The organism is Serratia proteamaculans (assembly GCF_008830365.1).
Lineage (GTDB): Bacteria > Pseudomonadota > Gammaproteobacteria > Enterobacterales > Enterobacteriaceae > Serratia > Serratia proteamaculans.
On the sequence record NZ_WBKI01000006.1, the window covers coordinates 110,622 to 225,964 of the forward strand.

At 55.9% G+C, this 115,343-nt stretch carries 91 protein-coding genes (2 of these 91 cut by a window edge); 46 read left to right on the forward strand and 45 right to left on the reverse strand.

Annotated features, from left to right (window positions below; translation table 11 throughout):
• Positions 1 to 60, reverse strand: partial view of a 4-alpha-glucanotransferase gene (gene malQ, locus F8R23_RS19505; protein WP_151415909.1) — the start only. Its footprint begins 2,031 nt before the window's first position; 60 of the gene's 2,091 nt are visible here — the first part of the coding sequence; the start codon lies at positions 58 to 60; its stop codon lies beyond the left edge, outside the window.
• A gap of 9 nt (positions 61 to 69) precedes the next feature.
• Complete coding sequence (gene malP / locus F8R23_RS19510; RefSeq protein WP_151415910.1) at positions 70 to 2,475, reverse strand: maltodextrin phosphorylase; 2,406 nt, start codon at positions 2,473 to 2,475, stop codon at positions 70 to 72.
• A 543-nt stretch (positions 2,476 to 3,018) separates the two neighbouring features.
• On the opposite strand from malP, the gene malT reads away from it, so the two are divergent.
• The 5 genes from malT to glpD all read left to right on the forward strand — a co-directional run bounded on the left by malT (position 3,019) and on the right by glpD (position 9,715).
• Entirely contained in the window at positions 3,019 to 5,733 is a 2,715-nt protein-coding gene (malT, locus tag F8R23_RS19520; protein WP_151415911.1) for an HTH-type transcriptional regulator MalT, read from the forward strand.
• Between the two features lie 82 nt (positions 5,734 to 5,815).
• Positions 5,816 to 6,142, forward strand: a complete 327-nt coding sequence (glpE, locus tag F8R23_RS19525; RefSeq protein ID WP_112349138.1) for a thiosulfate sulfurtransferase GlpE — start codon at positions 5,816 to 5,818, stop codon at positions 6,140 to 6,142.
• A 164-nt stretch (positions 6,143 to 6,306) separates the two neighbouring features.
• A complete protein-coding gene (gene glpG / locus F8R23_RS19530; RefSeq protein ID WP_112349139.1) occupies positions 6,307 to 7,143 on the forward strand; it encodes a rhomboid family intramembrane serine protease GlpG in 837 nt (278 codons plus the stop codon).
• Positions 7,144 to 7,179: 36 nt separating this feature from the next.
• Complete coding sequence (locus F8R23_RS19535; RefSeq protein ID WP_020837378.1) at positions 7,180 to 7,938, forward strand: DeoR/GlpR family transcriptional regulator; 759 nt, start codon at positions 7,180 to 7,182, stop codon at positions 7,936 to 7,938.
• 268 nt (positions 7,939 to 8,206) lie between these two features.
• Positions 8,207 to 9,715 carry a glycerol-3-phosphate dehydrogenase gene (glpD, locus tag F8R23_RS19540; RefSeq protein WP_099063486.1) on the forward strand — a complete coding sequence of 503 codons (1,509 nt, stop codon included), beginning with the start codon at positions 8,207 to 8,209 and terminating at the stop codon, positions 9,713 to 9,715.
• Between the two features lie 43 nt (positions 9,716 to 9,758).
• Here the strand turns inward: glpD and glgP are convergent, their stop codons facing one another.
• The 6 genes from glgP to asd form a co-directional block, all read right to left on the reverse strand.
• A complete protein-coding gene (gene glgP / locus F8R23_RS19545; RefSeq protein ID WP_112349140.1) occupies positions 9,759 to 12,206 on the reverse strand; it encodes a glycogen phosphorylase in 2,448 nt (815 codons plus the stop codon).
• Positions 12,207 to 12,299: 93 nt separating this feature from the next.
• Complete coding sequence (glgA, locus tag F8R23_RS19550; RefSeq protein WP_112349141.1) at positions 12,300 to 13,733, reverse strand: glycogen synthase GlgA; 1,434 nt, start codon at positions 13,731 to 13,733, stop codon at positions 12,300 to 12,302.
• 131 nt (positions 13,734 to 13,864) lie between these two features.
• On the reverse strand, positions 13,865 to 15,142 hold the full coding sequence (gene glgC / locus F8R23_RS19555; RefSeq protein ID WP_129936973.1) for a glucose-1-phosphate adenylyltransferase: 1,278 nt from the start codon (positions 15,140 to 15,142) through the stop codon (positions 13,865 to 13,867).
• 12 nt (positions 15,143 to 15,154) lie between these two features.
• On the reverse strand, positions 15,155 to 17,140 hold the full coding sequence (glgX, locus tag F8R23_RS19560; protein ID WP_151415912.1) for a glycogen debranching protein GlgX: 1,986 nt from the start codon (positions 17,138 to 17,140) through the stop codon (positions 15,155 to 15,157).
• Positions 17,137 to 19,323 (reverse strand): 1,4-alpha-glucan branching protein GlgB, encoded by a 2,187-nt coding sequence (gene glgB / locus F8R23_RS19565; RefSeq protein ID WP_129936975.1) that lies wholly within the window; start codon positions 19,321 to 19,323, stop codon positions 17,137 to 17,139. The genes glgX and glgB overlap by 4 nt, the downstream gene beginning before the upstream one ends.
• Positions 19,324 to 19,839: 516 nt before the next feature.
• The gene (gene asd / locus F8R23_RS19570; protein WP_151415913.1) at positions 19,840 to 20,943 is read right to left on the reverse strand and encodes an aspartate-semialdehyde dehydrogenase; all 1,104 of its coding nucleotides are present in this window, start codon (positions 20,941 to 20,943) and stop codon (positions 19,840 to 19,842) included.
• A gap of 239 nt (positions 20,944 to 21,182) precedes the next feature.
• On the opposite strand from asd, the gene F8R23_RS19575 reads away from it, so the two are divergent.
• The gene (locus F8R23_RS19575) at positions 21,183 to 21,776 is read left to right on the forward strand and encodes a YhgN family NAAT transporter (RefSeq protein ID WP_165366405.1); all 594 of its coding nucleotides are present in this window, start codon (positions 21,183 to 21,185) and stop codon (positions 21,774 to 21,776) included.
• 48 nt (positions 21,777 to 21,824) lie between these two features.
• Here F8R23_RS19575 and gntK read toward each other — a convergent pair whose 3' ends face one another.
• From gntK to F8R23_RS19595, 4 genes are all read right to left on the reverse strand, one after another.
• On the reverse strand, positions 21,825 to 22,352 hold the full coding sequence (gene gntK / locus F8R23_RS19580; protein WP_085119867.1) for a gluconokinase: 528 nt from the start codon (positions 22,350 to 22,352) through the stop codon (positions 21,825 to 21,827).
• Between the two features lie 295 nt (positions 22,353 to 22,647).
• Entirely contained in the window at positions 22,648 to 23,964 is a 1,317-nt protein-coding gene (gntT, locus tag F8R23_RS19585; RefSeq protein ID WP_085119868.1) for a gluconate transporter, read from the reverse strand.
• A gap of 341 nt (positions 23,965 to 24,305) precedes the next feature.
• Positions 24,306 to 25,301 carry a gluconate operon transcriptional repressor GntR gene (gene gntR / locus F8R23_RS19590; RefSeq protein ID WP_099063478.1) on the reverse strand — a complete coding sequence of 332 codons (996 nt, stop codon included), beginning with the start codon at positions 25,299 to 25,301 and terminating at the stop codon, positions 24,306 to 24,308.
• Between the two features lie 131 nt (positions 25,302 to 25,432).
• Positions 25,433 to 26,128: a pirin family protein gene (locus tag F8R23_RS19595; protein ID WP_112349146.1), complete on the reverse strand. Its 696-nt coding sequence runs from the start codon at positions 26,126 to 26,128 to the stop codon at positions 25,433 to 25,435.
• A gap of 388 nt (positions 26,129 to 26,516) precedes the next feature.
• Between F8R23_RS19595 and F8R23_RS19600 the strand changes: the two genes are divergently transcribed.
• Both F8R23_RS19600 and F8R23_RS19605 read left to right on the forward strand, forming a co-directional pair.
• Complete coding sequence (locus tag F8R23_RS19600; protein ID WP_129936977.1) at positions 26,517 to 27,035, forward strand: GNAT family N-acetyltransferase; 519 nt, start codon at positions 26,517 to 26,519, stop codon at positions 27,033 to 27,035.
• Positions 27,032 to 28,210: a P1 family peptidase gene (locus F8R23_RS19605; protein WP_112349148.1), complete on the forward strand. Its 1,179-nt coding sequence runs from the start codon at positions 27,032 to 27,034 to the stop codon at positions 28,208 to 28,210. The genes F8R23_RS19600 and F8R23_RS19605 overlap by 4 nt, the downstream gene beginning before the upstream one ends.
• Positions 28,211 to 28,274: 64 nt before the next feature.
• Here F8R23_RS19605 and iolE read toward each other — a convergent pair whose 3' ends face one another.
• The 4 genes from iolE to iolD all read right to left on the reverse strand — a co-directional run bounded on the left by iolE (position 28,275) and on the right by iolD (position 33,172).
• Positions 28,275 to 29,171 (reverse strand): myo-inosose-2 dehydratase, encoded by an 897-nt coding sequence (gene iolE / locus F8R23_RS19610; RefSeq protein ID WP_112349149.1) that lies wholly within the window; start codon positions 29,169 to 29,171, stop codon positions 28,275 to 28,277.
• Between the two features lie 58 nt (positions 29,172 to 29,229).
• On the reverse strand, positions 29,230 to 30,114 hold the full coding sequence (locus F8R23_RS19615) for a sugar phosphate isomerase/epimerase family protein (RefSeq protein WP_151415914.1): 885 nt from the start codon (positions 30,112 to 30,114) through the stop codon (positions 29,230 to 29,232).
• Positions 30,115 to 30,153: 39 nt separating this feature from the next.
• The gene (gene iolG / locus F8R23_RS19620) at positions 30,154 to 31,167 is read right to left on the reverse strand and encodes a bifunctional inositol 2-dehydrogenase/D-chiro-inositol 1-dehydrogenase (protein ID WP_151415915.1); all 1,014 of its coding nucleotides are present in this window, start codon (positions 31,165 to 31,167) and stop codon (positions 30,154 to 30,156) included.
• 64 nt (positions 31,168 to 31,231) lie between these two features.
• The gene (gene iolD / locus F8R23_RS19625; protein WP_151415916.1) at positions 31,232 to 33,172 is read right to left on the reverse strand and encodes a 3D-(3,5/4)-trihydroxycyclohexane-1,2-dione acylhydrolase (decyclizing); all 1,941 of its coding nucleotides are present in this window, start codon (positions 33,170 to 33,172) and stop codon (positions 31,232 to 31,234) included.
• Between the two features lie 534 nt (positions 33,173 to 33,706).
• On the opposite strand from iolD, the gene F8R23_RS19630 reads away from it, so the two are divergent.
• The gene (locus F8R23_RS19630; protein ID WP_129939109.1) at positions 33,707 to 35,635 is read left to right on the forward strand and encodes a bifunctional 5-dehydro-2-deoxygluconokinase/5-dehydro-2-deoxyphosphogluconate aldolase; all 1,929 of its coding nucleotides are present in this window, start codon (positions 33,707 to 33,709) and stop codon (positions 35,633 to 35,635) included.
• Positions 35,636 to 35,832: 197 nt separating this feature from the next.
• Complete coding sequence (locus tag F8R23_RS19635) at positions 35,833 to 36,669, forward strand: MurR/RpiR family transcriptional regulator (RefSeq protein ID WP_085119880.1); 837 nt, start codon at positions 35,833 to 35,835, stop codon at positions 36,667 to 36,669.
• A 63-nt stretch (positions 36,670 to 36,732) separates the two neighbouring features.
• Here the strand turns inward: F8R23_RS19635 and iolB are convergent, their stop codons facing one another.
• Positions 36,733 to 37,554, reverse strand: coding sequence for a 5-deoxy-glucuronate isomerase (gene iolB / locus F8R23_RS19640; RefSeq protein WP_112349154.1), 822 nt, complete (start codon positions 37,552 to 37,554; stop codon positions 36,733 to 36,735).
• 86 nt (positions 37,555 to 37,640) lie between these two features.
• A complete protein-coding gene (locus tag F8R23_RS19645; protein WP_129936982.1) occupies positions 37,641 to 39,146 on the reverse strand; it encodes a CoA-acylating methylmalonate-semialdehyde dehydrogenase in 1,506 nt (501 codons plus the stop codon).
• Positions 39,147 to 39,713: 567 nt separating this feature from the next.
• Here F8R23_RS19645 and F8R23_RS19650 point away from each other — a divergent pair.
• Both F8R23_RS19650 and F8R23_RS19655 read left to right on the forward strand, forming a co-directional pair.
• Entirely contained in the window at positions 39,714 to 41,141 is a 1,428-nt protein-coding gene (locus tag F8R23_RS19650) for a sugar porter family MFS transporter (protein WP_151415917.1), read from the forward strand.
• Between the two features lie 45 nt (positions 41,142 to 41,186).
• Positions 41,187 to 42,023, forward strand: coding sequence for a TIM barrel protein (locus F8R23_RS19655; protein WP_129936984.1), 837 nt, complete (start codon positions 41,187 to 41,189; stop codon positions 42,021 to 42,023).
• A 45-nt stretch (positions 42,024 to 42,068) separates the two neighbouring features.
• Here the strand turns inward: F8R23_RS19655 and fetB are convergent, their stop codons facing one another.
• The 3 genes from fetB to F8R23_RS19670 form a co-directional block, all read right to left on the reverse strand.
• Positions 42,069 to 42,842 (reverse strand): iron efflux ABC transporter permease subunit FetB, encoded by a 774-nt coding sequence (gene fetB / locus F8R23_RS19660; protein WP_129939110.1) that lies wholly within the window; start codon positions 42,840 to 42,842, stop codon positions 42,069 to 42,071.
• The gene (gene fetA, locus F8R23_RS19665) at positions 42,829 to 43,506 is read right to left on the reverse strand and encodes an iron efflux ABC transporter ATP-binding subunit FetA (protein WP_099063463.1); all 678 of its coding nucleotides are present in this window, start codon (positions 43,504 to 43,506) and stop codon (positions 42,829 to 42,831) included. Before fetA ends, fetB begins: the two co-directional genes overlap by 14 nt.
• 183 nt (positions 43,507 to 43,689) lie before the next feature.
• Positions 43,690 to 43,971 (reverse strand): FaeA/PapI family transcriptional regulator, encoded by a 282-nt coding sequence (locus F8R23_RS19670; protein WP_129936986.1) that lies wholly within the window; start codon positions 43,969 to 43,971, stop codon positions 43,690 to 43,692.
• A 1,168-nt stretch (positions 43,972 to 45,139) separates the two neighbouring features.
• Between F8R23_RS19670 and F8R23_RS19675 the strand changes: the two genes are divergently transcribed.
• From F8R23_RS19675 to F8R23_RS19715, 9 genes are all read left to right on the forward strand, one after another.
• Positions 45,140 to 45,670: a fimbrial protein gene (locus F8R23_RS19675; protein ID WP_112349160.1), complete on the forward strand. Its 531-nt coding sequence runs from the start codon at positions 45,140 to 45,142 to the stop codon at positions 45,668 to 45,670.
• Positions 45,671 to 45,758: 88 nt separating this feature from the next.
• Entirely contained in the window at positions 45,759 to 46,310 is a 552-nt protein-coding gene (locus tag F8R23_RS19680; protein ID WP_129936987.1) for a fimbrial protein, read from the forward strand.
• A 98-nt stretch (positions 46,311 to 46,408) separates the two neighbouring features.
• On the forward strand, positions 46,409 to 48,910 hold the full coding sequence (locus tag F8R23_RS19685; protein WP_198642330.1) for a fimbria/pilus outer membrane usher protein: 2,502 nt from the start codon (positions 46,409 to 46,411) through the stop codon (positions 48,908 to 48,910).
• 49 nt (positions 48,911 to 48,959) lie between these two features.
• Positions 48,960 to 49,685, forward strand: coding sequence for a fimbrial biogenesis chaperone (locus F8R23_RS19690; RefSeq protein WP_165367307.1), 726 nt, complete (start codon positions 48,960 to 48,962; stop codon positions 49,683 to 49,685).
• A gap of 11 nt (positions 49,686 to 49,696) precedes the next feature.
• Entirely contained in the window at positions 49,697 to 50,311 is a 615-nt protein-coding gene (locus tag F8R23_RS19695; protein WP_129936988.1) for a fimbrial protein, read from the forward strand.
• Positions 50,289 to 51,233 carry a fimbrial protein gene (locus F8R23_RS19700; protein ID WP_129936989.1) on the forward strand — a complete coding sequence of 315 codons (945 nt, stop codon included), beginning with the start codon at positions 50,289 to 50,291 and terminating at the stop codon, positions 51,231 to 51,233. The genes F8R23_RS19695 and F8R23_RS19700 overlap by 23 nt, the downstream gene beginning before the upstream one ends.
• Before the next feature lie 11 nt (positions 51,234 to 51,244).
• Entirely contained in the window at positions 51,245 to 51,772 is a 528-nt protein-coding gene (locus F8R23_RS19705; RefSeq protein ID WP_112349165.1) for a fimbrial protein, read from the forward strand.
• 24 nt (positions 51,773 to 51,796) lie between these two features.
• Positions 51,797 to 53,431: a PglL family O-oligosaccharyltransferase gene (locus tag F8R23_RS19710; protein ID WP_129939113.1), complete on the forward strand. Its 1,635-nt coding sequence runs from the start codon at positions 51,797 to 51,799 to the stop codon at positions 53,429 to 53,431.
• Between the two features lie 2 nt (positions 53,432 to 53,433).
• Positions 53,434 to 54,045 (forward strand): helix-turn-helix transcriptional regulator, encoded by a 612-nt coding sequence (locus tag F8R23_RS19715; RefSeq protein WP_112349167.1) that lies wholly within the window; start codon positions 53,434 to 53,436, stop codon positions 54,043 to 54,045.
• Positions 54,046 to 54,057: 12 nt separating this feature from the next.
• On the opposite strand, the gene ctlX is transcribed toward F8R23_RS19715, so the two are convergent.
• Positions 54,058 to 54,984 carry a citrulline utilization hydrolase CtlX gene (gene ctlX, locus F8R23_RS19720; protein WP_151415918.1) on the reverse strand — a complete coding sequence of 309 codons (927 nt, stop codon included), beginning with the start codon at positions 54,982 to 54,984 and terminating at the stop codon, positions 54,058 to 54,060.
• A 143-nt stretch (positions 54,985 to 55,127) separates the two neighbouring features.
• Here ctlX and F8R23_RS19725 point away from each other — a divergent pair, with 143 nt between their 5' ends.
• Both F8R23_RS19725 and F8R23_RS24330 read left to right on the forward strand, forming a co-directional pair.
• Positions 55,128 to 55,550: an Lrp/AsnC family transcriptional regulator gene (locus F8R23_RS19725; protein ID WP_112349169.1), complete on the forward strand. Its 423-nt coding sequence runs from the start codon at positions 55,128 to 55,130 to the stop codon at positions 55,548 to 55,550.
• A gap of 152 nt (positions 55,551 to 55,702) precedes the next feature.
• On the forward strand, positions 55,703 to 55,804 hold the full coding sequence (locus tag F8R23_RS24330; protein WP_232810953.1) for a helix-turn-helix transcriptional regulator: 102 nt from the start codon (positions 55,703 to 55,705) through the stop codon (positions 55,802 to 55,804).
• A 58-nt stretch (positions 55,805 to 55,862) separates the two neighbouring features.
• Here F8R23_RS24330 and F8R23_RS19735 read toward each other — a convergent pair whose 3' ends face one another.
• Positions 55,863 to 57,062: a BaiN/RdsA family NAD(P)/FAD-dependent oxidoreductase gene (locus F8R23_RS19735; RefSeq protein ID WP_129939115.1), complete on the reverse strand. Its 1,200-nt coding sequence runs from the start codon at positions 57,060 to 57,062 to the stop codon at positions 55,863 to 55,865.
• A gap of 301 nt (positions 57,063 to 57,363) precedes the next feature.
• Here F8R23_RS19735 and pitA point away from each other — a divergent pair, with 301 nt between their 5' ends.
• On the forward strand, positions 57,364 to 58,866 hold the full coding sequence (gene pitA, locus F8R23_RS19740) for an inorganic phosphate transporter PitA (protein ID WP_099063443.1): 1,503 nt from the start codon (positions 57,364 to 57,366) through the stop codon (positions 58,864 to 58,866).
• 74 nt (positions 58,867 to 58,940) lie between these two features.
• On the opposite strand, the gene uspB is transcribed toward pitA, so the two are convergent.
• Positions 58,941 to 59,276, reverse strand: coding sequence for a universal stress protein UspB (gene uspB, locus F8R23_RS19745; protein ID WP_085119915.1), 336 nt, complete (start codon positions 59,274 to 59,276; stop codon positions 58,941 to 58,943).
• Positions 59,277 to 59,885: 609 nt separating this feature from the next.
• Here uspB and uspA point away from each other — a divergent pair.
• The 8 genes from uspA to F8R23_RS19785 all read left to right on the forward strand — a co-directional run bounded on the left by uspA (position 59,886) and on the right by F8R23_RS19785 (position 69,063).
• Positions 59,886 to 60,332: a universal stress protein UspA gene (gene uspA / locus F8R23_RS19750; protein WP_044554836.1), complete on the forward strand. Its 447-nt coding sequence runs from the start codon at positions 59,886 to 59,888 to the stop codon at positions 60,330 to 60,332.
• 266 nt (positions 60,333 to 60,598) lie between these two features.
• On the forward strand, positions 60,599 to 61,942 hold the full coding sequence (gene gdhA, locus F8R23_RS19755; RefSeq protein ID WP_129939116.1) for an NADP-specific glutamate dehydrogenase: 1,344 nt from the start codon (positions 60,599 to 60,601) through the stop codon (positions 61,940 to 61,942).
• A gap of 338 nt (positions 61,943 to 62,280) precedes the next feature.
• Positions 62,281 to 63,267 carry an autoinducer 2 ABC transporter substrate-binding protein gene (locus tag F8R23_RS19760; RefSeq protein ID WP_085119918.1) on the forward strand — a complete coding sequence of 329 codons (987 nt, stop codon included), beginning with the start codon at positions 62,281 to 62,283 and terminating at the stop codon, positions 63,265 to 63,267.
• A gap of 103 nt (positions 63,268 to 63,370) precedes the next feature.
• On the forward strand, positions 63,371 to 64,870 hold the full coding sequence (locus F8R23_RS19765; RefSeq protein ID WP_151415919.1) for a sugar ABC transporter ATP-binding protein: 1,500 nt from the start codon (positions 63,371 to 63,373) through the stop codon (positions 64,868 to 64,870).
• Positions 64,863 to 65,852 carry an ABC transporter permease gene (locus F8R23_RS19770; RefSeq protein ID WP_099063440.1) on the forward strand — a complete coding sequence of 330 codons (990 nt, stop codon included), beginning with the start codon at positions 64,863 to 64,865 and terminating at the stop codon, positions 65,850 to 65,852. Before F8R23_RS19765 ends, F8R23_RS19770 begins: the two co-directional genes overlap by 8 nt.
• 1 nt (position 65,853) lies before the next feature.
• Complete coding sequence (locus F8R23_RS19775; protein WP_129936996.1) at positions 65,854 to 66,807, forward strand: ABC transporter permease; 954 nt, start codon at positions 65,854 to 65,856, stop codon at positions 66,805 to 66,807.
• Between the two features lie 13 nt (positions 66,808 to 66,820).
• Positions 66,821 to 68,458, forward strand: a complete 1,638-nt coding sequence (locus F8R23_RS19780; RefSeq protein WP_151415920.1) for an FGGY-family carbohydrate kinase — start codon at positions 66,821 to 66,823, stop codon at positions 68,456 to 68,458.
• Positions 68,458 to 69,063: a KpsF/GutQ family sugar-phosphate isomerase gene (locus F8R23_RS19785; protein ID WP_151415921.1), complete on the forward strand. Its 606-nt coding sequence runs from the start codon at positions 68,458 to 68,460 to the stop codon at positions 69,061 to 69,063. Before F8R23_RS19780 ends, F8R23_RS19785 begins: the two co-directional genes overlap by 1 nt.
• Before the next feature lie 48 nt (positions 69,064 to 69,111).
• Here the strand turns inward: F8R23_RS19785 and F8R23_RS19790 are convergent, their stop codons facing one another.
• From F8R23_RS19790 to F8R23_RS19810, 5 genes are all read right to left on the reverse strand, one after another.
• Positions 69,112 to 71,010 (reverse strand): bifunctional metallophosphatase/5'-nucleotidase, encoded by a 1,899-nt coding sequence (locus F8R23_RS19790; protein ID WP_151415922.1) that lies wholly within the window; start codon positions 71,008 to 71,010, stop codon positions 69,112 to 69,114.
• Between the two features lie 238 nt (positions 71,011 to 71,248).
• The gene (gene rsmJ / locus F8R23_RS19795; protein WP_112349178.1) at positions 71,249 to 72,007 is read right to left on the reverse strand and encodes a 16S rRNA (guanine(1516)-N(2))-methyltransferase RsmJ; all 759 of its coding nucleotides are present in this window, start codon (positions 72,005 to 72,007) and stop codon (positions 71,249 to 71,251) included.
• Positions 72,008 to 72,015: 8 nt separating this feature from the next.
• Positions 72,016 to 74,058, reverse strand: coding sequence for an oligopeptidase A (gene prlC, locus F8R23_RS19800; protein WP_151415923.1), 2,043 nt, complete (start codon positions 74,056 to 74,058; stop codon positions 72,016 to 72,018).
• Positions 74,059 to 74,178: 120 nt separating this feature from the next.
• Positions 74,179 to 74,640, reverse strand: a complete 462-nt coding sequence (locus F8R23_RS19805) for an HIT family protein (RefSeq protein WP_129937001.1) — start codon at positions 74,638 to 74,640, stop codon at positions 74,179 to 74,181.
• A gap of 84 nt (positions 74,641 to 74,724) precedes the next feature.
• The gene (locus F8R23_RS19810; protein WP_244953402.1) at positions 74,725 to 76,170 is read right to left on the reverse strand and encodes an amidase; all 1,446 of its coding nucleotides are present in this window, start codon (positions 76,168 to 76,170) and stop codon (positions 74,725 to 74,727) included.
• 105 nt (positions 76,171 to 76,275) lie between these two features.
• Between F8R23_RS19810 and F8R23_RS19815 the strand changes: the two genes are divergently transcribed.
• Positions 76,276 to 77,175, forward strand: coding sequence for a LysR family transcriptional regulator (locus F8R23_RS19815; RefSeq protein WP_170287997.1), 900 nt, complete (start codon positions 76,276 to 76,278; stop codon positions 77,173 to 77,175).
• Positions 77,176 to 77,187: 12 nt separating this feature from the next.
• Here F8R23_RS19815 and F8R23_RS19820 read toward each other — a convergent pair whose 3' ends face one another.
• A complete protein-coding gene (locus tag F8R23_RS19820) occupies positions 77,188 to 77,592 on the reverse strand; it encodes an ASCH domain-containing protein (RefSeq protein WP_129939121.1) in 405 nt (134 codons plus the stop codon).
• A gap of 135 nt (positions 77,593 to 77,727) precedes the next feature.
• On the opposite strand from F8R23_RS19820, the gene F8R23_RS19825 reads away from it, so the two are divergent.
• From F8R23_RS19825 to F8R23_RS19840, 4 genes are all read left to right on the forward strand, one after another.
• Complete coding sequence (locus tag F8R23_RS19825) at positions 77,728 to 78,570, forward strand: 23S rRNA (adenine(2030)-N(6))-methyltransferase RlmJ (RefSeq protein WP_085119937.1); 843 nt, start codon at positions 77,728 to 77,730, stop codon at positions 78,568 to 78,570.
• Between the two features lie 129 nt (positions 78,571 to 78,699).
• Positions 78,700 to 80,052 (forward strand): glutathione-disulfide reductase, encoded by a 1,353-nt coding sequence (gorA, locus tag F8R23_RS19830; RefSeq protein WP_112349182.1) that lies wholly within the window; start codon positions 78,700 to 78,702, stop codon positions 80,050 to 80,052.
• 158 nt (positions 80,053 to 80,210) lie between these two features.
• Positions 80,211 to 80,705, forward strand: coding sequence for a putative pterin-binding protein (locus F8R23_RS19835; protein ID WP_129939123.1), 495 nt, complete (start codon positions 80,211 to 80,213; stop codon positions 80,703 to 80,705).
• On the forward strand, positions 80,702 to 82,486 hold the full coding sequence (locus F8R23_RS19840) for a hybrid sensor histidine kinase/response regulator (RefSeq protein ID WP_129937331.1): 1,785 nt from the start codon (positions 80,702 to 80,704) through the stop codon (positions 82,484 to 82,486). Before F8R23_RS19835 ends, F8R23_RS19840 begins: the two co-directional genes overlap by 4 nt.
• Positions 82,487 to 82,682: 196 nt before the next feature.
• Here F8R23_RS19840 and F8R23_RS19845 read toward each other — a convergent pair whose 3' ends face one another.
• The 4 genes from F8R23_RS19845 to F8R23_RS19860 all read right to left on the reverse strand — a co-directional run bounded on the left by F8R23_RS19845 (position 82,683) and on the right by F8R23_RS19860 (position 91,108).
• Positions 82,683 to 83,327 (reverse strand): helix-turn-helix domain-containing protein, encoded by a 645-nt coding sequence (locus F8R23_RS19845; RefSeq protein ID WP_244953403.1) that lies wholly within the window; start codon positions 83,325 to 83,327, stop codon positions 82,683 to 82,685.
• A gap of 474 nt (positions 83,328 to 83,801) precedes the next feature.
• Positions 83,802 to 86,897 carry an autotransporter outer membrane beta-barrel domain-containing protein gene (locus F8R23_RS19850; protein WP_151415924.1) on the reverse strand — a complete coding sequence of 1,032 codons (3,096 nt, stop codon included), beginning with the start codon at positions 86,895 to 86,897 and terminating at the stop codon, positions 83,802 to 83,804.
• 67 nt (positions 86,898 to 86,964) lie between these two features.
• Positions 86,965 to 90,066: an autotransporter outer membrane beta-barrel domain-containing protein gene (locus F8R23_RS19855; RefSeq protein ID WP_211369080.1), complete on the reverse strand. Its 3,102-nt coding sequence runs from the start codon at positions 90,064 to 90,066 to the stop codon at positions 86,965 to 86,967.
• Between the two features lie 406 nt (positions 90,067 to 90,472).
• On the reverse strand, positions 90,473 to 91,108 hold the full coding sequence (locus F8R23_RS19860) for a TetR/AcrR family transcriptional regulator (RefSeq protein ID WP_129937313.1): 636 nt from the start codon (positions 91,106 to 91,108) through the stop codon (positions 90,473 to 90,475).
• 327 nt (positions 91,109 to 91,435) lie between these two features.
• Here F8R23_RS19860 and F8R23_RS19865 point away from each other — a divergent pair, with 327 nt between their 5' ends.
• Entirely contained in the window at positions 91,436 to 92,653 is a 1,218-nt protein-coding gene (locus F8R23_RS19865; protein ID WP_129937314.1) for a Tm-1-like ATP-binding domain-containing protein, read from the forward strand.
• A 12-nt stretch (positions 92,654 to 92,665) separates the two neighbouring features.
• Complete coding sequence (locus F8R23_RS19870) at positions 92,666 to 93,499, forward strand: phosphoenolpyruvate hydrolase family protein (RefSeq protein WP_129937315.1); 834 nt, start codon at positions 92,666 to 92,668, stop codon at positions 93,497 to 93,499.
• A 125-nt stretch (positions 93,500 to 93,624) separates the two neighbouring features.
• Here F8R23_RS19870 and spy read toward each other — a convergent pair whose 3' ends face one another.
• Positions 93,625 to 94,125 carry an ATP-independent periplasmic protein-refolding chaperone Spy gene (gene spy / locus F8R23_RS19875; RefSeq protein ID WP_112349189.1) on the reverse strand — a complete coding sequence of 167 codons (501 nt, stop codon included), beginning with the start codon at positions 94,123 to 94,125 and terminating at the stop codon, positions 93,625 to 93,627.
• A gap of 561 nt (positions 94,126 to 94,686) precedes the next feature.
• Here spy and pdeR point away from each other — a divergent pair.
• On the forward strand, positions 94,687 to 96,681 hold the full coding sequence (pdeR, locus tag F8R23_RS19880) for a cyclic di-GMP phosphodiesterase (RefSeq protein ID WP_151415925.1): 1,995 nt from the start codon (positions 94,687 to 94,689) through the stop codon (positions 96,679 to 96,681).
• Positions 96,682 to 96,697: 16 nt separating this feature from the next.
• Here pdeR and F8R23_RS19885 read toward each other — a convergent pair whose 3' ends face one another.
• Positions 96,698 to 97,564: a crotonase/enoyl-CoA hydratase family protein gene (locus F8R23_RS19885; RefSeq protein ID WP_129939199.1), complete on the reverse strand. Its 867-nt coding sequence runs from the start codon at positions 97,562 to 97,564 to the stop codon at positions 96,698 to 96,700.
• Positions 97,565 to 97,903: 339 nt separating this feature from the next.
• On the opposite strand from F8R23_RS19885, the gene yhjD reads away from it, so the two are divergent.
• The 3 genes from yhjD to F8R23_RS19900 all read left to right on the forward strand — a co-directional run bounded on the left by yhjD (position 97,904) and on the right by F8R23_RS19900 (position 101,446).
• Entirely contained in the window at positions 97,904 to 98,923 is a 1,020-nt protein-coding gene (gene yhjD / locus F8R23_RS19890) for an inner membrane protein YhjD (RefSeq protein WP_112349192.1), read from the forward strand.
• A 328-nt stretch (positions 98,924 to 99,251) separates the two neighbouring features.
• On the forward strand, positions 99,252 to 100,574 hold the full coding sequence (locus F8R23_RS19895; RefSeq protein WP_099065457.1) for an MFS transporter: 1,323 nt from the start codon (positions 99,252 to 99,254) through the stop codon (positions 100,572 to 100,574).
• A gap of 107 nt (positions 100,575 to 100,681) precedes the next feature.
• The gene (locus F8R23_RS19900) at positions 100,682 to 101,446 is read left to right on the forward strand and encodes a CDP-diacylglycerol diphosphatase (protein ID WP_232810946.1); all 765 of its coding nucleotides are present in this window, start codon (positions 100,682 to 100,684) and stop codon (positions 101,444 to 101,446) included.
• Positions 101,447 to 101,478: 32 nt separating this feature from the next.
• Here F8R23_RS19900 and F8R23_RS19905 read toward each other — a convergent pair whose 3' ends face one another.
• Entirely contained in the window at positions 101,479 to 103,512 is a 2,034-nt protein-coding gene (locus F8R23_RS19905) for an AsmA family protein (protein WP_151415926.1), read from the reverse strand.
• A 102-nt stretch (positions 103,513 to 103,614) separates the two neighbouring features.
• Entirely contained in the window at positions 103,615 to 104,400 is a 786-nt protein-coding gene (pdeH, locus tag F8R23_RS19910) for a cyclic-guanylate-specific phosphodiesterase (protein WP_129939202.1), read from the reverse strand.
• A 143-nt stretch (positions 104,401 to 104,543) separates the two neighbouring features.
• On the opposite strand from pdeH, the gene F8R23_RS19915 reads away from it, so the two are divergent.
• Positions 104,544 to 104,747 (forward strand): 2-hydroxymuconate tautomerase family protein, encoded by a 204-nt coding sequence (locus F8R23_RS19915; RefSeq protein WP_151415927.1) that lies wholly within the window; start codon positions 104,544 to 104,546, stop codon positions 104,745 to 104,747.
• Positions 104,748 to 104,913: 166 nt separating this feature from the next.
• Positions 104,914 to 105,846 (forward strand): 2-dehydro-3-deoxygluconokinase, encoded by a 933-nt coding sequence (gene kdgK / locus F8R23_RS19920; RefSeq protein ID WP_151415928.1) that lies wholly within the window; start codon positions 104,914 to 104,916, stop codon positions 105,844 to 105,846.
• A gap of 186 nt (positions 105,847 to 106,032) precedes the next feature.
• Here kdgK and ilvC read toward each other — a convergent pair whose 3' ends face one another.
• Positions 106,033 to 107,508, reverse strand: a complete 1,476-nt coding sequence (gene ilvC / locus F8R23_RS19925) for a ketol-acid reductoisomerase (protein WP_017894390.1) — start codon at positions 107,506 to 107,508, stop codon at positions 106,033 to 106,035.
• Between the two features lie 294 nt (positions 107,509 to 107,802).
• On the opposite strand from ilvC, the gene ilvY reads away from it, so the two are divergent.
• The gene (gene ilvY / locus F8R23_RS19930) at positions 107,803 to 108,687 is read left to right on the forward strand and encodes an HTH-type transcriptional activator IlvY (RefSeq protein ID WP_129937321.1); all 885 of its coding nucleotides are present in this window, start codon (positions 107,803 to 107,805) and stop codon (positions 108,685 to 108,687) included.
• Here ilvY and F8R23_RS19935 read toward each other — a convergent pair.
• The 6 genes from F8R23_RS19935 to F8R23_RS19960 form a co-directional block, all read right to left on the reverse strand.
• Entirely contained in the window at positions 108,682 to 109,383 is a 702-nt protein-coding gene (locus F8R23_RS19935; RefSeq protein ID WP_129939204.1) for a DUF2461 domain-containing protein, read from the reverse strand. The two genes, ilvY and F8R23_RS19935, sit on opposite strands and share 6 nt — an antisense overlap.
• Before the next feature lie 25 nt (positions 109,384 to 109,408).
• The gene (gene ssi4, locus F8R23_RS19940; protein WP_112349201.1) at positions 109,409 to 109,984 is read right to left on the reverse strand and encodes an immunity protein Sip4; all 576 of its coding nucleotides are present in this window, start codon (positions 109,982 to 109,984) and stop codon (positions 109,409 to 109,411) included.
• On the reverse strand, positions 109,984 to 110,979 hold the full coding sequence (ssp4, locus tag F8R23_RS19945) for an Ssp4 family T6SS effector (protein ID WP_099065448.1): 996 nt from the start codon (positions 110,977 to 110,979) through the stop codon (positions 109,984 to 109,986). Before ssp4 ends, ssi4 begins: the two co-directional genes overlap by 1 nt.
• A 113-nt stretch (positions 110,980 to 111,092) precedes the next feature.
• Positions 111,093 to 112,637: a threonine ammonia-lyase, biosynthetic gene (gene ilvA / locus F8R23_RS19950; RefSeq protein WP_099065447.1), complete on the reverse strand. Its 1,545-nt coding sequence runs from the start codon at positions 112,635 to 112,637 to the stop codon at positions 111,093 to 111,095.
• 5 nt (positions 112,638 to 112,642) lie between these two features.
• On the reverse strand, positions 112,643 to 114,493 hold the full coding sequence (gene ilvD, locus F8R23_RS19955; RefSeq protein ID WP_112349203.1) for a dihydroxy-acid dehydratase: 1,851 nt from the start codon (positions 114,491 to 114,493) through the stop codon (positions 112,643 to 112,645).
• Between the two features lie 131 nt (positions 114,494 to 114,624).
• On the reverse strand, positions 114,625 to 115,343 hold the 3' portion of the coding sequence (locus F8R23_RS19960) for a branched-chain amino acid transaminase (RefSeq protein WP_112349204.1). It continues 208 nt past the right edge of the window; 719 of the gene's 927 nt are visible here — the last part of the coding sequence; its start codon lies beyond the right edge, outside the window — the gene reads right to left on this strand; the stop codon is at positions 114,625 to 114,627.

Here is a 115,343-nt window from a genome sequence, read left to right on the forward strand (position 1 = left end):
AATATAATCGGCAGCGATACCCGCCTGAGCGGCCGCTTGATCGATGACCTTACGATCCATTCGCTCTCCTTAACGCTTAGCTTGCCAGATGCGCTGCTGGTAGTCGCGGATCGAGCGATCCGAACTGAACATTCCGACACGCGCGGTGTTAAGAACAGTACGACGCGTCCATTCATCACGGTCACGATAGAGTTCGTCTACCTGCTGTTGAGCTTTGCAGTAAGAAGCAAAGTCCGCCAGCACCAGGTAAGGGTCGCCCCCTTCCAGCAGACTGTGCAGCATCATGTCGAAGGCATGCTTGTCGCCATGGCTGAATGCACCACTTGCCAGTTCGTCCAGGATCGCCTTCAGGTGCTTATCTTTCTTGCGGTAGCTGAGCGGATCATAGCCTTTCGCCAGCAACGCCTTTACCTGATCCACGGTATTGCCGAAGATAAAGATATTGTCTTCGCCCACCTGCTCGGCGATCTCCACGTTAGCACCATCCAGAGTGCCAACGGTCAACGCGCCATTCAACGCCAGCTTCATGTTGCCGGTACCGGAAGCCTCTTTGCCTGCGGTCGAGATCTGCTCGGAGATATCCGCCGCCGGGATCATCAGTTCAGCGACGGACACACGGTAGTCAGGAATAAACGCCACTTTCAGTCGATCCTTCACCAGCGGATCGTTGTTGATCTTTTCCGCTGCCTGGTTGATCGCATAAATGATGTTCTTCGCCAGATAGTAGCCCGGTGCCGCTTTAGCGCCGAACAGAAAGACCCGCGGCACGATATCCAGCTGCGGGTTATCGCGCAGTTGGCGATACAGCGACAGAATGTGCAGCAGGTTCAAATGCTGGCGTTTGTATTCGTGCAGGCGTTTGATCTGCACGTCGAAAATCGCATCCGGGTTCAGCGTCAGCCCCATCACGTCGTGCACGTAGTTGGCTAATATGACTTTGTTATCGCGTTTAATTTGCTGATAACGCTGACGGAACGCCGCATCATCGGCGTATTTCTCCAGCCCCTTCAGGGCATCGAGATCGTTCGCCCACTCCACATTCAGCGTTTCATCAATCAGCCCTGACAATGCCGGGTTGCATTGCTTCAGCCAACGACGTGGCGTGATGCCGTTGGTGACGTTATGGAATTTGTTTGGCCACAGTTGGTGGTATTCCGGGAACAGGTCCTTCACCACCAGATCGGAGTGCAGCTGAGCCACGCCGTTGACCGCAAAGCCGCTGACCACGCACAGATTAGCCATGCGCACCTGTTTGTCATGGTGCACCGCCAGTTTGGCCCATACTGCGTCGTCACCCGGCCAGTGTCTATCCACCAGCTTTTTGAAATTGGCGTTGATCTGCTTGATGATGGAGAAATGACGTGGCAGCAGGCTGCGCACCAGTTTCTCATCCCAGCACTCCAGCGCTTCCGGCATCAGGGTATGGTTGGTGTAGGCGAAAGTTTTACTGGTAATCGCCCAGGCGGCATCCCAGTCCAACTGATGTTCATCCAGCAGAATGCGCAACATTTCCGGAATGGCGATGGTCGGATGGGTGTCATTCAACTGGATCACTTCGTACTTCGGCAGGTCTTCAATCTTGCGCCCTGCCAGATGGTGCTTACGCAGAATATCGGCCACCGAACAGGCGCACTGGAAGTATTGCTGCATCAGGCGCAGGCGCTTGCCCGCCTGGTGGTTGTCATTCGGGTACAGCACCTTGGTCAACCTGGCGGCTTCTACGCCCTGCTTCTCCGCCTGAAGGAATTTGCCGTCGTTGAAATCACTCAGATCAAACGGATGCTGATGGGTCGCCTGCCACAGGCGCAGCGGCTGGGTCACGCCATTACGGAAGCCCAATACCGGCAGATCCCAGGCTTCGCCGCGCAGGGTAAACTCAGGACGCCACAGTTCGCGGCCATCGGCCAGTTTTTCCAACTTCCCACCGATGCCGACATCCACCGACAGCGCCGCATTGTGACGGAACCACGGGTAGCTCTCGCGCTGCCAGTTATCCGGGGCCTCTTGCTGCTGGCCGCCGCTAAACGACTGGCGGAACAGCCCATACTGGTAATTCAGCCCGTAGCCGGTGGCCGGTTGCTCCACCGTCGCCATCGAATCCAGGAAGCAGGCCGCCAAGCGCCCCAGCCCGCCATTGCCCAACGCCGGATCGGTTTCCTGCTCCAGCAGGTCTGCCAGCTTGATATTCTGTTCCGCCAATGCCTGCTCAACGGTGTCGTACCAGCCCAGGTTAATCAGGTTGTTGGCCGTCAGGCGACCAATCAGAAACTCCATCGAAATGTAGTTCACATGGCGCAGCGGCTTACTGCTTTGACGCGGCGCAGGCTGCGCCGCAAGCTGTTCGGCCAGTGCGCGGCTTACCGCTTCCCACCATTGGTGCTGGGTCATCTGTTGTGCAGAACTGAGGCCAAACTGTTGCCACTGACGGGTCAGTGCCGCCAGAAAAGCATCCTTTTTAAGCGTAGGCTGTGACATAAGGAAAACTCTCTATCCAGTAAGTGGGTCAAATTACCGTTATCGTGCCGGGGAGAAACAGTGAAGGCATCATCCCGCCTGGGGATTAGCTGGGGAGGAGGATTGGGGCGTAGCTAAAATTGTGATCTCAGGCACTTTTTGACTCCCTTGCATCATGCAAAAAAGCCCACCGACGAAGGCAGCGAGCACTGAGAATGCGGTGAAAACTTGTGCAATGACGTTAGCATAGTTATTGCGCCGGCTATAGTGGCGCAGATTGCCAGAAATGCTTTTCTGCATCTGCGTCACCAAACCGTGCCACACCACGGCTATTCCACAAGGATTTGCCTGCAAACGTAAAAAAGTGTGATCAATAGCAATTTAACTCCAAGCCAATGCTGAACCTTGTTGCAATACGTTTAACGTTGTCAGAAGTTAGGAGGGGGATTAATTACGAGCCATAAAATAATTAGCCTCACTCCGATCCCGGCAGGCGTCACGATGAAAAAACGCCATCGGGCAGGCCTACGGCGGCGGGAACCGCGCTTTTCACTCTGGAATACTATGCTGATCCCATCAAAACTGAGCCGCCCGGTACGGCTGCAAAATACCGTGATCCGCGATCGCCTGTTGGCCAAATTGGCCAGCGCGGCCAACTATCGTCTGACATTGGTCAATTGCCCTGCGGGATATGGAAAAACGACGCTGGTCGCACAGTGGGCGGCCGGCAAATCAGACTTAGGCTGGTACTCGCTGGATGAGAGCGACAACCAGCCCGAGCGTTTCGCCAGCTATTTGATCGCTGCCTTGCAACTCGCCAGCGGCGGCCACTGCGTGAAGAGCGAAGCGCTGAGCCAAAAACATCAGTACGCCAGCCTGTCGGCGCTGTTTGCCCAGTTGTTTATCGAACTGTCTGACTGGCACCAACCGCTGTACCTGGTGATTGATGACTACCACCTGATCACCAATGATGTCATTCACGAAGCCATGCGCTTTTTCCTGCGCCACCAGCCGGAAAACCTGACGCTGATCCTGCTGTCCCGTACCCTGCCCCCGCTGGGTATCGCCAACCTGCGCGTGCGCGACCAGTTACTGGAAATGGGCACGCAACAACTGGCGTTTACCCATCAGGAAGCCAAACAGTTCTTCGACTGCCGCCTGGTCGCACCAATGGAGCAACAAGACAGCAGCCGCCTGTGCGATGAGGTCGAAGGTTGGGCCACCGCGCTGCAGTTGATCGCCCTGTCTGCCCGGCAGTCTACCTCTTGCGCCCAACAGTCGGCCAAACGCCTGGCCGGGCTGAACGCCAGCCACCTGTCGGATTATCTGGTGGACGAAGTGCTGGATCACGTCGACGCCGAGGCACGCGCCTTCCTGCTGCGCTGTTCGGTATTGCGCTCCATGAACGATGCGCTGATCGTACGCCTGACCGGCGAAGACAATGGCCAGCAACGGCTGGAAGAGCTGGAGCGCCAGGGGTTGTTTATCCATCGTATGGACGACAGCGTCGAGTGGTTCTGCTTCCACCCGCTGTTCGCCACTTTCCTGCGTCAACGCTGCCAATGGGAGCTGGCCCTGGAACTGCCCGGCTTGCACCGTGCCGCCGCCGAAGGCTGGCTGGCATTGGGTTACCCGGCAGAGGCGATTCACCACGCACTGGCGGCCAGCGACGTCAGCATGCTACGCGATATCCTGCTGCAGCACGCCTGGTCACTGTTCCATCACAGCGAATTGGCCCTGCTGGAAGAGTGTCTGAATGCACTCCCCTATGAACGGCTGATTCAAAATCCCAAGCTGGCACTGCTGCAGGCCTGGCTGGCACAGAGTCAACACCGCTACAGCGAAGTGAACACCCTGCTGGAGCGGGCTGAACAAGCGATGCGCGAGCAAAAAATTGAGGTTGACCGCACCTTGCAGGCCGAATTTGACGCCCTGCGCGCCCAGGTGGCGATCAACGCCGGTAAACCGGAAGAAGCCGAGCGTCTGGCCACCGAAGCGCTGAAGTTCCTGCCACTTTCCAGCTATTACAGCCGCATTGTCGCCACTTCGGTGACCGGCGAAGTCCATCACTGCAAGGGCGAACTGGCCCGGGCGTTGCCGATGATGCAGCAAACCGAGCAAATGGCCCGGCGTCATCAGGCATACCACTATGCGCTGTGGGCGCTGTTGCAGCAGAGCGAAATTCTGATTGCACAGGGTTTCCTGCAGGCCGCCTACGAAACACAGGACAAAGCTTTTGAGTTGGTGCGTGAACAGCACCTGGAACAGTTGCCGATGCATGAGTTCCTGCTGCGCATCCGTTCGCAGATCCTGTGGTCATGGTCGCGGCTGGACGAAGCGGAAGATGCGGCCCGCGAGGGCCTGAAAATCCTGGCCAACTACCAGCCTCAGCAGCAGCTGCAATGCATCGCCATGCTGGCAAAATGTTCGCTGGCGCGTGGCGATTTGGACAATGCCAACGCGCACATGCAACGTTGCGAAGTACTGTTGCACGGCACCCAGTACCATCGCGACTGGCTAACCAACGCCGATAAACCGCGGGTGATCCACTGGCAGATGACAGGTGATACCGCGGCGGCGGCCCAATGGTTGCGTCAGACCGAAAAACCCGGCATGGCGGACAACCACTTTATGCAGGGCCAGTGGCGCAACATTGCCCGGGTGCAAATCATGCTGGGCCAGTATGAAGAGGCCGGGGTAGTGTTGGACGAACTCAACGAAAACGCCCGCCGTCTGCGACTGGTCAGCGATCTGAACCGTAATCTGCTGCTCAGCAACCAACTTTATTGGCAAATGGAACGCAAAAGCGACGCACAAAAAGTATTGATGGAGGCGCTGTCACTGGCCAGCCGCACCGGATTTATCAGCCACTTTGTCATTGAAGGCGAAGCGATGGCGCAGCAGTTGCGCCAACTGATCCAGCTCAATACGCTGCCGGAGCTGGAAAACCACCGCGCCCAACGTATTCTGCGCGACATCAACCAACATCATCGGCATAAGTTCGCGCATTTTGACGAGAACTTCGTCGATAAGCTGTTAACGCACCCGCAGGTGCCGGAACTGATCCGCACCAGCCCGCTGACGCAGCGCGAATGGCAGGTACTGGGGCTGATTTACTCCGGTTACAGCAACGACCAGATTGCCGGCGAACTGGCAGTGGCGGCCACCACCATCAAAACCCATATCCGCAACCTGTACCAGAAGCTGGGCGTGGCCCACCGACAGGAAGCGGTACAGCAGGCTCAGCAGTTGCTGAAGATGATGGGCTACGGCGCTTAAAAACCACAGTATTGCTCTGGTCTTAATTGCCTCGGAGTTGGTTACAATAGCGACATTACTAATTACGAGGCAGTCGGAAGTCATGGAACAGTTTGAAGCGATCAACGTTGAGCAGGCGTACAGCCGTTGGAAAGACGGCAGTGCCGCCCTGGTCGATATCCGCGATCCACAGAGTTTTGAAGCCGGGCACACGCCAGGCGCTTTTCACCTTACCAACGCCAGCCTGCAAACTTTTATGCAGCAGAATGACTTTGAGCGACCGGTGATGGTGATGTGCTACCACGGCAACAGCAGCCGCAGCGCAGCGCAATACCTGCTGCATCAGGGGTTTGACGCGGTGTACAGCATCGACGGCGGCTTTGAGGCCTGGGCGCGTCAGTACCCGCAGGACGTTGAAACCTCCGTATAATCCTTTCCCGACCCTGCGGCGGGTTCCTATCTCGCGCCGTTAGTGAGTGTTTTTACTGGTTTTTCGCAGATCCTTTGCCTGCGCTCAGGATTTCGACGGTATAATCGGCCGTCAACGCCGTCGGGTCACCGGCGGCTAAAATCATTCACTTAGACGGAAGAGCAATGGTTAGAGTAATCGCCGTATCCAATCCCCGCCTGGCGCAGGCCTTTGTCGACTACATGACGACACAGGGCATTGAGCTAAAGGTGCACAAGACCGGCGAGGCGGCGGAAATCTGGCTGGCAGATGACCATCATCTGGAGCAGGTTCAGCACGAGCTGCAGCAGTTCCTGATCGACCCGCTCAACAGTCGCTATCGCGCCGCCAGCTGGCAGGCCGGTAATACCGACGCCGATCTGCACTACCAGGGCTTTTCCTACCTGCAAACCCTGCGCAGCAAAGCCGGGCCGCTGACGCTGAGCGTGATGGTGCTGTGCATTGCGGTCTATATCCTGATGCAGGCGCTGGGCGACGACAGGGTGATGTACTGGCTCTCCTGGCCGCAAAACAGCAGCCAGTACCTGCAGCTGTGGCGCTGGGTCAGCCACGCTTTCTTGCATTTCTCACTGCTGCATATCACCTTTAACCTACTGTGGTGGTGGTATCTCGGCGGCCCGCTGGAAAAACGCCTCGGCGCCGGCAAACTGTTCGTGCTGGCGGTGGTCTCGGCCTTCTTCAGCGGCTGGGCGCAGTCACTGTTTAGCGGTGCCCTGTTCGGCGGCCTGTCCGGCGTGGTCTACGCGCTGATGGGTTACTGCTGGCTCAGCGGTGAAAGAGCGCCGGAACGCGGCCTGATGCTGCCGCGCGGCCTGATGGTGTTTTCAGTCTTGTGGCTGGTGGCGGGATATTTCGATATTTTAGGAATGTCGATCGCTAACGCGGCACACGTGGCCGGTTTAGTGTTAGGGTTATTGATGGCATTTTGGGACACGCGTCATCGCGCGCACAACGAACAATAACAGCCAGGTACAAGCCAGGCGTTTTAGGGGATTACCGTGAAGCAAACACAGCGTCATGACGCTATTATCGAGCTGGTGCGCCTGCAGGGTTATGTCAGTACGGAAGAACTGGTCGAACATTTTGACGTTAGTCCGCAAACGATTCGCCGTGATTTAAATGACCTGGCCGATCAGAACAAAATCCAACGCCACCATGGTGGGGCAGCCTTGCCTTCCAGTTCGGTCAACGCCGCATACAACGATCGTAAAGTGATGTGGTCGGAACAGAAAGCGCGTATCGCCCAACGTGTCGCCAGCCAGATCCCGGACGGGGCCACGCTGTTTATCGATATCGGTACCACACCGGAAGCGGTAGCCCATGCGCTGATGAACCACAAGAACCTGCGCGTGGTGACCAATAACCTGAACGTCGCCACCCTGCTGACCGCCAAAGAAGACTTTCGTCTGATCCTCGCCGGCGGTGAAGTCCGCACCCGCGATGGCGGTATCATGGGTGAGGCCACGCTGGACTTTATCTCCCAGTTCCGTCTCGATTACGGCATTCTGGGCATCAGCGGCATCGATATGGATGGCTCGCTGCTCGAATTCGACTATCACGAAGTGCGCACCAAACGCGCAATTATCGAAAACTCACGCTGTGTGATGCTGGTTACCGACCATTCCAAATTCGGCCGCAACGCGATGGTAAACCTCGGTAATATGAACCTGATCGACTACCTGTTTACCGACCAACTGCCGCCACCGAGCGTGATGAAAATCATCGAACAATACGACGTACAGCTCGAGCTTTGCTAAGTCTTTCCTACCGCTGTTAAACCCAATGGCGCCGCCCATTGCGCCCTTCATGCCTGCCATTTTATTACGGGGTTCAGCCTGCTGAACCCCGTAATTCCTGACGCCAATACCCCCTCTTTTTGTATAACTACTATCATCAAACTGTTACCTCTATCACGCCTAAATGTTTTTGTTTGGTTAAGTCTTGGCTTGTTTGTTGGTTTTTGATTACAATCATGAGCGAAAACGAACATGAAAGAGCTATTTCGAACATCTGGAGGAAGTTGACGTGGAAACCAAAGACTTGATCGTTATCGGTGGCGGCATCAACGGTGCCGGCATCGCGGCCGATGCTGCCGGGCGCGGGCTGTCCGTTCTGCTACTGGAAGCGCAAGACTTGGCCTGTGCTACGTCTTCCGCCAGTTCCAAACTGATCCACGGTGGCCTGCGCTACCTGGAACACTACGAATTCCGTCTGGTGAGCGAAGCGCTGGCCGAACGTGAAGTGCTGCTGAGACTGGCACCACACATTGCCTTCCCTATGCGCTTCCGCCTGCCGCATCAGCCGCACCTGCGCCCGGCCTGGATGATCCGTATCGGCCTGTTCCTGTACGATCACTTGGGCAAACGCACCAGCCTGCCAGGCAGCAAGGGTTTGCGCTTTGGACCAGAATCGGTGCTGAAGCCTGAGTTAAAGCGCGGTTTCGAATATTCTGACTGCTGGGTCGACGATGCTCGCCTGGTGGTACTGAACGCCCAGGAAGTGGAGAAACGCGGTGGCGAAGTGCGCACCCGCACCAAAGTGACCCGCGCATGGCGTGAAAACGGCCTGTGGATGGTGGAAGCGGTCGACGTCGACAGCGGCAAAACCTTTACCTGGCGCGCCAAGGGGCTGGTAAACGCCACTGGCCCGTGGGTGAAACATTTCTTCGACGACGGCCTGAAGCTGAAATCTCCTTATGGTATTCGCCTGATCAAGGGCAGCCACATCGTGGTGCCGCGAGCACACGATCAGCCGCAATCCTATATTCTGCAGAACGAAGACCACCGTATCGTCTTCGTGATCCCATGGAATGACGAATTCTCGATCATCGGCACCACCGACGTGGAGTATCACGGCGATCCGAAAGACGTGAAGATCGACGATAACGAAATCAACTACCTGCTGAAAGTGTATAACGATCACTTCAAGAAGCAGTTGGGCCGCGACGATATCGTCTGGACTTACTCTGGTGTGCGTCCGCTGTGCGACGACGAGTCAGACTCACCGCAGGCGGTAACCCGTGACTATACGCTGGACGTGCATGACGAGCAGGGAAAAGCGCCGCTGCTGTCAGTGTTCGGCGGCAAGCTGACCACCTACCGCAAGCTGGCTGAGCATGCGATGGAAAAACTGGCGCACTACTACCCTGGCTGCGGCCCGGCGTGGACCAAAAACGGTTCGCTGCCAGGTGGCGACATCGGTGGCGATCGCGACAGCTACGCCGCAAAACTGCGCCGTGAGCACAGTTGGTTGCCGGAGTCCCTGGCACGCCGCTTTGCACGCACTTACGGCAGCCACAGCGAGCTGATCCTAGCCAATGCCAATAGCCTCAGCGACCTGGGCGAAGATTTCGGTCATGGCCTGCATGAAGCCGAGTTGCGCTACCTGATCGACAAAGAGTGGGTAGTGGAGTTGGATGACGCGATTTGGCGCCGTACCAAACTGGGCATGTGGTTGGACGAAGCGCAGCAGGCACGGGTGAAAACCTGGCTGGCAGAACACGTGAAAGCAAAGACCTTGTCTCTGGCATCGTAACTCGCCAAACGTAAAAAGGGCCGGATATCCGGCCCTTTTTCATTTACAGCTTGATCGGTTTGATGTGCCAGATTTCGTCCGCATATTCCTGAATAGTGCGGTCGGAAGAGAAGTACCCCATGTTGGCGATATTCAATATTGCCCGCCGCGTCCAGTCATCCTGATTACGGTACACCTCATCCACCTTGTCCTGCGTATCCACATAGCTGCGGTAATCCGCCAGCAGTTGGTAGTGATCGCCCAGGTTAACCAGTGAATCAAACAGGTTGCTGTAGCGTTTTGGCTCCTCAGGACTGAAAACCCCGGTAGCAATCTGGGTCAACGCCTGATGCAACTCGGGATCCTGCTCATAGTAAAGGTGCGGGTTGTAACCGTTGCGTCGCAGCTCTTCTACCTGCTCGGCGGTATTACCGAAGATAAAGATGTTCTCCTCCCCCACATGCTCCAGCATCTCGACGTTGGCACCGTCCAGCGTGCCGATGGTCAGCGCACCGTTAAGCGCAAACTTCATGTTACTGGTGCCGGACGCTTCGGTGCCCGCCAGTGAGATCTGCTCGGAAAGATCTGCCGCCGGAATGATCATCTGCGCCAGGCTGACGCCGTAGTTCGGGATAAACACCACTTTCAGCTGGGTATGCACTCGCGGATCGTTGTTGATCACTTTGGCGACATCGTTGATCAAGCGGATGATCTGCTTGGCAGCGTAATAAGCCGAGGCCGCCTTGCCGGCAAAGATCACCACCCTTGGCACCCGCTCGGTTTCCGGATCCTGTAGCAGACGGTTATACAGCGTGATCACGTGCAGTACGTTGAGCAACTGCCGTTTGTACTCGTGGATACGCTTGATCTGTACATCAAACAGCGCGTCCGGGTTGACCACCACATTCAGCGTTTTGGCGATGTAGGTAGCCAGTCGCTCCTTGTTCTGCCGTTTGGCGGCCTGCACCGCCTGCAAGAAGCTCGGGTAATCGACATTGGCCTTGATCTCGCTCAGTTGACTGAGATCGGTGCGCCAGGTCTGTCCGATGCTGTCATCCAGCACGGCGGAGAGCGGCCGGTTAGCCAATCCCAGCCAGCGGCGCGGCGTAACCCCGTTGGTTTTATTGCAGAAGCGATCGGGGTAAATATGGGCGAAATCGGCAAACAGCGATTGCACCATCAGCTCGGAATGCAGCGCGGAAACGCCATTAACCTTGTGGCTGGCTACCACTGCCAGCCAAGCCATGCGCACCCGACGGCCATTGGTTTCATCAATGATCGACACTCGCGCCAGCAGATCGTTATCGCCCGGCGCGACCTCTTGTACGTGCTTGAGGAAGTGATCGTTGATCTCGAAAATCAGCTGCAGGTGACGCGGCAGGATCCGGCCGATCATATCCAGCGGCCAGGTTTCCAGCGCTTCGCTCATCAGCGTGTGGTTGGTGTAGGAGAACACCTGCTCCACCACTGCCCAGGCATCCAGCCAGCTGAATTTATGCTCGTCGATTAAGCGGTGCATCAGTTCCGGGATCGACAACACCGGGTGGGTATCATTCAGGTGAATGGCAATCTTGTCCACCAGGTTGTCGAAGGTCTTATGCATCGTCCAGTGGCGGTTGAGGATATCCTGCACCGTGGCCGACACCAGGAAATACTCCTGCCGCAGGCGAAGTTCGCGCCCGGAAGAGGTTGAGTCATCCGGGTACAGCACACGCGAAACGTTTTCAGAGTGGTTTTTATCCTCAACGGCCGCAAAGTAATCGCCCTGGTTGAATTTACCCAGGTTGATCTCATTACTGGCCTGGGCGCTCCACAACCGCAGCGTGTTAGTGGCGTCGGTATCGAAACCGGGGATCACCTGATCGTAAGCGGTGGCAATGATCTCTTCGGTTTCTACCCAGCGCGCCTTGGCGCCTTCCTGTTGGATCCGTCCGCCAAAACGCACCTTATAACGGGTGTTGTGGCGCGGGAATTCCCACGGGTTGCCGTATTCCAACCAGTAGTCTGGTGACTCCATCTGCTGACCGTTGACGATATTTTGTTTGAACATGCCGTATTCGTAGCGAATGCCATAGCCACGTCCCGGCAGCGCCAGCGTCGCCAGCGAATCAAGGAAACAGGCTGCCAGTCGTCCCAGGCCGCCGTTACCCAACCCTGGATCGTTCTCTTCCTCCAGCAACTCAGCCAGGTTCATGCCCATCTCATTCAACGCGTCGTCGATATCCTGATAAATTCCCATCGACAGTAAGGCGTTGGACAGCGTACGACCGATCAGGAACTCCATCGACAGGTAATATACCTGGCGCACATCCTGTGAAAGTTGCGCACGGTTAGAACGCAGCCAGCGCTCTACCATACGGTCGCGTACCGCAAACAACACGGCGTTCAGCCAGTCATGCTCGGTAGCGATAGCCGGGTCCTTGCCGACAATAAACATCAATTTATAGGCGATGGAGTGTTTCAGCGCTTCAACACTGACCGTGGGTGAGGTGTAACTAATCGGTAACGTCATAGTTTTTCGATCCCAAGTGCGTGATTGCCCGTCGCCTTTCATAGCCGCAGCCTTGTTACCTGCAGCTATGAAATTCATAGGGCATAACAATAGTTACGATAAGCGTTGATAAAGCGACAGATATTCCTGTGCCGCGACTTGCCAGCCAAAATCCACGCTCATGGCGTGGCGCTGGACGTGACGCCAATGCTTAGGTCTGCTCCACAGCACCATGGCACGCCGGATGGCGTTACCCAGTGCGGCAGCGTCACAATCATCAAAGACAAATCCGCTGGCGCTGCCGTCGGCCAGATTCTCCAGCGCGCAGTCCACCACCGTGTCCGCCAACCCACCGGTGCGGCGCACCAGCGGCAGCGTGCCATATTTTAGGCCATAAAGTTGGGTCAGCCCGCAGGGTTCAAAGCGGCTCGGCACCATAATCACATCCGCCCCGCCGATAATGCGGTGGGAGAAGGCCTCGTGGTAACCAATCTGCACGCCAACCTGTTCCGGATAGTCGGCAGCCGCGGCCAGAAACGCCTGCTGCAGCACCGCATCGCCGGCCCCTAACAGCGCCAGTTGGCCGCCCTGCTCCAGCAGCGCCGGCAACGCTTCCAGCACCAAGTCCAGACCTTTCTGGTGGGTCAGACGGCTGACTACCGCAAACACCGGCAGCGACTCATCGACCTTCAGCCCCATGGCTTTTTGCAGGTGCAGCTTGTTCTTGGCCTTGCTCTTCAGATCGTCCGCGTCATAACGGGCGGTCAGGCGCGGATCGTGGGACGGATCCCAAATTTTGTCATCCACACCGTTAAGAATGCCGCTCAACCGCCCCTGCCGCTGGCGTTCCTGCAACAACCCTTCCATGCCGTAACCAAACTCCGGCCGGGTGATCTCACGCGCATAGGTCGGGCTGACGGCGGTGATATGGTCGGCGTAGAACAAACCGGCTTTCAGGAATGACATCTGGCCGTGAAACTCCAGGCCATAGATGTTGTAGAACGACGACGGCAACCAGAGTTCCGGCACGTGATGAGGGGAAAACAACCCCTGATAGGCCAGGTTATGCACGGTAAAAATGGAGCGCGCCGGATGGCCATTGGCCGCCAGATAGGCGCAGGCCAGCCCGGCGTGCCAGTCATGGGCGTGTACCACCTGCGGTCGCCAGTAGCGATCCAGCCCCTTGGCCAGCTCACAGGCCATCCAGCCCAATAGGGCAAAGCGTCGGTGGTTATCGGAATAGGCATTCATCGACTGGTCGTGGTACGGGCTACCCGGTCGATCGTACAACCAGGGGGCATCGATCAGGTAGATGCCCACGCCATGATAGGTACCGTAGCGCAGACCAACCCGGCCGGCGAACGAATCGATTTCCGCCACCAGCACAGAGTCCGGTATGCCGTTGCGCACGTCAGGAAAAGCGGGCAATAGCACCCGAACATCGCCGCCTTCGGCGATCTGAGCTGCCGGTAATGCGCCAACCACGTCTGCGAGCCCCCCGGTTTTCAGCAGGGGGAACATTTCAGAACATACGTGTAAAACCTGCATTATCACTCCTGAGAATCGGCAAATTAACTCTGGAAAAGCAGGCTTGCCGCTGTTGTTAATCCCGCGTTGTGCAAGCCATCAGTCAGTCCGTTTATATGGCGGCAGGCTATCTTTCTGCCGGATACCTTAACTCACAACTTTGACAACATTTCGCGCGTGACCAACACAATGCCGCCTTCCGAACGATAAAAGCGTTTGCTGTCCTCATCGGCGTTTTCGCCAATCACCATGCCCTCGGGGATATGGCAGGCGCGGTCGATGATGCAGCGTCGCAGGCGGCAGGAGCGGCCGACGTTAACGTCCGGCAGCAATACAGTAGAGTCGATGGTACAGAACGAGTTCACCCGTACCCTTGGGAACAGCACCGAATGCACCACAACCGAACCGGAGACAATACAGCCGCCGGACACCAGCGAGTTCATGGTCATGCCGTGGCTGCCGGAGCGGTCCTGTACGAACTTGGCCGGAGGCAGCGGCTCCATATGGGTACGGATCGGCCAGGCGCGGTCATACATATCCAGCTCCGGCGTCACCGAAGCCAGATCGAGGTTGGCACGCCAGTAAGCTTCCAGCGTCCCCACGTCGCGCCAATACGGTGGCAGCTCGGGGTTGGATGTCACGCAGGACAGCGTGAACGGATGTGCCCAGGCCGCTTTCTGCGCGGTGATTTTCGGGATCAGATCCTTGCCGAAGTCATGAGTTGAACCCGGCGTCGACATGTCCTCTTCCAATAGTTTGAACAGGTAGTCGGCGTTAAAGATGTAGATCCCCATGCTGGCCAGCGACATCTCCGGGTTGCCCGGCATCGGCGGTGGATTGCTGGGTTTTTCCAGGAACTCTAGGATCAGATCGTTCTCGTCCACTTCCATCACGCCAAACTCGCTGGCCTCATCGCGCGGCACCGGCAAGCAGGCAACGGTACACTGCGCCCCCTTTTCCACGTGGTCGATCAGCATGCGCGAGTAATCCATCTTGTAGATGTGATCGCCCGCCAGGATCACCACATATTCGGCGTCGTAACGGCGAATGATGTCCAGGTTCTGGTACACCGCATCCGCCGTGCCCTTGTACCAGTGCTCGGTACTGAGGCGTTGCTGGGCCGGCAGCAAATCGACAAACTCGTTCATCTCTTCGTTGAGGAACGACCAACCGCGCTGGATATGCTGCACCAGGGTATGGGACTGGTATTGGGTGATCACACCGATACGGCGGATCCCCGAGTTCAGGCAATTCGACAGGGCAAAATCAATGATGCGGAATTTACCGCCAAAGTGGACGGCCGGCTTGGCACGGGTTGAGGTTAAATCTTTCAAACGCGAACCGCGGCCACCGGCCAAAATCAGGGCGACGGACTTAATCGGCAGTTGGCGTGCCAACATCAGGGGGTCTTTATTTTCAAACCTAACCATAGCTGACTCCTTTTATTTTTTCTTTACCAGCACGCAAATCGAGTGCGCAGCCTGGTTCCAGGCGGGTAAAACCGCCCGCGAATCTTCCTGAGTAAAGGGAGCGACAAGCTGCCAATCGCCTGTGGGCAACGTCATCTCCACCGCCTGCTGCGTGGCGTTCACCACCACCAGCCAGCGTTGCGACAGGAGGATCTGCAATTGCAATGCACCCTGCTCCCACTGTTGCGCACTGGGGGGTTGCCCCTGCGCGTTCAGCCACTGCACGTTACCGTCGCCCTCCTGCCACCAGCGGTCATGCTGCAGGGCGGGAATTTGTTGGCGCAGGTGGATCAGTGCGGCGGTGTAAGCGGTGAGTGAGTCATCCGCCGTGGCCCAATCGAGCCAGGTGATAGCGTTGTCCTGACAATAGGCATTGTTGTTGCCCTGCTGACTGTGTCCATGCTCATCGCCGGCCAGCAGCATCGGCGTACCCTGGGACAGCAACAGCGTGGCAAGCAGCACCTGCCGGCTGGCCCTACGGCGTTGCACAATGGCGTCGTCGGCAATCGGGCCTTCAACACCGTGGTTATTGCTAAAGTTACGGTCGCTGCCGTCACGGTTACCTTCACCGTTCAGTTGGTTGTGCTTGCGGTTAAAACTGACCAGATCCTGCAGGGTAAAGCCGTCATGAGCAGTCAGCATATTGATGCTGGTGTACGGCGCACGCCCGCGTTGGTTGAACAGGTCGCTGGAAGCGGCAAAACGTTGGGCGAACTGGCCCAGCGAGATATCGCCCTGCAGCCAGAAGCGGCGCATATCGTCCCGGTAATGATCGTTCCACTCGGCAAAGCGGCCGGGAAACTCCCCCACCTGATAGCCACCGGGGCCAATATCCCAGGGTTCGGCGATCAGCTTGCAGCGTGACAGCAGGTCGTCCGCCAGCATCGCCTGGAACAGCGGCGCGTCACGATCGAACGCCGGTGTGCGACCTAGCACGCTGCCCAGATCAAAGCGGAAGCCGTCTACATGACATTCCCCCACCCAGAAACGCAGGCAATCCATCACCCAGGCCACGCCCGGTGGCTGATCCAACCGCAACGTGTTGCCGCAGCCGGTATCGTTCACGTAGCCCCCCTCGGGCGTAAGCCAGTAATAACCCGGGTTATCGATCCCTCGCAGCGACAACGTCGGCCCGTCCATGTCCAGTTCGGCGCTGTGGTTGAACACTACGTCGAGGATCACTTCAATCCCGGCCTTATGCAGTGCCTTCACCGCATCGCGGAATTCACGCAACGGCGTCATGTCAGTGCGCAGGCTGGAGTAGCGGTTATCCGGCGCATAATGCGCCAGCACGTTATAGCCCCAGTAGTTAATCAACCCCAGGCGCTGCAAGCGCGGCTCGGAGCTGTGTTGCTGCACCGGCAGCAGTTCCAGCGCGGTAATGCCAAGACGTTTGAAGTAGGCGATCATCACCGGATGACCCAGCGCGGCGAAACTGCCACGCAACACCTGCGGGATATCCGGGTGTTGCAGGGTCAGGCCGCGTACATGCGCTTCGTAGATCACCGTTTTGCCCCACGGCGTCGCCGGTGGGCAATCATCCTGCCAGTCATAGGCTTCGTCGATCACCACGCACTTGGGCATCAGCTCGGCGCTGTCATGCCGATCCGGCCGGTCATAGCCACCATGCAGGTAGGGGTCATCGGCCACCGGCCCCTCAACCGCACGGGCAGCGGGATCCAGCAGCAGCTTATTGGGGTTAAAACGCAGCCCCTGCGCAGGATCAAACGGGCCATGCACCCGGAAACCATAACGCTGGCCCGGTTTACCGCCCGGCAGATAACCGTGCCAAACATCACCGCTGCGCGCCGCCAGCGGTAGACGCTCTTCGCGCTGTTGTTCGTCAAACAGGCACAGCTCCACCCCGGTAGCATGGGCGGAATACAGGCTAAAGTTGATGCCGTTACCGTCATAATGCGCCCCGAGAGGCGCGGCGATGCCGGACGTCAGCTCAGTCATTGCACCTCCCGCAGCAGATAGATGGTCGCCAGCGGCGGTACGGTGACGCTAATCGAATGCTCGCGGCCGTGGTTACCTATCTGCTCAGACACCACACGGCCCTGGTTACCGGTATTGCTGCCGTGATAGTGGTGTGAGTCGGTATTGAGAATTTCCCGGTACTCGCCGGGGCGGGAAATACCGATGCGATAGTGGTGGCGCGGCACCGGGGTAAAGTTGCTGACGGCGATCAGCTCATTGCCGTGCGCGTCATAGCGGGCAAAGGCAAACACCGAGTTGTCGTGATCGTCCACCACCAGCCACTCAAAACCGTCCGGACGGTAGTCGCGCTCATACAACGGCGCCTGCTGCTGATAGCAATGGTTAAGATCGCGCACCAGCCGCTGCACGCCGTGGTGCCAGTTATCCAGCCCTTCCAGCAGATGCCAGTCGAGGCTGCTGTCGAAGTTCCATTCGCGCCCCTGGGCGAACTCGCAACCCATAAACAGCAGCTTCTTGCCTGGGTGCGCCCACATAAAACCATAGTAGGCACGCAGGTTGGCGAACTTCTGCCAGGCGTCGCCAGGCATGCGGTCGAGAATCGATTTCTTGCCGTGCACCACTTCGTCATGGGAAATCGGCAGCACGAAGTTCTCGGTGTAGGCGTACAGCATGCCGAAGGTCATCTGATTGTGATGATACTTGCGGTGCACCGGGTCGCATTGCATGTAGTTGAGCGTGTCGTGCATCCAGCCCAGATTCCATTTGTAGTGGAACCCCAGGCCATTAGACTCCGGTGGCAGCGTCACCCCCGGGTAATCCGTGGATTCTTCCGCCAGGGTCACCGCACCGGGCCGCTCTTTGCCGACGCTGTGGTTGGTGTAACGCAGGAAGGCAATGGCCTCCAGATTCTCGTTGCCGCCGTAGTAATTCGGCACCCATTCACCGTCGGCACGGCTGTAGTCGCGGTAAATCATCGAGGCCACCGCATCGACACGCAGCGCGTCAATGCCATAGCGCTCCAGCCAGTAAAGGGCGTTCCCCGCCAGATAGTTACGCACCTCATGGCGGCCATAGTTGTAGATCAGGGTATTCCAGTCCTGATGGAAACCTTCTCGCGGGTCGGCGTATTCATACAACGCAGTGCCGTCGAAATTCGCCAGGCCATAGGCATCGCTGGGAAAATGCCCAGGCACCCAGTCCAGGATCACGTTGATGCCCGCCCGGTGCGCCGCCGCGACAAAATCTTTGAAGTCGGCCGGGGTGCCGAAGCGCCGGGTCGGGGCGTACAGCCCTAACGGCTGATAACCCCAGCTTCCGTCAAACGGATGCTCGTTAATCGGCAGCAGCTCGATATGGGTGAAGCCCATGTCTTTCACGTAGCCAATTAACTGTTCCGCCAGTTCGCCATAGCTGAGCCAGAAATTATCGTCGGTGTGACGTCGCCACGAACCAAGGTGCACCTCGTAAATCGACATCGGTCGGTCAAAGTCATTGGCACGCTGACGTTCCGGGGTGTTTGCTACCACCTCCGGCAGCGGCGTTACCAGCGACGCGGTATCCGGCCGCATTTGCGCCTCGAAGGCGTAAGGATCGGCCTTCAACTGGGTATTGCCGTAGCAGTCGATAATTTCGTATTTGTACAATTGCCCGGCTTTCACCCCCGGCAGGAACAGCTCCCAAATCCCGTTTTCACGCCGCAGGCGCATCGGGTGGCGGCGGCCGTCCCAGAAGTTGAACTCGCCCACCACCGAAACGCGTTGGGCATTCGGCGCCCAAACGACAAAGCTGACACCTTCGACTTCATCCAGCGTGGTGAGGTGGGCGCCCAACCGCTCATACGGACGCAAATGGGTGCCTTCGGCCAACAGCCAACTGTCGATATCCTGCAGCAGGGTACCGAAACGGTAGGGATCTTCGACGGTCTGCTGACTATCTTGCCAGCGAACCTCGAATTGATAGCGGAACGGGGTTTTGCGGCGGGGCACCGTCGCGCTGAAAAAGCCGCGCGGATCATCGCAGTTAAGCTGCACCAGGCGGCGGCCGCTTTGCTGCTCCAGCAGCCAGACTTCGCTGGCGTCAGGCAACAGCGCACGCACCTGCAGGCCGTTATCGGCCACATGCATACCCAGCAGGGAAAAGGGGTCGGCAGAGTTGCCGGAGAAAAGCTGATCAATCACGTCACGATCGGGAAGTACAGGCATAGTCTTCTTCCTAAGATTAAGAGCATGATTTATAAGAGGCCGCGTAGCCCATCGCCTTTCAGGTTGCAGCTGAGTTGGCTGCACCTTGAGATCCACAGGACGTAACGCTTAATCCATAGCCGTTTTGGTTATCATGCAATTCATTCGGTATCTAAAGCGTGATTGCGGTCGGTTATTGATCAATTCTCACCTTCCCGGCCCGAATTCCGCTCTTTATGCTTATTTTTAGCGCTGGTGAAAATTTATCCGCCGGCCCTTTAAGCATAGCTAATGTCGGTTAAAAACATTGCCGCATTGCCAAGGAAAATTCTTCATTAAGAAAACTGCCAGCCTGACAGCGTCTTTGCGCTGCTGCCCGCATGGAGGAGGGCTGATGACCTGTGTGCTTTCTCTGGTTGGCAGCCAGTTAGTCCATAACGCGCCGAAACGGAGAAAACGGAGAAAACGGAGAAAACGGAAGAAAATAAGGCTTTTGGGGGCTGAAAGAGCTCAGCCCCCGGGAAGTACGGTTCAGGTTTACAGCAGGATGCGCAGCATGCGGCGCAGCGGCTCGGCAGCACCCCACAGCAACTGGTCACCTACGGTGAACGCAGACAGATATTCCGGCCCCATATTCAGCTTGCGCAGGCGACCGACCGGCGTATTCAGCGTCCCGGTAACCGCTGCCGGCGTCAGTTCACGCATGGTCAGCTCACGGTCGTTCGGGATCACCCGCACCCAGTCATTGTGGGTCGCCAGCATCTGTTCGATTTCCGGCAGTGGGACGTCTTTTTTCAACTTCAGGGTAAACGCCTGACTATGGCAGCGCAGCGCGCCGACGCGCACGCACAAGCCGTCGACCGGGATCACCAGGCCGCTGTTGAGGATTTTGTTGGTTTCCGCCTGGCCTTTCCACTCTTCACGGCTCTGGCCGTTATCGAGCTGCTTGTCGATCCACGGGATCAGGCTGCCGGCCAACGGCACACCAAAGTTATCGGTCGGCAGTTTGCCGCTGCGGGTGGCCGCAGTGACTTTACGTTCGATATCCAGAATTGCCGAAGCCGGATCCTGCAGCTCTTTCGCCACGTCGGCGTGCAGCATGCCCATTTGGGTCAGCAGTTCACGCATGTGACGTGCGCCACCGCCGGAAGCCGCCTGATAGGTCGCCACAGACGCCCACTCCACCAGATCATTGGCGAACAGACCGCCCAACGACATCAGCATCAGGCTGACGGTGCAGTTGCCGCCGACAAAGGTCTTGACGCCTTTATCCAGGCCCTGCTGGATCAGCGCACGGTTGACCGGATCCAGGATGATAATCGCGTCATCCTGCATACGCAGAGAAGAAGCGGCGTCGATCCAGTACCCCTGCCAGCCGCTTTCACGCAGCTTCGGGTAAATTTCGTTGGTATAATCGCCGCCCTGGCAGGTAATAATAATGTCGAGTGCGCTCAATGCATCAACATCGTAGGCATCCTGCAGCGTGCCCTGCTGGCCGCCGAAGGTTGGCGCCGCCAAACCGTGTTGCGAGGTGGAGAAAAAGACCGGGCGGATGGCGTCAAAATCGCGCTCTTCCGTCATGCGTTGCATGAGTACGGAGCCGACCATTCCGCGCCAACCGATGAAACCAACGTTTTTCATAATGACTGTCCTGCCTTGGAGGATGACTGCTATAAGTTGTGTGCAATATCTCCCCACCTTACAAAATGTCGGCGCAGGCGCAAAGTGAATTTATTCGATGGGTGAGCGATTCTCAGCAATCCTTCTTATATACCTGAGAGATGAGCCAACGGGTCGCTTGGCTGTAACTTGAAAGCCATAGGGTATAGGTTATTAAGCGGTCGGGATGGCCGACGCGTTTTTCAGATTCAGAGGTAATGATGATAGAGATGGTTTCGGTCACGGTATTGCTGTTTTTAATCATGGATCCACTGGGCAATTTGCCGATTTTTATGTCGGTACTCAAGCACCTGGAGCCGCGCCGCCGCCGGGTGGTGCTGATCCGCGAACTGCTGATCGCCCTGCTGCTGATGCTGATTTTCTTGTTTGCCGGTGAGAAAATTCTGGCGTTCCTTAACCTGCGCACCGAGACCGTGTCGATTTCCGGTGGGATCATTCTGTTCCTGATCGCCATCAAGATGATTTTCCCTTCGCAGGAAGGTGACAGTAGCGGGCTTTCCGCCGGTGAAGAACCCTTCCTGGTCCCACTGGCCATCCCGTTGGTCGCCGGCCCTTCGATTCTGGCCTCGCTGATGCTGCTTTCACACCAGTATCCAAACCAGATTTCATATCTGGTGGTGGCACTGCTGATTGCCTGGGGGATTTCCGCCGCCATTCTACTGATGTCGAACCTGTTCCTGCGCCTGCTGGGTAGCAAAGGTGTGAGCGCGCTGGAGAGGCTAATGGGACTGATTCTGGTGATGCTGTCTACCCAGATGTTCCTGGATGGTGTGCGCGCTTACATGAAGTTGTAGTGAATATCCGGGCGCCTGTTCGGCGCCAAGAGGTCGCGGCAGCCCGGATTACTGGGCTGCAACGCGCCGAATATAAGCCAGGGTATCGGCCACCACGCCGTCCAGCGGCTGGTCAATCTCGATCGCCTGCACGTCCGTCTCCTGCGCACCCGGCTCTTCCAGGGTGGCGAATTGAGAAACCAGCATCTGTGGCTTGAAGAAATGGCCCTTGCGCTGCTTCAAACGCTCTTCAATCACCGCCTTGTCACCTTTCAAATAGATGAAATGCAGATTGCGATTGCCTTCACGCAGACGGTCGCGATAGCTTTTTTTAAGCGCCGAACACACCAGCAAAGAAACGTCGTTGGTGCGTTCCATGGCAAAGATGGCGTCATTCAACGCCGCCAACCACGGAGCACGATCGTTATCGTCCAACGCATGCCCGGCGGCCATTTTATTAATATTGGCACGCGGATGCAGGTAGTCACCGTCCAGCATCGCAGCACTGGCTTCATGGGCAACGGCGCTGGCCACCGCGGATTTACCGCTGCCTGAAACGCCCATCAAAATAAATACGTGGTGCTGTGGATTACTCATATTTCATGCCCTTATGGGATCAGATGACGCTGACGGCGTCATCAAAAGCGCCCCAAACTCAAAATGGTTTCCGATACCGCCCTGGGCACCGGAAACCTCACTATACCCAACAAATTTATACCCTATGAATTTCAAGTTGGCCGCTCTAGCGCGTCCATGCGCTCGCGGCATTTGTACATCCCTGTACAGCACAGCTAGGCGGCCAGCTCGCTCATCCCCAGGCGCTTACTTGAGTAAGTAACTGGGGTGAGCGAGTGCAGGTAACAACGCTGCGGCTTGAAAGGCGACGGGTATTTTATACGACCGTCGCCAGCAGCAGACAGCCCACCAAACCACAGACTGAAATGATGGTTTCCAGCACCGACCAGGACTTGATGGTTTCCATGATGCTCAGGTTGAAGTACTCCTTGAACAACCAGAAACCCGGGTCGTTGACGTGAGAGAAAATCACGCTGCCGGAACCGACCGCAATGACCATCAGTTCCGGGCTGACGCCGGTAGTGGCGATCAGCGGAGCTACGATGCCCCCCGCGGTGATTGCCGCCACGGTAGCCGAGCCCAACGCCAGACGCAGCGCGGCAGCAATCGACCATGCCATCAGAATTGGCGAGACGTTACTGCCTTCCATCAGCGCGGCAATGTATTTCTCTACGCCACTGTCGACCAGCACCTGCTTAAACGCACCGCCACCGCCGATGATCAACAGCATCATGGCGATAATTTTGATCGAGTCGGTGATGGTCCCCATCACTTCATCCATGGTACGGCCACGGTTCAGACCAAAGGTAAAGATGGCGATCAGCACCGCAATCAGCGTTGCCATCACCGGATCACCGAAGAACTCGGCAAAGCGCAGTACGCTGTGGCCCTTCGGCAGCACCATTTCGGCTACCGCACGCAGCGCCATCAGGATCACCGGCACCAGAGAAGTCGCAACGCTGATACCAAAGCTTGGCATTTCCGCTTCGGTGAAGATTTTTGGGTTATACAGGCCTTCCGGTACCGGCTTGTCGATGCCTTTCAGGAAGCGAGCGTAAACCGGGCCGGCCAGGATCACCGTTGGAATAGCCAACAGCGTGCCGTACAGCAGGGTTTTGCCCATATCGGCATGGAAAATGGTGGCAATCGCCGTTGGGCCAGGGTGCGGCGGCAGGAAACCGTGGGTGACCGACAGCGCAGCCGCCATAGGCACACCGACATACAGCAATGGCACGCGGGCAGAAGCGGCGATACTGAATACCAGCGGCAACAGCAGTACAAAGCCGACTTCATAGAACAGGGCAAAGCCGACGGTAAAACCGGTCAGCACCACTGCCCACTGAATGTGTTTTTTACCGAACTTGTCGATAAGCGTAGTGGCGATGCGCTGAGCACCACCGCAGTCCGCCAGCAGCTTGCCGAGCATGGCACCGAAGCCCATGATCAGCGCCAGGCTGCCCAGCGTGCCGCCAACGCCGGCCTTGATGGAGCCGATCACTTTATCGACTGGCATACCCTGGGTGATACCGACCGCCAGAGCAACCAGAATCAGAGAGATAAAGCCGTTCAGCTTAAAGCGAATCATCAGCAGCAGCAGCAGCGCTACGCCGCCTGCAACAATCACTAATGGCATAATTTTTCTCCAACCTTTTTATCGCAGACCTCTTTACGATAGGCCGTAAAGCACGCGTTTGTTTTATTTTTAGGCTCTTCCCGGTGTTAGAAGACGAGCTGTAGGTGGTGCTGAGGCAAAGGTTCTATCTGGATCAATATCACCGCTCGCTCATTGTTACCGGTATCATGATACCGGTAACAACCCGATCGCCGGAACCGGGTAACGGGCTAAAATTCGCGTTCTGGGATAGAGATCAAACTTATGGGGGTAACAGGCGACAAGCTTACAGAGAGGAATGAAAACGCGCCGGACGGCGCGGTTGCAGAATTAAAATTGCTCAAACAAAGGCTTAAAACCGATCAGATGCTGCCACCGGGGATCACGGTGAAACCGACGTCAACCATACGTGGGCTGACCGTTTCACCCCGCAGTCGGGCCAGCAGACGTTCGGCGCCGATTTGCCCCATGCGTTCACGCGGCGTCAACACGCTCGCCAGCTTCGGCACCATCACCTGGCCGATATCGTGGCCGTGGAAGCCAGCAATTGCCATATCTTTAGGGATCGACAACCCCTGCCGCTGACACTCGAAGGTTGCCCCGATTGCCAGGTCATCGTTGGTGCAGAAAATACTGTCAATTTGCGGGTAGTCGCGCTGCGCCTGACGCAGTAACTCCCCCCCGGCGGAATAGGACGACGAACGCGCAGTCATCACGCTGTACGGCTGCAGGCCAGATTCACGCATCGCCTGCTCGTAGCCCTGCTGTTTGATAATGGTACGCTCATCCTGACGCGCGCCAAAATACACCACGTGGCGATGGCCATGCGCAATGATTTGCTGGGTCATCTGGCGCGCCGCTTCAAAGTTATTGAAGCCGACCGCCAGATCGATGCACGGCGAAACGCAGTCCATCAGCTCCACTACCGGGATACCCGCCACCTCGATCATCTTCATGGTGCGCGCCGTATGGTGGCGTTCAGACAGGATCAATCCATCAATATTGTAAGACAGCAGCGAGGTCAGCCGCTGTTCTTCACGCTCCGGCAAATAACCGTAGTGCGCCAGCATGGTCTGGTAATTGTGCGCATCCGTGACACTCTCAATGCCGCGCAACACTTCGGCAAACACCTGGTTGGTCAACGACGGCAGCAAGACGCCAATGGCGCGACTGGTGGAGTTGGAAAGGATATCCGGCGCACGGTTGGGAATGTAGCCCAGCTCATCAAGCGCGACGGCAATTTTTTGCTGCAAGACGGCAGAAACCTGATCGGGATTACGCAGATAACGGCTCACCGTCATCTTGGTCACGCCAACCTTGTCTGCAACATCTTGGAGTACCGGCCGTTTTTTCTTCATTATCAATGAACTGGCTAACCGTGAATGGGCGCTCATTTTAGCAAAAAAAAACCGGGGCCGATATTGTTGGTTATGGAAGGGTACAACGTAAAAAGGGCTCACCCCGTGAGCCCTTGATATTTACCGCTTAATCAGACTGGCGGCAGATCGAACAGTAAGATTTCACTGTCTTCATCGGCTTTAATCGACAGTGCAGTTTCATCCCACACCGCGAAAGCATCGCTGGTACCGGCCTGCTGACCGTTGACCACCACCTTACCGCGTACCACCTGAACCCAAACGCGACGCCCGGCTTCAATCGGGCATTCCGCCTGCTCGTCTTTGCTCAACGCCCAACGGGACAATGTCATGTCCTGGAACACCTTCAGCGAACCATCACGTGCATCCGGCGACAGCACCAGTTGACGGCCCTGTGGCGCATCAAACATGCGTTGCTCATAGCGCGGCTCCAACCCAACCTGATCGGGAATGATCCAAATCTGGTACAGGTGCAAAGGACGATCGCTGTTGCCGTTGTACTCGGAGTGGCGCACCCCGGTGCCGGCACTCATGATCTGGAATTCACCGGCCTGGATCTGTTCTTTATTACCCATGCTGTCCTGATGTTCTACCGTGCCGCTCAGCACGTAGGTCAGGATTTCCATGTCTTTATGCGGATGGGTGCCGAACCCCTGCCCTGCATCGATCATATCTTCGTTGATCACCCGCAGCGCCGAAAAGCCCATAAAATCAGGGTCGTGATAGTTGGCAAATGAGAAGGTGTGCCAGCTATCCAGCCAACCATGATTGGCATGACCACGATCTTCTGCCTTACGTAAGTAAATCATATTCAACTCTCCTCAATGTTTTTTACAGTCTAGTCCTGACAGCAGAATATGAAAGCACAAAAAACTCTTCGCTCTGTTCAAAAAATTAGATGGAGTTTTGAAGCGATTAACAGTGGATTTGTTGAGGACTCGCAGGGGTGGAAAACAGGCAAAAAAAAAGCCAGCACCCGAGCTGGCTAAGTAATACTTGGAAGCAATGTGAGCAATGTCGTGCCTTCGCAGCGAGGGTACCAAAGGTTGATACTCTCCCCGGAACGCATCGCAATAATAATCATTATCATTCGCACCTGTAAAGCGTTTTTTTAACCAATACGTAATAATATTGACTCGATACATTAAACGGATAAATTCAGAGGTTATTCAACCGGTAAGCCAAAGGAGCAGCGCAATGAGCGAAATAGTGGTTCGTCACGTGGAAACGGCAGATGCCAAAGCCCTTCATCAGCTTTACTCTCAGCCAAAGGCTTACCGTGACACACTGCATCTTCCGCTACCTTCAGTCGAGTTGTGGCACAAGCGCCTAGCCAACCTCGAACCGGGTACCCATAACCTGGTGGCCTGTATCGACGGGCAGATCGTCGGCCAGTTGGGCCTGATGCTCAATCAGCGCGTGCGTCGTCGTCACGTGGCGAGCTTTGGCATTGGTGTCGACGATCGTCATCAGGGTAAAGGCGTCGGCAGCAGTCTGATGAAGGCGATGATCGACCTTTGTGATAATTGGGCGGCCATCGAACGCATCGAACTGACGGTGTTTACCGACAACCAGGCCGCCATTGCGCTATACCGCAAGTTCGGTTTTGAAATTGAAGGCACCAGCCGCGCCTACGCTATACGCGACGGCGAACTGGTCGACTCCCATCACATGGCGCGTTTTCGCAGCGAACAGCAGAAAAAACCTTCATTATGAGTGAAAACAATAGTGGAACCGGGGCGGATAACCGCCCCTTAACCGTCAGCCGCCGCACCTTTGTGCAAACGCTGGCCTGCGTAACGGGTGCTATCGGCATCCTTTCTCCCACCACCTTCCTGGGGGCCGCGATGCCAACTTCTCCTGCCGTACGTACCGGCACCCGTAACCTGATTACCGACGTGCCCGGCCTGCGGGTCGGTGTCGCCCAGGACAGCAGGGTGCGTACCGGCACCACGGTGATCTTGCCGGATCGCCCGGCGAACGCTGCAGTCGACGTGCGCGGCGGCGGCCCGGCAACCCGTGAAACCGATGCGCTGGGGGAAGATAACCTGGTGCAGACCATCGATGCGTTAGTGCTGAGCGGTGGCTCGGTGTATGGCCTGGCCGCAGCCGACGGCGTGGCTGCCTGGCTGGGGCAACAAGGCAAAGGCTATGCCCTGCGCCCGGCCCCAGGCGTGCCGGTTTCCCCGATAGTGCCCACCGCCTGCCTGTATGATCTTAGTAACGCGGGCGACAAAGACTGGCAGTTGAATCCACCTTATCGCCAACTGGGGATAGAAGCCGCGAGCAAGGCAGGCCATGATTTCCCACTCGGTACCGTGGGCGCAGGCTATGGCGCCATGACCGGCATGAGCAAGCTGAAAGGCGGACTGGGTTCGGCTTCGATCGTCGCGGCTAACGGCGCGACCGTCGGCGCTCTGGTGGCGGTCAACAGCCTGGGATCGGTGGTGGCTCCCGGCACTCGCGCCTTCTGGGCCACACCCTATGAAATCAACGGTGAGTTTGGTAACGGCGGCCCCGCAGCGCTGGCACAACTGCACGGACAGGGGGAAGACTGGATGCCGGAAGAGCCGACAGGCGGCAGAAAAAACACCACCCTGGCCTGCATCGCCACCGATTTGGCTTTGACCCGGGTAGAACTTAAACGCGTGGCGATCATGGCACAGGACGGCATGGCGCGTGCTATCCGCCCACTGCACAGCCCGTTCGACGGTGACGTGGTGTTTGCCCTATCCACCGGCCAACGTGAAGTCGAAGGCAGCCGAGAACTGGCGGTGCTGCAAATTGGCGCACTGGCGGCGGACACCCTGGCACGGGCGATCGCCCGTGGCGTTTACGCCGCAACCCCATGGCCCGGCGGGCAGGTCACCACCTGGAAAACCCTCGCCTGACACCCACCAAGAATAAAAAGGGGCGCATTGATTGCTCAAGCGCCCCTCCCAGACCTCTGCCGGATTAAATGCCGGCGGTCTCTTTGATATAGCGGCGTGCCTTCACCGCATACTCAAACGGGTTGGCCAACGCCGGATCCTGCTCAGCCTCCACCACCATCCAGCCTTTGTAACCGCGCTCATCCAGCAGTTTAAATACCGGCAGGAAGTCGATCACCCCGTCCCCTGGCACGGTGAAGGTGCCTTTCTTCACGCCATCGAGGAAGCTCAGTTTGTTGGCCTTCACTTCTGCTACCACTTCGTCACGCACATCCTTCAAATGCACATGGTTGATGCGCGGCAGGTATTTTTCCAGGATCGCCATCATCGCCTGTTGGCTGCCTTCGGAGTAGTAGGCATGGCCGGTATCAAACAGCAGGTAGACGTCGTCGTTCACCATGCTCATGTAGCGGTCAATCTCGGCGGTAGTCTGAATACCGGTGCCCATATGGTGGTGCAGGCAGACCTGCATCCCCTTACCCGCGGCAATTTTAGCCAGCTCATTGTAGCCCTCGGCCACCCGCTGCCACTCTTCATCAGTAAAATACGGCTTCTCTTCGAACACCCCTTTGCTGGTGCCCTGAATACTCTTGCTCTGCTCGGAACAGCCAATCACTTTGGCCCCCATCGCATGCAGGAAATTCATATGGTTAATAAATTCATCGATGGTTTTTTCTTTCAGGCCATCGGCGAAGAAGGTGCTGAACCAGGCGTTGCAGATCTGAATGCCGCGGATATCCAGCATCGGTTTCAGCACCACCGGATCGCGCGGGTACTTGCTGCCAACTTCACTGCCGGTGAACCCGGCCAGCGCCATTTCACTGACGCACTGTTGGAAAGTGTTCTCTTTGCCCAGGTCGGGCATGTCGTCATTGGTCCAGCCAATCGGGGCGATGGCCAGTTTTACGTTGTCTTTATTCATTGTCAGCCTCAATAGTCAGATCGGCCTGGCGGTGATTTTCACCCGCGCAGCCAGGAATTTATTTGCCCAACAGCTCTTTTTCGATCCGCTCGCGGGTCGCTACTGCCTGGGTTTTCATTCTTTCCGGATAACCAAACAGCGAGGTGCAGATAATCGACTCACCGCCGACCTTAAAGCTGCGATTGGCAAATTCCATATCGCGCAGGGTCTGGAACAGGATGTCGAAGTCCACTTCGCCTTCGCCGATGCCCATATGCTGGTGCACAGCGGCGTCGACACCCGGTGGGTTGACGATATAACGGCAGTGTTTGGTATGGTTCATGGTGTCGGCGATCAACACATGCGAGAGATCGTCACCGGCATATTTCAGCATACCGGCCACGTCACCCTGGCCTTTGTCGTAGTAAAAGGTGTGCGGCACGCTGTAGAGGTACTTAACGTGATCGCTGCGCAACGATTTGACGATATCGGCGGTTTCGTTACTCAGTTCGCAGAAATCCCAAGGATGAGACTGGATCTCCATGCGGATACCTTCGCGCTCGATAATCGGCAACAGCTCTTCCATGGAGCGATACCACAGCTCTTCACAGATCTCCGGCTCATTGGGGTTGCCCGCCAGTTCGGTGTTGATCACCTGCACCCCCATTTCCACCGCGATTTCGATCATCCGACGCCAGTTTTTGATTGCCGCCTGACGACGATCTTCTCCCGGGCCGGACCAGCGATACACCACGATAAATGAGGAGATCTCCACGCCGGTGGCCTTCAGCGCGTTTTTGTATTCCGCCATCACTTCACGCCCGGCTTTCGGGTGCTTGTAGAACGGATTGATCTGCGGATGCGGTGACTGCTCAATATATTGATAGCCCCAGTCCGCCACCTGTTGAACCATTTTGGTGATGCCCAGGTTCCTGATGACATCAACATCAAAAGCGATCTTCATGGTGATTCCTCTTTAAACATGAGTACGGCGTTCAGCACACTACTTGTTGTAGAACGCCGGACGCGGCGGCAGGGTCACCGGCACAATCTCACCGCTGAGCTGTGCAGCCACGCAGGCATCGGCAGTCACGGCGGCAGCGTAGCCGTCCCAGGCTGAAGGCCCGGTCAGCGCGCCTGCCAGCACGTCATTGATAAAGCCTTGCAGCTCAACGTCATAAGCATCGATAAAGCGGTCTTTCCAGTCGGTCAGAATTTCGGTCGAGAGTCGGGCACCGCTGCGCATCTGCACTGAGGAGGGCTCTGGCAGTTTGGCGATGCCGGTTTCACCCACTACTTCACACTGGATGTCATAGCCGTACTGGCAGTTAACGAAGATTTCGACATCGATACGCGTGCCCTTGGCGGTTTCGAACAGCACAATCTGCGGATCTTTCAGATTCGGGAATGCTTTGGGGCTTTTGCGTGGAAACACCACCTGCACCGAAACATAGTCGTCATCCAGCAGCCAGCGCAGCACGTCGATCTCGTGGATCAGGGTGTCAGTGATCGCCATATCTGTAGTGTAAGCTTCGCCAACGGTGGGGTTGCGGTGCGCACAGTGCAGCATCAACGGCTCACCGATTTGCCCGCTGGTCAGCACCTGCTTCAGCGCACGATAGCCCTGATCGTAAGGCCGCATAAAGCCTACCTGCACCAGGCGTTTGCCGTATTTGGCTTCAGCCTCAACGATGTTTTTACAGCCCTGTGCAGTGACCGCCAGCGGCTTCTCACAGAATACCGGCTTACCGGCGGCAATCGCTGCCAGCACAAATTCTTCATGGCTCGGGCCCCAGGAGGTGACCAGCACCGCCTGCACGTCCGCGGCCTTGACCAGATCGTGGCCGTTGTCATACACCTTGGCGTCTAGCTTCAGGTCGCTCACTACCTTGGCAGCGTTGTCACGGTTGATATCATTCACCGCCACGACGCGGCTGCCCTGCAACACTTTGCTGCAGCGACGAATGTGATCCCGACCGATTGCGCCGGTGCCAATAACCCCAATGTTCAGTGTCATTTTCGTTATCCTCTTCAAATAGTTGCGGCAGACGCAAGGTCTGAGTCATCAAGCAATGTGTTAATCAGTAGTCGCGAGCCTTGTCGATGTTCTCTTGCAGCTTGCGGGCTACGGCGACGATTTTTTCGCTGTCGGCAACCTGGGCACCGCCCACGCGCCACCAGCTGAGATATTTGTGCACCATGGTTTTTGGCAGCACTTTGATGTCCAGCAGGGTAGAAACACTTTGCAGACGCGCATCGGCCAGCGCCTCGATCAGCTGCTGTTCGGTGGTCACGCTGTAGGTTTTACAGCCGTAAGCCGCCGCCAGCATGGCGAAATTGACCGGTACGAGCTTGCCGTCGAGTTTACCGCCCTGCGGGTTGCGGAAGCGGAATTCGGTGGTGTAGCTGTCCATGCCGTGTTCCATCTGCAGGTTGTTGATGCAGCCGTTGGTCATGTTGTCGAACAGCACCACGTTGATTTTGCAGCCTTCCTGAATCGAGGTGACCAGTTCGGAGTGCAACATCATAAAGGCACCGTCACCGACCATCGCGTACACCTCGCGCTGCGGTTCGGCCAGCTTGACCCCCAGCGCGGCATTAACCTCGTAGCCCATGCAGGAGTAGCCATATTCCACGTGATAACCGTGCTCGCCATGGTTCTGCCACACGCGCTGTAAATCCCCCGGCAGGCTACCGGCGGCGGCCACGATCACGTTGTCCTGCGGCAGATGCTGATTCAGCAGTCCCAGCACCCGGCTTTGGGTCAGCAGCGAATCGGTCTTTTCGATAAATTCGGCAAACACGCTGTCTCGATCGAGATGGTCGTCGATTTCCGGCACAAAACCTTCGCCGGTGTATTCCACCGCATAAACGCGGGCAGTTTCCTGCTGTTGCGCATGACGAGCCTCGACAACGGCATCACCCCAACCGGCGCGGTAATCGGCCTGCGCCAACCTTGCCCCCAGGGCAGACAGTGCCTCGCGGGCATCGGCCAACACCTGCAGGCCGTCGAGCTTGCCGGCGTCAAAGGCGCTGACATTGACGTTGAGAAAATCGACGTCGGGATTCTGAAACAGCCATTTGGACGAGGTGGTGAAGTCGGTATAACGGGTGCCCACGCCAATCACCAGATCGGCCTGTCGGGCCAAGGTATTGGCGGCCAAACAGCCGGTTTCGCCAATGCCACCCAGGTTAAACGGGTGGCTGGACGGGACCGTGCCCTTGCCGGCCTGGGTTTCCACAAACGGGATCTGGAAGCGTTCGGCGAACTCGCGCAGCGCCTGACCGGCCTGTGAATATTTCACCCCGCCGCCGCACACCAGCAGCGGTTGACGCTTGGTGGTCAACAGCGCCAGCGCATCGGTCAGCATGCCTTCGGTCGCCGGGCGGCGATCCAGACGGTGCACGCGTTTCTGGAAAAAGTAGTCAGGGTAGTCATAGGCTTCGCCCTGCACGTCCTGCGGTAAACTCAGCGTCACCGCACCGGTTTCTGCCGGGTCAGTCAGCACGCGCATCGCGTTGATACAGGCGCTCATCAACTGTTCCGGTCTCACAATACGATCCCAGTACTTGCTCACTGCACGGAAAGCGTCGTTGGTGCTGATGCTGAGATCGTAAGACTGTTCAATCTGCTGCAACACCGGGTCCGGCTGGCGCGAGGCGTAAACATCACCCGGCAGCAGCAATAAAGGAATGCGGTTGGCGGTGGCGGTCGCGGCGGCGGTGATCATATTGGCGGCACCCGGGCCGACGGAAGAGGTGCAGGCGTAGATCTGCTGACGCAGTTTCTGCTTGGCAAAACCGGTCGCGGCGTGGGCCATACCCTGCTCATTACGCCCCTGATGCACAACCAGCTCACCGCTGTCCTGTTCCAGCGCCTGTCCCAGGCCAAGCACGTTGCCGTGGCCGAAAATAGCAAAGATGCCTTTAACGAATTTGGTTTCCACACCGTCGACCAGCAGATACTGGTTGTCGAGGAACCTGACGAGTGCCTGTGCCATGGTTAACCGGATCTTGCCCATTTGCTCACCCTTTTAGAGTAGTCACGCCCGTTCCGGCACCACCCGCATGCCGAACCTGAGAAGCTGTGTGATATCCGCCGTCTTTCAGCGCGCTGCGCTACTTAAGCCGACAACCTGAAACGTGAAGCGATTATAAACAAATATATTTTTCATAAAATCACATTACAGAAGAAACATTTCATTTTGCGATAAAGATCGCATATTGATGAAAACACCGTTTCATCCATGCCTTTAGAATTCACTGACTTAGCACCTCCTGCCCCCACCGATGTCCCGGCCCATCCGCAGCCTAACTCGCTGTAACCCTTGATACCGTCGGCCTGTGGCACCCGCTATGCCCTTGCCGTTTGCCGGTGTTTTACCTTCAGGCAGGACGCGGTTTTTAGTGCTTTTCGCTGGCGTATTGGCACTGTTTTAAATGCATCACATTTTTGGGGTGTAAATTTCATTCAATCTTGAAATTGAAATTTTTATTCCTCATACTCCAAAAATGCTTCGTAGTCGGGGTTTGGCTTAATACAGAAGGAAACGGGTATGGCTACACAAGAAAAACAGCTTGATGTCATTTGTCTCGGGCGTATTGCCGTCGATTTCTATGCACAACAGATCGGCGCACGCCTGGAAGATGCCAGCACATTCTCCAAATATCTCGGCGGCTCTTCCGGCAACGTGGCCTACGGCACCGCCATTCAGGGTCTGAAGTCCGGCATGCTGGCCCGCGTCGGCGACGAGCATATGGGCCGTTTCCTGCGCGAAGAACTGCAACGCGTCGGTGCAGACACCCAGAGCCTGATCACCGACCCCCAGCGCCTGACCGGCCTGGTGATCCTCGGCATCAAGGATCAGGAAACCTTCCCGCTGATTTTCTACCGTGAAAACTGCGCCGATATGGCGCTGACGCCGGACGATATCGATGAGTCCTACATCGCATCCTCGCGCGCACTGGCCATTACCGGTACCCACCTTTCACACCCGAACACCCGTGCGGCGGTATTGAAGGCGCTGGAATACGCCCGCCGCCACGGCCTTCGCACCGCACTGGATATCGACTACCGGCCGGTGCTGTGGGGGCTGACGTCGCTGGGTGACGGCGAAACCCGTTTTGTCGAGTCAGAAAAAGTGACCCGCGAACTGCAGGAAGTACTGCATCACTTTGATTTGATCGTCGGCACCGAAGAAGAGTTTCATATTGCCGGCGGCAGCACTGATACCCTGACCGCATTGAAAAACGTGCGTAAAGCGACCCAGGCTACGCTGGTTTGCAAACGCGGTGCACAAGGCTGTTCAGTATTCGAAGGCGAGATCGCCACTGACTGGCAGCAGGTAAAACTGCATTCCGGCGTGCGGGTTGAGGTGCTGAACGTGCTGGGCGCGGGCGATGCCTTTATGTCCGGCCTGCTGCGCGGTTACCTGAACGATGAAGGTTGGGATCAGGCCTGCCGCTATGCCAATGCCTGCGGAGCCTTAGTAGTTTCGCGCCATGGTTGTGCCCCGGCGATGCCCAGCAAACAAGAGCTGGATGACTATCTGCAACGCGAACAGCAAGTGAAACGCCCGGACCGCGATGAGCGGCTTAACCATCTGCACCGGGTCACCACCCGTAAACAGCAATGGCCGGAACTGTGCGTGTTCGCCTTCGATCACCGCAAACAGCTGGTGGACATGGCGCGAGAAGCCAATGTCAGCGAAGAACTTATCCCCAAACTGAAAACCCTGCTGCTGACGGCGGCGCAACAGGCCGCAGAAGCCGCCGGGCTACGGGGCAACAGCGGCATTCTGGCCGACACCACCTATGGTCAGGCCGCATTGAACGAGATCACCGGCCAGGGCTGGTGGATCGGTCGACCGGTCGAGCTGCCCGGCTCACGGCCGTTGCGGTTGGAGCATGGCAATATCGGTTCGCAACTGATCGACTGGCCGCAGGAACACGTAGTGAAATGCCTGGTGTTTTACCATCCGCATGACGCCGTCGAACTGCGCCGCGAGCAGGATGAACTGATTAGCGACGTGTATCGCGGCTGCTGTAAGTCCGGCCATGAACTGCTGCTGGAGGTGATCCTGCCGGAAAGTAACGCTGACAAGAATGAAAGCTACTACCTGGAGATGCTGCAGCACTTTTATCAGCTGGGCATTAAGCCGGACTGGTGGAAATTGCCGCCGTTGAGCGCCGAGCACTGGCAGCAGGTCGGCGCGTTGATCGACGCTAACGATCCGCACTGCCGCGGGGTATTGATCCTGGGGCTGGATTCGCCGGAAGAAACGCTGAAAGCCGGTTTTGCTGCGGCTGCGGATGCACGCTGGGTGAAAGGATTTGCCGTCGGCCGCACCATTTTTGGCCAGCCTTCACGCCGCTGGCTGCAGGGTGAGCTGGATGACGCCGCTTTAATCGAGCAGGTGAAACAAAAATACCTGACGCTGATTGGCTTCTGGCGTCAATACCGTCCGACGCCTCACCAGTATTAATTGCCGAACCCTCCCCTTAAACGGATTTTCGCCGCTTTAAGGGGATTTTTTTGCCTGTTTTCTGTGAAGTAACGCATCTTGCAATCGAATAAATCGCTTTTTGGTGAAATGAAATTTCCAATCCATCTGTTAGAATAACCTGTCAATTACTCAGGCGTCAGGCCGATACGCCTTAGCCCACACTGCGAGCCGAATGGATGAACAACCCAACTCAACTTTCGCTGTTACAGGACGAGATCCGTCACCGCTATGAAACGCTGAGCAAGCGTTTGAAACAGGTGGCGCGTTACATTTTGGATAACAGTAACAGCATTGCTTTCGATACCGTCGCCTCCATCGCCGCACAGGCCAGCGTCCCCCCCTCTACCCTGATCCGCTTCGCCAACGCCTTTGGCTTTAGCGGTTTCAACGAAATGAAACAGGTTTTTCGTCAGCACCTGATGGAAGAAACGGTCAACTACACCGAGCGGGCGCGTCTGTTTCGTCAGACCTCGACCGACGGTAACGTGGCACCGGAAAAGCCGGCGGAAATCCTCAACGTTTTCACCATGGTCAACTCCCAGGCACTGCAACAATTGGCAATGCAAACCAGCTCCGAGCAGTTGGACCGGGCGGTTGAGCTGCTGAATAACGCCGAGAATATCTACGTGATTGGTCTGCGCCGCTCTTTCAGCGTCGCGTCCTACCTCACCTATGCGTTGCGCCATCTGGAACGCCGGGCGTTCCTGATCGACGGACTGGGTGGCATGTTTACCGAACAGCTGAGCATGGTGAAACCGAATGATGTGGTGATCGCCATCAGCTATTCGCCGTATGCGCAGGAAGCACTGGAACTGGTTGAATTGGGTGCCAAGCGTGGTGCGCAGCAGATCGCCATTACCGACAGCCAGGTCAGCCCGCTGGCGGCCTTCAGCGACGTGTGCTTTGTGGTGCGTGAAGCGCAGGTGGATGGTTTCCGTTCCCAGGTCGCTTCAATGTGTCTGGCGCAAACCTTGGCGGTATCGCTGGCATTGAATAACGCCAAAGAAGAGTAACGAAGAATTACCCTCTCCCCTGGAGAGGGTAACGCTCATCTTAGCAACGTCGTAAATATGCAATTATTTAGCTGCGGGATAGCCGTCGGTATTAATCCAGGCGTGGTCTTTTTCCCAGGTAAACTTCCACAAGCGTACTGGCCCGGCCATCACGTTAAGATAGTAGCTGTCGTAACCGGCCAGCGTCGCCACCGGGTGGTAGCCACGCGGCACCTTGACCACGTCACGGTTATACACCGGCATGCACTCGTCCAGTGAGCGATCGTCGGTATACACCCGCTGCATGCAAAAACCCTGCTCCGGTTGGATCCGGTGATAATAAGTCTCTTCCAGATAGGTTTCATCCGGCGAGTCTTCCTGGTCGTGTTTGTGGCTGGGATACGAACTGGTATTCCCCTCATCCGTATACACCTCCACCACCAGCAGGCTGTCGGCCGGTTCACTGTCCGGCAGAATATTATGTACCAGACGTTGGTTACGCCCTTTGCCACGACGTTCGACGCCCACCTCTGCCGGAGTGATCAGGCGCGACGGCAAGTGCCCATGACCCGGTGCGCTGCAGACCGCCAACTCCAGTGTGGTTTCCGCCCGGACTTCAATTTTGTCATGATGCGGCACGTAAACCGCGTAAGGTGGTGTGCGCTCAAACGGGCTCATACGTTTGCCGATGCTCGGGTATTCCGCACGCAGAGTGGCGACGGAGGCAATACCGGCGACCAACACCAGACATAACTCTTTGTCGCCGCTTTCCAACTGCAGCGACTGACCGGCCTCAAGGTGATAGACATCAAATCCGACAAAGCGCCAGTCGGCATTCGCTGGGGTGACATGCTGGATTCGGCCCTGACCATCCGGCTGCTGACACTTGGCAAGTAATGAAGACATAGTATTCCTCCTGTAACCTGGCGATTCGGTAAAACGACAACGGCCGCTACCCCATTGGAATAACGGCCCCTGCTGCCTAAAGGGACTTAACCCAGCGTCGGCATGCTGTATTCCGACACCGTCTGCTGCCCGGTTGGCCAGCGGGCGGTGGCAGTTTTCATGCGGGTGTAGAAACGTACACCGTCGGTGCCATGGACGTTTAGCGCACCGAACACCGAGCGCTTCCAGCCGCCGAAGCTGTGGAATGCCATAGGAACCGGCACCGGCACGTTAACCCCCACCATACCGGCCTGCACTTCTTGCACGAACTGGCGTGCGTAATGGCCGTTGCTGGTAAAGATGGCGCTGCCGTTGCCAAACTCATGGCTGTTTACCGTGTCGATGGCGGTCTGGTAGTCCGGCACGCGGACAATGCCCAACACCGGTCCGAAGATCTCTTCACGATAGATACGCATATTTGGTTTGACGTGGTCAAACAGCGTGCCACCAACATAGTAACCGTCCGGGTAGCCCGACACCTGATAATTGCGGCCGTCAGCCACCAGCGTTGCACCTTCTTCCACGCCCAGATCGATATAACCCAATACTTTCTTCTGGTGTGCCGAGGAAACCAGCGGCCCCATTTCGTTTTCTTCGCCGCCCTGCTGAATGCCTGGGCCAACGCGCAGTTGGGCGATCAGCGGTTTCAGCCTGGCGATCAGTTTATCCGCTGTGTCGTCGCCGACCACCACTGCCACCGGCAGCGCCATACAGCGTTCACCGGCAGAGCCAAAGGCACCGCCCATCAGGGCATTTACCGTCGCGTCCAGATCGGCATCCGGCATGATGATGGCCTGATTCTTCGCCGCGCCGAAGGCCTGTACCCGCTTACCCTGGGCACTGGCCGTGGTATAGATATGTTCCGCCACGGCGGACGAACCGACAAAGCTCACCGCCTGAATATGCGGGTCGGTGCACAGCTGCGCGGCATCTTCGTTAGCGCAGTGCACCACGTTGAATACGCCGTCCGGCAGACCGGCTTCTTTCAGTAATTCTGCCATCCGTACCGACGCCGAAGGCACCAAGGCCGGTGGCTTAAGCACGAAGGTGTTACCGCAGGCCAGCGCGATAGGGAACATCCACATCGGCACCATCGCTGGGAAGTTGAACGGGGTGATACCAGCGACCACGCCCAGCGGCTGCATCAGCGAGAAGCTGTCAACGCCGCTGCCGACGTCCGCCGAATACTCGCCCTTGATCAAATGTGGAATGCCGCAGGCAAATTCGACCACTTCAATACCGCGGGTCAGTTCGCCCAGTGCATCGGAGTAAACCTTGCCGTGCTCACTGACGATAAGCGCCGCCAGCTCGTCGCGATGCTGTTCCAGCAGCGCCTTAAAATTGAACATGATGCGCGCCCGGCGCAGCGGTGTGGTGCGCGACCAGTCGGCAAAAGCCTGGTGAGCCACGTCAATGGCCTGCTTCACCTCGGCGGCGGTGCTCTGCGTGACGCGGCGTTCAACCTGCCCGGTGGCTGGGTTATGCACGTCGACGGTTTGATTGCTGCTGCTCAGGCACACCTGCCCACCAATAAAGTTACCCACGGTTTTCATGTCACACCCTCTTTTAAGTCCGCTGTCGCCTGACCGCCTGCGGCACTCTGCCGCACACGGTAGCGTTTTCATCACACCGCTTGCCGGAAACTGCCCACAAACAGGCTAAATCCTGACCGGATGAAGCAAACTCTATTTCATTGAAAAAAAAGTTTCAAATAAATTATTTTAGAAAATTTGTTTTTAGTGCGGGAGGTCGCAATTTTGCCATGCCCTTGTGCAAAGCCATTACATGTCGGGAAAAAAGCCGCTCTGTCGATCATCCGCCAACCGACGGGAATTAACCCTGACTTTTATACAGAAATAGTCAGCCCATCGGGTATGACGACAAAGCCTGACACCAAGGGATGGCCTGGTAACGCGAGTGGGGCATTTGCGGTTTTTTTTGAACTGGATCTAAAAATCAATATTTCATTATTCACTAATTATGAAATAAATGTTCTTGTTTAGCCCAGATTCTTTCGAATATCACCGCCTTGATGACAGGCACGGTTCACACCCTTCCGCCTCCCTCTTCTCTACAACCTACTGCGCGGGTGGAAGCCAGGATAAAAATCGGAGCAATACATGTCACATCAGCGTAAGCATAATACCGGGTACATACTGCGAATTTGCGGCATTGCGGCACTCGGCGGCATTCTGTTCGGTTACGACACCGCCGTGATCTCCGGCGCCATCGATGCCCTGAAAACCTATTTCGACCTTAGCCCGGCTGAAACCGGCTGGGCGGTTTCCAACGTGGTGATCGGCTGTGTGGTCGGTGCTTTTGGTGCCGGGCCATTGGCTGCGCGTTACGGCCGCAAGAAGGCTCTGATGCTGGCAGCGGTGCTGTTCACCATCTCGGCGGTGGGTGCAGCCCTGGCCGCCACCTTCACCTGGTTTGTGATTTACCGCATTATCGGCGGTCTGGCCGTAGGCATCGCCGCCACCGTCTCCCCCATGTACATGTCGGAAGTCTCGCCAAAAGACATGCGTGGTCGGGCGCTCAGCATGCAGCAGTTCGCCATCGTGTTCGGCCAAATCGTGATTTTCTACGTTAACTTCAAAATCGCCAGCATCGCCAGCGAAGCCTGGCTGGTGGAGATGGGGTGGCGCTGGATGATAGGGTCGGAAGTGATCCCCTGCATGCTGTTCCTGATACTGGTGTTTATCATTCCGGAATCACCGCGCTGGAGCGTGATGGTCGGCCGTGACGATCAGGCTTTGGCGATGCTGACCAAAGTCTCCAACGCCGCCCATGCGCAAAGCGTGTTGCAGGAAATCAAAGACTCATTGCAGCAGGACCAGCAACAAAGCCGGCAGAAGCTGAATTTCGGCGACGTGCGGGTGCGCTTTATTCTGTTTGTCGGCTGCATGATCGCCATGCTGCAACAGGTCACCGGCGTCAACGTGATGATGTACTACGCACCAATGGTGCTGAAAACCGTCACCGAAAACGCCCAGGAAGCGCTATTCCAGACCATTTGGATTGGCGTGTTGCAGTTGGTCGGTTCGGTGATTGGCGCCATGCTGATGGATCGCATAGGCCGCATTCCACTGATGCGTTACGGTACCCTCGGTGCCATCGCCGGGTTGCTGATCACCTCTTATGCCCTCTACACCCAGGCCACCGGCTACTTTGCCCTGTTCGGTATGCTGTTCTTTATGGTGTTTTATGCCCTGTCCTGGGGCGTCGGCGCCTGGGTACTGGTGTCAGAAATCTTCCCTAATCGCATGCGGGCGCAGGGCATGAGCATCGCCGTCGGCTGCATGTGGCTGGCCAACTTTGTTGTTTCGCAAAGCTTCCCGATGATCAACGACAACCTTTATCTGTTCTCCAGCTTCCACGGCGCGTTCCCAATGTGGGTCTTCGCTGCCTGTTGCCTGTTTAGCTACTGGTTTATCAGCCGCTACATTCCTGAAACCAAAGGCGTCTCGCTGGAAAAAATGGAAGACGTGGTGATGGCCAAACGCTATCGCCAACCGCAACCCGAAACACAAAGAACGCCGCTGTAAGCCGGCAAAACTCAGGCTTCTCACATTATTCAGGAGTAATGCATCATGACCATTGCGCCAGACCGTTTTTGTATCAACCGCAAGATCGCGCCAAATCTGGATTTGGAGCCGTTTTTCAGCCTGGTGAAAAGGTGCGGGCTCAGCAAAGTTGAGCTGCGCAATGACATGCCGAGTGGCAAGGTGACCGATAACCTGAGCAACGATCAATTAAATGCGTTGGCGGCAAAATACGGTATCGAAATCATCACCATTAACGCCCTCGGCAGGTTTAACCTGCTGGACGATCAGGCCGGGTTGCTGAAGAACGCCGAGGCGCTGTTGTCGCAGGCTCAGGCGATCCATAGCCAGGCATTGGTGCTGTGCCCGCACTGTAGCGCGGGCGATCGGCGCAGTGAGGAGCAGAAAAAAACCGACACGCTGGCAGCCCTGAAGCTGCTGGCGCCGCTGTTCAAGCAATACGGCGTGCAGGGTTACGTCGAACCGCTGGGGTTCGGCATCAGTTCACTGCGGTCATCCTTGCTGACGCAGTCACTGATCCGCGATTCAGGTGCGCCGTACAAAATCGTGCTGGATACCTTCCACCATTATTTAAGTGGGGTGGCACAGCCTGAGTTTGATGCGCAGATTCAGATCGAGGGTATTGGCCTGGTACACCTTTCCGGGGTGGAAGATGCACGAGACAAAAGTGCATTAAGCGACGAAGAACGCATCATGCTGAGTGACCGGGATCGGCTGGAGAGTAAAAAACAGGTGCAGAACCTGGAGCGCCTGGGCTACACCGGCATTTACGCCTTCGAGCCGTTCTCTTCGCAGTTGGATGGCTGGACAGAGGCGGATATCGAACGTGAAATCCGCCAGAGTATCGCTTTGCTGCAAGGGTAATCGACAGTAAAACGGCCTCTTCCGAGGCCGTTTAGTTTTACCGCGCTATTTCAGCGTGCTCACCACCAGTTGGTGGCGGGCGTTGTAAAACTTACGGTAGGCCAGGTAGCAGGCGATAATGGTCGACAGGCTGGCGGTGGAAAGCAGCATAAAAGTCACCATAATCTGGTACTTAATCGCCTTCACCGGATCAATACCGGCGAAGATCAGGCCGGACATCATGCCAGGCAGGCTAACCAGCCCAACGGTTTTGGCCGAATCCACCGTCGGAATTAACGAGGCGCGGATGCTGTCGCGGATCAGCACCGCTGAGGCAAACTTCGGTGAGGCCCCCAGGCTGAGCATCTCCTGAATTTTCTGCTGATCGCTTTTGAAACGCTGCCCCAGATTGTTGTAACACAACCCGACCGCCACCATCGCATTGCCGGCCACCATGCCAGAAATCGGGATCACCTGCATCGGGGTAAACTCTATCGAGCCGGTCAACACCAGCACCATCAGCGTTAAAACCGCACCGGTGGTGATAGCAATAAACGAAGTCATAAACGCATGACTGATATATTTGCTGCGCTTTTGTGCGTTGTAAGCCGCGTTAAAGCAGATAAACAGCACCATCAACACCGTCAGAATGGCGTTGTTCACATCAAAAATATATTTCAGCACGTAGCCGACAATAATCAGCTGCACCACCGCCCGGCAAATACTCCAGATAATGTCTTTTTCCAGCGCCAGCTTTTCTTTATGGCTGATTAAAATGGCGATAATCACCAACACCATCGACAGGGCCAGGGATTCATTGCTGATATTATGCTGGTTCATCGGTTTTCTCCTGTGCCCGGGCACCCTGCGCACTCAAGGTAATTACATCATCCGCATGTTTGATTTCATCTTTATCATGCGTAACCCACAACACCGCCACGCCATGCTGCGCTACCAGCTGATGAATAATCTCGTTCACGTTACGCTTGTTATCTTCATCCAACGCGCTGGTGATCTCATCCAATAACAGCACCTTGGGCATAAACTGCAGATTACGGATCAACGAAATACGCTGCTTCTCCCCGCCCGATAATTCGTTAACGCTTTTTTTCAGCATATTTCCCGGCAACCCGAAACGCACCAGATCGGCCTGCATTTTTTTCTCGTCCGGTTTTTGCTTACGGATCTGGTAAGGCAGCGCAATATTGTCATACACACTGTCGCCAAACAGCGAGGGCGTTTGAAAACAGTAAGATACCTGTTGGCGATACTCTTCCGGCGCTATATCGGTGATGGCCTTGCCGGCAAAGATAATTTTTCCACGGGTCGGATCGATCAGCGAGGAAACGATTTTAAGCAGGGTACTTTTTCCACAGCCGGACGGCCCGGTAATCAGTTTAAACTCCCCTGAATTCAGGCTGAAAGATACTGAATCCAGAATAACCTGCTCATCTATTTGATAATGAATATCATCCAATAAAAGTATTTCTTTGCTTTCCTTCATTTAAGCCCGCATCCCTCATGAACATATTTGCACTCAGGCCGCCAGTATAGAGCTTAAAAAAATGCGCTGGCAATGGTTGGTCATGCATCGTAACAATGGCGTCGGGCTGAGGAGCATTTCGCCCCACCAGCCCTGTATTGATTCACTGTGAAAGGTAGTCAAAAACACAAAACAGGAAAGGAATTACCATTTTTTGGGTGATGCACAAATATACCAGCGTAACGAATTATTGATGCTGCGGTGGGTACAACTCACTTTCCCCTCTTTTTCCAGTGCCAATAACAACGTACGCGTGGTGTAAATGTTCTCACCGCATTTGTCTGCCAACTCCCTGGTTTTAGGCCAGTGTTCCGGAGCTGGCGGATGGTGCCCACCCGCCCCCGCCGCACGTTCCATACACAGTTTTCGTAACACGTTTAGCATATGTGACTTCCTGATTTCATATGTTATCGGCGCCTTGGCCATCGCGTTCTCCTTGAGTTACTTTTGCCTGCTCCTGTCCTGCGGCAGCACGTCGGCCACCCGCAGGGTGTAAATCATGGTGGCTCCCGGTGGAATGGCCGGGGGGCTTTCATCGACATTACTGCGAATGTCGGCATATCCGGGGCGTTGGACAACGGCCCGTTAAAATAAGACCCAACGACTCTGGTAGCCTGGTGGATTAATATTCTTAAACGAGTTAACGCGTTGCTGACAAAACGCGATGCGTTACTCTTCAGCTTTTTCCTTAGGATTATTCTGTGAAAGTTTTTTCACAGCTACGTTACCCGTGCTATTTTTCCAGCGCAGTTGGAAAACAGTAAGCAGATCATTATCAACGCGACCGTAGCGACTGCATAACGGCGAGTGAATCATTAATTCTGGTAATCATTCCGTTTATCATCCTTTAATTATCGCTTAGGTCATTATTATGTTTCGTGGCCCTTTTTTGATCTGCAAGACCACGATTAATCCTACCCAGCCAAATAACAAAAAATCGCAACAACGGCGGATTTTGGTAATAATCACGCCCCATCGATATTGTTATGATTTTGTTAATTTAAAAAAGGAAATCCTCGTCGTCATAATGAATAAATGCCGTATTCCAAGCCAAAAACATCGGCATTCTAACCTTTCAAAACAACGAGTTAACTTTTAACTTATGATTAACAGACAGAATTCATCATCTGCTGCTTGAGGGCGATATTATCAAAACAATATTGTTAATTGTAGTGTGATGGACAACTCTGCCGATCTAATATCTCGCATATTGCTATTTATGCAGTCATTTATTCTGCATAATATTTGTATACGATCTATTGATTTTCAATAATATATATTTCTTTTTCCTTTTGGTTTTATATTCTGTATTTGACTTAAATTAATAAAAGGTATTTCCAAGCACACCTATTATTTGCAAGAATAATCCCAGCAAAACGCTATGGCGATTTACCTGTTTTTATTTTACAGATTTTGCCTATACGACTTCCCAAGCCTTTCGTTATTTACCCATAAATAACGGGTGGTGGCGTATTGCCCAGAGCAAAAGGATCTGGCTCCAACTACCACGTCGGCGACATGAGGTTGCTGGCGTTGTGGGGGATTTAGATGTGCTGTTCTTTTTATTTAAATACTCTCTACAGGAAATTGAGAAATGAAACTGAATAAATTAATGCTGGCAACCATGATTGCTTTCGCTTCTGCATCTGTTGCTCACGCCGCATCTAACCAGGGCAGCGGTAAAGTTACTTTTACCGGTGAAATTATTGATGCGCCATGCAGCGTAGCACCGGGTTCTGTTGAGCAAACCGTGCCAATGGGTCAAATCAGCAGCCGTCTGTTGGCCAAAGAGGGTAAATCCAGCTCTGAGCCATTCAGCATTGAACTGAAGGATTGTTCTGTATCGACCATGAATAACGTCAAAGTGACCTTCACCGGTACACCGGACTCAGATAACAACAAATTGCTGGCTCTGAGCGGCACCGCTACCGGCGCTGGCATCATGATCTACGACAACCTGCACTCCAAAGACGTTGAACTGGGCACCGCGACCGATGGTCAGGACCTGACCGAAGGCAATAACTCTCTGAAATTTGCCGCTTACCTGCAAGGTAGCAGCGCTTCTGGCGCAGTGGTTCCAGGCGAGTTCACCAGCGTTGCAAACTTCACTCTGGCTTACCTGTAATCCCTGGCTGGGGATACCTCTGCGGTATCCCCTATTTGCCTGCACGGACATTGGGTTACGGGACCAACGGCAACAGGGAGACGCCGGCATGACCAACCAGATTTGGGCTGTATTGCTGATTGCGCTCAGCGTTTACAGCGCAGAGGCGACGGCAAAAAATCAGGGCCACGGCACGCTCAACCTGGGTGGCGAGATCGTCGAAACCCCCTGTGGGATTGCCAGTGAAAGCCTGGATCAAACCGTTGATTTCGGGCTGATATCCATGACCGATGCCGCGTTGGACGGACAGCCGGTTCTGATCGGCAGCCGCCGCAACTTTGAGATCAAGCTGGTGAATTGCGAACTGGCAAGCCAGGTCAAACCCGACTTTATCTACCGCGCAGCCACCCTCACCTTCGACGGTACGGCCGACAGCCGGGATCCCGCTTTATTGGCCGTTTATGGCGAAGCGCAAGGCGTGGCTATTGAGCTGCTGACCGCCGACGGCATCCCGATACCGCTGGGTAGCACCACGGCGGATTACCAAATTGTCGCCGGCAACAATACGCTGCGCTTTGGCGCTCAGCTACGTATTCATCCTGACAGGGCACGAGCCGGCGGATTCAGTTCATTGGCGAAATTCACCCTGTCTTATCTGTAACGCCTCGTTAGGCGGGTACCGCCATCAGGTACTGAATGACATCACGTATTACGTTTTCAGGTCGTACAGGATGACCTGCTATTGGGCGCGGATTTGCCATGAGTGATTATGCTATGACGTCATTACTGACACGGAAAAAAATACCCCTCACCGTCATTCTATCTTTCCTCTGGGTGCATCCGGCTTTTTCCGCCACGGAATTTAATACCGACGTATTAGATATTGCCGATCGCAGCAAAGTAGATTTATCGCGTTTTTCCGATGCCGATTACGTCATGCCCGGTACCTATTTGCTGGATATCAAGATCAACCAAAAAACCCTGCCGCAGCGCAGCATCCAGTATTATCCGTCACCGGACCAAAACAACCGTTCCCGCGTCTGTCTGCCGCCGGATCTGGTTGAAAAAATGGCGTTGAAAGAAGAAGTCGTCAAAAAAATCACCCGGTGGCACGACAACAGCTGTGCCGATATCAGCGGCATTAAAGGGGCCACGATTTCCGACCGCATCGGCAGCGGCGTGTTGGCGATTACCATCCCGCAGGCCTGGATGAAATATTCCGATCCGGACTGGACCCCACCCGAGCAATGGGACGACGGCATTCCCGGCCTGTTGCTGGACTACAGCATCAGCGGCCAGATCGGCAAACAGAGCCACAATCACAATACTGCACAAAACCTCAGCAGCTACGGGACCATGGGCGCTAACCTCAGCGCCTGGCGCCTGCGTGCCGATTATCAGGCCAACTACAACCAGCAGGCCGGTGAGCGTGACAGTAATTTCGACTGGAACCGCATCTACGCCTATCGCGCGCTGCCAATGCAGGCCGCCAAGCTGACTCTCGGCGAAATCTATCTTGATTCGGGGATATTCGACTCCTACCGCTTTACCGGCCTCAACCTGGCCAGCGACGAACGTATGCTGCCACCAAACCTGCAGGGTTATGCGCCGGAAGTCCGCGGCATCGCCAAAAGCAACGCCAAGATCACCGTGTCGCAGGAAGGCCGTACGCTGTATGAAACCACCGTGCCCGCCGGGCCGTTTGCCATCCAGGATCTCAACAGTTCGGTACGCGGCCGGCTGGATGTGAAGGTGGAAGAACAAGACGGCAGCGTTTCAACCTTCCAGGTAGATACCGCCACCATTCCTTACCTGACGCGCCCCGGCTATGTTCGCTACAACGTCGCCGTAGGTAAGCCCTCGGCTTACGATCACCGCACACAAGGGCCGATGTTCTCCACCGGCGATTTCTCCTGGGGGTTAACCAGCGCCTGGTCACTGTACGGCGGCGCACTGCTCAGCGGCGATTACAACGCCTGGGCGCTCGGCCTGGGCCGCGATCTGAACGTGTTTGGTGCCATGTCGGTTGACGTGACGCAATCCATCGCTCGTCTGCCCGATGAACCCACCGCCAGCGGCCTTTCATTCAAGGTTAACTACGCCAAACGCTTTGATGAGATGAACAGCCAGATCACCTTTGCCGGCTACCGTTTCTCACAGCGCAAGTTCATGAACATGTCGCAGTACCTGCAAGAACGCTACAGCGACTACGACGAACGCTACGACGGCCGCCAGAAAGAGCTGTACACCATCACCGCCAGCAAAACCTTTATGGCAGAAGACAACGCCAAAGCGATCACCGCTTACCTGACCTATTCGCACCAAACCTACTGGGATGCCAGGGCACAGGATCGTTACGGGGTGTCCGCCAGTAAATTATTCAACGTCGGCAATGTCAGCAACATCACCGCATCGCTGTCGGCCTATCGCACCACCTATCACGGTCGTACCGATGACAGCACGATGGTGAATTTCAGCGTACCTATTGGCGATCGTCGGCAACTGGGCTATTCGCTGCAAACCAGCAACAGCGACGTAACGCAGACCGCGTCTTATAACGACTACAGCGATCCGAACAACACCTGGCAGCTCAGCGGCGGCTTTAATCAGTCCGGCAAATCACTGACCAGCGGCTACTACAGCCATAACGCCTCGTTTGGCACACTCAATGCCAGTGCTTCTTACCAACAGGACAGCTATTCGTCGATCGGCGGTACCTTCCGCAGCGGCATTACCGCTACCCGACATGGCGTAGCCGCACACCAAAACTCCAGCAACGGCGGCAGCCGGATGATGCTGGATACCGACGGTATCGCCGGGGTACCGATCAACAACGGTCGCGCCTACAGCAACCGCTTCGGTCTGGCGGTGATCTCCGACATCACCAGCTACTACAACACCGACACCCGCATCGACGTCAATACCCTGGCTGACGACGTGGAGGCCACCCGGGCCGTAGTTCAGGGCACGTTGACTGAAGGTGCCATCGGCTACCGTCACTTTGAGGTGGTGAAAGGCAGCAAGCTGCTGGCCACCATCAAACTGGCTGACGGCAGTGAACCGCCGTTTGGTGCCATGGTGCTGAGCGAACGTGGCCGTGAAGTGGCCGTAGTGAATGACGGTGGCTCGGTCTACCTGACCGGCGTGCAGCCGCAAGAGCAGCTGGACGTCGCCTGGGAAGGCCAGCGCCAGTGCCGCATTGTCATACCGAATGCCGCCAAACCGCTGGACCAGCTATTGCTACCCTGCGCCAAACTGTAATCCGTAACACAGAGAATTAATGATGATGAACAACTTCCCGTTAGTAAAAATGGCCGCGCTGGGCCTGGTATTGACCACTGCAGCCCCTGTTGCCAATGCGGCGATATCGCTGGATCGCACCCGTGCCGTCTACCTCAGCGACGCGAAATCGATCAGTCTGAATATCGTCAACGAAAACAAGGAACTGCCTTTCCTTGCGCAGTCCTGGCTGGAAAACGAGCAGCACCAGAAGATCACCTCGCCGTTGGTGGTGTTGCCGCCATTGCAAAGGGTTGAAGCCAATGAACGCAGCGTGGTGCGCATCACCAAGACGCCGGAGGCTGACCGCTTGCCGCAGGATCGCGAATCGGTGTTCTATTTCAATCTGCGAGAGATCCCGCCGAAAAGCAGCAAAACCAATGTGATGCAGTTGGCGCTGCAAACCCAGATCAAACTGTTTTATCGGCCGAAGGCCATTGTCGCGCCGAAAGGCGAAGTGTGGCAGGAGAAACTGGTGTTCCGCAAAAACGACGGCGGCTTCACCATTGAGAACCCTACGCCGTTTTACATCACCCTGACCGGCATGACCCGTCAGACCGAGAAACAAGGCGGCGGCGCACTCGGTGACTTTAAAGCGGTGATGCTGAAACCGAAGTCCAACGAATCCGTCAAGCTGCGCGACAACGGGCTCAACAGCTTTGTCGTCAGCTATATCAATGACTACGGCGGCCACCCGGAGCTGCGCTTCGTCTGCAATGGCAGCGTCTGTAATGTCGTGCCCGATGCGAAAAAATAAGGAGATAGCACATGGCTGAATTCACCGGCGGCCGTCTGCGGCCACTGTTGCTCGGCGCGTTGCTGCTCACCGGCAGCGCCGCAGCGGCGACACCACTGGGCGTGATCCAAGGCACCACCGGCACCGTCAGTTTTCATGGTGGCCTGCTCAGTTCCCCCTGCAGTCTGACGCCGGACAGCCAGGATCAGGCGATTGATTTGGGTGATGTCAACGCAAGTAATTTCCAAAATGCCGGCGATCAAAGCGCGCCGGTGCGTTTTCGTCTCTCATTTCGCAACTGCCTGCTGGGAGCCAAAGCATTGGCAGATAACCCGGCAGGCCCCCGCAATGGCGACGCAGGACAGCTTTATTTGAAGGGCGAACAGGCCGTTACTCTGGTGTTTCTCGGCGACAGCGATGTCAACAACCCGGATCTGCTGAAACTTAACGGCGGCGTACAGGGCATCGGCCTGCGGCTCAAGGATCAGCAAGGCCGTGCACTGTCGCTCAACCAACAGAGTCGGCCTTACATTCTGCAGCCCGGCAGCAATACGCTGTGGTTCAGCGCTCAAATCGAATCCACACAGAAATATCCTCTGGCAAATCAATTCAACGGAGTGGTGCATGTTCAATTGGTCTATTTATAAACGCCTGCTGCTGTTGAGCAGTCTGACGATGCCATTCAGCGTACAAGCTCTGGAATGTCATCTGGATAGCGCCAATGGCATTACAGAAGAAACCGAAGATATCGGTCAGTTAAAGATCCCGGCGACCCTACCGATCGGCGAACGGCTTTGGACCTCGCAGCCGATGAGCCGCAACGTAGTCTGCTGGGGCTACCCCAACGTGCCGCAAGGGGAATGGGTTTATTTCTATCCGAACCCGGATAAAAAAATGTTCGCCCCGGGCATTTCCATGGGCGTCATTTATAACGGCACTGACCTGGGTCTGATCACCACCGCTACTCAAACAGATATGTTCCGCAAACCCAATCAAAAGGAACTGGGCCACGTCAACTATCAAGTCTATCTGCAAAAAACCGGAGACATCACGCAGGGGGGGGCCAGCCAGATTTCGATCTTTCAACTGGACGGGGTCAAGGGCCTCAATAATAAGCCGGGGAAAAATTACCGGTTTACCCTGACCGGTCTGGACAAGATCCAGGTGATCCAGTGTTCCGCATCGGTAGAGCTCACCACACCCGAAGGTGTCAACTTTGGTGATGTCCCGAGCTGGAAACCCAATGCCGGCACGGTAGCAAGTAAAGATTTTACCGTATTGATCCGTAAAAATGGCTGCAGCGACAAGTTCTCACTGAACGCTAACTTTATGGTGAAAAGCGGTTCGTTAGTCGATGCCACTGGTCTGGATATGGATAACGGCTCGGCATTGCGCATTTACGACAACACCAACCCCAAATGGATAAAATATAACCAATTCGACAGTTTTGCCGATATGACTAACCGCGATCAGGTGCAGAAATCTTATACCGCATCGTTGCAGGCAACCGCCGAAGGAAAGGAGGGCGATTTTCAAAAAACCCTTATTTTGTTGATTAACTACATTTAATGGCGGCTGAAATGAAAAAATACGCTGTTATTACCACCTTCTGCAGCATCAGTTATTTATTCTCCTGCACCGCAGCGGCAGAAAATAAAGAAATCGATTTTTTCGGCACCGTGGTAAGCCGCCCCTGCAATATTGAACCGAAATCGGCCGATCAGGTGGTGGAGATGGACACGGTAATCGTCAAAACGCTGTACCGCTACGGCCATAGCACCCCGGTTCCCTTCAGCATCAAGCTGACCGACTGTAAAACGGCAGTGTTCAAATCCGTCAACGTGACCTTCAGCGGCACCGAAGACGGCGAGTTGCCGGGCAAGCTGGCGATTAATAACGGCACCAACGGCGCCGCTATCGCCCTGTTTGATCACCAAGGGGCGGATATTGATTTGAACCAGATCTCCAGCGCGGTGGCATTGCAGGATGGTGACAATATTTTGAATTTCACCGCCTATGTGCAGGGTCACCCCAGCGCGATACAGAACAAGACCATTACCGAAGGCGAATTTAGCTCGGTGGCCAATTTCGTGCTGGCCTACCAATAAGCCTGACGTTTGCAGGAAAAAGTGATGATTTCCAAACCCAAAGCGGCCTGGTTATTCGGGCTGGCGGCGTTTTATTGCCTGATCGCCATGCATATTTACTGGCCCAATCGCGGCGGCAGCGGTTTTTATCTGCCGTGGAATCTGGTCGGTGGAATTTTTATCGCCCTGACTATCCTCGGCGCGATGCTGTTTAGTCGACCGCCGTTGGCGGTTTCCGGATTTTTTAACCGGCTGGCACTGGGTGGCCTGATTTTATTTTTGCCGTTGTTGTGGGCGCAGCAACCCTGGCTGAGTGAAGCCTTACCGCGCCTGATCGGGCTGGTACTCGGCGTGATGGCCTACTTCGCGTTGTTGCAAATCCCCTTAGACCGTTTATGGCGGCGCAGGCTGCTGACATTGCTGCTGGCGGCGACGGTGATCGAGGCCCTGTTCGGCCTGGTGCAATACAGCCTGCTGCAACCGGGCAACTGGATCGGCTATAACAGCCTGAAAAACCGCCCCTATGGCATCTTTCAGCAGTGGAACCTGATGGCCAGCTTTATGGCCACCGGCCTGGCGCTGGCGCTGTATCTGCTGAGCAACCGTCGCCCCTTGTCGCGCAGCCTGCAAGGGTTGAGCACCAGCATACTGGTGCTGGCACCGCTGTTGTTGGTGGTGATTGCCTCGCGCGTCGGCCTGCTGGCCGCCCTGCTGCTGTCGCCGCTGCAACTGTGGATGCTGTTCCGTATTAATCGCCGCCGTGCCGCCACCGCCTTGTTGCTGCTGGTTGCCGGGGTTGGTTCTGGCCTGCTGCTGGTGCTGATCAACGGCGCGACGCGGGCGGTCACCGTGGCGGAGCCGATTTTCTACCGGTTGGCTTACTGGCAAGAAGCGCTACGCATGATCGCCGAGCGCCCGTGGTTTGGCTGGGGTTACGGTCATTTTCAACACGATTTTCTGCATCATTTTTACACCACCCACAGCAGCGGGATGGAAAGCGTTGCGATCAGCCACCCGCATAACGAAATTTTGCTGTGGGGCATCGAAGGCGGGCTGCTCAGCCTGAGCGGCATCGCTATCGTCTGCTGGGGGTTATGGCGTTTGCTGCAACGCACCCGGTCGTTGCCACTGCGCCCCGCCCCCTGGATGGCAGCGCTGCCGATCCTGCTGCACATGATGGTGGAGTACCCACTATATCTTTCCGCCGCCCATGCCGTGCTGCTGCTGGTGATCCTGCGTTCTGGCGACGTACGTCGCAGTTTGCGATTACCTCTCCGCCCACAGCAAACGCTGCGCCTGTTCACCGGCATCACCGCTGTACTGATGCTGCCCTATCTGCTTAACGGCCTGCACAGCGCGCGGATCATTACCGCGGTGGAAAAAACCGGCTTGCGGCAATTTGGCCCCATGAGCCAGGTGCTGGCGCCGACGCCCTGGCAGGTGCGATATGACTACGATGTCCAGTTGCAGCGGCTGCTGCAATATCCTCAAACCCGCGATGCCATCACCCTATTGAATTACCGGCAATGGGCAGAAAACGAAATCCGTGTGCGGCCGGACGCCAATATCTATATCAACCTGATAGCGGTCAGTCGCCTACTGCAACAACCACAGCGGGCCGCCGATCTGCAGCGTCAGGCACATCGACTGTTTCCGCACGATATACGCTTCGAGGAGTAATCATGCTTAATATTCGGTTCACCCTGCTGGGCAGCGATAACTTTTATCAATTCGGCTTACGGCTGCTACTGGAAGAGTATCTGCAAGACCTGAACAGCAACAGCCGTAAATATTCGGTCGATCTACAGACTCTGGAGCCGATTGAAATCGTGTTCCGCACCCTGGAAGAGGCTTGCGGCTGTGCCCGTTGCTACCAAAGCCCGCACCAAACAATGCGCCACCGGCAAATGACCGTGCTGGTCCTCAATGATCGCGATACCCGATACTCACACGCCCATCCGGCACTCTTCAGCATTAACCTGCGCGATGACTGCGCCATGGTTCGCAACAAGTTGCAGATGGCGCTGGAGCTCTTTTGCCAACAACCCTGGGTGGCTATGCACGCCAGCGATATCTGGAAATGTCGGCAGTGCCGCATCGCCGCCCTGAGCAGTTGCGAAAAGAAAGTGCTGAAACTGATGAGCACCGGTATGTCCGCCTGCACCATCGCCGGCATGTTAGACCGCAGCCAGAAGACCATCAGCGCCCATAAGCGCTCGGCGATGCGCAAGCTGAATGTAAATAAAAACACCGAGCTGAACAAAATGCTGTTGAATCAGATGGGGTTGAATTAAAACCGGCAGGGATCAACCCACCACCAGTTTCTTTTGCAGGAAGATCTCCGCCAGCATGCAGCGTGCACCACCGCCGCCGAGATCTTCAATAATGTCGATCGGCCCCAGAGCCAGTCGGGCATAACCGCTAATCAACCCCTGCTGCTGCGGGGTGAAACTGGCCCAGGCGCGGGTCGACATGGCGTAAACCGGGCTGCCGTCTTCGGCGCGCAGTTCCAATACGTTGCAGGCGAACGCCTCCATCTGAGCGAAGCTGACGTCAATAAGGGTTTTTCCGCTGCGTTCCAGCGTGGCGATCAGCGCGCTTTTTTGCGCCTCATTACACAGGCTTTCAAGACAAATAATGGCGAACTGAGCGCCGACGCTCATCATCACGTTGGTGTGATAGATCGGTTGGTTATTACGATCCACCGCGTCAAACCAGACAATCTTATAGCCGGAGTGACGTTCAAATTCGTGGCCTACCTCCGGCGAACTGCGGGAAGACAGGCAGCAGTAAGCCAGCTTGTGCTGGTGATCCAGGATCAGTGAGCCGGTGCCTTCAAGAAAGCGTCCGGCCAGTTCGTGGGTGGAAAGATCGATTCGTCGCTCAATCACAAAGTCATTGGCGAGCTGCGCGATAATATCCTGGCGGCGTTCCCGTCGTCGGTTGAGTGCTTCCATCGGAAAGGTGAACAGGCTGCCGTCACCCAACAGAGCAATCCAGTTATTGGGAAATAATGCGTCCGGCGTTTCCTGCCCGCTAATCTCATCAATCACCCTGACATCGACCCCGGCTTGCTGTAATGCAGCGACGTAGCCGTTAAAGGCAACCAATGCCTCTGCCATGTGACTTTCATTTTTCTGCGTAATCTTCTGGAAAAAATTGCTGAGCAGGGTTTCCTGATTGGCGGCAAAGCCAGACGGCCTGATCATAAAAACGGATTGGGTGGTTTGCATGATATTTCTCACCGGGTTCAGGATTTTCCAAGGGCTGGCACGACACCATTATGGATAATCAATTTGAAGCCAAACAGTGTGAAAAATGACTAATTTGCTCTATATTTTTACAAATCGATACTTAGCAGCGACACTTTGACATCATGAATGATACCGATCGCCAGATCCTCGCGCTGCTGCGCGAAAACGCGCGTGCCTCCGTCACCGAGATCGCCGGCAAGGTGCGAGTCTCGCGCGCAACGGTACAAAAAAGAATTGAGGCGCTGGAAGCACAAGGGATCATCACCGGCTACACCATCCGTATAAAACCGGGCGTGGAACATAACCGCATCCGTGCCTGGATGTCTGTGGCGGTAGAAGGCACCAAGGCACAAAGCGTGTTGCAGCAGCTACGCGGCGAGCCCTCAGTCTTCACCCTGCACACTACCAACGGCAAGTGGGATATTCTGGTGGAGATCCGTACCGACAGCCTGGAGAACTTCGATAAAATTTTGGGCCGCATCCGACGCATCGCCGGTATTTCCAGTACCGAGACCAGCATCCTGCTGTCGACGCACAAGGCTTAACGGCTCACGGGAGGTTTGACTACCCCAATTTTTAAACAGGCAATACCGAACCGGCAACACCGTGAAATTCTTTCCTGGCCGGTGCGCGAACTGCTGGCCAGTTATCCAGTTATATAGAAGACAACCTGGGCGATAATATTACCTTGCAGGATTTGGCAAAGATTGCCGACCTGAGCATTTTTCATTTTTCTCGTGCTTTTCGGCAACACTTTGGCCAAACGCCTTCCGCTATGCGGAATAATCTAGGGAGGTAAGTACCACCAGGCCCCCTCGGCTGGCACCAGCGCAATCTACATTGCCATTCGCCGGACTTTATTGCCCCTGCACAACCAAAGCCTGAGCACAGGCCCAGGCCGAGCTCCAGGCCCACTGGAAGTTATAGCCCCCCAGCCACCCTGTCACATCCACCACTTCGCCGATAAAGTACAGTCCCGGTACCTTGGCGGCCTCCATGGTCTTGGAAGAAAGCTCTTTGGTATCCACACCGCCGAGCGTCACTTCCGCCGTGCGGTAGCCTTCGGTGCCGTTTGGCTGCACGCGCCAATTCTGCAAAGTATCTACCAGCGCAGCCTGCTGCGTCGGATTCAACTGCTTCAGCGTGACTTCCGGTAATTGCCCTAACGTCTGCAAACACTCCACCAGACGCTTCGGCAGGTGTAGCGCCAGGGTGTTTTTCAGGCTTTGATTCGGGTGGGCCTGGCGTTGATTGTTAAGGAAGTCTGCCAGATCAAGCGCAGGAAGTAAGTTAACGCTTACAAACTCACCGGGTTGCCAGTAACTGGAAAGTTGTAATACCGCTGGGCCAGACAGGCCACGGTGGGTGAAAAGCAGGCTTTCGCGGAAGCTGACGCCATTTTCGGCGGTGATCACCGCAGGCACAGAGACACCAGACAGGGTCTGCAGATGTTCCAGCAACGGTTTATGCAGCGTAAAAGGCACCAGCGCGGCACGCGTCGGCAGTACTTTCAGGCCAAACTGCTCCGCCAGCTTGTAGCCGAACGGTGTAGCCCCCAGTCCCGGCATCGACAGACCACCGCTGGCCACCACAAGTGAGCGAGCACTCACTTTCTCGCCATTCAGTGCCAGTTCGAAACCTTCGGTGGTTTTTTCGACGCCCAGCACTTCGCTGCGCAGGCGCGTTGTCACCTGACCCAGTTCACATTCTTTGACCAGCAATTCGACCACCTGCTGCGCCGAGTCGTCGCAGAACAGTTGCCCCAGCGTTTTCTCGTGGTAGGCAATGCCGTGGCGGTTGATCAGATCGATAAAATCCCACTGGGTGTAACGCGCCAGTGCCGATTTACAAAAATGCGGGTTATTCGACAGGTAAGCGGCCGGTTCGGTGTACATATTGGTAAAGTTACAGCGTCCGCCGCCGGACATCAGGATTTTGCGGCCCGGTTTTTTGCCGTTGTCGAGCAGCAGCACCCGGCAACCGAGTTGCCCTGCCTGCGCCGCGCAAAACATGCCCGCTGCGCCCGCACCTATTACCACGACATCAAACTGTTCCACCTGCGCCTCTCTGAATAAAAATCACAATCGCGACAAAAGGCCGCCATATTAAGCCGAATCGCTACCGGTAACCGGCAACTTTACGGCGGCAGATTGTAAAGCCATGACACCGACAACACCATAGTAAGAAAATATTACAACGGGCAAGACATCATAACGCACTGATATTTCATATCTTTGTCATGCCACTGCCATCATTTCGTCATATCTAAATCAAAAAAACGTCATATTTTCCTTTTCCCCGGCCCCGGTTGTCACGGATAATGCGCGGCGTTCATGTCCACAAACTGGCGTAACGCTTATGCTGCATTTGTTCGCTGGCCTGGATTTCCATACCGGCCTGATGTTAATTCTCGCATTGTTGTTCGTGTTGTTTTATGAAGCCATTAACGGTTTTCATGATACGGCCAATGCGGTTGCTACAGTAATCTATACCCGTGCCATGCGCTCGCAACTTGCGGTCGTGATGGCTGGTTTGTTCAACTTTCTTGGCGTAATGCTCGGTGGTTTGAGTGTTGCTTACGCCATTGTTCACCTGTTGCCAACAGATCTGTTGTTGAACGTCAGTTCAGCACACGGATTAGCCATGGTATTTTCCATGCTGCTGGCGGCTATTATCTGGAATCTCGGCACCTGGTATTTCGGTCTGCCGGCCTCCAGTTCCCATACGCTGATTGGCGCAATTATTGGTGTGGGTTTAACCAACGCACTGATGACCCACACTTCGGTGGTGGATGCGCTTAACGTCCCGAAAATGATTGGTATTTTCCTGTCATTGCTCATCTCGCCGCTGGTTGGCATGATGGTCGCCGGGTTGATGGTGTTTGCCTTGCGCCGCTATTGGAGTGGCACCAAGAAACGCCAGCGTATCCACATGACGCCTGCTGAACGTGAAAAGGTCGACGGCAAACGCAAGCCGCCATTCTGGACCCGTATCGCACTGATCCTGTCGGCTATCGGCGTCAGCTTCTCGCACGGCGCCAACGACGGCCAGAAAGGTATCGGCCTGATTATGCTGGTGCTGATCGGCGTGGCTCCGGCCGGCTTCGTGCTTAATATGAATGCAACCGGTTATGACATCACACGTACGCGTGATGCCGTTGCCCACCTGCAGCAATATTACCAGCAGCACAGTGACGCCCTGTCGCACGTGGTGGCTCTGACTCCGTTGGTGCCAAGCCCGGATGAGGACGTCTCGCCGGATAAACCCGTCGAGTTCCATTGTGACAGTGCCCGCGCCATGCCGGCGATTCAGCTTGCCTCTGGTTTGCTGAACAACCTGCAAAGTTACGATCAATTGACGGTAGATCAACGCAGCCACCTGCGTCGCCTGCTGATGTGCGTGACGGATACCGCGGACAAGGTCGCCAAGCTGCCGGAAACCTCTAGCCAGGACCAACGCTTCCTGAAAAACCTGCGTCAGGATCTGCTGCAAACCGTTGAGTATGCACCGATCTGGATTATCGTCGCGGTAGCTCTGGCGTTGTCACTCGGTACCATGGTGGGTTGGCAGCGCGTTGCGACTACCATTGGCGAGAAAATCGGTAAGAAGGGCATGACCTACGCTCAGGGCGTGTCGGCTCAGATGACCGCAGCCTTGTCGATTGGCGTGGCCAGCTATACCGGTATGCCGGTTTCCACCACCCACGTCCTCTCTTCGGCAGTCGCCGGGACGATGATTGTGGACGGCGGCGGTGTGCAGAGTAAAACCGTGAAGAACATCCTGTTGGCCTGGTTATTGACCCTGCCAATCTCGATTCTGCTTTCCGGTTCACTGTACTGGTTGGCGCTTAAAGTGATTTAAGCAGCTCGCTCCATGTGAAAGGCGGCCCTGGTGGCCGCCTTTTCTTTGTCTGTCGTCGGCAAAACCGGCCGGGTTTAATACCAAATCATCAACGCCAGCAGGCTGATCACCACCAGTCCACACAGGGCGGAGGTCAGCATAAACTGCCCGCGTACCCGCTCACAGCGGCGAATAAACTCCGGATCGTGATGTTCTGTATAGCGCTGCGAGAAGATATAGCGCACCAGCCGTATCTGTTTACTCGGCTGACCGTGGGCGGTAAAGAAGCCACCGCCGTCGACATACTGATACAGCAGCGGGTCGCAGCCGCGCAAAACCACTAACAGCGCGCGCAGAGAAGAGTAATACCGCACCATGTTTAACACACACACCACACACAGAGCCCAAAACAGCGCGACGGTACTGATCATGATTGCCTCCTCAAGGCGTTGTTATCCACGGCGCTCCGCCGGGTCCAACTGCCCTACCTCTATACCATTACTGCGGGAGCCTACCGCTCCGATCCCCTTGGCACCGCACAGGCCGCGCAAAACCCACCGCCTCTGGAGGTCACCCATCGTTATGCAGATGCACATCGCGCAGGTTTGGCTCAGAGGAGTAATGATAAGGCCCATATTCATTATTGTAGGTTATTGAAACGCAACTGGCCTGAGCAGTAGATAAAATTTACCGTAACCCGCCAATTTGTCATCGATCGATTGGTTATAACTGATTCCCACCCTGACTGACGGCTGACGGCCTTTTCCCCTGCCCAATGGGCTATTTGGGACTATACTCTGTTTAAGAATGCTTATATTTCAATTGGTCAACCTGCCAATAGCACCACAGGCGATAGGATTTTCTGCCGGGTGGGTGTAAAACTGACAGAGTAGCGATAAAGAGATTTTTTGATGCGGTGCAGTGTGATCGCCCCAACATATCATTATGTTATCTGAATGATAAAATGAAACCTAAAGCGCCAGGCTGGTACGCTGATGCCTGCTAACTTTTAATCGGCATTATATGGAAGGAGTATTCTCATGGCTTACAAACACATTCTGATCGCGGTAGACCTATCCCCGGAAAGCAAAATTCTGGTAGAAAAAGCCGTATCTATGGCGCGTCCTTACAACGCCAAAGTTTCCCTGATCCACGTAGATGTTAACTATTCCGACCTGTATACCGGCCTGATCGACGTTAATCTCGGCGATATGCAAAAACGTATCTCGGAAGAAACGCATCACGCCTTGACCGAACTGTCACAAAACGCCGGCTATCCGATTACCGAAACCCTGAGCGGCAGCGGTGATTTGGCGCAGGTGCTAGTCGATGCTATCAAGAAATACGATATGGACCTGGTCCTGTGCGGCCACCACCAGGATTTCTGGAGCAAGCTGATGTCCTCCGCACGTCAGTTGATCAACACCGTGCACATCGACATGCTGATCGTGCCGCTGCGTGACGAAGAAGAAAAAGCTGAAGATTAAGTAAGCGCCCACTAATATTAGTCCCCAACGCCCGCAGCCGCGGGCGTTTTTCGTTCGGCCGCCATCATTAATCGCTTGATAATCAACCGCCCTCCAGTGATATAGTCGCTAAAGACACAACATCATTCCCCACGCTTTACCCATACCAATATCTATAAAAATAGTGGGGGAAATTCAACAATATTACCCTATGAATTTCAGGCTGTAGCTAGGCCGTGAATAACAACGCTACAGCCTGAAAGGCGACGGGTATAAAGGAGTTATCCATGGAAAATACCTTATCGGTAGAGTCATTCTTGTCCTCACTACAACAGCATAATCCTCATCAGCCAGAATTTTTACAGGCGGTCAGAGAAGTCTTCACCTCGCTGTGGCCGTTTATCGAGCGCAACCCGCGTTATCGTGAATATGCCCTGCTGGAGCGCTTGGTTGAACCGGAACGCACCATTCAGTTCCGGGTCAGTTGGGTGGACGATCGCGGCCAGGTACAGGTTAACCGCGCCTGGCGCGTGCAGTTCAACTCCGCCATTGGGCCCTATAAAGGCGGCATGCGTTTTCACCCGTCGGTCAATTTATCGATCCTGAAATTCCTCGGTTTTGAACAGACCTTCAAAAATGCACTGACCACATTGCCGATGGGCGGCGGGAAAGGCGGTTCAGACTTTGATCCGAAAGGAAAAAGCCAGGCGGAGATCATGCGTTTCTGCCAGTCGCTGATGACCGAGTTGTACCGCCATCTGGGGCCAGACACCGACGTGCCCGCCGGAGATATCGGCGTTGGCGGTCGTGAGGTCGGCTTTATGAGCGGCATGATGAAGAAACTGTCCAACAACACCGCCTGCGTGTTTACCGGCAAGGGGTTGTCATTCGGTGGCAGTTTGATCCGCCCGGAAGCCACCGGCTATGGCCTGGTGTACTTTACCGACGCCATGCTGCAGCGTCACGGATTAGGCTTTGAAGGCATGCGGGTGGCGGTATCCGGGTCAGGCAATGTGGCGCAGTACACCATTGAGAAGGCGCTGGAGCTGGATGCGCGCGTCATCACCGTGTCTGACTCCGGCGGCACCTTGGTCGACGAAGCCGGTTTCACCACTGAAAAACTGGCCCATTTGGTGGAGATCAAGAATCAGCGCTATGGCCGGGTGGAAGATTACGCCCGCGAGCGCGGTCTGACCTATCTGGCCGGTCAGCAACCATGGAGCATCCCGGTGGACATCGCCCTGCCGTGCGCTACCCAAAACGAGCTGGATCTGGAAGCCGCCCAAATGCTGATCCGCAACGGGGTAAAAGCCGTGGCCGAGGGCGCCAATATGCCGACCACCATTCAGGCGACAGACGCATTCCTGGACGCCGGCGTGTTGTTTGCCCCTGGCAAAGCCGCCAACGCCGGTGGGGTCGCGACCTCCGGCCTGGAGATGGCGCAGAATGCCGCGCGCATCGGCTGGCGAGCGGAGAAAGTGGATGTACGTTTACAACATATCATGGCGGATATTCATCACGCCTGCGTGGAATACGGTGGTGAGGGCAAGCAAACTCACTACGTACACGGTGCCAATATTGCCGGATTCGTCAAGGTTGCCGACGCCATGCTGGCGCAGGGCGTGCTGTAATCACCCCACAAGGTGATGTTGTTCACACATTGCTTAAATGTTTCAATGCCGGCGCTCAGACCGGCATTTTTTCCGCCCAAAAACGACGTTCCTTCGCTTCATTCATTGCAAATATGTAAAATAATATGAGTTATACTGTTAATTAACTAATGATATTAGGTGGTAAAATTACCACCACTAAATTATTAAACATTTAATTAACATAAAAACCGCTATAATTTTACCTCAATGTGCACAGCTCACAGTTTTCAAATTCGGGTTACGCCCCCTCTTCCTTTCCTTTGTAATCTGCTCAGGTGGAAAAACAACCACCCCTACAGATAAAAAAGGTACAGCGAATGAAATTTAACCTCGCATTATTAAATGCATGTGTGGTTTCTGCGTGCATGTTATCAACAACACCTGCCTTAGCTGCTGAAAAGTACGAGATCGCCGTGGTTGCCAAAGTGACCGGCATTCCCTGGTTCAACCGTATGGAAGTCGGCGTCAACGAAGCGGCGAAAAAGCTCGACGTTAATGCCTACCAGACCGGGCCTTCTACCCCAGACCCGGCAGCACAGGTCAAAGTGATTGAAGACCTGATCGCCAAGAACGTTAACGCCATCATCGTGGTGCCTAACGACGCCAAGGTACTTGAACCGGTGCTGAAGAAGGCCCGCGAGAAAGGCATCGTGGTACTGACCCATGAATCCCCGGACCAGCAGATTGGCCAGTGGGATATTGAAACCATCGACAGCGAGAAGTATGCGCAGGCCAACGTCGATGAGCTGGCAAAAGACATGGGCGGCAAAGGTGGCTATGCCATTTACGTCGGCTCGCTGACCGTGCCGCTGCACAACGCCTGGGCGGATTCTGCCATCAAGTACCAGAAAGCCAAATACCCGGACATGTTCGAAGTGACTTCGCGCCTGCCGGTGGCGGAAAGCATTGATAAATCCTACGCCACCACGCTGGATTTGATGAAAACCTATCCGCAGATGAAAGGCATTATCGGTTTCGGCTCCCTCGGCCCGATCGGTGCCGGTCAGGCGGTCGCCAAGAAGCGCGCCAAGGACAAAATTGCCGTGGTGGGTATCGCCATGCCTGCACAGGCAGCACCTTACCTGATGCGCGGCGACATCAAGAAAGCGCTGCTGTGGGATCCGAAAGATGCCGGCTACGCGCTGGTGACAGTCGCCGATCAACTGCTGCAGGGCAAGGAAGTGACCAAAGACTTGTCGATCGAAGGTTTGGGTAAAGCCGACGTCGATATGGATAAGAAAGTGATTCGGTTTAATAAAATTCTTGAAGTGACCAAAGATAATGCCAAATCGCTGGGCTTTTAACCTTAAGTAGGATTGATTGCGCCACACCGGGAAATTAATTAAATAACGTCGGCGCGCAGCCCACCGCGCCCGACGATAATAAAAACCTGCACAGGTTAACGCTATGACCACATCCACCGCATTTATCAGCCTGGAAAATATCAGTAAACAATTTCCAGGCGTGCTGGCACTGGACCAGATCAACCTGACGCTGAATATTGGCGAAGTGCACTGCCTGGCCGGACAAAATGGCTGTGGCAAAAGCACCATAATTAAAATTATTTCCGGCGTTTACCAGCCGGAAAAAGGCGCCAATATTTCACTGGAAGGTAAACTGTTTCATTCCCTGACGCCGCAGCTATCCGGTTATTACGGCATTCAGGTGATTTATCAGGATCTGTCGTTATTCCCCAATCTGACGGTGGCGGAAAATATCGCCATTCACCGCTACCTGCCCGGCGGCCATTTCTGGGTGCGCAAGCGGGTAATGCGTCAGACGGCACTGGACGCCATGGCGCGCGTCGGCGTGCATATCGATCCCGACAAGAAAGTCGAAAAGCTGTCGATTGCCGACCGCCAACTGGTAGCGATTTGCCGCGCCATTGCCGCCGAAGCACGGCTGGTGATCATGGATGAACCTACCGCCTCGCTGACGCGTCAGGAGGTCAACGGCCTGCTGCGGGTGGTCAACGAACTGAAAGCGGCGGGCATCTGCGTGGTGTTTGTCAGCCACCGGCTGGACGAAGTGATGGAAGTCGCTGACCGCATCAGCGTGATGCGCGACGGCAAGCTGGTTGGCACTTACCCGGCAAGTGAGCTGGACAGTCATGAACTGGCGTTCCTGATGACGGGCCAACGCTTTCACTACAGCCAGTTACCCCCACGGGCAGAAGCCGACGGTGCGCCGCGACTCGAAGTGCGCAATCTCACCCGACGTGGGAAATATCAGAATATCAATCTTTCCCTGCACGGCGGCGAGATCGTTTCGATCGTCGGGTTGCTTGGCGCAGGGCGCACCGAGCTGTGCCTCAGCCTGTTCGGCATGACCCGGCCAGACAGCGGTGAAATCAGGATCGACGACCAACCGGTACGGCTGCACAATAACCGCGAAGCGGTGCGCCAGGGCATCGGTTATGTGTCGGAGGATCGTCTGACGCAGGGATTGATCATGGAGCAGTCGATCTACGACAACACCATCGTCACGGTGTTTGATCAACTACATACCCCGCTCGGGCTACTGGACCATACCAAAGCCGCCGGGTTGGTTAACCGGCTGATCCGCGATCTGAACATCAAGGTGTCCGACAGCGCGCTGCCGGTCAAAACCCTGTCCGGCGGTAACGCCCAGCGTATCGCTATTGCCAAGTGGGTAGCGACGCAGCCGAAGATCCTGATCCTCGACTCGCCGACCGTTGGGGTCGATATCGCCAACAAAGAGGGGATCTACCAGATCGCCAAAGATCTGGCAGCACTCGGCATGGCGGTGTTGATGATCTGCGACGAGATCCCGGAAGCCTATTACAACAGCCATCGGGTGATGGTGATGCGCAAAGGTGAGTTGATCGCCGAGTTTTCGCCGCACCACAGTACCGAACAACAGATCGCCGAGGTGGTGAATGGATAAGTCATTACTGGCCCGCCTGGCCGGGCGGCATGAGTTTTACCTTGGCCTGTTGGTGTTGCTGCTGGCCATCGGCCTGAGCGTCAGCACCAGCGAATTTCTGACGCTGGGCAACCTGACCGATGTGGCCACCAGCTACGCCATTCTCGGCATTCTCGCCTGCGGCCTGTTCGTGGTGCTGATTGCCGGTGGCATCGACATTTCGTTCCCGGCGATCACCGCTATCGCCCAGTACGTGATGGCCAGCTGGGTGATCCAGCACGGCGGCGGTTTCCCGCTGGCGTTCGTTCTGGCAATGGGCGTCGGCTTGCTGCTCGGGCTGGTGAACGGTTTTCTGGTCTACTGGCTGAAAGTACCGGCGATCATCATCACCATCGCCACGCTAAACCTGTTTTACGGCCTGCTGGTATACGCCACCAACGGCACCTGGCTGTATGGGTTCCCCGACTGGTTTATGGACGGCATCAGTTGGTTCTCGTTCCAGGGCACTGATGGCTATGACTACGGCCTGACGCTGCCGCTGTTGTGCCTGCTGGCAGTGATTATTGTCACCGGCGTGCTAATGAACTTCACCCGCCTCGGCCGCCAGATTTTTGCCATGGGCGGTAACCGCGATGCGGCGTCGCGCCTGGGGCTGAACCTGCTGCGGTTGCACTTCTACGTTTACGGTTACATGGGCATTCTGGCGGGCATTGCCGCGGTGGTACAGGCGCAGATCACTCAGTCGGTGGCCCCCAATTCGCTGCTCGGCTTCGAACTGACGGTACTGGCGGCGGTGGTACTGGGCGGCACCAGCATGACCGGCGGCCGCGGCTCGCTGACCGGCACGCTGCTGGGTGTGGTGTTGCTGGCCTTCCTGCAGAACGGTCTGACGCTGCTTAGCGTATCGGCCTATTGGCACCAGGTGTTCAGCGGCGCGATCATTTTGATCAGCATCAGCAGCACCGCCTGGAATGAAAAACGCAAGCTGGCCAAGGAGCTATGAGATGACCCAGTTAACCCGTCTGATCCCAAGCGATCGGATCATCCGCCTGCAAAGCGCGATCATTATCGTCGTGGCGCTGCTGTTCGCCGGGCTGCTTGGATCGCGCTTCTTCAGCCTCGGCAATTTCCAGTCGATCGCCTCGCAGTTGCCGATCCTCGGCATGTTGGCGCTCGGCATGGGCATTACCATGCTGACCGGCGGTATCAATCTGTCGATTATCGCCGGGGCCAACGCCTGTTCGCTGGTGATGGCGGCAATTATCGTCAGCCACCCGGACCAACCGCTGTTTCTGGTTCTGGCGCTGCTGGCCGGGTTGTTGGTCGCCGTCGCCATTGGCGCGCTTAACGGCGTGCTGGTCGCCTGGGTCGGCGTTTCGCCGATCCTTGCCTCTCTTGGCACCATGACGCTGATCACCGGCCTGAATATTCTGTTGTCCAACGGCGCGGTGATCTCCGGTTTCCCGGCGGCCATTCAGTATCTCGGCAACGGCAGCCTTCTCGGCATTCCGGTGGCGCTGCTGCTGTTCCTGCTGGTTTCGGTGGGCCTGTGGCTGCTGCTGGAACACACCACGCTGGGGCGCAGCCTGTATCTGGTCGGCTCCAACGAGCAGGCCACCCGTTTCAGTGGGGTGAATACCGCCCGGGTGCAAATCGCAGTGTATATCCTGTCGGCCCTGCTCGGCTGGGGGGCGGCACTGCTGATGATGGCCAAATTCAACTCGGCCAAGGCTGGCTACGGCGAATCCTATCTGCTGGTGACCATTCTGGCCTCGGTGCTGGGGGGGATTAACCCGGATGGCGGATTTGGCCGGGTGCTCGGGCTGGTGCTGGCACTGATTGTGCTGCAAATGCTGGAGAGCGGCCTCAACCTGCTAGGCGTCAGCAGCTATCTGACCATGGCCCTGTGGGGTGCGGTGCTGATCTTGTTTATCGCATTACAGAATCGAAAAGCCTGACTGGAGAAAAATAATGGCGAGCTATTTTATTGGCGTAGATGTAGGCACCGGGAGTGCGCGCGCAGGGGTATTCGATCTCAACGGCCACATGGTCGGACAGGCCAGCCGAACCATCGATCTGTACCGCCCGAAGGCCGACTTTGTTGAACAGTCCTCGGACAATATCTGGCAGGCGGTGTGCAACGCGGTGCGTGATGCGGTCAATCAGGCCGACATAAACCCGATCCAGGTCAAAGGACTGGGCTTTGACGCCACCTGCTCCCTGGTGGTGCTGGACAAAGAGGGTCAGCCGTTGACCGTCAGCCCGTCCGGCCGTACCGAGCAGAACATTATCGTGTGGATGGATCACCGGGCCATCACCCAGGCCGAGCGCATAAATGCCACCAAACACCGGGTACTGGATTTCGTTGGCGGCATCATCTCGCCGGAAATGCAAACCCCCAAAATGCTGTGGCTGAAGCAGCATATGCCGACCACCTGGGCCAATGCCGGGTATCTGTTTGACCTGCCGGACTTTCTGACCTGGCGCGCCACTCAGGACGCCACCCGTTCGTTGTGTTCGACGGTGTGCAAATGGACTTATCTCGGCCATGAACAACGCTGGGACAAGAGCTATTTCAAACAGATTGGGCTGGAAGAGGTGCTGGAACACGATGCCGCCAAGATCGGCAGCGACGTCAAAATGATGGGTGAACCGCTCGGACACGGCCTCACCCAGCGCGCCGCCAGTGAAATGGGGCTGATTGCCGGTACCGCGGTCAGCGTGTCGATCATCGATGCCCACGCCGGTACCCTCGGCACGCTGGGTGCCACCGGGGTTTCCGGTGAAGTGGCGGACTTTAATCGCCGCGTCGCGCTGATCGGCGGCACCTCCACCGGACATATGGCGATGTCGCGCACCGCACGCTTTATCCCCGGCGTGTGGGGGCCGTATTACTCGGCCATTCTACCGGAATACTGGCTGAACGAAGGCGGCCAGTCCGCCACCGGTGCACTGATTGACCACATGATCCAATCGCACCCTTGTTATCAGGAGTTGCTGACGCAGGCAAAAACGCAGGGCCTGACCATCTATGAAGTGCTGAACGCCCTGCTACGCCGTATGGCGGGCGAGCCGGAGGACATCGCCTACCTGACCAAAGACATTCATATGCTGCCGTATTTCCACGGCAACCGCTCGCCGCGCGCCAATCCGACGCTGACCGGCACCCTGACCGGGTTGAAGCTGTCACGCACCCCGGAAGACATGGCGCTGCACTATCTGGCGACTATCCAGGCCATCGCGCTCGGCACCCGCCATATTATCGAAACCATGAACCAAAGCGGTTACAGCATCGATACCATCATGGCCAGCGGCGGCGGCACCAAGAACCCGATTTTCGTGCAGGAACATGCCAACGCCACCGGCTGTGCCATGCTGTTGCCGGAAGAGAGCGAGGCAATGCTGTTGGGCGGCGCGATGATGGGCACCGTGGCGGCCGGAGTGTTCGATACCCTGCCGGAAGCGATGAGCGCCATGAGCCGCATCGGCAAAACCGTGACGCCGCAGACCAACAAGATCAAACGCTATTACGATCGTAAATATCGTGTGTTCCATGAGTTGTATAACGACCACATGAAATACCGCCAACTGATGCAGGAGGAAGCCTGATGCAGCAAGAATGGCAGAGAGCCACACAGGCCTGGTCGGTCTACAGCCAGGAGCTGGCCCAGTTGGGTCAACGCATCGACGCACAGACCTGGCAGCGGCTGCTGACCCAGTTGTCGGAGTGTCGGGGCAAGATTGTGGTCACCGGCGTCGGTACCTCCGGCATCGCAGCCCGCAAGATTGCCCATATGCTGGCCTGCGTGGAGCGGCCGGCTATCTACCTGAACGCCACCGATGCGGCGCACGGCGATCTGGGCTTTCTGCGCGGTGATGACTTGATGATTCTGATTTCGCGCGGCGGTAATTCCGACGAGTTGACTCGGCTGCTGCCAACGCTGCAGGCCAAGGGTGTACCCTTGATTGGCGTGACGGAAAATCCGGATTCGGCAATCGCCCAAGCGGCAGAGTTGGTGATCCGCACCGGGGTAGAAAATGAGATAGATCCGCTGAATATGCTGGCAACCACCTCTATCGTACTGGTACTGGCGATTTTCGACGCGGCCTGCGCCTGTTTGATGGAACGCAGTGGCTACAACAAGGAAACACTGCTGGCGGTACACCCGGGCGGGGATGTCGGCAAGCGTTTACTGCAGGGACATTTACGTTAGCCTGTGTAGTCAGGGCTCAGCATTCACATGCCGAGCCCGTAATCATTATCAAGCCTTGTTAATCGCCTCAATAATCACCAACTGGTCACTCAAACGCTTTTTTGCCACCGGATCACTGGCGGCAGTTAACTGCGCCTGCAGCGCAGCCTGTTGCTGCTGACGTGCCTGCGGTTCGCCGATCAACAGCGCTTTCACGTTGAATGACGCCACGTTGCCGTAACGCCCATCTTCGCTGGTGGGTACGCTGATTTTGCCGTCGTTCAGCAGTTTTTCGACGATCTTGCGTTCGCGGTCATAACCTTCCAGCCCGACCAACTGCCAGCGCTGCACCGCCTGCCCCTGATACTGGCCTTTTTTCACCTCGGTCAGATAACGAATGGTCAGATTGCGGATGGTACCGGCCTCTTCACCGTATTCCACCTTGCTGTCAGACAGCACCGGGAACTGCATGCCTTCCAGCGCGCCGCCTTTTTGCGTCAGGTGCCCCATGCGGTAGCTGTTCATTCCCAGACGGATCGGCGTGCTGTCCGTCACCGGCGTGCCGTCGGCCATCCGCAGGTCACGGATGCGCTGCCCGGCCGGTTGGCGCAGGTCGATTTTGTAGGTCACGCCATCGAAGAAATCATTGGTGGAATATTTGGACGCGCGACGCTGCGGGTTAAAACTGTAGGTCACGTCACCGTCATGCAACTGATTGAAGTAGCCCGCCGACCATTCCATGTACTTCTTCAACTCTTTGCCGCTGAGCTGATAAACGGTGATCTCGCCGCCGGCATATTGGTAGTTGAAGGCGATGTCCTTGGCAGTGATGGTACCGACGTTCAGTTTCGGCCGGTCGTTATCAATCTGCAGCGCGATAACCTGCGCCTTTGGTGCATAGTAATGCCCGGCTTCCTGATACAGCTTGCTGATGCCGGTATCCTGCACGTGCACCTGCGGAATGCCCTTCACCGCATCTGGCGGCACCAGGTCCTGACCGCTGAGCTGGGCAATCGGCCGATTGGCGTTGGCCCGCAAAATCTTGTGGTACGGCTGATAAATCTCCTCCAGCTTTTTATCAGACGTGATGCCTTTGATCGGGTAGGTATAGCTGTCTTTGTTGATCAGCACGTACTTGCCATTGTGCTGCTCAAACTGCAAATCGATGCGTGACAGCGCGCGGCCATATTTGTCCGGTTCGGTGACGATCACCCCGTTAATCACTTCTTTATCGACTTTTACATGCATATGCCCGGCGACGATCGCCGCCAATTCCGGGTTAGCCCGGGCAATATCACCCACGCCGGTACCCGGCCGCTGGTTCTCGTTGTCGATCCCCATGTGTGCCACCAGCACGATAGCGTCCACTTTCCCCTGGATCTGCTGGATCACCTGCTTCACTGCCTGGACTGGGTCGGTAAAGTTCAACCCTTTCACCCGGTCGGTGCCTTTGGCGAATTCGGCAGTCATCGGCGTATCCATGCCGATAATGCCGATTTTTACCCCCTGGCGTTCGATGATTTTATACGCCGGCAGGTAGGGCTTGCCGCTGTCCCACAGAATATTACCGGCCAGTGCCGTGCCCTTGAACTGGTTCAGTGAAGTGGAAAGCGGTTTGAGGCCGAAGTCGAATTCGTGATTGCCCATCACCCAGACGTCATAGTCCAGCGCATTAAAGCCGAGGATCATCGGGCTGGTTTTGTCGTTCTTAAAGGTCTCGACAAAGTTGCCCTGAATGGTGTCACCGGCATCGACCAGGATCACGTTCGGCTGTTGGGCGCGCACCTGATGCACCTGGGTGGCAATTTGGCTCAGGCTGCCGGCCAGATTTGCGGTATCGGTGGAGTAATCCCAGGGCACAAAAGTGCCGTGCAGATCAGAGGTGCCAAGAATGGTGATATTGACAGGTTCAGAGGCCATCGCAGAGGTACCCAGGCAAAGCAAAACAGCAAGAAGTGTCTTCTTCATTATCATCTAATTATAGGAGTGGAAATGAACAGGAATCATGCGATCTGGAACACAAGCTTGCCAGTATCTTTGCAAGGTAAAAAATAAAATTGGGAGGTAGATCAATGAATGCCTCCCTATTTAGCCATCTATACCCTAAATAATTGGCGTTGTATCAAGGCGGCAAGTGTGTAAATCCCCAGGAGCTTACTCAAGTAAGTGCCTGGGATGCGCAAATGCAGCCAACACAGATACAGCGTCAAGTATGACGGGGATAGGGCATGTATATATCGAAACGGTGACTTTTCGTCGTCGACGCCGCATGCGCCTGTACGTTAGCCAATGGCGGGGCGTAATCCGGGCGTTTCACCACCACGCGCTTGGTCGCCAGGCGGCGTGCCGGTTCCAGCAGGCCATCGGCGTCATCGTCGCTGCCCACCAGCGACTGGAACACCCGCATCTCTTTCTTCACCAGCGCACTTTTCTGCTTATGCGGATACATGGGATCGAGATACACCACCTCCGGCCGTGGATCAATATCACCCAGTGCCGTCAGGCTGGAGGCGTGCAACAGCGTCATACGCTCCCGCAGCCATGGGCCGATCTCCGCATCCTGATAGCCGCGCTGCAGGCCGTCATCCAGCAATGCCGCGACCACCGGATTACGTTCCAGCATCCGCACCCGACAGCCCAGAGACGCCAGCACAAAGGCATCGCGCCCCAGACCGGCAGTGGCGTCCACCACATCAGGCCGGTAACTGCCCTTGATGCCGACCGCCTTCGCCACCGCTTCACCGCGCCCGCCGCCGAAGCGACGCCGATGTGCCATGGTGCCGGAGACAAAATCGACATAGATCGCCCCCAATTTGGGTTCGTCACGCTTGCGTAGCTCCAGCCTTTCGGGCGTCAACACCAGCGCCATCAGCGCGTCGTCGTCCGAAGTTAACTGCCAGCGTTCCGCCAGAATAGACAAGGCGCCGGGATCGGCGCCTTCTTCACACAATAAACACACGCTCACCGGTGGGGTTATCCTTTAATACCGTAATGGCGCAGCATAGCATCCAGCTGCGGCTCACGGCCACGGAAGCGTTTGAACAGTTCCATCGGTTCTTCCGAACCGCCGCGCGACAGGATGTTATCGAGGAAGGATTTACCGGTTTCGGCGTTGAAAATTCCTTCTTCCTCAAAGCGCGAATAAGCATCGGCCGACAGCACTTCAGCCCACAGATAGCTGTAATAACCTGCCGCGTAGCCCCCGGCAAAGATATGGCTGAAAGCATGCGGGAAACGACCCCAGCTTGGTGAAGGCACGACTGCCACCATTTTTTTCACTTCCGCCAGCGTTGGCAGGATCTGCGCACCTTTTTCCGGGCTGTATTCGGCATGCATACGGAAGTCGAACAGGCCGAACTCCAACTGACGCAGAATGAACAACGCCGCCTGGTAGTTTTTGGCTGCCAGTAACTTGTCGAGCATCTCTTTCGGCAACGGTTCGCCGCTCTGATAATGACCGGAGATAAACGCCAGCGCTTCCGGCTCCCAGCACCAGTTTTCCATAAACTGGCTCGGCAGCTCGACCGCATCCCATGGCACACCGCTGATACCGGAAACACCGGCGGTATCGATCTGGGTCAGCATGTGGTGCAGACCGTGGCCGAACTCGTGGAACAGCGTGGTCACTTCGTTATGGGTGAACAGTGCAGGCTTGTCACCCAACGGACGGTTGAAGTTACAGGTCAGGTAGGCGACCGGTTTTTGCAGTTCGCCGTTGGCCTTGCGCAGACTGCCGACACAATCGTCCATCCACGCCCCGCCGCGCTTGTTTTCACGCGCATACAGGTCGAGGTAGAAGCTGCCGCGCAGTTCACCACTGGCGTCGAACAGGTCAAAGAAGCGCACCTCAGGATGCCAGGTATCCACATCCTTGCGCTCTTTGGCGGTGATGCCATAAATGCGTTTGACCACTTCGAACAACCCTTCCACCACGCGCTGCTCCGGGAAGTACGGACGCAATTGCTCGTCGCTGATCGAGAATAAATGCTGCTTTTGTTTTTCACCGTAGTAGGTGATGTCCCAGGCTTCCAGTTCATCCACACCGTAATGCTGTTTGGCAAAGGCGCGCAGCTGTGCCAGCTCCTGCTCGGCCTGCGGACGGGCACGCTTGGCCAGATCGCTGAGAAAACCGAGCACCTGCTCCGGGTTTTCCGCCATTTTGGTCGCCAGCGATTCGTCGGCATAGCTGTCAAAGCCCAACAGCTGGGCCAGTTCGTGGCGCAGCGCCAGCGTTTCGGCCATCACTTCGCTGTTGTCCCACTTGCCGGCATTCGGCCCCTGATCGGAGGCACGGGTAGCGAAGGCGCGATACATCTCTTCACGCAGTGCGCGGTTGTCGCCGTAGGTCAGTACCGGCAGATAGCTCGGCATATCCAGCGTCAGCAACCAGCCGTCCTGCTCTTTGGCCTCCGCCATCGCCTGAGCCTGAGCCAGCGCGCTTTCCGGCAGGCCGCTCAGCTCGGCTTCACTGGTGATTAGCTTGCTCCAGCCCATGGTGGCGTCGAGCACGTTGTTACTGTACGTAGAACCCAGCTCGGACAGGCGCGCGACGATCTCGCCGTAGCGACGCTGTTTTTCCGGTGACAGGCCAATGCCTGACAGCTCAAAATCACGCAGCGCATTTTCTACCGACTTGCGCTGTGGTGCGGTCAGCTTCTCAAACGCCGCGCCTTCTTTCAGGCTGCGGTACGCCTGATATAACCCTTCGTGTTGCCCTACCCAGGTGCCGTACTCGGACAGCAACGGCAGCGCCTGCTCATAGGCGGCACGCAGTTCCGGGCTGTTTTTCACCGAGTTCAAATGCCCCACCGGCGACCAGATACGCGACAGGCGATCGTCAGACTCAGCCAGCGGCTGACACAGGTTATCCCAGGTGAATGGCCCCGGTTGCGCGACAACGCGCTCTACCGCAGCGCGGCAATCGGCCAGGGCGGATTGCACCGCAGGCACGATATCTTCTGGGCGAATGGCGGAAAACGGCGGCAGGGAAAACGGGGTCAGCAACGGATTTGTCATAGGGCAGTCCTGATTAGCGTTGGGGCCCGCCGCAGCGGGCAGGCCTTAAAATGCGTATGAATATCTAACATGGAGCCAAGTAGCAGGAAAATCAATGGCCGATCGTTGATAGATAGTGCCTTAGGCCCCGCTCCGGCGGATCTGTGCCGCCAGCTCAGCCAGATGAATATCATCGGCACGCGTAGCATCATGGGAAGACAGGTAACCTTCGTAGCGTTCAAAAAACTTCGTCGATTTCGATTCAATCGGCTGCCACTGCTCCAGGGCCGCAGTACCGTGCATCGGGATCAGCTTGGCATGCAGGTGATCGACGCCAAAACCCTCGAACACCATGCCGCAGCGGCCCACGTCGTCAAACGCCCGGTCAAGCAATTGTGCCACCCGCTTGGTCGCCAGCATCAGCGCACTCAGCACGTCGTCCGCAACGGCGAATGCGTAGCTGGGATGGTGCGCCTTGGGGATCACCACGCTGAACCCTTCGGTATTCGGATAGATGGACAGGAACGCCATGTGGCCGTCGTCCTCCCAAATTTTGTGGCACGGCACCCGGCCCGCCACCATTTCACAAAATACACAGCTCATCACGCCTCCTGAATCCAGCGACGAGCCCCCGGCCCGCCGCAAAAAGCCTTTCAGCAACATAGCGGATATTTTGCCTTTTGACTGCTATAGCGATGCATTCCCCGCCCAAATAGCAGGACGTCGCTGCTGCCAGGGCGCAGCCCGCTCCAGTTGACCCGCCAGTTGCAGCAACACATCTTCACGGCCAAAACCGGCAACAAATTGCATGCCTATCGGCAGGTTATGCTGCGAATCATGCGCCAACGGCACCGATATCGCCGGTACACCGGCCACGTTAAATACCGGCGTGAACGGCGAGTGATCGAATAAATGCGCTGTCCATTCCAGGCCGCTCATATCCGTCGTCCCTGTACCGTAACGGCCAATACGCCAGGGTAAATCGGGCAGGGTCGGGGTCAGCAACAGGTCGTACTGCTGAAAATAGGCAGCCACAGCCCGGGTCACCCGGTTACGAACCTCAAGGGCCGCGACCATATCCACCGCCCTGGCAGCCAGCCCGTAGCGGTAACAGGCCAGCGTTTCCGGCTCCAGCGTTTCGGTTGAGATCGGCCGCCCGGTCGCCTGGCTCAGGCCGTCCACCCAACCGACCAGGTTGGCACACCAAATTTGCGCATTGGCGAACACCAGCTCCTGCCAACTGGCGCCAATCGCCATGTCAGCCTCGCTAACCTGATGGCCCAACTCACTCAGCAGTACGGCAGTATCGGCCGTGGCCTGGGCGATTTGCGGGTCGGTTTTCCCGCCGTTCCACGCCTGAGTCATTATGCCTATACGCAGACGGCCAGGTTCTGACGTGACCTGTGACAGCCAGGTCTGTGCCGGTGGTGTAGTGTAATAGGGTTCGCCGGGATGTGGGTGCTGCAGGGCATCCAGCAAGGCCGCGCTGTCACGCACCGTACGACTCAGTCCCAGTTGCACGCCAAAGCCGTTGAACACTTCATCCATCGCCGGTCCATGCGATACCCGCCCGCGCGTCGGTTTGAGGCCGAACAGTCCATTCGACGAGGCAGGTACGCGGATCGAACCGGCGGCATCAGTAGCGTGAGCGATAGGCACAATTCCAGCAGCCACTGCCGCACCGGCACCGCCGCTGGACCCTCCGGCGCTAAAATCCGGATTCCAGGGGTTACGCGTCGCGCCGTAAAGTACCGCTTCGGTGGTGGTGCTGAAAGCCATCTCCGGCGTGGTGGTACGGCCGAAGGTGACCAGCCCGGCGCGATAAATATTGCTCATCAAATGGCTGTCTGCCTCCGCGATATGGCCCTGTGCCAACCGGCTACCCAGTTCCTGACGCTTACCGGCCATGCTGATGGCGATATCCTTTATCAGGAAAGGTACGCCAAACAGTGGGCCTTCGCCCTCCGGTGGTGGCTGCGTCCAATGTTCCACCACCGCATTAATCGCCGGGTTCACCGCCTCAACCGCGGCCTGCGCCGTCTGTTGCAGCTCCTGCGCACTGACTTCACCGCCCTGTACCAGTTCGACCAGCCCCAACGCATCGTAGCTAACGTACTCGCTCAGTTTCATCATCCCGTCCTTATCCGTTGCAGTTTCGTCGGCGCTTCCGACGTCCGTTCCACGGTAGGAGGATTGGAGCTATAGTTGAAATTGATAGATTTAATACGAGGAATAGTTATCAACAATTTAAAGCGGGTCGATCTTAATCTGCTGGTCACGCTGGAAGCGCTGCTCAGCGAACGTAACGTCACGCGGGCGGCGGCCCGTCTTAATCTGAGCCAACCCTCGGTCAGTATCCAACTCGCCAAACTGCGTGAGATTTACCACGATCCCCTGTTGCTGCCCGGCCCACGCGGCATGTTGCCCACGGCGCGCGCACTCGGCCTGCTGACGCCACTGCGCCAGACGCTGGCCGACCTTGGTCGTTTGGTGGCGCCGGAACACCCCTTTGATCCGCTGCTGGCCGAACTGACCTGGCAGTTGGCCGCCGCCGACGCGGCAGAATATGCCATTCTGCTGCCGATGCTGCCCAAACTGCGGCAGGCAGCGCCAAAATCCCGTCTGGCGATCCGCGAAGCGTCGCCCAAAACCATGAGTCGTGATTTGGCCGACGGCGTGATCGATCTGGGTTTTCTGGCCCGTGAAGAAGCGCCTGCCGGGCTACGTCACCGCCAGTTGTTTCACGAGAATTACCTGCTGGTGGGCCGCCGTGACCACCCGTTATTGCAGACACCGCCTTCACTGGAGCAGTTCTGCCAGCTGGAGTTTGTGATGGTTTCGCAGGACGGTGGCGGTTTTCGTACCCTGACCGACACGCTGCTGGAGGCACAGGGGTTGGCACGGCGGGTAGTGATGTCGCTGCCGCACTTCCTGTTCATCCCCACGCTGCTGGCAAAATCCGATATGGTGGCCATGCTGCCTTCACGCATGCTGGGTGAACTGCTGGGCAGCCTGCGCACCTGCCCGGTGCCGCTGGCACTGCCAGGCTATGACATGGTGATGGTATGGCATGAACGTTCGCACCTCGATCCGGCCCATAGCTGGTTGCGCGAACAGGTGGTTGCTGCGCTAGAGTAACCTTCCGCGTAACTAGAGGACCTCAACCAGGTCAAACTCTTCAAATACCAGCCACATTTGTGGCGAAAAGGTGCCTTCCCGAGTAAAAAACGCCCGATGTCCCTCGCGCCAGAAGGCCAGGCTCTTATCCCCCTCGCCTTCCAGCGCGGCCATCTCGGCGGTGACATCACAGTAACGAGTCAGCTTCAGTGAAAGCGTTCTGATGACGCAGGCGGGTTCACCCCGGCCATTAAGGATCACGTTGTAATCCCCAACCATCGGTGATTTCGCTTGTTGATAGGCGACATAGGAACCACAGGTTGCAGTTTTGTCGCCGTCGAGCACCCGTTGCAACAGCTCATCCGCCAGCGCCGGGCTGTCGCCAAATTGCCAGCGCGATGCGCCGGGATAGTTAGCCAGAATAGCCGACTCGGTCATTGTCCTGCTCCTTGATAGTGGGTCTGTGGTAACGCATTCCGGTTTTTCCCGCCCAGACAGTTTATACTGTGCAGAATATAAGCCTTTATTCTGTTCAGCACGCTCCGTCGGGAGCACAAGGAATTACCACAAGCCATGTTAAGTTACCGCCACAGTTTCCACGCCGGCAACCACGCCGACGTGCTCAAGCACACCGTTCAAAGCCTGATCATTGAATCGCTGAAAGAAAAAGACAAGCCGTTCCTGTACCTGGATACCCACTCAGGCGCAGGGCGCTATCAGCTGAGCGGTGAACACGCCGAACGCACCGGGGAGTACCTGGAAGGCATAGGCCTGCTGTGGCAACGTGACGATCTGCCGGAAGAGCTGGCGGCCTACATGAGCGTAGTGCACAACTTTAACCGCGGCGAAAGATTGCGTTACTACCCAGGCTCGCCGCTGATTGCCCGCCAACTGCTGCGTCCGCAGGATAAAATTCACCTGACCGAACTGCACCCGAGCGACTTCCCGTTGCTGCGCAATGAGTTCCAGAAGGACGAGCGCGCCAAGGTGCAGCGCGCCGACGGCTACCAGCAGTTGAAATCCCAATTGCCGCCACTTTCACGCCGCGGGCTGATCCTGATGGATCCGCCGTACGAAATGAAAACCGATTACCAGGACGTGGTCAAAGGCCTGCAGGAAGGCTACAAACGCTTTGCTACAGGCACTTACGCGCTGTGGTATCCCGTGGTGATGCGCCAACAGATCAAGCGCATGCTGAAAGAGCTGGAAGCCACCGGCATCCGCAATATTCTGCAGATCGAACTGGCGGTCAGACCCGACAGCGACCAGCGCGGCATGACGGCCTCCGGCATGATCGTGATTAACCCGCCGTGGAAGCTGGAACAACAGATGAAAAACGTGCTGCCGTGGCTGCACAAAATCCTGGTGCCGTCGGGTAATGGTCACCATCTGGTGAACTGGGTGGTGCCGGAATAAGCTTCCGGGGCGCGGCCCACCGCGCCTTTATCCCACCTATCACAGCCATCGACGCAATCTTTGCGACAAACCTGCATCAGGCGTTAAACTCTTACGCTCTTCGATTCACACAATTCATGGAAATCCCAGATGACCAAACATTACGATTATCTAGCAATTGGCGGCGGCAGCGGCGGCATCGCATCGATCAACCGGGCAGCCATGTACGGCCAGAAATGCGCACTGATTGAAGCCAAGGAACTGGGCGGCACCTGCGTCAACGTGGGTTGTGTACCGAAAAAAGTTATGTGGCACGCGGCGCAGATCGCCGAGGCTATTCACCTGTACGGCCCGGATTACGGTTTCGATACCACCGTCAATGCGTTTGACTGGAAAAAGCTGGTGGCTAACCGCACCGCCTATATCGACCGCATCCATAATTCCTACGACAACGTGCTGGGCAAAAACAAAGTCGACGTGATCAAAGGCTTTGCGCGCTTTATCGACGCCCACACGGTGGAAGTGAACGGTGAGAAAATCACTGCCGACCATATTCTGATCGCCACCGGCGGACGCCCAAGCCACCCAGATATTCCGGGTGCAGAATACGGCATCGATTCCGACGGTTTCTTCGATCTGGACGCCATGCCTAAGCGCGTTGCCATCGTGGGTGCAGGCTATATCGCGGTAGAAATCGCCGGTGTGCTGAACGCGCTGGGTGCCGAAACGCACCTGTTCGTACGTAAGCACGCGCCGCTGCGCAGCTTCGATCCGATGATTGTCGAAACCCTGGTGGAAGTGATGAACACCGAAGGGCCAAGCCTGCACACCGAATCGGTGCCGAAGGCCATCGTCAAGAACGCCGACGGCAGCCTGACGCTACAGTTGGAAAACGGCAAGGAATTCATCGTCGACAGCCTGGTGTGGGCGATTGGCCGCGAACCGGCGACCGATAACCTGAATCTGGCCGTGACCGGGGTGAAAACCAACGAAAATGGCTACATCGACGTCGATAAATACCAGAACACCAACGTAGCAGGCATTTACGCGGTGGGTGATAACACCGGTGCCGTTGAACTGACCCCGGTTGCCGTGGCCGCCGGTCGCCGCCTGTCCGAGCGTCTGTTCAACAACAAGCCGGAAGAGCACCTGGATTACAGCAACATTGCTACCGTGGTGTTCAGCCATCCGCCAATCGGCACTATCGGCCTGACCGAACCGGAAGCGATTGAGAAATTCGGTGCGGACAGCGTGAAAGTGTATAAATCTTCATTTACCGCCATGTACAGCGCCGTGACGCAGCACCGTCAGCCGTGCCGCATGAAACTGGTGTGCGTTGGTAAGGAAGAGAAGATTGTTGGCCTGCACGGTATCGGCTTCGGCATGGACGAGATCCTGCAGGGCTTCGCCGTGGCGATTAAAATGGGCGCCACCAAAAAAGACTTCGACAACACCGTGGCGATCCACCCGACCGCTGCGGAAGAGTTTGTCACCATGCGTTAAGCCCGAAAATCAGCAAAAACCGAGGCCAGGGCAATCCCTGGCCTTTTCTTTTCGTGCTCTTTACCATTCCCTTCAACACAAATTTTTATTTTCTGCCATTATTTTGCCTGATCAATGAGCGGAGCTCATGCAAGCATCCGCGACTCTGGAGAACACCGATGCTGTTCAAGCTATTTAAAAACATCACGTTGGCTTTTTTTGCGTTGATGGTCGTCCAATCCAGTGCGCTGAGTTTTACTCTGGAAGTCTCGGGCAACATCAAAAACACCACCGACCCGGTAAAGAAAAGCTATCTGTTTACCGATAAACAACTGTTGGCGATGCCGGTGCAGAGCATCACCACCTCAACCTCCTGGACGCCGCAAAGAAAGTTCGAAGGGATTGCTGTGGCGGACATTTTGGCGCGTGTGGGGGCCAAAGGCAGCACGCTGACGTTTTATGCGCTAAACGATTATTACATCGACGTGCCGCTGTCCGACGTCGAAAAATACAATATGATTTTGGCCTACAAGATGGACGGCGAAATGCTGAAGATCAGAAACTTCGGACCGCTATTTTTGGTTTATCCCAGGGATGCCGCAGGGCCTGAGTTGAATTCCCCGCTCTACAACTCACGCTTTATCTGGCAAGTGGACAGGATTGTGATCAAATGAAGCTCACAGGGTTTAAAAACAGCAGCAGGCTGGCGATCCCGGCGATTTTTGCCGCCTTGTTTCTGGTGGCCTCGACGGTAACGCTGTATTACTACAGCGCGACCCTGTCAAAGAAAGGGTTGTATGCTATTGCCGGTACTCAGGAAAATTACTCCTGGTCGATCGCCAAATTCTCCATCAAGCTGGCCGAGTTTGATACGCTGGTCGAACAGCTGAAAAATGCACCGCAGGTGGATGCCGAGGATCTGCGGCTTAAATTTGAAATCCTTTATTCTCGTTTTTACGTGCTGGAAACGGTGTCCGAATCCACACAGCCACTGTACGCCGAACCGGGTTATCCCGAGGTGGTCGCACACATGCGGGCGAAAATGGATCAAATTGATACTCTGCTGAACAGCCCAAAGATTGATTTCTCGCTGATTTCTCAGGCCATGCGGCAGATCAAGCCTTACGCGATTGAGATGGCCAACCTGACCGATCACGCCGAAGTGAAGCAACGCACCGCCGCCTACGAAGACTATATCGAAAAGCGACATATCATTTTTTACGGTCTGGTGATCGTGATGTTCTCGGTGATCGCCTTGATTGCCATCACTCTGATTGTGCTACGTCAGCAGCGCCTGACCATCCGCCAACAGGCCAAGGCGATTGAGGCGGAGAAAGCCACCCGCACCAAAAATGCCTTTCTGGGGGCCATCGGTCACGAATTACGCACCTCGCTGCAGAGCATTATGTCCGCCATTGATGTGCTGGTGAATACCAAGGTGTCGACGGAGCATGCCGATACCTTCCAACGGCTGGAAACCGCCGCGCAGCAAATTGAAAGCCAGATGAAAGACCTGACCGATTATGCCCATCTGGACAGCGGTATGATGGAACTGCGTATCGCCGCCTTCGACGTCCAACGGCTGGTCGAGGAAACGGCGAACGAAATCAATATGCTACGCCAGAAAGATCAGGTCACGCTGCTGTGTGAGGTGGAGTGCGGTCATCTGCAGATACATTCTGACCCGCTGCGTATCAGGCAGATTATCGTCAACCTGCTGACCAACGCGTTCAAGTACACCGAAAGCGGCACTATCACGCTGTACAGCAGCCTGCGACGCCAGCCGACCGGCAATTCGTTGATTATTGAGGTTACCGACACCGGCATCGGAATCGAAAAAGAGATGCTTGACCAGATATTCAGGCCTTTCACCCAGTTGGACCAATCCCATACCCGGCAGTATGGCGGCGTCGGGATGGGGCTGGCGATTGTGCATGGGCTGGTCACGCTGCTCGACGGCAGCATTACCGTCTACAGCGATATCAAAAAAGGCAGTACCTTTATCGTCAGTATTCCGGTCGAGGTCAGCGACGATCACCAACTGGACGAAATACCGCACCACCACCAGGGTCTGCTGCGCAAACAGCAGCATGTTTTGGTGGTTGATGACAACAAATCGGTGAGTGACGCTTTCGCTGCGCTATTGGACAAACTCGGCTATCAATATGAACTGTGCAACTCGTCGGAACGGGCGCTGCAAAAGCTGCTCAGGCGCCCTTACGACGCATTGCTGCTGGACTTGCAAATGCCCGGCATTGACGGTGCCGCGCTGGCGAAACAACTGCGTAGCCAGCGGGGCCCCAATCGCCAAATCCCGATTGTCGGCATCAGCGCTTATAGCCCGGAACAGCTGGCTGCCGAGCAGCGGGCACTGTTCGACAACTATTTAATGAAGCCGGTGCGGTTGGACGCGTTGTCATCCGCACTGGCCTCACTGCTGATCGCTAAAGGTTAAAACACCGCAGCAACGCGGCTTCGATCACATGGAGCCGTACTGGCTTTTCATAAGGACCCAGCACGTCATAATCACGCATCGCCCTGGCGATTTCAGATTCACGCTGATCGGTGCCCAGTTGGCCGGTCAGCACCAGGACTGGCGCATCCGGGTTGTCTGAGGCGCGGATGGTTCCAATGCATTGGTCTGCCGTTTCCTAGCCGATCAGCCAGTCGACCACATAACCGTCGAACAGGCTCTGCTGCAACGCCAGGCAAAAACTGCTGACGTCATAAAACGCCACCGCATGGAACCCCCGCCCGTTCAGGTATTTTGTCAGTTCATCGGCCGCCTGATGTGAATCATCAAGGACCGCAATGCTCAAACGCTCGTCTTCGACGGCGGCTGGGCGAACCTCGATCAGTTCCACGCTGTAACGCTGGCCCTGCGGCGCATCATCCGCACGATAAACACACCATTGCCCCGCCTGCTGCAGCGCGACATATTCCGACGTCCTTCCACCAACCAGCTCATGGCCGATATAGCCGACACAGGCTAACTCCGCCCCGCCGACGTAAAAGATGGCATCTCGTGCAATAGTTTGCGCGGAGATGTCATTTTCAGTACCGAGATCCACGATCGCTGACGGCGTCTCCCCTAATGCCGCCGCAACGTTGTTAATCTGCTCCAGAGTCCAGGGGCTTTGCCCCTTCAGCTTACGGTGCGCATGCGAAAAACTCAGATCCAGAATACGACTGAGCTCTTTAGCATGCTGACGCTTGCCAATCCCATAATGTACAAACAGTTCCCTGACCCGGTTTGCAATCGACTGCGAATCGAATTTCTGGTGATTGTTATCCATTTTTTCCTTCGATTTTTTTTGCTGTTTTTTCAGTCGTTTTCATACTTGCCGTGCAAAAAAGCGATCCAAAACTGGTATATCATACAATGTACAATCTAAACATTGCTTGACATACCACATTATATAGTCAAACATGGTATCAGAAGAGACACACAGCAACACCACAATAAAAATATAACAATAGTAAGAACGCATCACCAATAATCACAATGACACCAGGGAAAGCTCGTTTCGATTACGGCGCAGAGAGAATGTATGCAACAGACCCTCGCCGTAAATGGGCCGTAAGCGCTAAACTGTTTTACCGCGTTTTGAACCGGGATCCGCAAGGGTCCCGTTTTTTTTGTCGTTTTTACCGCAAAGCGGCGTGATGCATCATACGTGTTCACTCCGTCATCACCCCGTTAAAATCCAAAAAAATAGGGCCAGCAAGCTGACCCCAGGGTTTCAGTAACAGGATTTAGGTTCGTTGGATCAGAACTTCCAGGTGAAACCGGCGTTAACGCTGTTGTCCTGGTAGTTTTGCGACAGCAGGCCACCGTAGCCCAGTGACAGCGTGGCGTTCTTGTTCACCGCCACTTCTGCACTGGCCTTCAGCACTGCACCGTCACGCGAGGCCGACACGCTGTTCACCACAAACGGCGAGTTGCCGCCGTTGAAGCGCAGCCCGGTGCCGCGATCCAAATCGCCGTACTGATGCTGCCAGCCCAGCTCGCTGCGCAGCGCCACCGAAGTGGTTTTGCTCGCCTGCCACTGGGTATCAGCTCGCAGCCCCAACGTCGACACCGTGGCGTCGGTGTGCTGTTTGTCGCCGTGCAGCGCCGCTGCCCCGCCGTCTTCCGAGATACCGTTGTTCTGGAAGTTGATGTACGCCAGATTGGCGAACGGCTCCAGATTGACCCAGTCAGCCTTCACGCTGTAACCCGCCTCGGCGAACACTTGCTCGGTGCGCGCGCTGTATTTCGCGGTTTCGCGATCTGATTGCATGCCGTAATTGACCGAACGTGAGGTATCGAAACGGTGCCAGGTGTAGCCACCGCCGGCACGCAGCGCCAGCTCACCGAACTGTTTGCCGCCGTACACCGCCAGGTGGTAGTTATCGCTGTCCGCATTCGAGCCGTAGCCACCGTCCAGCGAGGTCCGGGTGTAACCGGTCGCCACGCCCATGCGCCAGTCATCCGCCAATGCCGAGTCCAACCCCACCAGCACGCCGTAGGTCGAGGCCTGATAGCCCGTCGCATTGGCATCGCCCGACGCATGGTCCCAGGCACCCAGCAACTGCGCCCAGGCACCGCCGTCGTCGTCAGCCTTGATGTCCGGCGAAGTCGCCAGCCCTTCTGCCTGCCGCAAGCGGCCGTTCAACGCCTCACGCAGGTAACGGCTGTCGTTCACCTGTGCCGAGGCAATATCCGCGTGGATCTGCCCGGACAACTGACGGAACGCCTGACGGGCTTCCCCTGTAGATCCAGCATTGAGGATGCTCTCGTACACCGGATTGCCCGCCGCCAAGGCATCTGCCGCTGCCGCGACCGCACGCTCGTTCTGGGTTGCTGCCACGCTGGTGAAGCTGGTGTCGTTACGACCGACGTTCAACGTGACCTGATTCGGCTGGTAAGTCAGCCCGGTGCCGAGGAACAGGTAGTTCGGGGCTACCGAATCAAACTGCCCACTGATGCCCTGTTGAGCAGTCAGGATGTTGTACTGCTGGCCGAGCAGGCTACGGACTTCGCTTTGCGACAGAAGATTAGTGCTGTTCTCCAGCGAGACCACCACTTCACCCCCGCCGATCGTCGCCGATCCGTTGCTTTGGATCCGATCGCTCTGGCCGTTGGGGGCTACTTCCACCGCGTAACGGGAACCCGGTTCGAAACTGAGGTTACGAGTGACATTCAACGTGCCTATTGAATTGCCCGGCGCCACGGTACCGCCACTGCGGGCGGTCAGTGATCCCACTGTCCCGGAGCCACCCAGCACGCCGGCGTTTTGCACCGTGACGTCCGAAGTGACCGAGCCATTCACCGCCAGCAAGCCGGTATTCACCCAGGTCGGGCCGGAGTAGGTATTGTTGCCGGTCAGCAGCAACGCGCCCTGGCCTTCCTTGGTCAGGCCACCATGACCATAGATGTCATTGGAATAGACTTCCACCGAACAGTGGTAGTCATCGCAAATACGAGCCTGCAGCGTGCCTTGATCGATTTCAGCTCCGAAGCCAGGAATGTTGGCGACAAACTGTGACGAGCCATAAGCCACGCCCGTCGGATCCGGAATGCGGAACTCTTCAGGAATGTCTTCGACGGTATAGAACATACCTGGACCGTTAATCGCCTTGCCCAGATCGATCATCCCCCAGCCGTACAGCGCATCAATACCCGGTGCGCCCATATCGGTAGCGGTAGTTTTCAGCACGTCGGCAATTTGCGCCGACGTCATATACGGGAAGCGCTGCAGCAACACGGCGACCGCGCCGGTCACGTGCGGCGTCGCCATTGAGGTCCCATTTTTATTGCCGTAGTCCGAGACCAGCTGATTCGGGTCTGAACCGTTGGCCACAGTGCTGTAGATTTTACTGCCCGGTGACGAGACACAGAAACTGGCGGTATAGCCACAGCGTGAAGAGAAGCTGCTGATGGTATAAGGCACGCTGTTGGTGGAGGCATCATCTTGCGCAACGCTGGCAACCGACAACCAGTTAGGCGCAATATCCGGTACAAAATAGGCCAATCCACTGATCACGTCCGGTTGGTTGTAGTTGCCGTCATTACCGGCGGCGAACAGCACCAGAATATTTTTACGTGCCGCATCGATCGCGCCCTGATAACCGGCCCCCGCCAAACTGCCCAGCAGCGGTTTCACCTGATCAAACTGTTCCTGTGCGTCTTTCAGCTCGAAATGCAGTGCATCGGGGTTTTTGCCATTATCCGACAGGAAATCGGGAATACTGACGCCCCAACTGTTATTGATGACCCGCACGCCGTTGTTGATCATCGCCTGCCAACCCGCGTTGGTCACACTGCCGTCCAGCCCGAGGAATTCGCCATACGCCGGGCCGTCATTGTCGTTATCAACGCTGATGATTTGTGAGTCAAAAGCCACACCATGCATGCCGGTGCCGTCACGATTGGCCCCGCTGATACCGGCCACGTGGACGCCGTGGTTACTTAGCGTCGCACCGTTATAGAAATGGAAAGTACCGTCGAAGTAAAAACGATCGCCGGCCTTAATATCTGTCCGATGCGGGTCGGTATAGGCTCTATTGCCCTGGGTAACCACATTCACCAGTTTGCCGTCACCGGTAAATTCAGGGTGCTTGTTCACCGGAGTATCGAAGATGCCCACCTTTTGCCCTTTACCGGTATAACCCGCGGCATAGGCCTCATCGGCGTGAATAGCCCCCAACCCCCAGTTGGCATTGAATTCATTACTGCGCCAGCTTGCCGGATCGCCTATCTTGCCGCCTTCCGTATAGGGTGCGGCCTGTACGCCACCTGCCGCCAACAACGCGCACAGCAAGGCGTTCAATTTCCATGTTGGCGCCAATACCGGTTTGTTCTTTCCTGTCGCTTGCTTCATTCCCTTATCCTTTTTGTTTTAGTCAAACCGCCCCCCGAAGAGGCGGCTTGTCCCTCAGTTTTTAAGATCAGAAATTCCAGGTGAAACCGGCATTAACGCTGTTGTCCTGGTAGTTTTGCGACAGCAGGCCACCGTAGCCCAGTGACAGCGTGGCGTTCTTGTTCACCGCCACTTCTGCACTGGCCTTCAGCACCGCACCGTCACGCGAGGCCGACACGCTGTTCACCACAAACGGCGAGTTGCCGCCGTTGAAGCGCAGCCCGGTGCCGCGATCCAAATCGCCGTACTGATGCTGCCAGCCCAGTTCGCTGCGCAGCGCCACCGAAGTGGTTTTGCTCGCCTGCCACTGGGTATCAGCTCGCAACCCCAACGTCGACACCGTGGCGTCGGTGTGCTGTTTGTCGCCGTGCAGCGCCGCTGCACCGCCGTCTTCCGAGATACCGTTGTTCTGGAAGTTGATGTACGCCAGATTGGCGAACGGCTCCAGATTGACCCAGTCAGCCTTCACGCTGTAACCCGCCTCGGCGAACACCTGCTCGGTGCGCGCGCTGTATTTCGCGGTTTCGCGATCTGATTGCATGCCGTAATTGACCGAACGTGAGGTATCGAAACGGTGCCAGGTGTAGCCACCGCCGGCACGCAGCGCCAGCTCACCGAACTGTTTGCCGCCGTACACCGCCAGGTGGTAGTTATCGCTGTCCGCATTCGAGCCGTAGCCACCGTCCAGCGAGGTCCGGGTGTAACCGGTCGCCACGCCCATGCGCCAGTCATCCGCCAATGCCGAGTCCAGCCCCACCAGCACGCCGTAGGTCGAGGCCTGATAGCCCGTCGCATTGGCATCGCCCGACGCATGGTCCCAGGCACCCAGCAACTGCGCCCAGGCACCGCCATCGTCGTCAGCCTTGATGTCCGGCGAAGTCGCCAGCCCTTCCGCCTGCCGCAAGCGGCCGTTCAGCGCCTCACGCAGGTAACGGCTGTCGTTCACCTGTGCCGAGGCAATATCCGCGTGGATCTGCCCGGACAACTGACGGAACGCCTGACGGGCTTCCCCTGTAGATCCAGCATTGAGGATGCTCTCGTACACCGGATTGCCCGCCGCCAAGGCATCTGCCGCTGCCGCGACCGCACGCTCGTTCTGGGTTGCTGCCACGCTGCTGAAGCTGGTGTCGTTACGACCGACGTTCAACGTGACCTGATTCGGCTGGTAAGTCAGCCCGGTGCCGAGGAACAGGTAGTTCGGGGCTACCGAATCAAACTGCCCACTGATGCCCTGTTGAGCAGTCAGGATGTTGTACTGCTGGCCGAGCAGGCTACGGACTTCGCTTTGCGACAGAAGATTAGTGCTGTTCTCCAGCGAGACCGCCACCTCACCCCCGCCGATCGTCGCCGATCCGTTGCTTTGGATCCGATCGCTCTGGCCGTTGGGGGCTACTTCCACCGCGTAACGGGAACCCGGTTCGAAACTGAGGTTACGAGTGACATTCAACGTGCCTATTGAATTGCCCGGCGCCACGGTACCGCCACTGCGGGCGGTCAGTGATCCCACTGTCCCGGAGCCACCCAGCACGCCGGCGTTTTGCACCGTGACGTCCGAAGTCACCGAGCCGTTAATCGCCAGCAGGCCCTGATTGATCAATGTCGGCCCCGCGTAACTGTTATTGCCGGTCAGTACCAATGTGCCGATGCCCTGTTTGGTCAGGCCACCGTGTCCGGAAATGTTGTTGCTCCAGACATCCAACCCGCAATGCGTATCGTCACACACGCGTTCGGTCGGTTTTCCCTTGTCCAGCAACGCGCCGACGCCCGGTAAATTCACCACAAACTGTTCCGGGCCGTAGGCACCGCTAACACGGAACTCCTCAGGAATATCCTGTTCGGTGACAAACATGCCCGGGCCGTTAATCGCCTTGCCCAGATCGATCATCCCCCAGCCATACAGCGCATCGATACCCGGAGCGCCCATATCAACGGTGGTGGTCTTCAGCACCGAAGCAACCTGTGCGCCGGTCATGTACGGGAAGCGCTCCATCAGCACCGCAATGCTACCTGCCACGTGCGGTGCCGCCATTGAAGTCCCGCTGTATTTGGCGTAACCGGTAGTCAGGTTATCTACGCTGTTGCCTTCGATGATCGAGCTGTACACCTTGGTCCCCGGTGCGGCAACGCAGAAGCTGGCGGTATAACCGCAGCGTGAGGAGAAGGTGCTGATGCTGTAATCACCGGTGTTGTTCGGATCCTGTAGGCTGGCGACCGACAACCAATTGGGGGCGATTTCCGGCACGAAATAGGCCAGACCGGCCATGGCGTCCGGGTTATTCAGGTTGTAATCGTTACCCGCGGCAAAAATGGTAACGATGCCGCTACGTGCCGCATCGATCGCGCCCTGATAAGCGCCACCGGCTTTAGTGCCAAGGATCTGTTTGATTTGATCGAACTGCTTTTGCGCATCGGCGAGCGTGAAGTGAGGATAGGCAGGATCCTTGCCGCCCTGATCAAACTTCTCAGTGATGCCGATGCCCCAACTGTTATTGATAATGCGCGCGCCACTGGCGATCAACGCATCCCAGCCGGCCTGGTACACCGCGCCATCATTACCGAGAATGATGCCGTCCTCCGGGCCCGGATCGCCGTTTTCCGCGCTGATGATTTGTGCGTTGAACGCCACGCCGTGCATCTCGCCACCATCGCGGTTGCCGGCAGCGATGCCACCCACATGGGTACCGTGTGAACCCAGAGTGCCGTCGGAGTCCACGCTCGGCGTGCCGTCATAGCGGAATACGTCGCCTTTTTTCACCGGAATATAGGGATCGGTGTATTCGCGGATACCGGTCGTCACCAGATTGATCACTTTGCCCTGGCTGGCAAACTCCGGGTGTTTGGCATACACCGGCTGATCGAAAATGCCGAGTTTTACGCCTTTCCCGCTATAACCGGCGGCGTAGGCCTGATCGGCGTGGATCGCCCCCAGACCCCATTCGGCGTTGAATTCATTACTACGCCAACTTGAAGGATCACCCGGCTTACCGCTCTCTACATAAGGCGCAGCCTGCGCTCCACCGATCGCCGCCAGGCAAAAAAGCACAGCACTCCACTGTGCGCGATTAACACCAATTTCAGGCCAGCCGAAGGCCGCCTGAACAGGCTTGACTCCTTTACGTCTATTTTCCATCCCAGATACCGTCCATTGTTGTTTGCAAATGTCTTATTGATTTTTTGTGTAACAGTTTCGTAACACCAAATAAATAAAGCACAACAATCTCAAGCGCGCCTAATGGGTCAAGGCGCTGGATGATCTAAACGGGAGCCTGAGGGTCGAGTAAAAAGGGGGAAAGACATAAGGATCTTCGATGGCTTTAAGCCAGCGAGAAGCGTGAATTTATTGTGCTGAGGATGAAATATAATCAAATGATAAATAAGAATAATAGAAACAAAAAAGGCCGCATGGGTATCTCCCCCGCGGCCTGTTCAACAATGCTTAAGATGCTCTTTTTATCAATTTTAATTATAACTATTGCCAATACTCACTCAGTGAAATGTGCTGGTTTTCGCCGAGAATGGCAGTAAAAATTGGACTATCATGCTAGCGGTTTTCTGCTGTTCATCGCATCTTCCTCGGCCTGACGAATAATGGCTTTCGCCATCCACTGCGTCACATCCTGAATACCACCGAGATCCAGACCCCAAATATCTTTCAGGACCAGGAAAACTTCCGAACCATAGATCAGAGAAAAAGAATGAATCACCCGCTGTAACGCCTCGGGCGGTAGTTTATTCTGCAACGGTTCTACCGCCAGGTTCAGCAGGCGTTTGCGGTTGCCGCGGACGAACTTTTCAATCGGTTTAATGGTGCTGGATTGTGCCTCGGCCCATTGCTGAAGAGACAACAGCAATGCAGCGCGCAAAGCCCCCTCATGTTGTTCCATTTGCGGATAAGCAAAGCTCAATAATTGTTGGATGCGTGTCCCAGCGTCATGGTCTGTCGGTTGCCATTCAAGAATGGGCCCCAAACTCTCGGCAACCACCGCAGTGATCAATGCACTCTGGGTGGGAAAGTAGCGATAAGCCGTCGCACGGGAAACTTGCGCATGCTGAGCCAATTCAGTAATGGAGGGAAAGGCCCCAGCATCAAACAATACCATCGCGCTAGCGAGCAACAACTTGCGAGTTCTGGCTCGGGTATGGGTTAAATCTTGGGGTAGGGTTAATGACACAGCGGACCTCTTTCTCACCAATATAACGCAGGCCAGAACAAGAGCTCAGGCGAATATACCCACTGTAACAAACTTGCCGGACTCTGCGCTATCCAAGAGAAGACGCAAATCTGTCCTTTCACTTATTGAATGAGACATCAATCTCATTTTCATACCAAACCCACTTGCAAAAATGATACTGCAGTCTCATTATGATATTGAAATTCACCGACTACGCTCAGCAACCTTAGTCAGTACCAGGGATTCAATTTATATAACCAATTAAATTATAATAAAATTATTAAAAAGCGTGGCGGCCATCCGGACCTACAATTCAGGAACAGGCTAATGAACAATAATCAGGCAATCATCTATATTGCGACGACAGCGGACACTAAAGGACGAGAACTAGCTTATGTTCGCAGCCTGATCGCTGATACTGGACTACCTACGCTAACCGTCGACTTATCGACTCATCATGTCCCGGCCAGCCACCCTGCCGATATTTCCGCAGCCACGGTTGCAAGCTATCATCCTGAAGGCGAGAGCGCCGTATTTTGTGGCGATCGCGGGAGAGCCATTGCCGCCATGGCCATTGCTTTCGAGCGATTTATGCTCTCACGGCAGGACGTGGCAGCCTTGCTTGGCCTCGGGGGCTCCGGCGGTACCGCATTGATTACGCCCGCCATGCAGCAATTACCCATTGGCCTGCCAAAGTTGATGGTGTCGACCATGGCTTCCGGTGACACCTCCGGCTATGTCGGCGCCAGTGATATAAGCATGTTGTATTCGGTTACCGACGTCGCCGGGCTCAACCGTATTTCCCGTCTCGTTTTAGGTAACGCCGCACATCAAATTGCCGGTGCCGTTCGATTTGCTACGCCGGTTGATACCGACAGTAAACCCGCCGTTGGACTTACCATGTTCGGCGTCACGACTCCCTGTATTCAGGCGGTGACTGCGGCAATTGAAAATGAGTGGGATTGCCTGGTATTTCATGCGACAGGCAGCGGTGGCCAGGCGATGGAAAAACTGGTCGACAGCCATCTGCTGAACGGGGTGTTCGATTTAACCACCACCGAGGTCTGTGACCATCTGTTTGGCGGCGTGCTGGCCTGCACAGAAGATCGCTTCGACGCGATAGCCCGTAGCGGCATTCCCTGTGTCATGTCCTGCGGTGCTCTGGATATGATCAACTTTGGTCATCCCGGTACCATCCCTGCTCACTACGCTGAACGCCAGTTCTACAACCATAATGCCCAGGTGACGCTAATGCGCACTACGCCAGAAGAAAATACCCAGATGGGCCGCTGGATCGGTGAAAAGTTGAACGCATGCGCAGGGGAGATTCGCTTCCTGATCCCTGAAGGAGGTGTTTCAGCACTTGATGCCCCAGGGCAAGTCTTTTGGGATCCTGAGGCGTTGGCTGCCTTCGTCAGCGCACTGGAAGCAACCTGGCAGCCCACAGAGAAACAGCGTCTGATCAAGACCCCTTACAACATCAACGATCCCCGCTTTGCCGACACCGCCGTGCTGCATTTCCGGGAGATCTCTCATTCTTTTTGATTGGAGTTACACATGGCCAAACATACTCGACAGGCATTACTGACCAAATTCAGGGGAATGATTGCCCGCCGCGAACCGATCATCGGTGGCGGTGCCGGCACCGGCCTATCGGCCAAGTGTGAAGAGGCCGGCGGTATCGATCTGATCGTCATTTACAACTCGGGCCGCTACCGTATGGCTGGCCGCGGTTCCCTGGCTGGCCTATTGGCTTACGGTAATGCCAACGAAATCGTGATGGACATGGCCAAAGAAGTCTTGCCGGTAGTTAAGCACACCCCGGTTTTAGCTGGGGTAAACGGCACCGATCCTTTTTGCCACTTTGATAAGTTTCTTGATGAAATTAAAAGCACGGGCTTCGCTGGTGTACAAAACTTCCCGACGGTGGGCCTGATTGACGGCAACTTCCGCGCCAATCTGGAAGAAACCGGAATGGGCTATGCGCTGGAAGTGGATATGATTCGGTTAGCGCATGAAAAAGACCTGCTGACTACCCCCTACGTTTTTAATGCGCAAGACGCGATCGCAATGACCGAAGCAGGTGCAGATATCATCGTCCCGCACATGGGGCTGACAACCGGTGGGAGCATTGGCGCAGAAACGGCGCTGACACTGGCTGATTGCGTATCTCTGATTAACGAATGGGCCCAGGCCGCCAAGCAGGTTCGCGAAGACGTCATCGTCCTGTGTCACGGGGGCCCAATAGCCACGCCTGAAGACGCTTCCTATATCATGCAGCACTGCCCGTTAGTTGATGGTTTCTATGGCGCCAGTTCGATGGAACGTCTACCTACGGAGCTCGCTTTAACCGAGACCACTCGTCAATTTAAAAAAATTAACAGAGATTGATGGGAAAATAGCTTACTCGCGCACAACACCAGGGAAACCCGTTTTTAACGGGAAGTGAAGTAGCAGTGAGATAAGCAAAAGGGCCAGAGATTAATCTGGCCCTTTTTATTTACCACATGAAATTATTACTGTGCAGTCGTCATTTTCGACTTCATGTTTTTCATGTGCTCCATCATTTTCTGTTCGCGTTTCTGATAATTCTCATTGTATTGTTTTTTCTGCTCAGGGGTCAGCAGGTTATACATTTTATTTTCAGCTTTGGCGCGCTCCAGCATATGTTCGGACTGCGCTTTGCTGATAGCATCAATTTGAGTTTTCACTTTGGCTTCATCGAAGCTGTCGGAAGCCACCATGCTATGCAGCGCCTGGCGCTCATCTTTGGTCCCTTCGCCGCGCTTCTGGTGCGATTCTTTCATGATATCGCGCATTTGCTGGCGCTGTTGCTCGGTCAGGTTCAGGCCGGCAAACGGGCCACCTTTACCTTCGCCTTTGTGGTGCATCATTTTCATGTTCATCGATGTGGCATCTGTGGTGGCCGGCGCCGTCGTCGTATCGGCTGCAAAAGCCATAGAAGCAGAACCCAGAGCCAGAGTAGAAGCGACAAATAAAGCGGTCAGTTTACGCATAATCATTTCCTTAAAATTATTCTTCATCAGGAGCGCTGTACGTGAACAGGCTCATCTTTCGTCGGAGATAATAATAGGCCGATAAATATATAGTAATGCGATGGAGTGTAAATTTATTAAAGCCAGAAACACTTTTATCCATCAATAATGAATGAATTATGAAGATAATGCGTATTATTTGGAAAGTTTGATTTCCCAGCGCATAAAACCCACCACAACATGATGTCTGTTTCTATAGGATTATTCCTGCCAGCAGCCCACTTTATTATAATGTAGCCCCCTCCGCTACAACCGCCCTGCAACAAAATGATCGCAGTGCGCGAAGCGCCAGGATCGCATCAATCTCTCGAAATCCCAGGTTCTCACTTACACTTTAAAACGTGCGGCAATTTGACGATTACAGGGCAAAACTAATTATTGCTTATATAATAGTTTCATCCCCCGCCGGTGAAAAACGTGTTATATGATGGAGATACGTGCACTACGGCCACTCCCGGGCCAGAAACCTGCGGCTGCGCTCATTGCACAGACCTGGCTGTCGTGCCCTTTTGAGGAATCATCATGTTCGCAGACCAAGGCCCTATGCTTCTTAACGCCCACTTCGGCACCAACAGCCCTTATTGGCGGTTGACGTTTGACAGCAACGCCCTGGCGTTGTCGGCAGTTAAAGGCAAAACCCATATGGCCGTGGCGCTCAGCGCCATGCAGGCGGCTACAATCCGTCGCCTGAGCGGTATTACCGCCAGCCTTGATATCACCATCACGCTCGGCGGCGAACCGATACATCTGCATCTGGTCGGGCGACGAGTCAACAATCTGGAATGGGCAGGCACCGCTTCCGCCTTCAGCGACACCCAATCGGTCGCCCGTGACTTGGTACACGGCCTTTCCTTTGCCGAGCAGGTGGTGTCAGAAGCCAACTCCGTGATTGTGATTGTCGATCAGCATGGTCGTATTCAGCGCTTCAACCGTCTGAGTGAAGAGTACACCGGCCTGCACGAACATGATGTTATTGGTAAAAACGTCTTTCAGCTGTTTATGAGCCCGGAGGAAGCTTCGGCATCGCGGCGCAACATCGCCGGCTTTTTCCGTAATGGGTCGTCCTATGAGGTGGAACGTTGGATCAAAACGGTTAAAGGCGAGCGGCTGTTTTTGTTCCGCAACAAGTTCGTTCACAGCGGCAGCGGTAAAAATGAAGTCTTTCTGATTTGCTCCGGCACCGATATCACCGAAGAGCGTCGTGCCCAGGAACGTCTGCGGGTGCTGGCCAATACCGACATCATCACCGGCCTGCCTAACCGCAATGCCATTCAGGACAAAATCACCCAGTCGATCGCCGCACGCGATGGCAACAGCGTTGGGCTGGTGTATCTCGATCTCGACAACTTTAAAAAGGTTAATGACGCCTACGGTCATATGTTCGGCGATCGTTTACTGGTAGAGGTGTCGCTGGCAGTGCTCAGCTGTCTGGCTGAGGACCAAACCCTGGCCCGGCTGGGGGGCGATGAATTTCTGGTGCTGGCCAAGCAGGCCGACCGCGAAATGCTGCAACGCCTGGCTCAACGTATTATCGACCGGCTGAAAACGCCGTTCCGTATAGGGCTAATCGAGGTCTATACCGGCTGCTCTATTGGTATTGCGCTGTGTCCAGAACATGGCAACGATCTCGACAGCCTGATCCGCAGCGCCGATACCGCCATGTACGTCGCCAAAGAGCATGGCAAACGGACCTATACCGTGTTCTCGCCGGAAATGAACAAACGCGTCGCGGAATATATGTGGCTGGATACCAACCTGCGTAAGGGATTGGAGCAAAACCAGCTGGTGGTGTATTACCAGCCAAAAATCGAGGCGATCAGCGGCAAAGTCTGTAGTGTGGAAGCGCTGGTGCGCTGGGATTCACCCGAGCGCGGTCTGATCCCACCGCTGCAGTTTATCTCTTACGCCGAAGAGTCCGGCCTGATCGGCCCGCTCGGCCGCTGGGTGCTGCAAACCGCCGCCAAACAGGCGGCTCAATGGCAACGACAAGGGCTGCAACTGCGAGTCGCGGTCAATCTTTCCGCCCGGCAATTGGTTGATGACTCCATCGTTGAGGATTTGGTGCAGGTGTTGCTGCAAAATCAGCTGGCCCCCTGCCTGCTGGACTTCGAACTCACGGAAAGCAGCCTGATTGAAGATGAGAAACGCGCACGCGAAGTGATTACCCGGCTACGCCAACTGGGCGCACAGGTCCATCTTGATGACTTTGGCACCGGCTACTCTTCGCTGGCACAGCTGGCGCGTATTCCGCTGGATGCCATTAAGCTGGATAAAAGCTTTGTGCGTGGCGTGAATGATAATCCGGTTTCACAGTCGCTGGTGCGCGCCATCGTGGCGGCGGCCGAAGCGCTCAAATTCCGGGTGATCGCCGAAGGCGTGGAAACCGAAAGCGAGAACCGATTCCTGGATGAAATCGGCGTGGATGAAAAACAGGGGTTCCTGTTTGCGCGGCCAATGCTCCCGGAACAGCTGGAACATTGGCTGCAGTCTTATCGCCCGCCATCTTCCTCAGCGTGAGGCGGGCAGGGTAACGTTAGCCGGCACGACGCAGGTTCAGCGTGTGGCGATCCTGCAGCATCACCAGACGTTCGATATAGGCGCGATCTTTCTCCTCGATAGTGAAGGCCGAATGCACCCAGTCTTCGGTAATGTCCATTAGTTCCGAACGCGTCAACTGCAACACCCGCTGACGGGCACGCAGCATGGCACGCATGCCGTTCAGTTTGGGTCGAATGGTATCGATAAAGGTACGGGTCGCTATATAAGCGTCGCCAGGCTGGAATAACTGATCGACCAGGCCACGGCTTTCAAACCATTCCGCGGTATGCGACTCGCCGCCCCAAATCAGCTCTTCCGCCAGGCGCATGTTTCCTTTACGCGCCACCAGCGAATAACCGCCCATGCCGGGGAACAGATTAAACGCAATTTCCGGGAAACCCATGCGCGCATTGTTCTGCGCCAGAACGAAATGGTGCGCCAGCGCCGCTTCAAAGCCGCCGCCCAGTGCACTGCCCTCGACCATCGCGATGCTGACCGCGCCGGTATCAAATCCGCGAGCCGCCGCATGCACGCAATCAATGCAGGCGCGTGCGTAAGCCATCATCGCCTCACGCTTGCGGTTTTTAATCGCCTCGGCAAAGAACTGCAGATCGCCGCCCACGTTGAACATGTTGGGCACCAGCGAGCCAGTAACCCAAAAATCAAACTGCAATGATGACTCTTTGGCCGCCTGCGCCAGCGTCATGATGTCTTCAATTAACGCCTGATTGAAGCAAGGACGCGGTTCGGCGCGCAGCAGCATCCACATGATGTGCCGCTCTTCCTCATAGTAGGCGGAGATTTGTGTCAAATTGCCCGCCTCGGTAAACGGACGACAGGTGGGGTGATTAAGTAATTTCATATGACCTTCCATTTTATCCAGTGATAACAGGTGAAACCGTTCCAGCCCCTACGGCTGCAGTGACGCTGCGGCAGGTAAACCGCAGCGCAACATCATGAGTAAACGCTTTCTTAGTGATGAAACAGATAAAAATTGGAGGCCGATGAACGAAAAAAACCGCGCTGGCACGCGGCTGATATAAGAATTTTACCTATCGGTGGGGAGTAACATTTCACCCGGGGAACGAACGCGCTAAGCTCACAAATTAGCCTGTTGCCCACCCGGCGGCCAAATCAGCGCGCCTTTTGGCTATAATCAAGGTTGAGAGAGCCTATTTATCGTTAAGGACATCGTGACGTAATGCCTACAGGATCAGATAAAGACCCCCGCCAGCCCAACAGTGAAGCGCCGCAAAAGCCGTTGATCGCCATCAAAACCGGCCACCAGAATATTGATCGGCGCATCTCCGGTTTTTCACGCCTGGTTGAACGCATCAAGGCCTGGCCAAGCATCGCTCACCTGCTGCGCGCCACAGAACGCTTTAACGATCGTCTGGGTAGCCAGTTCGGTGCCGCCATCACCTATTTCTCGTTTCTTTCACTGATCCCGATCCTGATGGTGTCGTTTGCCGCCGTCGGCTTTGTACTGGCATCCAATCCTGACCTGCTGACCGGGATAATTAATAAAATTGTCGGCAGCATCAGTGACCCTACGCTGGCCAGCACGCTGAAAAACACCGTCAATACCGCCATTCAGCAACGCACTACCGTCGGGCTGACCGGTCTGGCGCTGGCGCTGTATTCGGGGATCAGTTGGATGGGTAACCTGCGTGAGGCTATCCGCGCGCAATCGCGGGATGTCTGGGAACGTAATCCGCAGGATCAGGAAAAAATCTATTTCAAATACACCCGCGACTTTGTCTCGCTAAGTGGTCTGGTAGTGGCGCTGATTATCACCCTGACGCTGACTTCCATCGCCGGTTCGGCACAGTCGGCGATTGTCCGGGCGCTGGGTCTGGAAGGCATCGAGTGGCTGCGGCCGGCGATGACACTGATTGCATTGTCGATCTCCATCTTCGCCAACTACCTGCTGTTCCTGTGGATCTTCTGGATGCTGCCGCGGCATAAGCCGAAGAAAAAGGCACTGTTGCGCGGTACGTTACTTGCCGCCATTGGTTTCGAAGTGATTAAGTTTGTGATGACCATGACGCTGCCACAGGTGGCAAAATCCCCCTCCGGTGCCGCCTTTGGTTCGGTGATTGGGCTGATGGCGTTTTTCTATTTCTTTGCCCGACTGACGCTATTCTGCGCCGCCTGGATCGCCACTGCGCAGTATAAAGAAGATAAATCCCTGCCAACGTCCGAACAATCCGCACCCTGAAGCAATGCAATCATACCGGCCACTCTCTGGTGGCTGGTTTTTTATTCCAACTTTAAGCCAAAAAACCAGCATATAAAACCAAAAATCCACCATCACACCTGCCAAACCCAGCATAACAAACTACAGACTAACTTTTCTTTCCGGCTTTTACAGATGTTCAGTCTGCGAATCATTCATTTGGCAACGTTAAAAACCACGCATAAACACACCAATGAAACATTAAGCTTTTTAACCGGTTAATTACGGCATTGTACAAAGTTTCATCATTGAAAAGGCATTTTGCTATGACTAAGATGGATTTTTACAAATTCAAAATATAAGAAAAATTATGCAAGCCTCCATCGCACCAACTCTGGACGCCGACGACGCGTCAACACCGGTTAACTCACGCGGAAAAGTGATTGTCGCCTCGCTGGTCGGGACCGCCATCGAGTTTTTCGATTTCTATATTTACGCCACCGCGGCGGTGATCGTATTCCCGCATATCTTCTTCCCGCAGGGCGATCCCACCACCGCAACGCTACAATCGCTGGCCACCTTTGCCGTCGCCTTTATTGCACGTCCAATTGGCTCGGCGCTGTTCGGCCACTTTGGCGATCGCGTCGGCCGCAAGGTGACGCTGGTCGCCTCGCTGCTCACCATGGGGATTTCCACCGTGCTGATCGGCCTGCTGCCAAGCTATGAAACCATTGGCATCTTCGCCCCTATCCTGTTGGCGCTGGCGCGTTTCGGTCAGGGCCTGGGTCTGGGAGGGGAATGGGGCGGCGCCGCATTGTTGGCCACCGAGAACGCCCCCCCCAAGAAGCGTGCGCTGTACGGCTCGTTCCCGCAATTGGGTGCACCTATCGGCTTCTTCTTCGCTAATGGCACCTTCCTGCTGCTCTCCTGGCTGCTGACGGACCAACAGTTTATGGAATGGGGCTGGCGCGTGCCGTTTATTCTGTCCGCCGCGCTGGTGCTGATCGGCCTGTATGTGCGGGTATCGCTGCATGAAACGCCGGTGTTCGCCAAGGTGGCCAAAGCTGGCAAGCAGGTGAAAATCCCGCTAGGCACTCTGCTGAGCAAACACCTGAAGGCAACGATCCTCGGCACCTTTATCATGCTGGCGACCTATACCCTGTTCTATCTGATGACGGTTTACTCGATGACCTACGGCACCACAGCGGCCCCGCTGGGGCTGGGGTACTCGCGCAACAGCTTCCTGTGGATGCTGATGGTGGCGGTGATTGGCTTTGGCGTAATGGTGCCGATTGCCGGCCTGCTGGCAGATGCCTTTGGTCGCCGCAAGACCATGATCGTCATCACCCTGCTGATGATCGCCTTCGCCTTCCTGTTCCCAAGCATGCTGGGCTCCGGTAACCAGGCGCTGGTGATGGGCTTCCTGCTGTGTGGCTTGAGCATCATGGGCCTGACCTTTGGCCCAATGGGCGCACTGCTGCCGGAGTTGTTCCCGACCGAAGTCCGTTATACTGGGGCGTCGTTCTCGTACAACGTGGCGTCGATCCTCGGGGCGGCAGTCGCGCCTTATATCGCCACCTGGCTGGCAACCCACTACGGTCTGTTTTATGTCGGGTTGTATCTGGCCTCCATGGCATGCCTCACGCTGATCGCCCTGTTGCTGATGAAAGAAACCCGAGACCAGTCACTGTAACCCTTCTTAGGCGGCCCCTCCTGTGGGGCCGCACTTCCCGCGTTGTTTCCTGTCATAAAATCAGACTATGCTGAATGCTTCTCCTTTCACGGAAACGGAAATCAATAATGTCTCTGCGCCGCAGACTATTTTTGTACGTTGCGCCGTTGGTGATGATCGCCATCGCGATAGCTGGGGCGCTCTGGATATGGGTGAAACCACCCCAATCGAGCGCGCTGTGGCGCATCGTCAGCCAACAGTGTCTGCCCAATCAGCAGGCGCATAATAATCCGGCACCCTGTGCGCAGGTTGACCCACAGGCCGGCTTTGTGGTGTTCAAAGACCGCAATGGGCCGCTGCAGTATCTGCTGATGCCGAGCGCCAGAATCACCGGTATTGAAAGCCCCGAGGTGCTAGCTGCCACGACCCCAAACTTCTTTGAGCAAGCCTGGCAGGCACGGCACTTTATGGCCGATAAGTACGGCAAGGCGATCGACGACGCCAATATTTCGCTGGCGATTAATTCAGCCTATGGCCGGACCCAAAATCAGTTGCACATTCATATCTCTTGCCTGCTGCCGTCGGTAAAAACGCAGTTGGCACAGTACGCGGCGGATTACAGCGAACAGTGGGAGCCGATGCCTGGCGGCCTACTGGGCCATGATTATCTGGTGCGCCGGGTAACGCCCGAAGAGTTACAAAAACAGGGGGCTTTCCGCCTGCTGGCAGAGGGAGTGGCACGCGCAGAGGGTCGCATGGGGAGCTTTGGGTTGGCGATGACGGCGCTGCCGGGTGGCGATTTTCTGTTGCTGGCCACCGAGCGTAGCCTGCTACCATTTACCCTGGCCTCGGCGGAAGAGATCCAGGATCATGATTGCCAGGTACTGAAGTAAAAAGCCCGCGGGATATCAGCGGGCTTTCGCGATCATTTTTTCTGCTTCATCTGCTGCAGAATTTTCCCGCACTGGTTTTCTTCACCGCCTTCACTGGGGGAAACCAGTGCCAGCAGGGCCGCTGCCGGCGTCAGCACCACGCCCAGTGCCACCGCCGCCGCACCACGTGCAATCAGTGGGCCGGCCTTCACACCGGCATCCGGGTGCGCGAAGGTGCCTTTCACGTACAGCGGTGAACGCAGCGTCAGCACCCGCATGCCCTTGCTTTCCGGATCGATGGACAGGTCCAGCCGTTCCGTGGCGAAGTTGGTATTGCCGCTGATATTGATAATCGCGTTCTCGGTGTCGAACACAAACAGCCGCGGTGCCGCCACGCCGTCACGGATACCGACATCCGCCGCCGCGCAGTTTATCCCCACGACATCGTCACCAAATAGCTGCGCCACCAGATAGTTGCCGACGTTCAACCCGAGGATTTCCATCAGGCTGCGGCTGATCACCCCGTTATTAATCACCATGCGCAGATCACCGCTGCTGGTTGCCAGCAGATCGGCCACCGAATTACCGCTGCCGGTCAGTTTGGCATCGCCGTTCAGCTGCCCCAGGCTACGTTTCATCGATCCCACATCCGGCAGCAACTGCTTGAGCTGGAATTTACGCGCATGCATATCTGCCCGCCCCTGCATCGGGTTTTTACTGCCGTCGAGACGGACAGTAGAATTGAGGTTACCGCCCGCCACGCCGAACCGCAGCGGATCCATCAGGATAACGCCGTTATCCAGTTGCAGATGGGTATAAAGATCGCTTAGCGGCAGTGAACTACCGTGTTCAATGCGTTTGGCGGTGAATTTGACGTCGGCATCCATCACCTGCCAGCTTTGGGTATCAAATTTCTCTACCGGCAGTACTTTTCCGGCCGGCTGGCGGCTCTTCTCGCCACGACCGGCTTTTTCCGTATTGGAGTCGGCGCCAATCAGCGGGGCCAGATCGGTAAAACGCAGCTGTTTTGACAGCACTTCGCCACTCAATTTGGGGCGTGGTTTACTGGCGACATATTTCAAATCACCGTGGATATCGCTGTCGCCAATTTTGCCGTCAAATTTCTGGTACTGGAACACCGCACCGCCTTTCTCGTGCAGCCGGGCGATCAGGTGGCCATCCGTGGAGTATGGCGGGGTATTCGGCAGCAGCACACCGGTGAGGGCATACAGATTGCCCAGGCTGTCGCCGGAGAATTTAAGCTGCAGATCCAACCCACCGAGGTTCATCGGATCGGACAGCGTACCCGCCACGACCACCCGGGTGGAACCGGAGCGCACATCAGCCTGCAGCGGGAACGGCACCTCGGCATTTTGCAATGACAGCATGCCGCCAATCTTGCCGCTGCCCGACAACGGCTCGCCGTTGTATTTGCCTTTCACCTTCCAGCCAAAGATATAGTCGGGAGGGATCGCTGCGCCGCCCTCTTTTTTGCCGGTCACTTCACTGAACGGCAAAGGCTTGCCGAGCGGATCAATCTCCGCGCGAAAATCAGCCTTCAGCCTGGCGTCTTTGAAAGCAATGTGACCACGGTCGAAGACGATGTCATGAATGTTCACCGTCCAGGCGGACGGGGGTTGGTCAGGATCACCGGCCAGGTTAAAGGTCCAGTTATTCTCACCGTTAGCCAGCCGCTGTAAACTGGCATTTGGCTGTTTGAGCCAGATACGTGGGATCAGCAACTCTTTACCCAACAGCGCCAGCGGCGAGATACTGGCCTCGACGCGTTGCAACTGCACCATGCTGTCGCCAGGAATATTTTTCGGGTTGCCCAGTACGACATCTTCAGCATGAATGCGCGGCCACGGCACCCAGGCGCGCCAGCTACCTTCCTCTTTATCGCGCGACCAGTCCACGCCCAAATCACCACGAATGGCGAACGGACGGTGTAACTCGGCCGACACCTTGTCATTGATGGTTGGTTTGAGACGGTTCCAGTCGAAGGTCAGCACCAAGACCACCAACGCGGCGATGATCAGCAGCACAATGCCGCCAACCCAAGTGAATGCTTTTCCTGTTTTTGTCATAACGGCTCCCTGAACGCGATAACTTACCCATAAATTGATAAGTGGCTTTACCAAGCCTAGCCGAGGATAGGCAAGAGTTCACGCTTTAGAGGGAGACAGGTATCAGGCGGCAGGCATGGAAAATTGCGTAGGCAAGGTTTGCAGAGTATCGAAATGGGCCGGGTGAGACAGATAGTAACCCTGAGCAGCCAGTGCGCCGGAGCGCTGCACTAGCAACCATTCCTGCTCGGTCTCCACCCCTTCGACGATCACCCCTTCACTGTGTTGATTCATCATTTTGACCAGGGTGGAAAGCAATTGGATGCCGTCCTCTGTCTGTTTGAGCAAAGTGAAAAGCTCACGCGCCACCTTAATGTATTGATAACGCCAGGTGCTGACCGCAGAGAAGTTCGCCAGGCCACTGCCGAAATCATCCAGCCACAGCCGCTCTGCCCCGGCAATCTGCTGCAACGGGCTGTTTAACGCCATCCCTGCGTGTTCCACCAGCTCAAAGCGCAGATAGGGCATGCTGGCAATCTGCCGTTGCAACGCGCCGTGCTGCTGCAATGCCTGCAGTGCAATACCGTCGATATTGACCGAGACCATCAGCCCATGGCGACTCAGCAGCGGCTGCCAAGACTGCAGCAGTTCCAGCTGTTCCTGAATGATCTGCAGACGCTTACGGACGTCGAGGGCGGCAAAATAATGCTCCGGGGACAGTGGCTTATCCGGCGCGGCCGGATGATAGACCGCGGTTAGCAACTCCAGCGCCAGCAAAGCGCCACAGGTGCGGTAGATCGGCTGGAAGGTGTACTGCCGTCGGCATTGCCGCCAATAATGCTGCGCCTTGATATGCGAGCATACGGCGAGGAGTGGCGCCAGCAGACCCGAAGTCATCTTGGTTGTCATTGGTACTATCGCCATCGAAGGGAAATGAAAAGGCTCAGGCTGCAGGATCGCCCCTCAGATTTATCGGCAGCAGGCAATAAAACTTTAAGCAGCGGTGAAAGCCTTCTACATTGAATAGCGTATCCACATCCAAGGAAAAAAACATGCCCTACGTAAATATCAAAATTACCCGCGAAGGCGCGACGCCGGAGCAAAAGAAACAGCTGATCGCCGGCGTCACCCAACTGCTGGTAGATACGCTGGGGAAAAACCCGGCCACCACCGTGGTGGTGATTGATGAGGTAGAAACCGACAACTGGGGCATCGGTGGCCACAGCGTCACCGACCTGCGTGCCGCGGTTAAATAGCGGGCAGAGATGGGGTCCGGATCGGGAAACTTTTTAGTTTCCCGATCGCGATCATAAATAAATTAAAACGTTGTTTTATTTTCATTGACTCCCCCCGCCCCTTGCATTGAGACTGGCTGTATTTCGTCCCTATCCACCTTCTTCTTTCAGCCAGGGCTCGTTGACTATGACCACCCAGAATCTTGCCGTGATCGGCGAATGCATGATTGAACTGTCGCAGAAAGGCGCGGATCTAAGCCGCGGTTTTGGCGGTGATACCTTAAACACTGCCGTCTATATCGCCCGTCAGGTGACAGAAAGCGCGCTGCAGGTGCATTACGTGACCGCACTCGGCACCGACAGTTTCAGCCAGGAAATGCTGCAGTCCTGGCAGCAGGAAAAGGTCCACACCCGCCTGATCCAACGGCTGGAAAACAAACTGCCGGGGCTGTACGTGATTGAAACCGATGACACCGGCGAACGCACCTTCTACTACTGGCGTAATGATGCGGCCGCTCGCTATTGGCTGACAGGCCCGCAGGCGGAGAGCCTGTGCGAGCAACTGACCCAATTCGATTATCTGTACCTCAGCGGCATCAGCGTGGCGATCCTCGACGCCGCCAGCCGCAGCAAATTGCTGGCATTGCTAAGACAGTGTCGCGCCAACGGCGGCAAGGTGATTTTCGATAACAACTATCGGCCACGCCTGTGGCAAAGCCGGGAAGAAACGCAGCAGGCTTACCGCGAGGTACTGGCCTGCACCGACATTGCCTTCCTGACCCTGGATGACGAAGACCTGCTATGGGGTAAACTACCGCTGGAACAGGTGGTGCAGCGCACTCAGCAGCTCGGCGTAACGGAGATAGTGATTAAACGCGGCGCAGATAGCTGCCTGGTGTTCAGCGCCGAAGGCAGCGAATTTGAGATCCCGGCAGTGCGCCTGCCAAAAGAAAAGGTGCTGGATACCACCGCCGCGGGCGACTCCTTCAGCGCCGGTTATTTGGCAGTGCGTTTAACCGGTGGTGATGTCGTGCAGGCGGCGCAGCGCGGTCATCTGACCGCCAGCACGGTAATCCAACACCGCGGAGCCATTATTCCACTGGCGGCCATGCCGCAATAATTCCTGATCTCCAAAAATGCGAAAGGCCAGCAACGATGCCGGCCTTTTTATTGGATTCGAAAACCAATCTTAATACCCTATGGATTTCAAGTTGTAGCTAGACGCCAAGCTATCTCATCCCCAGGAGCTTACTTTAGGGTGTGATAGTGCAGGTAACAACGCTACAGCTTGAAAGACGACGGGTATTTAACCTGCCACCGCGATACGTTTCATATCGGTCATATACCCGCGCAGTTTGCGGCCAACGGATTCGATTGGGTGATTGCGCACCGCTTCGTTCACGTCACGCAGTTGCGCGTTGTCTACTGAAGTACCGGCAACAGATTTACCCAAATCGCCCGCCTGCAGCGTCGTCATAAACTCTTTCAGCAACGGCACTGCCGCGTTGGCGAACAGGTAGTTACCGTATTCTGCGGTATCAGAGATAACCACGTTCATTTCGTACAGACGCTTACGCGCAATGGTGTTGGCGATCAGCGGCAGTTCGTGCAGTGATTCGTAGTAAGCAGATTCTTCGATGATGCCCGCATCAACCATGGTTTCAAACGCCAGCTCAACACCGGCTTTCACCATAGCAACCATCAGTACGCCATGGTCAAAGTATTCCTGCTCGCTGATTTTACCTTCAAACTGTGGCGCATTCTCGAACGCCGATTTGCCGGTCTCTTCACGCCAGTTCAGCAGTTTCACGTCGTCTTCTGCCCAGTCGGCCATCATGCCACCGGAGAAAGCGCCGGAGATGATGTCGTCCATGTGTTTCTGGAACAGCGGCGCCATGATCTCTTTCAACTGCTCAGACAGTGCATAGGCACGCAGTTTGGCCGGGTTGGACAGGCGATCCATCATCAGGGTGATACCGCCCTGCTTCAACGCTTCGGTGATGGTTTCCCAACCGAACTGAATCAGTTTTTCTGCATAAGCCGGGTCAGTGCCTTCAGCAACCAGTTTGTCGAAGCACAGCAGAGAACCCGCCTGCAGCATGCCGCACAGAATGGTCTGCTCGCCCATCAGGTCCGATTTCACTTCGGCAACGAAGGAAGATTCCAGTACGCCCGCACGGTGGCCGCCGGTCGCAGCTGCCCAGGCCTTGGCAATCGCCATGCCTTCGCCTTTCGGATCGTTTTCCGGGTGAACCGCAATCAGAGTCGGCACGCCGAAACCACGTTTGTATTCTTCGCGCACTTCGGTGCCCGGACATTTTGGCGCTACCATCACTACGGTGATGTCTTTACGTACCTGCTCGCCCACTTCTACGATGTTGAAGCCGTGGGAGTAGCCCAGCGCCGCACCGTCTTTCATCAGTGGCTGTACGGCACGAACGACCGAGGTATGCTGCTTGTCTGGCGTCAGGTTAACCACCAGGTCTGCCTGGGGGATCAAATCTTCGTAAGTCCCTACCTTGAAGCCGTTCTCGGTCGCTTTACGCCATGAAGGACGTTTTTCGTCGATGGCTTCCTTACGCAGGGCATAGGCCACGTCCAGGCCGGAGTCACGCATGTTCAGGCCCTGGTTCAGCCCCTGCGCGCCACAGCCGACAATCACCACTTTTTTGCCTTTCAGGTAGCCAGCTTCATCAGCAAATTCTTCACGTGCCATAAAGCGACACTTGCCCAATTGCGCCAACTGCTGACGCAGGTTCAAGGTGTTGAAATAGTTAGCCATGGTGGTACTCCAGTTAGATGTTGTGTCGTGCTTACCCGTCGTCTTTCAAATTGCAGCGTTGTTATCTGCACTAGCTCACCCCAGTTACTTACTAAAGTAAGCGCCTGGGGATGAGCTAGCTGGTCGCCTAGCTGCAAATTGAAATACATAGGGTGCATGTTATTTTCATTCCCCGCCCTGTCTGTGCGGAGATTCGTTAAACTCAATGTATAACAGGAAACGCGTTGCTTAAATTGATATATTACGAATGTGACATTGCAATTTATGCAACACTCTTGCTGCGAGCGTACTGATATGGATTTGCGTGATTTAAAGCTGTTCCTCCATCTGGCTGAAAGCCACCACTTTGGCCGCACCGCCAAGGCGATGCACGTCAGCCCTTCGACGCTTTCCCGCCAGATCCAACGGCTGGAAGAGATCCTCGGGCAGCCGCTGTTTTTGCGCGATAACCGCACCGTGCAGCTCACCGACGCCGGTGAACAGCTAAAAGATTTTGCCCAGCAGACGCTGCTGCAATATCAGCAACTGAAACATTCGCTGGGTCAACACGGTCCTTCGCTAAGCGGCGAGTTACGGCTATTTTGCTCGGTCACCGCCGCCTACAGCCACCTGCCGCCGATCCTCGATCGCTTCCGCGCGCAGCATCCACTGGTCGAAATCAAGCTGACCACCGGTGATGCCGCCGATGCGGTCGACAAGGTGCAGTCCAACGAAGCCGACCTCGGCATTGCCGGCCGGCCCGAAACCCTGCCCACCAGCGTAGCGTTCACCAAAATCGGTGAGATCCCGCTGGTGCTGATTGCTCCGGCGTTGCCCTGTGCAGTACGCAGTCAGGCGTTTGCCGAGCATCCCGACTGGGCCAATATTCCGTTTATTTTGCCGGAGCACGGCCCATCGCGAAAACGCATCGAACTGTGGTTCCGTCGCCAGCGCATCACCAACCCGCTAATTTACGCCACCGTTGGCGGCCATGAGGCCATCGTTTCTATGGTAGCGCTGGGCTGCGGCATCGCGCTGATCCCCGGCGTGGTGGTGGAAAATAGCCCGGAACCGGTGCGTAACCGCATCTCGCAACTGGAAAATATTTCCATGGTCGAGCCGTTCGAACTGGGGGTCTGCGTGCAGAAAAAACGCCTCAGCGATCCGCTGATCGACGCTTTCTGGCGCTTACTTTCATAGGTCAGAGGGATCGACTTGCTTCATCGCCTCCACCTGCATCAGCCAATGGTAGAGCGGTTCCAGTTGCAGAAACCCCTGCGCCAGAGTCTGCACCAAACCGGCATTGAACAGCTTTTCTACCTGACTGTCGGTCGCCATCACCGCAAAGGATTTGCGGTTGTACCAGGTGGCGATCTCCGCCGCCTGCTCTTTCACCAACGGTCGCTTGTAGCTTTCACCCACCAGCTCGAACGGCGGCTGACAGCAGGCTGCGACCTCCAAAAATGGCTGCGGTCGGCGCTGCAGCGTATGGCGAAACAGGTCCATGGTCGGTTTGTTGGCGCTGTAATAACCCAGCCCGTAGCGCAATATGTCCGGCCCCAGTTCGAAGAAGTACACCGGCGCGTCCTTCCAGTCTTTGCTTGGCCGTTTGAACGTCAGCCACATGCGGCTGCGGTAACGCGATTTATCGTGGGAAAAACGCGTGTCACGGTGAATGCGCGACAGCGTTTTGCCGATCGCCGGACGAGTCTCGAACAGGGGATCGATCGCCAACATCGCCGGGCTCAACTCCGCCACCAGCGAACGGAACGGCGTCAGCAGTTCGCTATCGTAAACACCACGGTTGGCCTCAAACCACTCCTTATCGTTCTCGATGCGCACCTGCTGGAGAAAATTCAGGCCCTGCTGGCTAAAACCGTTAAATTGTTGCGTCATATTCCTTCCCGTAACGAGGTTTCTATCAGGGGTTACGCATGGCTTCCATCTGCCAACGGCGCTTTACAAAAACACGTCGGCGCGTCCTGAAATAGGCAACATACAGATAAAACACCGTCCGATTACTGAAAATAACCCCGCCAATGCAGGCACACAGCAACATCAGGCCATTGGCCATACCGGTGATGTTCGCTATCCAGGCCGCGACTGCACCGATCAAAAACACGGCCAGCATGCCGAGATAATATTTCAGTAATAACACTCCGACATTTTTACCCTGAGCCAATTGAAACAAAATCAGCGTCATCCACACGGCCATGACGGCACCACTGCCCAATAATGTGGCGGCCGAAGCACGGCCGGTTGCGGCAAAGGCCAAATCGGCCAATAGCCCCATGGTTCCTGCCAATCCCAGTGTGAGACAAATCAGCAGCAACATGACATTGCCCACGCCCGGCGGCGACAAACGCTGCCCCGGAGTCAGAAAATGTTGATCTAGCTGCGCATCCACGCCGGCATAGACGGCCGGATCCCGCTGCAAGATTTGATGTTCCATTTCTCGCCCTTGAGATATCAGGCGGTTAATCATCCAGTCTGACATTACCTCACCATCTGCGGTAATTTTTGCATGATCCCAACAAAATATTGCCCCGTTTCCTTCACATTAACGGGCGAGGACAAAGTGCCGCTGATACCGCTGCCTACAAAGGCCATAGAGTTATTCAGCGCCGACCGTAATTGCTGTCGGAGTCCGTTTTGGAGGGCTTGCGTTGGATAGCGTTTCGGGTATAAGCCCGCATTAACCATCTGTTTTAATACTTGATTGGAAATACCCGGATTCTCCGCCCGTATGATGCTCTCAGTGAGTCTTTTTCTTTCACTACGGGGCATGCTTTTTAGCCACTCCGTCGCCTTACGCGATGAAACCCTTCGCATTGCGCGATAGGTCATCGCCGCTTCTTTCAATGCGGCCCCTGCGCTCGCCAAAGAGATCACGTCCAAAATGGTGCTGGTAGCAACATACCACTGTTCTGAATCCAACTGCGCAAGCTCATCGCCTTTCCCGTCATAAAGCTTATTCACACGATACAGGCCATTGCCACACTGTAAGGCACTGGCAGCCATGCCGGCATAGCCCAAATAGGCGACCGCCGAACTGGTACCACCGGTAAAGGGCACCGCGACGCTCCCCGACGCCAGTAAAAAAACGGACACCAGCAGTGTGCCGCAAGATAGCGCCGCCGACGCAAGTTCTTTGCCGACGTTCGGTTTGGTCAAAGCCTCAGACAGGGTATTGGTCGCCGCGGTACGCGAAGTATGGGCAACGGTTTTGGTGATCACCACGTGGGTGACCTGCGAGGACGTTGAGTAACCGGTATGTTTGGTCGGCCTGACTAAATACGAATTTTGGCCGTCAGAAAAAATAATGCCCACCCCATGAAAAGCGATGCTGCAGTCCAGGGAGTCCTGCAAGGCCTGTAAATCAATATCCCGATACAGTTCCTGCACATTGCTGTTACCGAGCATACGAGCGAACTCGGCGCGGGTTAATTGATCTTCGGGAGAACCAAATGGCGAAGAAAAGGCCGTTGTCATTGTCGCGCATCCCTATACGTCAAAAGTCTTGGCAGTATAAAAATGCACAACAAAATCACAACTACGCAACCCATAAACTGATTTATAGGTCACGATTACTTATGTATTTCTTCTCATCCCTGCAAAAAGAAGCGGAACGCCGGGTTGTCGGTTTCATCGTGACAATCGTAACCCAGCGCCTGCAGGTGCTGCTCAAACTCAGGTTCGGTCTGCGACAGCTCAAAGCCTGCCAGCACGCGGCCAAAATCGGTGCCGTGGCTGCGGTAGTGGAACAGTGAAATATTCCAGTGGGTGCCCAAGGTCTGCAGAAACTTCAGCAGCGCGCCCGGTGACTCCGGGAACTCAAAGCTGTACAGACGCTCACGCAACGGTTTCGAAGGCCGGCCGCCCACCATATAGCGCACGTGCAGCTTGGCCATTTCATCGTCGGACAAATCCACCACCTGATAACCATCGGCATGCAATTCTTCGATGATTTCCAGTCGTTCGGCATGGCCGCGCGTCAGACGGACGCCGACGAAAATACAGGCGTTATCTGCATCGGCATAGCGGTAGTTGAACTCGGTGACCGAGCGCCCACCCAGCAGCTGGCAAAACTTCAGGAAACTGCCCTTCTGTTCTGGAATGGTCACGGCCAACAGGGCTTCGCGTTGTTCGCCCAACTCGCAGCGTTCCGACACATAGCGCAAACCATGGAAGTTCAGATTGGCACCGGACAGCACGTGCGCCAGGCGCTCACCCTGGATGTTGTGCTGCTGTACGTACTTTTTCAGCCCGGCCAGTGCCAACGCACCGGAGGGTTCGGCAATGGCACGCACGTCTTCAAACAGATCTTTGACCGCTGCGCAGATGGCATCGCTGTCGACGGTGATCACGTCGTCCAGGTATTCCCGGCACAGGCGGAAGGTTTCATCACCGATGCGCTTTACTGCCACACCTTCGGCAAACAGCCCAACGCGGGCCAGATCCACCGGATGTCCGGCATCCAGCGCCGCACGCAAGCAGGCGGAGTCTTCCGCCTCCACGCCGATCACTTTGATTTGCGGCATCAGCTGCTTGATCAATACCGCTACGCCCGCCGCCAGACCGCCACCGCCCACCGGCACAAACACCCGGTCGAGATGCGCGTCTTGTTGCAGCAGTTCCATCGCCAGCGTGCCCTGCCCGGCGATCACCGTTGGGTGGTCGAACGGCGGCACAAAGGTCATGCCCTGCTTGAGCGAAAGCTCAATCGCTCTGGCCTTGGCTTCATCAAAATTGGCACCGTGCAACAGCACTTCGCCGCCGAAGCCACGCACCGCATCCACTTTGATGTCCGCGGTGGTTACCGGCATCACGATCAGCGTTTTGATCCCTAAGCGTTTACCGGAGTAGGCCACGCCCTGCGCATGGTTGCCGGCCGAAGCCGTCACCACGCCGCGCGCCTTTTGTTCTTCGTTCAGGCTGGCGATCATCGCGTAGGCCCCGCGCAGCTTGAAGCTGTGCACCGGCTGACGATCTTCGCGCTTCACCAAAATGGTATTGCCGAGGCGTGAAGAGATTTTGCTCATGGCCTGTAGCGGGGTGACCTGAGCCACCTCGTAAACCGGCGAGCGGAGCACCGCTCGCAAATACTCCGCGCCACAGGGGGCGTCGGGTAGGGGTTGCGATTCCGCCATGGTGCTTAGCCTCCCAGCTTGCTCTTGTCGCGTACTGCGCCTTTGTCCGCGCTGGTCGCCAGTGTGGCGTAGGCGCGCAGAGCGAAGGAAACCTGGCGCTCACGGTTTTTCGGTGTCCAGGCCTGATCGCCACGTGCCAGTTCAACTTCACGGCGTGCCGCCAGTTCGCTGTCCGTCACGTCCAGTACCATGCTGCGTTTGGGAATATCGATGTCGATCATGTCGCCATCTTCGATCAGCGCAATCAGGCCACCGCTGCCCGCTTCCGGAGAAACGTGGCCGATAGACAGGCCGGAGGTGCCGCCGGAGAAACGGCCATCGGTGATCAGCGCACAGGCTTTACCCAACCCCATGGATTTCAGGTAAGTGGTTGGATAGAGCATTTCCTGCATGCCCGGTCCACCTTTCGGCCCTTCGTAGCGGATCACCACCACATCGCCGGCAACCACTTTGCCGCCGAGGATCGCTTCCACCGCGGTGTCCTGGCTTTCGTACACTTTTGCCGGACCGCGGAAGGTCAGGTTGTCTTTGTCGACACCGGCGGTTTTCACAATGCTGCCATCCAGTGCCATGTTGCCGTACAGTACGGCCAGGCCACCTTCCAGGCTGAAGGCATTTTCCAGCGAGCGGATACAGCCTTCTGCGCGGTCATCGTCCAGCGTGTCCCAACGACAATCCTGCGAGAACGCCTGAGTAGTACGGATACCCGCCGGGCCGGCGCGGAACATTTTCTTCACGGCTTCGTCCTGGGTCAGCATGATGTCGTACTGATTCAGTGTCTCCGTCAGCTTCAGGCCCAGAATGTTGTCGACGTCGCGGTTCATCAGACCCGCACGATCCAACTCGCCCAAGATGGCCAGTACGCCACCGGCACGGTGTACGTCTTCCATATGGTATTTCTGGGTGCTTGGCGCCACTTTGCACAGGTGCGGTACCTTGCGTGACAGACGATCGATATCTTCCATGGTGAAATCGATCTCGCCTTCCTGAGCCGCCGCCAACAGGTGCAATACGGTGTTGGTCGAGCCGCCCATAGCGATATCCAGCGTCATGGCGTTTTCAAATGCGGCCTTGTTGGCAATGCTGCGTGGCAGTGCGCTTTCGTCATCCTGCTCGTAGTAACGCTTGGTCAGCGCAACGATGCGTTTACCGGCGTTGAGGAACAGATCCTTACGGTCAGCGTGGGTCGCCAGCAGCGAGCCGTTACCCGGCTGAGACAGGCCCAGCGCTTCGGTCAGGCAGTTCATCGAGTTGGCGGTGAACATACCGGAACAGGAGCCGCAGGTCGGACAGGCGGAACGTTCGATCTGCGCACTGTCGGCATCGCTGACGTTCGGGTTGGCACCCTGGATCATGGCGTCGATCAAATCCAGCTTGATTATCTTGTCGGACAGCTTGGTCTTGCCGGCTTCCATCGGGCCGCCGGAAACGAAAATCACCGGAATGTTCAGGCGCAGTGACGCCATCAGCATCCCCGGGGTGATTTTGTCGCAGTTGGAGATACACACCATCGCATCCGCGCAGTGGGCATTCACCATGTATTCAACCGAGTCGGCGATCAATTCGCGCGACGGCAGGGAATAGAGCATGCCGCCGTGGCCCATGGCGATACCGTCATCCACCGCAATGGTGTTGAACTCTTTGGCGACGCCGCCTGAAGCTTCGATCTGTTCGGCAACCAGCTTGCCCAAATCACGCAGATGCACATGGCCCGGAACGAACTGGGTAAATGAGTTGACCACCGCAATAATGGGTTTACCAAAATCGTCGTCGGTCATTCCGGTCGCGCGCCATAATGCGCGGGCACCTGCCATGTTGCGGCCGTGGGTGGTGGTGGCGGAACGGTACTTAGGCATGCTCTTCACTCCAAATGTATTTATTACAGGCGGCGAACGAACCGCCTGGATATTCTTATCTGTCTGTCGATTTACCCTATGCATTTCAAGTTGCAGCTAACAGCGCTGCAGGTTGAAAGGCGACGGGTAAATTATGGATTTACCGGATCCAGCCAACCATACTTGTCTTCGGTCTTGCCGCTGAACAGGCCAAAGAACGCCTGTTGGATCTGTTTGGTCACCGGGCCGCATTTACCAATGCCGACCTGGATGCCGTCAACGCTGCGAACCGGGGTAATTTCTGCGGCGGTACCGGACATGAACACTTCGTCGGCCAGGTACAGCGACTCGCGTGACAACACTTGCTCACGCACTTCAAAGCCCATGTCTTTCGCCAGCTTGATGATGGCGTCACGGGTGATACCCGGCAGCGCGGAAGAAGTAAACGGTGGGGTGAACAACACGCCGTCTTTCACTTCAAACAGGTTCTCACCTGCGCCTTCGGAAATATAGCCGTGCACATCCAGCGCAATCCCTTCCTGATAACCGTGGCGGCGCGCTTCACTGCCCACCAGCAGGGAGGAAAGATAGTTACCGCCGGCCTTGGCCGCGGTTGGGATGGTATTCGGTGCCACACGGTGCCAGGACGAAACCATTGCATCGATGCCTTGTTCCAGCGCCTCTTCACCCAGATACGCGCCCCAAGGAAACGCCGCGATAATCACGTCTGTTTTGTAACCGTCCGGTGGGTTTACCCCCATGCCGACGTCACCGACAAACACCAGCGGACGAATATAAGCGCTGACCAGATTATTTTTACGCAGCGTGGCGCGACAGGCTTCCATCAACTCATCAACGCTTTGCGATACCG

What these genes read in the sequence shown, in the direction of transcription:
- malP (WP_151415910.1), bottom strand. Translation starts at nt 2,475, where the DNA reads ATGTCACAGCCTACGCTTAAAAAGGATGCTTTTCTGGCGGCACTGACC.
- malT (WP_151415911.1), top strand. Translation starts at nt 3,019, where the DNA reads ATGCTGATCCCATCAAAACTGAGCCGCCCGGTACGGCTGCAAAATACC.
- glpE (WP_112349138.1), top strand. Translation starts at nt 5,816, where the DNA reads ATGGAACAGTTTGAAGCGATCAACGTTGAGCAGGCGTACAGCCGTTGG.
- glpG (WP_112349139.1), top strand. Translation starts at nt 6,307, where the DNA reads ATGGTTAGAGTAATCGCCGTATCCAATCCCCGCCTGGCGCAGGCCTTT.
- glgP (WP_112349140.1), bottom strand. Translation starts at nt 12,206, where the DNA reads ATGACGTTACCGATTAGTTACACCTCACCCACGGTCAGTGTTGAAGCG.
- glgA (WP_112349141.1), bottom strand. Translation starts at nt 13,733, where the DNA reads ATGCAGGTTTTACACGTATGTTCTGAAATGTTCCCCCTGCTGAAAACC.
- glgC (WP_129936973.1), bottom strand. Translation starts at nt 15,142, where the DNA reads ATGGTTAGGTTTGAAAATAAAGACCCCCTGATGTTGGCACGCCAACTG.
- glgX (WP_151415912.1), bottom strand. Translation starts at nt 17,140, where the DNA reads ATGACTGAGCTGACGTCCGGCATCGCCGCGCCTCTCGGGGCGCATTAT.
- glgB (WP_129936975.1), bottom strand. Translation starts at nt 19,323, where the DNA reads ATGCCTGTACTTCCCGATCGTGACGTGATTGATCAGCTTTTCTCCGGC.
- asd (WP_151415913.1), bottom strand. Translation starts at nt 20,943, where the DNA reads ATGAAAAACGTTGGTTTCATCGGTTGGCGCGGAATGGTCGGCTCCGTA.
- F8R23_RS19575 (WP_165366405.1), top strand. Translation starts at nt 21,183, where the DNA reads ATGATAGAGATGGTTTCGGTCACGGTATTGCTGTTTTTAATCATGGAT.
- gntK (WP_085119867.1), bottom strand. Translation starts at nt 22,352, where the DNA reads ATGAGTAATCCACAGCACCACGTATTTATTTTGATGGGCGTTTCAGGC.
- gntT (WP_085119868.1), bottom strand. Translation starts at nt 23,964, where the DNA reads ATGCCATTAGTGATTGTTGCAGGCGGCGTAGCGCTGCTGCTGCTGCTG.
- gntR (WP_099063478.1), bottom strand. Translation starts at nt 25,301, where the DNA reads ATGAAGAAAAAACGGCCGGTACTCCAAGATGTTGCAGACAAGGTTGGC.
- F8R23_RS19595 (WP_112349146.1), bottom strand. Translation starts at nt 26,128, where the DNA reads ATGATTTACTTACGTAAGGCAGAAGATCGTGGTCATGCCAATCATGGT.
- F8R23_RS19600 (WP_129936977.1), top strand. Translation starts at nt 26,517, where the DNA reads ATGAGCGAAATAGTGGTTCGTCACGTGGAAACGGCAGATGCCAAAGCC.
- F8R23_RS19605 (WP_112349148.1), top strand. Translation starts at nt 27,032, where the DNA reads ATGAGTGAAAACAATAGTGGAACCGGGGCGGATAACCGCCCCTTAACC.
- iolE (WP_112349149.1), bottom strand. Translation starts at nt 29,171, where the DNA reads ATGAATAAAGACAACGTAAAACTGGCCATCGCCCCGATTGGCTGGACC.
- F8R23_RS19615 (WP_151415914.1), bottom strand. Translation starts at nt 30,114, where the DNA reads ATGAAGATCGCTTTTGATGTTGATGTCATCAGGAACCTGGGCATCACC.
- iolG (WP_151415915.1), bottom strand. Translation starts at nt 31,167, where the DNA reads ATGACACTGAACATTGGGGTTATTGGCACCGGCGCAATCGGTCGGGAT.
- iolD (WP_151415916.1), bottom strand. Translation starts at nt 33,172, where the DNA reads ATGGGCAAGATCCGGTTAACCATGGCACAGGCACTCGTCAGGTTCCTC.
- F8R23_RS19630 (WP_129939109.1), top strand. Translation starts at nt 33,707, where the DNA reads ATGGCTACACAAGAAAAACAGCTTGATGTCATTTGTCTCGGGCGTATT.
- F8R23_RS19635 (WP_085119880.1), top strand. Translation starts at nt 35,833, where the DNA reads ATGAACAACCCAACTCAACTTTCGCTGTTACAGGACGAGATCCGTCAC.
- iolB (WP_112349154.1), bottom strand. Translation starts at nt 37,554, where the DNA reads ATGTCTTCATTACTTGCCAAGTGTCAGCAGCCGGATGGTCAGGGCCGA.
- F8R23_RS19645 (WP_129936982.1), bottom strand. Translation starts at nt 39,146, where the DNA reads ATGAAAACCGTGGGTAACTTTATTGGTGGGCAGGTGTGCCTGAGCAGC.
- F8R23_RS19650 (WP_151415917.1), top strand. Translation starts at nt 39,714, where the DNA reads ATGTCACATCAGCGTAAGCATAATACCGGGTACATACTGCGAATTTGC.
- F8R23_RS19655 (WP_129936984.1), top strand. Translation starts at nt 41,187, where the DNA reads ATGACCATTGCGCCAGACCGTTTTTGTATCAACCGCAAGATCGCGCCA.
- fetB (WP_129939110.1), bottom strand. Translation starts at nt 42,842, where the DNA reads ATGAACCAGCATAATATCAGCAATGAATCCCTGGCCCTGTCGATGGTG.
- fetA (WP_099063463.1), bottom strand. Translation starts at nt 43,506, where the DNA reads ATGAAGGAAAGCAAAGAAATACTTTTATTGGATGATATTCATTATCAA.
- F8R23_RS19670 (WP_129936986.1), bottom strand. Translation starts at nt 43,971, where the DNA reads ATGGCCAAGGCGCCGATAACATATGAAATCAGGAAGTCACATATGCTA.
- F8R23_RS19675 (WP_112349160.1), top strand. Translation starts at nt 45,140, where the DNA reads ATGAAACTGAATAAATTAATGCTGGCAACCATGATTGCTTTCGCTTCT.
- F8R23_RS19680 (WP_129936987.1), top strand. Translation starts at nt 45,759, where the DNA reads ATGACCAACCAGATTTGGGCTGTATTGCTGATTGCGCTCAGCGTTTAC.
- F8R23_RS19685 (WP_198642330.1), top strand. Translation starts at nt 46,409, where the DNA reads ATGAGTGATTATGCTATGACGTCATTACTGACACGGAAAAAAATACCC.
- F8R23_RS19690 (WP_165367307.1), top strand. Translation starts at nt 48,960, where the DNA reads ATGGCCGCGCTGGGCCTGGTATTGACCACTGCAGCCCCTGTTGCCAAT.
- F8R23_RS19695 (WP_129936988.1), top strand. Translation starts at nt 49,697, where the DNA reads ATGGCTGAATTCACCGGCGGCCGTCTGCGGCCACTGTTGCTCGGCGCG.
- F8R23_RS19700 (WP_129936989.1), top strand. Translation starts at nt 50,289, where the DNA reads ATGTTCAATTGGTCTATTTATAAACGCCTGCTGCTGTTGAGCAGTCTG.
- F8R23_RS19705 (WP_112349165.1), top strand. Translation starts at nt 51,245, where the DNA reads ATGAAAAAATACGCTGTTATTACCACCTTCTGCAGCATCAGTTATTTA.
- F8R23_RS19710 (WP_129939113.1), top strand. Translation starts at nt 51,797, where the DNA reads ATGATTTCCAAACCCAAAGCGGCCTGGTTATTCGGGCTGGCGGCGTTT.
- F8R23_RS19715 (WP_112349167.1), top strand. Translation starts at nt 53,434, where the DNA reads ATGCTTAATATTCGGTTCACCCTGCTGGGCAGCGATAACTTTTATCAA.
- ctlX (WP_151415918.1), bottom strand. Translation starts at nt 54,984, where the DNA reads ATGCAAACCACCCAATCCGTTTTTATGATCAGGCCGTCTGGCTTTGCC.
- F8R23_RS19725 (WP_112349169.1), top strand. Translation starts at nt 55,128, where the DNA reads ATGAATGATACCGATCGCCAGATCCTCGCGCTGCTGCGCGAAAACGCG.
- pitA (WP_099063443.1), top strand. Translation starts at nt 57,364, where the DNA reads ATGCTGCATTTGTTCGCTGGCCTGGATTTCCATACCGGCCTGATGTTA.
- uspB (WP_085119915.1), bottom strand. Translation starts at nt 59,276, where the DNA reads ATGATCAGTACCGTCGCGCTGTTTTGGGCTCTGTGTGTGGTGTGTGTG.
- uspA (WP_044554836.1), top strand. Translation starts at nt 59,886, where the DNA reads ATGGCTTACAAACACATTCTGATCGCGGTAGACCTATCCCCGGAAAGC.
- gdhA (WP_129939116.1), top strand. Translation starts at nt 60,599, where the DNA reads ATGGAAAATACCTTATCGGTAGAGTCATTCTTGTCCTCACTACAACAG.
- F8R23_RS19760 (WP_085119918.1), top strand. Translation starts at nt 62,281, where the DNA reads ATGAAATTTAACCTCGCATTATTAAATGCATGTGTGGTTTCTGCGTGC.
- F8R23_RS19765 (WP_151415919.1), top strand. Translation starts at nt 63,371, where the DNA reads ATGACCACATCCACCGCATTTATCAGCCTGGAAAATATCAGTAAACAA.
- F8R23_RS19770 (WP_099063440.1), top strand. Translation starts at nt 64,863, where the DNA reads ATGGATAAGTCATTACTGGCCCGCCTGGCCGGGCGGCATGAGTTTTAC.
- F8R23_RS19775 (WP_129936996.1), top strand. Translation starts at nt 65,854, where the DNA reads ATGACCCAGTTAACCCGTCTGATCCCAAGCGATCGGATCATCCGCCTG.
- F8R23_RS19780 (WP_151415920.1), top strand. Translation starts at nt 66,821, where the DNA reads ATGGCGAGCTATTTTATTGGCGTAGATGTAGGCACCGGGAGTGCGCGC.
- F8R23_RS19785 (WP_151415921.1), top strand. Translation starts at nt 68,458, where the DNA reads ATGCAGCAAGAATGGCAGAGAGCCACACAGGCCTGGTCGGTCTACAGC.
- F8R23_RS19790 (WP_151415922.1), bottom strand. Translation starts at nt 71,010, where the DNA reads ATGAAGAAGACACTTCTTGCTGTTTTGCTTTGCCTGGGTACCTCTGCG.
- prlC (WP_151415923.1), bottom strand. Translation starts at nt 74,058, where the DNA reads ATGACAAATCCGTTGCTGACCCCGTTTTCCCTGCCGCCGTTTTCCGCC.
- F8R23_RS19805 (WP_129937001.1), bottom strand. Translation starts at nt 74,640, where the DNA reads ATGAGCTGTGTATTTTGTGAAATGGTGGCGGGCCGGGTGCCGTGCCAC.
- F8R23_RS19810 (WP_244953402.1), bottom strand. Translation starts at nt 76,170, where the DNA reads ATGATGAAACTGAGCGAGTACGTTAGCTACGATGCGTTGGGGCTGGTC.
- F8R23_RS19820 (WP_129939121.1), bottom strand. Translation starts at nt 77,592, where the DNA reads ATGACCGAGTCGGCTATTCTGGCTAACTATCCCGGCGCATCGCGCTGG.
- F8R23_RS19825 (WP_085119937.1), top strand. Translation starts at nt 77,728, where the DNA reads ATGTTAAGTTACCGCCACAGTTTCCACGCCGGCAACCACGCCGACGTG.
- gorA (WP_112349182.1), top strand. Translation starts at nt 78,700, where the DNA reads ATGACCAAACATTACGATTATCTAGCAATTGGCGGCGGCAGCGGCGGC.
- F8R23_RS19835 (WP_129939123.1), top strand. Translation starts at nt 80,211, where the DNA reads ATGCTGTTCAAGCTATTTAAAAACATCACGTTGGCTTTTTTTGCGTTG.
- F8R23_RS19840 (WP_129937331.1), top strand. Translation starts at nt 80,702, where the DNA reads ATGAAGCTCACAGGGTTTAAAAACAGCAGCAGGCTGGCGATCCCGGCG.
- F8R23_RS19845 (WP_244953403.1), bottom strand. Translation starts at nt 83,327, where the DNA reads ATGGATAACAATCACCAGAAATTCGATTCGCAGTCGATTGCAAACCGG.
- F8R23_RS19850 (WP_151415924.1), bottom strand. Translation starts at nt 86,897, where the DNA reads ATGAAGCAAGCGACAGGAAAGAACAAACCGGTATTGGCGCCAACATGG.
- F8R23_RS19855 (WP_211369080.1), bottom strand. Translation starts at nt 90,066, where the DNA reads ATGGAAAATAGACGTAAAGGAGTCAAGCCTGTTCAGGCGGCCTTCGGC.
- F8R23_RS19865 (WP_129937314.1), top strand. Translation starts at nt 91,436, where the DNA reads ATGAACAATAATCAGGCAATCATCTATATTGCGACGACAGCGGACACT.
- F8R23_RS19870 (WP_129937315.1), top strand. Translation starts at nt 92,666, where the DNA reads ATGGCCAAACATACTCGACAGGCATTACTGACCAAATTCAGGGGAATG.
- spy (WP_112349189.1), bottom strand. Translation starts at nt 94,125, where the DNA reads ATGCGTAAACTGACCGCTTTATTTGTCGCTTCTACTCTGGCTCTGGGT.
- pdeR (WP_151415925.1), top strand. Translation starts at nt 94,687, where the DNA reads ATGTTCGCAGACCAAGGCCCTATGCTTCTTAACGCCCACTTCGGCACC.
- F8R23_RS19885 (WP_129939199.1), bottom strand. Translation starts at nt 97,564, where the DNA reads ATGAAATTACTTAATCACCCCACCTGTCGTCCGTTTACCGAGGCGGGC.
- yhjD (WP_112349192.1), top strand. Translation starts at nt 97,904, where the DNA reads ATGCCTACAGGATCAGATAAAGACCCCCGCCAGCCCAACAGTGAAGCG.
- F8R23_RS19895 (WP_099065457.1), top strand. Translation starts at nt 99,252, where the DNA reads ATGCAAGCCTCCATCGCACCAACTCTGGACGCCGACGACGCGTCAACA.
- F8R23_RS19900 (WP_232810946.1), top strand. Translation starts at nt 100,682, where the DNA reads ATGTCTCTGCGCCGCAGACTATTTTTGTACGTTGCGCCGTTGGTGATG.
- F8R23_RS19905 (WP_151415926.1), bottom strand. Translation starts at nt 103,512, where the DNA reads ATGACAAAAACAGGAAAAGCATTCACTTGGGTTGGCGGCATTGTGCTG.
- pdeH (WP_129939202.1), bottom strand. Translation starts at nt 104,400, where the DNA reads ATGACAACCAAGATGACTTCGGGTCTGCTGGCGCCACTCCTCGCCGTA.
- F8R23_RS19915 (WP_151415927.1), top strand. Translation starts at nt 104,544, where the DNA reads ATGCCCTACGTAAATATCAAAATTACCCGCGAAGGCGCGACGCCGGAG.
- kdgK (WP_151415928.1), top strand. Translation starts at nt 104,914, where the DNA reads ATGACCACCCAGAATCTTGCCGTGATCGGCGAATGCATGATTGAACTG.
- ilvC (WP_017894390.1), bottom strand. Translation starts at nt 107,508, where the DNA reads ATGGCTAACTATTTCAACACCTTGAACCTGCGTCAGCAGTTGGCGCAA.
- ilvY (WP_129937321.1), top strand. Translation starts at nt 107,803, where the DNA reads ATGGATTTGCGTGATTTAAAGCTGTTCCTCCATCTGGCTGAAAGCCAC.
- F8R23_RS19935 (WP_129939204.1), bottom strand. Translation starts at nt 109,383, where the DNA reads ATGACGCAACAATTTAACGGTTTTAGCCAGCAGGGCCTGAATTTTCTC.
- ssi4 (WP_112349201.1), bottom strand. Translation starts at nt 109,984, where the DNA reads ATGTCAGACTGGATGATTAACCGCCTGATATCTCAAGGGCGAGAAATG.
- ssp4 (WP_099065448.1), bottom strand. Translation starts at nt 110,979, where the DNA reads ATGACAACGGCCTTTTCTTCGCCATTTGGTTCTCCCGAAGATCAATTA.
- ilvA (WP_099065447.1), bottom strand. Translation starts at nt 112,637, where the DNA reads ATGGCGGAATCGCAACCCCTACCCGACGCCCCCTGTGGCGCGGAGTAT.
- ilvD (WP_112349203.1), bottom strand. Translation starts at nt 114,493, where the DNA reads ATGCCTAAGTACCGTTCCGCCACCACCACCCACGGCCGCAACATGGCA.